This is a genomic window from Colwellia sp. MB02u-9, from assembly GCF_014077085.1.
Taxonomy (GTDB): domain Bacteria; phylum Pseudomonadota; class Gammaproteobacteria; order Enterobacterales; family Alteromonadaceae; genus Cognaticolwellia.
The window spans coordinates 115344-230686 of record NZ_JACGVF010000094.1 but is presented as its reverse complement, the minus strand read 5'-3'; the positions used below and the strand labels follow the sequence as shown (position 1 = coordinate 230686).

101 protein-coding genes, 1 tRNA gene and 1 riboswitch (2 of these 103 cut by a window edge) are annotated in these 115343 nt (G+C 38.2%); of the genes, 65 read left to right on the top strand and 37 right to left on the bottom strand.

Features of this window, described 5'->3' with window-relative positions:
* From H4J65_RS09705 to H4J65_RS09695, 3 genes are all read right to left on the bottom strand, one after another.
* A protein-coding gene (locus tag H4J65_RS09705) for a phosphoethanolamine transferase (protein WP_182197902.1) crosses the window boundary here: on the bottom strand, positions 1-1445 show its 5' portion. 244 nt of this gene lie to the left of the window's left edge; 1445 of the gene's 1689 nt are visible here — the first part of the coding sequence; it begins with the start codon at positions 1443-1445; its stop codon lies off the left edge, out of view.
* 216 nt (positions 1446-1661) lie between these two features.
* A complete protein-coding gene (locus H4J65_RS09700) occupies positions 1662-3104 on the bottom strand; it encodes a HAMP domain-containing sensor histidine kinase (RefSeq protein ID WP_182197899.1) in 1443 nt (480 codons plus the stop codon).
* 9 nt (positions 3105-3113) lie between these two features.
* Positions 3114-3779: a response regulator transcription factor gene (locus H4J65_RS09695; protein ID WP_182137861.1), complete on the bottom strand. Its 666-nt coding sequence runs from the start codon at positions 3777-3779 to the stop codon at positions 3114-3116.
* Positions 3780-4116: 337 nt separating this feature from the next.
* On the opposite strand from H4J65_RS09695, the gene H4J65_RS09690 reads away from it, so the two are divergent.
* The 12 genes from H4J65_RS09690 to H4J65_RS09635 all read left to right on the top strand — a co-directional run bounded on the left by H4J65_RS09690 (position 4117) and on the right by H4J65_RS09635 (position 17750).
* Positions 4117-4452 (top strand): hypothetical protein, encoded by a 336-nt coding sequence (locus H4J65_RS09690; RefSeq protein WP_259367574.1) that lies wholly within the window; start codon positions 4117-4119, stop codon positions 4450-4452.
* 149 nt (positions 4453-4601) lie between these two features.
* Complete coding sequence (locus H4J65_RS09685; RefSeq protein WP_182197897.1) at positions 4602-5144, top strand: DUF411 domain-containing protein; 543 nt, start codon at positions 4602-4604, stop codon at positions 5142-5144.
* Complete coding sequence (locus H4J65_RS09680) at positions 5144-6589, top strand: TolC family protein (protein ID WP_182197895.1); 1446 nt, start codon at positions 5144-5146, stop codon at positions 6587-6589. Before H4J65_RS09685 ends, H4J65_RS09680 begins: the two co-directional genes overlap by 1 nt.
* Entirely contained in the window at positions 6589-8205 is a 1617-nt protein-coding gene (locus H4J65_RS09675; RefSeq protein WP_182197892.1) for an efflux RND transporter periplasmic adaptor subunit, read from the top strand. The genes H4J65_RS09680 and H4J65_RS09675 overlap by 1 nt, the downstream gene beginning before the upstream one ends.
* A gap of 2 nt (positions 8206-8207) precedes the next feature.
* A complete protein-coding gene (locus H4J65_RS09670; RefSeq protein WP_182197890.1) occupies positions 8208-11345 on the top strand; it encodes an efflux RND transporter permease subunit in 3138 nt (1045 codons plus the stop codon).
* A gap of 104 nt (positions 11346-11449) precedes the next feature.
* Positions 11450-11782 carry a hypothetical protein gene (locus tag H4J65_RS09665; protein WP_182197887.1) on the top strand — a complete coding sequence of 111 codons (333 nt, stop codon included), beginning with the start codon at positions 11450-11452 and terminating at the stop codon, positions 11780-11782.
* Positions 11783-11849: 67 nt separating this feature from the next.
* Positions 11850-12383, top strand: a complete 534-nt coding sequence (locus H4J65_RS09660; RefSeq protein ID WP_182197885.1) for a cytochrome c — start codon at positions 11850-11852, stop codon at positions 12381-12383.
* Between the two features lie 32 nt (positions 12384-12415).
* On the top strand, positions 12416-12901 hold the full coding sequence (locus H4J65_RS09655) for a DUF4440 domain-containing protein (RefSeq protein WP_182197882.1): 486 nt from the start codon (positions 12416-12418) through the stop codon (positions 12899-12901).
* 278 nt (positions 12902-13179) lie between these two features.
* Positions 13180-13608, top strand: a complete 429-nt coding sequence (locus H4J65_RS09650; RefSeq protein ID WP_182197880.1) for a MerR family DNA-binding protein — start codon at positions 13180-13182, stop codon at positions 13606-13608.
* The gene (locus tag H4J65_RS09645; RefSeq protein ID WP_182197878.1) at positions 13601-15865 is read left to right on the top strand and encodes a heavy metal translocating P-type ATPase; all 2265 of its coding nucleotides are present in this window, start codon (positions 13601-13603) and stop codon (positions 15863-15865) included. Before H4J65_RS09650 ends, H4J65_RS09645 begins: the two co-directional genes overlap by 8 nt.
* A 15-nt stretch (positions 15866-15880) precedes the next feature.
* Entirely contained in the window at positions 15881-16246 is a 366-nt protein-coding gene (locus tag H4J65_RS09640) for a cupredoxin domain-containing protein (protein WP_182197876.1), read from the top strand.
* Between the two features lie 607 nt (positions 16247-16853).
* Positions 16854-17750: a hypothetical protein gene (locus H4J65_RS09635; protein ID WP_182197874.1), complete on the top strand. Its 897-nt coding sequence runs from the start codon at positions 16854-16856 to the stop codon at positions 17748-17750.
* 1200 nt (positions 17751-18950) lie between these two features.
* On the opposite strand, the gene yfaE is transcribed toward H4J65_RS09635, so the two are convergent.
* From yfaE to ubiG, 5 genes are all read right to left on the bottom strand, one after another.
* The gene (gene yfaE, locus H4J65_RS09630; RefSeq protein WP_182198211.1) at positions 18951-19208 is read right to left on the bottom strand and encodes a class I ribonucleotide reductase maintenance protein YfaE; all 258 of its coding nucleotides are present in this window, start codon (positions 19206-19208) and stop codon (positions 18951-18953) included.
* A gap of 12 nt (positions 19209-19220) precedes the next feature.
* Positions 19221-20351 carry a class Ia ribonucleoside-diphosphate reductase subunit beta gene (gene nrdB / locus H4J65_RS09625; protein ID WP_182137873.1) on the bottom strand — a complete coding sequence of 377 codons (1131 nt, stop codon included), beginning with the start codon at positions 20349-20351 and terminating at the stop codon, positions 19221-19223.
* Between the two features lie 141 nt (positions 20352-20492).
* The gene (nrdA, locus tag H4J65_RS09620) at positions 20493-22763 is read right to left on the bottom strand and encodes a class 1a ribonucleoside-diphosphate reductase subunit alpha (RefSeq protein ID WP_182137874.1); all 2271 of its coding nucleotides are present in this window, start codon (positions 22761-22763) and stop codon (positions 20493-20495) included.
* Between the two features lie 678 nt (positions 22764-23441).
* Positions 23442-24119, bottom strand: coding sequence for an HAD family hydrolase (locus H4J65_RS09615; RefSeq protein WP_182197872.1), 678 nt, complete (start codon positions 24117-24119; stop codon positions 23442-23444).
* Positions 24120-24244: 125 nt separating this feature from the next.
* Complete coding sequence (ubiG, locus tag H4J65_RS09610) at positions 24245-24952, bottom strand: bifunctional 2-polyprenyl-6-hydroxyphenol methylase/3-demethylubiquinol 3-O-methyltransferase UbiG (protein ID WP_182189282.1); 708 nt, start codon at positions 24950-24952, stop codon at positions 24245-24247.
* 479 nt (positions 24953-25431) lie between these two features.
* Here ubiG and gyrA point away from each other — a divergent pair, with 479 nt between their 5' ends.
* From gyrA to H4J65_RS09560, 10 genes are all read left to right on the top strand, one after another.
* Positions 25432-28176, top strand: a complete 2745-nt coding sequence (gene gyrA, locus H4J65_RS09605) for a DNA topoisomerase (ATP-hydrolyzing) subunit A (protein WP_182184861.1) — start codon at positions 25432-25434, stop codon at positions 28174-28176.
* A gap of 507 nt (positions 28177-28683) precedes the next feature.
* The gene (gene serC, locus H4J65_RS09600; protein ID WP_182197870.1) at positions 28684-29766 is read left to right on the top strand and encodes a 3-phosphoserine/phosphohydroxythreonine transaminase; all 1083 of its coding nucleotides are present in this window, start codon (positions 28684-28686) and stop codon (positions 29764-29766) included.
* A gap of 101 nt (positions 29767-29867) precedes the next feature.
* Positions 29868-31226, top strand: a complete 1359-nt coding sequence (aroA, locus tag H4J65_RS09595) for a 3-phosphoshikimate 1-carboxyvinyltransferase (protein WP_182184859.1) — start codon at positions 29868-29870, stop codon at positions 31224-31226.
* A gap of 41 nt (positions 31227-31267) precedes the next feature.
* The gene (gene cmk, locus H4J65_RS09590) at positions 31268-31960 is read left to right on the top strand and encodes a (d)CMP kinase (protein ID WP_182197868.1); all 693 of its coding nucleotides are present in this window, start codon (positions 31268-31270) and stop codon (positions 31958-31960) included.
* 96 nt (positions 31961-32056) lie between these two features.
* A complete protein-coding gene (gene rpsA / locus H4J65_RS09585; protein ID WP_146879902.1) occupies positions 32057-33724 on the top strand; it encodes a 30S ribosomal protein S1 in 1668 nt (555 codons plus the stop codon).
* Positions 33725-33822: 98 nt separating this feature from the next.
* Entirely contained in the window at positions 33823-34110 is a 288-nt protein-coding gene (gene ihfB, locus H4J65_RS09580; protein WP_077286743.1) for an integration host factor subunit beta, read from the top strand.
* 70 nt (positions 34111-34180) lie between these two features.
* Positions 34181-34432, top strand: coding sequence for a lipopolysaccharide assembly protein LapA domain-containing protein (locus H4J65_RS09575; RefSeq protein WP_182137881.1), 252 nt, complete (start codon positions 34181-34183; stop codon positions 34430-34432).
* A gap of 1 nt (position 34433) precedes the next feature.
* Complete coding sequence (lapB, locus tag H4J65_RS09570; RefSeq protein WP_182137882.1) at positions 34434-35603, top strand: lipopolysaccharide assembly protein LapB; 1170 nt, start codon at positions 34434-34436, stop codon at positions 35601-35603.
* A gap of 121 nt (positions 35604-35724) precedes the next feature.
* Positions 35725-36420: an orotidine-5'-phosphate decarboxylase gene (gene pyrF / locus H4J65_RS09565; protein ID WP_182197866.1), complete on the top strand. Its 696-nt coding sequence runs from the start codon at positions 35725-35727 to the stop codon at positions 36418-36420.
* A 134-nt stretch (positions 36421-36554) separates the two neighbouring features.
* Positions 36555-36857, top strand: coding sequence for a helix-hairpin-helix domain-containing protein (locus tag H4J65_RS09560; protein ID WP_182184856.1), 303 nt, complete (start codon positions 36555-36557; stop codon positions 36855-36857).
* 112 nt (positions 36858-36969) lie between these two features.
* On the opposite strand, the gene deoD is transcribed toward H4J65_RS09560, so the two are convergent.
* The 3 genes from deoD to add all read right to left on the bottom strand — a co-directional run bounded on the left by deoD (position 36970) and on the right by add (position 39043).
* Positions 36970-37674 carry a purine-nucleoside phosphorylase gene (deoD, locus tag H4J65_RS09555; RefSeq protein ID WP_182137885.1) on the bottom strand — a complete coding sequence of 235 codons (705 nt, stop codon included), beginning with the start codon at positions 37672-37674 and terminating at the stop codon, positions 36970-36972.
* 128 nt (positions 37675-37802) lie between these two features.
* Positions 37803-37973: a XapX domain-containing protein gene (locus H4J65_RS09550; protein WP_182137886.1), complete on the bottom strand. Its 171-nt coding sequence runs from the start codon at positions 37971-37973 to the stop codon at positions 37803-37805.
* A gap of 50 nt (positions 37974-38023) precedes the next feature.
* Positions 38024-39043: an adenosine deaminase gene (gene add, locus H4J65_RS09545; protein WP_182197864.1), complete on the bottom strand. Its 1020-nt coding sequence runs from the start codon at positions 39041-39043 to the stop codon at positions 38024-38026.
* Positions 39044-39272: 229 nt separating this feature from the next.
* Between add and aroG the strand changes: the two genes are divergently transcribed.
* From aroG to H4J65_RS09495, 10 genes are all read left to right on the top strand, one after another.
* Positions 39273-40328 (top strand): 3-deoxy-7-phosphoheptulonate synthase AroG, encoded by a 1056-nt coding sequence (aroG, locus tag H4J65_RS09540; RefSeq protein ID WP_182197862.1) that lies wholly within the window; start codon positions 39273-39275, stop codon positions 40326-40328.
* A 258-nt stretch (positions 40329-40586) separates the two neighbouring features.
* Positions 40587-40955 carry an HIT domain-containing protein gene (locus H4J65_RS09535; RefSeq protein WP_182137889.1) on the top strand — a complete coding sequence of 123 codons (369 nt, stop codon included), beginning with the start codon at positions 40587-40589 and terminating at the stop codon, positions 40953-40955.
* 136 nt (positions 40956-41091) lie between these two features.
* A riboswitch (TPP riboswitch) is annotated at positions 41092-41206 on the top strand.
* Positions 41207-41343: 137 nt separating this feature from the next.
* Positions 41344-43437, top strand: coding sequence for a TonB-dependent receptor (locus tag H4J65_RS09530; RefSeq protein ID WP_182197859.1), 2094 nt, complete (start codon positions 41344-41346; stop codon positions 43435-43437).
* 151 nt (positions 43438-43588) lie between these two features.
* Positions 43589-43855 carry a hypothetical protein gene (locus H4J65_RS09525; RefSeq protein ID WP_182137891.1) on the top strand — a complete coding sequence of 89 codons (267 nt, stop codon included), beginning with the start codon at positions 43589-43591 and terminating at the stop codon, positions 43853-43855.
* Positions 43855-44529 carry a nicotinamide riboside transporter PnuC gene (pnuC, locus tag H4J65_RS09520; protein WP_182197857.1) on the top strand — a complete coding sequence of 225 codons (675 nt, stop codon included), beginning with the start codon at positions 43855-43857 and terminating at the stop codon, positions 44527-44529. The genes H4J65_RS09525 and pnuC overlap by 1 nt, the downstream gene beginning before the upstream one ends.
* Positions 44530-44609: 80 nt before the next feature.
* A complete protein-coding gene (locus tag H4J65_RS09515; protein WP_182197855.1) occupies positions 44610-45689 on the top strand; it encodes a phosphotransferase in 1080 nt (359 codons plus the stop codon).
* A gap of 85 nt (positions 45690-45774) precedes the next feature.
* Entirely contained in the window at positions 45775-46848 is a 1074-nt protein-coding gene (locus tag H4J65_RS09510) for a sensor histidine kinase (RefSeq protein WP_182197852.1), read from the top strand.
* Positions 46845-47669, top strand: a complete 825-nt coding sequence (locus H4J65_RS09505; protein ID WP_182137895.1) for a LytTR family DNA-binding domain-containing protein — start codon at positions 46845-46847, stop codon at positions 47667-47669. Before H4J65_RS09510 ends, H4J65_RS09505 begins: the two co-directional genes overlap by 4 nt.
* Before the next feature lie 154 nt (positions 47670-47823).
* Positions 47824-48267, top strand: a complete 444-nt coding sequence (locus tag H4J65_RS09500; RefSeq protein ID WP_182197850.1) for a SirB2 family protein — start codon at positions 47824-47826, stop codon at positions 48265-48267.
* A gap of 157 nt (positions 48268-48424) precedes the next feature.
* Positions 48425-48874, top strand: coding sequence for an SMI1/KNR4 family protein (locus tag H4J65_RS09495; protein WP_182197848.1), 450 nt, complete (start codon positions 48425-48427; stop codon positions 48872-48874).
* A gap of 203 nt (positions 48875-49077) precedes the next feature.
* Here H4J65_RS09495 and H4J65_RS09490 read toward each other — a convergent pair whose 3' ends face one another.
* Positions 49078-49773 carry a type 1 glutamine amidotransferase domain-containing protein gene (locus tag H4J65_RS09490; RefSeq protein ID WP_182137898.1) on the bottom strand — a complete coding sequence of 232 codons (696 nt, stop codon included), beginning with the start codon at positions 49771-49773 and terminating at the stop codon, positions 49078-49080.
* 469 nt (positions 49774-50242) lie between these two features.
* On the opposite strand from H4J65_RS09490, the gene H4J65_RS09485 reads away from it, so the two are divergent.
* A complete protein-coding gene (locus H4J65_RS09485) occupies positions 50243-51163 on the top strand; it encodes a LysR family transcriptional regulator (RefSeq protein ID WP_182137899.1) in 921 nt (306 codons plus the stop codon).
* Between the two features lie 143 nt (positions 51164-51306).
* Here H4J65_RS09485 and H4J65_RS09480 read toward each other — a convergent pair whose 3' ends face one another.
* Positions 51307-52359 carry an ATP-dependent 6-phosphofructokinase gene (locus H4J65_RS09480; RefSeq protein WP_182197845.1) on the bottom strand — a complete coding sequence of 351 codons (1053 nt, stop codon included), beginning with the start codon at positions 52357-52359 and terminating at the stop codon, positions 51307-51309.
* A gap of 155 nt (positions 52360-52514) precedes the next feature.
* On the opposite strand from H4J65_RS09480, the gene H4J65_RS09475 reads away from it, so the two are divergent.
* The gene (locus tag H4J65_RS09475; RefSeq protein ID WP_182197843.1) at positions 52515-53363 is read left to right on the top strand and encodes a DUF6279 family lipoprotein; all 849 of its coding nucleotides are present in this window, start codon (positions 52515-52517) and stop codon (positions 53361-53363) included.
* A 145-nt stretch (positions 53364-53508) separates the two neighbouring features.
* On the opposite strand, the gene pyk is transcribed toward H4J65_RS09475, so the two are convergent.
* Together pyk and H4J65_RS09465 are read right to left on the bottom strand one after the other, a co-directional pair.
* Positions 53509-54963, bottom strand: a complete 1455-nt coding sequence (gene pyk / locus H4J65_RS09470) for a pyruvate kinase (RefSeq protein WP_182137902.1) — start codon at positions 54961-54963, stop codon at positions 53509-53511.
* A gap of 69 nt (positions 54964-55032) precedes the next feature.
* Positions 55033-55881, bottom strand: coding sequence for a MurR/RpiR family transcriptional regulator (locus tag H4J65_RS09465; RefSeq protein ID WP_182197841.1), 849 nt, complete (start codon positions 55879-55881; stop codon positions 55033-55035).
* Positions 55882-56200: 319 nt separating this feature from the next.
* On the opposite strand from H4J65_RS09465, the gene zwf reads away from it, so the two are divergent.
* From zwf to H4J65_RS09440, 5 genes are read left to right on the top strand one after another with little or no spacing between them, the layout of a single operon-like run.
* Positions 56201-57670: a glucose-6-phosphate dehydrogenase gene (zwf, locus tag H4J65_RS09460; RefSeq protein ID WP_182137903.1), complete on the top strand. Its 1470-nt coding sequence runs from the start codon at positions 56201-56203 to the stop codon at positions 57668-57670.
* On the top strand, positions 57670-58362 hold the full coding sequence (gene pgl, locus H4J65_RS09455) for a 6-phosphogluconolactonase (RefSeq protein WP_182197838.1): 693 nt from the start codon (positions 57670-57672) through the stop codon (positions 58360-58362). The genes zwf and pgl overlap by 1 nt, the downstream gene beginning before the upstream one ends.
* A gap of 17 nt (positions 58363-58379) precedes the next feature.
* Positions 58380-60212: a phosphogluconate dehydratase gene (gene edd, locus H4J65_RS09450; RefSeq protein ID WP_182138012.1), complete on the top strand. Its 1833-nt coding sequence runs from the start codon at positions 58380-58382 to the stop codon at positions 60210-60212.
* 2 nt (positions 60213-60214) lie between these two features.
* Positions 60215-61210 carry a glucokinase gene (locus H4J65_RS09445; RefSeq protein ID WP_182197836.1) on the top strand — a complete coding sequence of 332 codons (996 nt, stop codon included), beginning with the start codon at positions 60215-60217 and terminating at the stop codon, positions 61208-61210.
* A gap of 24 nt (positions 61211-61234) precedes the next feature.
* Positions 61235-61882, top strand: a complete 648-nt coding sequence (locus H4J65_RS09440) for a bifunctional 4-hydroxy-2-oxoglutarate aldolase/2-dehydro-3-deoxy-phosphogluconate aldolase (protein ID WP_182197834.1) — start codon at positions 61235-61237, stop codon at positions 61880-61882.
* Between the two features lie 397 nt (positions 61883-62279).
* Here H4J65_RS09440 and gap read toward each other — a convergent pair whose 3' ends face one another.
* Positions 62280-63278 (bottom strand): type I glyceraldehyde-3-phosphate dehydrogenase, encoded by a 999-nt coding sequence (gene gap / locus H4J65_RS09435; RefSeq protein ID WP_182137907.1) that lies wholly within the window; start codon positions 63276-63278, stop codon positions 62280-62282.
* 255 nt (positions 63279-63533) lie between these two features.
* Between gap and gndA the strand changes: the two genes are divergently transcribed.
* Positions 63534-65063 (top strand): NADP-dependent phosphogluconate dehydrogenase, encoded by a 1530-nt coding sequence (gene gndA / locus H4J65_RS09430; protein WP_182137908.1) that lies wholly within the window; start codon positions 63534-63536, stop codon positions 65061-65063.
* Between the two features lie 102 nt (positions 65064-65165).
* Here the strand turns inward: gndA and H4J65_RS09425 are convergent, their stop codons facing one another.
* A complete protein-coding gene (locus H4J65_RS09425) occupies positions 65166-65981 on the bottom strand; it encodes a DUF2989 domain-containing protein (RefSeq protein ID WP_182197833.1) in 816 nt (271 codons plus the stop codon).
* Positions 65982-66142: 161 nt separating this feature from the next.
* Between H4J65_RS09425 and H4J65_RS09420 the strand changes: the two genes are divergently transcribed.
* The gene (locus H4J65_RS09420; protein WP_182197832.1) at positions 66143-67591 is read left to right on the top strand and encodes a glyceraldehyde-3-phosphate dehydrogenase; all 1449 of its coding nucleotides are present in this window, start codon (positions 66143-66145) and stop codon (positions 67589-67591) included.
* Between the two features lie 317 nt (positions 67592-67908).
* Here the strand turns inward: H4J65_RS09420 and H4J65_RS09415 are convergent, their stop codons facing one another.
* From H4J65_RS09415 to H4J65_RS09390, 6 genes are all read right to left on the bottom strand, one after another.
* Positions 67909-68241 (bottom strand): TusE/DsrC/DsvC family sulfur relay protein, encoded by a 333-nt coding sequence (locus tag H4J65_RS09415; protein WP_182137911.1) that lies wholly within the window; start codon positions 68239-68241, stop codon positions 67909-67911.
* Positions 68238-68534 carry a sulfurtransferase complex subunit TusB gene (tusB, locus tag H4J65_RS09410; RefSeq protein WP_182197831.1) on the bottom strand — a complete coding sequence of 99 codons (297 nt, stop codon included), beginning with the start codon at positions 68532-68534 and terminating at the stop codon, positions 68238-68240. The genes H4J65_RS09415 and tusB overlap by 4 nt, the downstream gene beginning before the upstream one ends.
* A gap of 1 nt (position 68535) precedes the next feature.
* Positions 68536-68913, bottom strand: coding sequence for a sulfurtransferase complex subunit TusC (gene tusC / locus H4J65_RS09405; RefSeq protein ID WP_182197830.1), 378 nt, complete (start codon positions 68911-68913; stop codon positions 68536-68538).
* Positions 68913-69290, bottom strand: a complete 378-nt coding sequence (gene tusD, locus H4J65_RS09400) for a sulfurtransferase complex subunit TusD (RefSeq protein WP_182184838.1) — start codon at positions 69288-69290, stop codon at positions 68913-68915. The genes tusC and tusD overlap by 1 nt, the downstream gene beginning before the upstream one ends.
* 129 nt (positions 69291-69419) lie before the next feature.
* The gene (locus tag H4J65_RS09395; protein WP_182137915.1) at positions 69420-70085 is read right to left on the bottom strand and encodes a Bax inhibitor-1/YccA family protein; all 666 of its coding nucleotides are present in this window, start codon (positions 70083-70085) and stop codon (positions 69420-69422) included.
* Positions 70086-70247: 162 nt separating this feature from the next.
* Positions 70248-70844, bottom strand: a complete 597-nt coding sequence (locus H4J65_RS09390) for a DNA-3-methyladenine glycosylase I (protein WP_182137916.1) — start codon at positions 70842-70844, stop codon at positions 70248-70250.
* A 161-nt stretch (positions 70845-71005) separates the two neighbouring features.
* Between H4J65_RS09390 and H4J65_RS09385 the strand changes: the two genes are divergently transcribed.
* A tRNA-Ser gene (locus H4J65_RS09385) sits at positions 71006-71096 on the top strand.
* Between the two features lie 332 nt (positions 71097-71428).
* Here the strand turns inward: H4J65_RS09385 and H4J65_RS09380 are convergent.
* The gene (locus tag H4J65_RS09380; protein ID WP_182197829.1) at positions 71429-72106 is read right to left on the bottom strand and encodes a haloacid dehalogenase type II; all 678 of its coding nucleotides are present in this window, start codon (positions 72104-72106) and stop codon (positions 71429-71431) included.
* 3 nt (positions 72107-72109) lie between these two features.
* Positions 72110-72703 (bottom strand): TetR/AcrR family transcriptional regulator, encoded by a 594-nt coding sequence (locus H4J65_RS09375; RefSeq protein ID WP_182197828.1) that lies wholly within the window; start codon positions 72701-72703, stop codon positions 72110-72112.
* 242 nt (positions 72704-72945) lie between these two features.
* On the opposite strand from H4J65_RS09375, the gene yghU reads away from it, so the two are divergent.
* The 6 genes from yghU (at position 72946) to H4J65_RS09345 (ending at position 78256) form a co-directional block, all read left to right on the top strand.
* The gene (gene yghU / locus H4J65_RS09370) at positions 72946-73827 is read left to right on the top strand and encodes a glutathione-dependent disulfide-bond oxidoreductase (RefSeq protein ID WP_182197827.1); all 882 of its coding nucleotides are present in this window, start codon (positions 72946-72948) and stop codon (positions 73825-73827) included.
* Complete coding sequence (locus H4J65_RS09365) at positions 73827-74492, top strand: DsbA family oxidoreductase (RefSeq protein WP_182197826.1); 666 nt, start codon at positions 73827-73829, stop codon at positions 74490-74492. Before yghU ends, H4J65_RS09365 begins: the two co-directional genes overlap by 1 nt.
* Positions 74493-75349: 857 nt before the next feature.
* Entirely contained in the window at positions 75350-76138 is a 789-nt protein-coding gene (locus H4J65_RS09360; RefSeq protein WP_182197825.1) for a nuclease-related domain-containing protein, read from the top strand.
* A 439-nt stretch (positions 76139-76577) separates the two neighbouring features.
* A complete protein-coding gene (locus tag H4J65_RS09355) occupies positions 76578-76736 on the top strand; it encodes a hypothetical protein (RefSeq protein ID WP_182197823.1) in 159 nt (52 codons plus the stop codon).
* Positions 76737-77063: 327 nt separating this feature from the next.
* The gene (locus H4J65_RS09350; RefSeq protein ID WP_182197820.1) at positions 77064-77279 is read left to right on the top strand and encodes a DUF3892 domain-containing protein; all 216 of its coding nucleotides are present in this window, start codon (positions 77064-77066) and stop codon (positions 77277-77279) included.
* Positions 77280-77392: 113 nt separating this feature from the next.
* Complete coding sequence (locus H4J65_RS09345) at positions 77393-78256, top strand: hypothetical protein (protein WP_182197818.1); 864 nt, start codon at positions 77393-77395, stop codon at positions 78254-78256.
* A gap of 527 nt (positions 78257-78783) precedes the next feature.
* Here the strand turns inward: H4J65_RS09345 and H4J65_RS09340 are convergent.
* From H4J65_RS09340 to H4J65_RS09330, 3 genes are all read right to left on the bottom strand, one after another.
* Entirely contained in the window at positions 78784-80706 is a 1923-nt protein-coding gene (locus tag H4J65_RS09340; RefSeq protein WP_182197815.1) for a DEAD/DEAH box helicase, read from the bottom strand.
* 467 nt (positions 80707-81173) lie between these two features.
* Positions 81174-82292, bottom strand: coding sequence for a PQQ-dependent sugar dehydrogenase (locus tag H4J65_RS09335; protein ID WP_182197813.1), 1119 nt, complete (start codon positions 82290-82292; stop codon positions 81174-81176).
* Positions 82282-82749, bottom strand: coding sequence for a hypothetical protein (locus H4J65_RS09330; protein ID WP_182197810.1), 468 nt, complete (start codon positions 82747-82749; stop codon positions 82282-82284). Before H4J65_RS09330 ends, H4J65_RS09335 begins: the two co-directional genes overlap by 11 nt.
* A gap of 342 nt (positions 82750-83091) precedes the next feature.
* On the opposite strand from H4J65_RS09330, the gene H4J65_RS09325 reads away from it, so the two are divergent.
* The 9 genes from H4J65_RS09325 (at position 83092) to H4J65_RS09285 (ending at position 94498) form a co-directional block, all read left to right on the top strand.
* A complete protein-coding gene (locus H4J65_RS09325; RefSeq protein WP_182197808.1) occupies positions 83092-83757 on the top strand; it encodes a DUF3047 domain-containing protein in 666 nt (221 codons plus the stop codon).
* Positions 83758-84092: 335 nt separating this feature from the next.
* On the top strand, positions 84093-84674 hold the full coding sequence (locus H4J65_RS09320; protein WP_182197805.1) for a carbonic anhydrase: 582 nt from the start codon (positions 84093-84095) through the stop codon (positions 84672-84674).
* A gap of 307 nt (positions 84675-84981) precedes the next feature.
* Entirely contained in the window at positions 84982-85473 is a 492-nt protein-coding gene (locus H4J65_RS09315) for a gamma-glutamylcyclotransferase family protein (RefSeq protein ID WP_182197802.1), read from the top strand.
* Between the two features lie 389 nt (positions 85474-85862).
* A complete protein-coding gene (locus H4J65_RS09310; protein ID WP_182137930.1) occupies positions 85863-86228 on the top strand; it encodes an adenosine deaminase in 366 nt (121 codons plus the stop codon).
* Positions 86229-86233: 5 nt separating this feature from the next.
* Complete coding sequence (locus H4J65_RS09305; protein WP_182197800.1) at positions 86234-88057, top strand: DUF4105 domain-containing protein; 1824 nt, start codon at positions 86234-86236, stop codon at positions 88055-88057.
* Between the two features lie 587 nt (positions 88058-88644).
* On the top strand, positions 88645-89574 hold the full coding sequence (locus H4J65_RS09300; protein WP_182197797.1) for a VacJ family lipoprotein: 930 nt from the start codon (positions 88645-88647) through the stop codon (positions 89572-89574).
* Complete coding sequence (locus H4J65_RS09295; RefSeq protein ID WP_220465119.1) at positions 89571-91985, top strand: RND family transporter; 2415 nt, start codon at positions 89571-89573, stop codon at positions 91983-91985. The genes H4J65_RS09300 and H4J65_RS09295 overlap by 4 nt, the downstream gene beginning before the upstream one ends.
* Before the next feature lie 353 nt (positions 91986-92338).
* Complete coding sequence (locus H4J65_RS09290) at positions 92339-94186, top strand: nitrilase-related carbon-nitrogen hydrolase (protein ID WP_182197795.1); 1848 nt, start codon at positions 92339-92341, stop codon at positions 94184-94186.
* A gap of 114 nt (positions 94187-94300) precedes the next feature.
* Positions 94301-94498 (top strand): CPXCG motif-containing cysteine-rich protein, encoded by a 198-nt coding sequence (locus tag H4J65_RS09285; protein ID WP_182137935.1) that lies wholly within the window; start codon positions 94301-94303, stop codon positions 94496-94498.
* A gap of 318 nt (positions 94499-94816) precedes the next feature.
* On the opposite strand, the gene H4J65_RS09280 is transcribed toward H4J65_RS09285, so the two are convergent.
* Positions 94817-95704 (bottom strand): DMT family transporter, encoded by an 888-nt coding sequence (locus tag H4J65_RS09280; RefSeq protein WP_182183718.1) that lies wholly within the window; start codon positions 95702-95704, stop codon positions 94817-94819.
* Between the two features lie 313 nt (positions 95705-96017).
* On the opposite strand from H4J65_RS09280, the gene H4J65_RS09275 reads away from it, so the two are divergent.
* From H4J65_RS09275 to H4J65_RS09260, 4 genes are all read left to right on the top strand, one after another.
* Positions 96018-96887, top strand: a complete 870-nt coding sequence (locus H4J65_RS09275) for an MBL fold metallo-hydrolase (protein ID WP_182137936.1) — start codon at positions 96018-96020, stop codon at positions 96885-96887.
* A gap of 6 nt (positions 96888-96893) precedes the next feature.
* On the top strand, positions 96894-97667 hold the full coding sequence (locus tag H4J65_RS09270; RefSeq protein WP_220465118.1) for a sulfite exporter TauE/SafE family protein: 774 nt from the start codon (positions 96894-96896) through the stop codon (positions 97665-97667).
* 111 nt (positions 97668-97778) lie between these two features.
* Positions 97779-98360 carry a DUF3365 domain-containing protein gene (locus H4J65_RS09265; RefSeq protein ID WP_220465117.1) on the top strand — a complete coding sequence of 194 codons (582 nt, stop codon included), beginning with the start codon at positions 97779-97781 and terminating at the stop codon, positions 98358-98360.
* A gap of 219 nt (positions 98361-98579) precedes the next feature.
* Positions 98580-99614: an endonuclease/exonuclease/phosphatase family protein gene (locus tag H4J65_RS09260; protein ID WP_310649930.1), complete on the top strand. Its 1035-nt coding sequence runs from the start codon at positions 98580-98582 to the stop codon at positions 99612-99614.
* 257 nt (positions 99615-99871) lie between these two features.
* On the opposite strand, the gene H4J65_RS09255 is transcribed toward H4J65_RS09260, so the two are convergent.
* The 5 genes from H4J65_RS09255 to H4J65_RS09235 all read right to left on the bottom strand — a co-directional run bounded on the left by H4J65_RS09255 (position 99872) and on the right by H4J65_RS09235 (position 105085).
* Positions 99872-100783 carry a ribose-phosphate diphosphokinase gene (locus H4J65_RS09255; protein ID WP_182197792.1) on the bottom strand — a complete coding sequence of 304 codons (912 nt, stop codon included), beginning with the start codon at positions 100781-100783 and terminating at the stop codon, positions 99872-99874.
* A gap of 21 nt (positions 100784-100804) precedes the next feature.
* Entirely contained in the window at positions 100805-102334 is a 1530-nt protein-coding gene (locus H4J65_RS09250; RefSeq protein WP_182197790.1) for a thymidine phosphorylase family protein, read from the bottom strand.
* Between the two features lie 405 nt (positions 102335-102739).
* On the bottom strand, positions 102740-103192 hold the full coding sequence (locus H4J65_RS09245) for a universal stress protein (protein WP_182137940.1): 453 nt from the start codon (positions 103190-103192) through the stop codon (positions 102740-102742).
* Positions 103193-103207: 15 nt separating this feature from the next.
* Positions 103208-104596 (bottom strand): MBL fold metallo-hydrolase RNA specificity domain-containing protein, encoded by a 1389-nt coding sequence (locus tag H4J65_RS09240; protein ID WP_182197788.1) that lies wholly within the window; start codon positions 104594-104596, stop codon positions 103208-103210.
* Between the two features lie 18 nt (positions 104597-104614).
* Positions 104615-105085, bottom strand: coding sequence for a c-type cytochrome (locus H4J65_RS09235; protein ID WP_182197786.1), 471 nt, complete (start codon positions 105083-105085; stop codon positions 104615-104617).
* Positions 105086-106368: 1283 nt separating this feature from the next.
* Here H4J65_RS09235 and corA point away from each other — a divergent pair.
* Positions 106369-107589, top strand: coding sequence for a magnesium/cobalt transporter CorA (gene corA / locus H4J65_RS09230; RefSeq protein WP_182197784.1), 1221 nt, complete (start codon positions 106369-106371; stop codon positions 107587-107589).
* A 429-nt stretch (positions 107590-108018) separates the two neighbouring features.
* On the opposite strand, the gene acnA is transcribed toward corA, so the two are convergent.
* Positions 108019-110757 (bottom strand): aconitate hydratase AcnA, encoded by a 2739-nt coding sequence (gene acnA, locus H4J65_RS09225; protein WP_182197781.1) that lies wholly within the window; start codon positions 110755-110757, stop codon positions 108019-108021.
* Between the two features lie 189 nt (positions 110758-110946).
* On the opposite strand from acnA, the gene H4J65_RS18060 reads away from it, so the two are divergent.
* Positions 110947-111258 carry a hypothetical protein gene (locus tag H4J65_RS18060; protein ID WP_259367571.1) on the top strand — a complete coding sequence of 104 codons (312 nt, stop codon included), beginning with the start codon at positions 110947-110949 and terminating at the stop codon, positions 111256-111258.
* A 118-nt stretch (positions 111259-111376) separates the two neighbouring features.
* Here the strand turns inward: H4J65_RS18060 and H4J65_RS09215 are convergent, their stop codons facing one another.
* The gene (locus H4J65_RS09215) at positions 111377-112129 is read right to left on the bottom strand and encodes an endonuclease/exonuclease/phosphatase family protein (protein WP_182197774.1); all 753 of its coding nucleotides are present in this window, start codon (positions 112127-112129) and stop codon (positions 111377-111379) included.
* A gap of 49 nt (positions 112130-112178) precedes the next feature.
* A complete protein-coding gene (gene cls / locus H4J65_RS09210; protein ID WP_182197771.1) occupies positions 112179-113633 on the bottom strand; it encodes a cardiolipin synthase in 1455 nt (484 codons plus the stop codon).
* Between the two features lie 61 nt (positions 113634-113694).
* On the opposite strand from cls, the gene H4J65_RS09205 reads away from it, so the two are divergent.
* Positions 113695-114210, top strand: a complete 516-nt coding sequence (locus H4J65_RS09205; protein ID WP_182198229.1) for a hypothetical protein — start codon at positions 113695-113697, stop codon at positions 114208-114210.
* 550 nt (positions 114211-114760) lie between these two features.
* Positions 114761-115343 carry the 5' portion of a F0F1 ATP synthase subunit beta gene (atpD, locus tag H4J65_RS09200; RefSeq protein ID WP_182197769.1) on the top strand. It continues 1019 nt past the right edge of the window, so the window shows 583 of its 1602 coding nt (coding positions 1-583); it begins with the start codon at positions 114761-114763; the stop codon falls past the right edge of the window.

Genomic DNA, 115343 nt, shown 5'->3' with positions numbered 1-115343 from the left:
TGTTCTTCAGGTGCAAACGCATAAGGTAAACCATGTAAATATACCCCATTTTCACCCAGTGATTCACCATGATCTGAAATATAAAGTAAAGATGTTTCAATGTCATCTTTTTTATCTAAGCCACTTAATTCATTAATAATTTTTGAGAGTACTAGATCAGTATAAACAATGGTATTGTCATAAGTATTAATCAGTTGCTCTTGGCTACAGTTTTGAATGTCACTGCGTTGACAGTCTGGTGCAAAGACACCTTTTTCTTTTGGATACCTTTTGAAATAGGTTGGCCCATGAGAGCCGATCATATGTAATACAATGAGGGTGTTGTCATTGCTTAATGTCTTTAGTTTATTTTTTAATGGGGCTAATAGCGCCTCATCATAGCAATACTCACCATCACACAAGGGGTTAGATTTATCAGTATTAATTTGTTCAGTTTTTACTCGGGTACAAACACCTTTACAACTACCATTATTATTACTGATCCATAAAACGTCAGCACCGGCTAAATGTATCAGGTCTATGGCATTTTGTTGAGCAGTTGCGATACGCTTATCATAATTATTTTTGTTTAATCTTGAGAACATACAAGGGACCGAAACTGCGGTAGCTGTTCCACATGAACTCATTTGTGAGAAAGATATAACCCCTTGTTTTTCTGTATATTGATTGGTAGGTTTTGCATAACCGTTCAGTGAGAAGCTTTGTGCACGCGCGGTCTCTCCTAACACCATTACCGTGACATGCCGGCGAGTATTATCGCGAACGATTACAGGCGCTGTGTCTAAGATCTTAAATTGTAAAGGTGGATAAAAGTACTGATTTCTAACAAATTTGTATGACGCATCTAGCAGTTTATACGGTGTAACATAACCCAGCAGTTCTTTATTATTTCGCCCAACCGAAGCATAATTTGAGTAAAATACACTGGCAATTAAAAATGCTGCGCCAAAGCTAAGCGTGATCATTTTTACTCGGCTTAACAATTCTGTAAAGAAAGGCTTATAAGTTAATTTAATCGTATAGATGATCAGTGAGGGGATAACACCAAAAATCAAGAAAAATAAGGTGGCGTAAAGGTTAACGTAAGATAAGGCTTCGGCTGAATCAGTTTCAACAGTATTTTGCACCATACCGTAATCAAAGACGATACCGTAAGTAATGGTGCCATAAAATATCAAAGATGAAATCATCACTGTCGTAATAAGTAGCGGTTTGGTTAGCCATCGAAATGAAAAAAGCCCTTGAATCACAATACTTAAAGAGAGTAAAAATATGGGTAGTGACATTAAAAACAACAGGTTATAGTTATCTAACGCCGTAATTACGCCCGCTGTTTTTACTAAAAAAGGTAAGTTCAATATCAGTGCAATATAACAGCAAGTGAAGAATAACAACTGGTTGGTTGTTAGTGTTAAGTTTTTAAAGTACGCGATAAATTTATTCATGTGAGACACCTATTAACAAGTGTCGCTATATTATAAAAGTAAACTTAAGATAACCTTAGGCTAACCTGAACATTAGCTTAGATTAAACTGAATATTGTATAAAAAGTTAAGTGTAAATGGTGAAAGGTTACTGCTTGTTATTATGAAGAGTGTGGCCTATTACAATATCTGTGCTTTGTGCACTAAACATTATATTAAAGCTGATAAAAATAATAATTAAACCACGGCTGTTGTTGATAATATAATAGTAAAGGTAAGCTCTTTATCTGCGGACATAGCGACATTTAAATGGGCAGAGATACTCTCACAATAAGATTTAACAATCGCTAAACCCAAGCCATATCTTTCTGCTGATGTTCGTGATGAATCTTTCTGCCATAAAGGTTCAAAAAACAGCGCTAGGTCTTTTTCAGCGTAATCATGTTTACTGAGATTAGACACTTTTATCATGACCTGATTATTGTGTGAATAAGGTTCAACAGTAACGTTTACTGAGCTTGAGGCGGGGCTATAATACAAGGCATTGTTAATAAGGTTGCTCATAATAGTCGTTAAAGCGAACTCATTGGTATAAACATTTTCACATGACTGATCAAAGTTAACATTAACGACTCTATTGGCTTTTTTTTCTCTCATGATGACTGAATTTAGTAGTACTTCTAGATTAACCTGTTGCTTTTCTAAGGTCGCATTATTGGTACTTTTTTGTAGCAGAAGTATGCCATTTACAATGTTGCGCAAACGCTCTGTAATAGTAAGCACATCAGTCTTGAAACTTTCTGTTAATTGTTTTTCATGCGGAAACTTTATCGCGACTTCACTCAGGCTGAGTAATTCTGCGATTGGAGTTTTTAACTCATGGGCAATATCTGAGGTGACTCTTTTTTCTCTGGAGTAAAGCACTTTATTTTCACTTATAAAGTGGTTGATACCATGGGCAATAGCCATGAGTTCTTTTGGCAAATTAGTGGTGTCTATCGTGCTAACGGTAGAATTTAAATTGATTTGTTTTAGTTCAATATTCAATTGTTCAATTGGTCTTAAACCGCGTTCAACCACATTAAAAACAATAAACCTTACGGCGATAATAGCGCTAATTGAAGTGAAAATAAAAATTATATCTACAAACCAAAGAATTTGATTTACGCCTTCGTTGCTGATGGCATAAGCGAGCTCCATCGGCTTTTGTTGTTTTAAGAACTGCGCTTTTGTTAGTCCTTGACTTTCCCTGACATCACTATCAATTTGCGGTTTAAATTTTGCAAAATACATTCTTCCAGAGCGACCGTCGGGTAAAACAATGTCAGTTATTGATGAGCTATTACCGGCAAGGTCTACTCTAGGTAGCTGATTAATATCAAAGAGATCTAGGGTTTTAGAACGCTCAAAAACCTTATTATCTAGCCATAATTGGAAATATTCGGGGTCATTAATACCGGAAAATTCAGGCATGAATTCATCAGCAAAATCAAAGTCAATTTCGTGGGTGTCTTCACTGACTAATGTAGTGAGTAAGCCAGCTTTGTTGATCATAGCTAGATCAAACTCGCCACTGATCCAGGTATCAACAGCAAGGTCGGTAAGCATTAAAATAGAGACCAATAATATGGATATTGAAATGGATATATAACGGCTTAACTTTTTCTTAATCGAAATCATGCACGGGTCTCAACAAAAATAACCGAAGCCACGTTTAGTTTTAATAGGCAGGTCATGTCCGAGTAGTTTTACTTTTTTTCTGGCGCTTGATAGATGTGCTTCGATTGAGTTTTTAGCAACAGCATCATATTGACCGGCTAAATATTCACTTAATTTTTCAGGTGATATCACTTTACCTTGATTAGTGAATAAACATTCAACCAATTTATACTCATTAGGGGTTAAATTGGTATCTATTGAGTCACAAAATAATTGTTTTAAATGCAGGTCTAATGCAAATGAGCCGATAATAATTTTACTGTCATTGACCTTTAAAGCGCCTCTGCGCATGAGGCAAAGTAGACGAACATGCAGTTCATCGAATGAAAAGGGTTTAGTGAGATAATCGTCAGCACCATTAAGTAAGCCTTGAACTTTGTCTTCGGTGAGGTCTCGCGCAGATAATATTAACACTTTCAGTTCTTTATTGGCTTTGCGAATAGCCTTTAATATGGCGGTGCCATCAACAGTGGGCAGCATTAAATCAAGTATCAAAAGAGAATAGTCACCCGACAAAGCCATGCTTAAACCTTCTGAGCCGTCTCCGGTGTCATCAACGGTATAACCTAGGTTGGATAAGCCAATTTTTAAACTTCTTCTTAGAGACGTTGAATCTTCTATAATTAAAACTTTCAAGGGTAATCCGCAACACAGAAATATTATTAAATAAAAGATACCAGAAAAAACTTAAGATTGGCTGATTTTCACTTAATTTGTTGTGGTGTTTACAATAAATTTTTAATAACGGCCACTTGATAGCCGGAACTTGTTTATAGAGAGTATGATAAAAGGATAGGGGGCATAAGGAAAACATTCGATTTTCATCTAGGTAAAAACTATTTATTGCATTGAATATAAACAGAAGTTATGCCAACATTCATTTAGTATAATCTTTGGCTAGTTATTTGTGACTTTACACTGCTCTAAAACATTAATGGTATTGCTGGTATGTTTGACCTTTGTGGGTCAGGCAATGGCGTCTACTATTATGCCTTATCAAATGATGGCTATGGCAGGCATGAGTGAGCAAGTAAAAGTAGCAGCACAGTCACATAATATGCCGATGACAGCTCACAGCAACCATAATATGTCCGGTGATGCGGTTGATAATACAACAGAATCAACCGAAGATTGTTGTGCTCAAGTATGCAACTGCTATATGGGGGGCTGCTCAAGTGTTGCTGCTCTCATGAAGGGCGTATCGGGCAATACGCCGATCGCTGATGTACCAGCTAAAATACTTTCCTATTCTACTTTGGCGTTAAGCCAACCAGCTAGATCATTATATCGTCCGCCAATATTAAGCTAGATACAGCATAAATGTGCCCAAAATTTGGTGCATTTATAACGATGTCTGTATTAGGCTTTTTGATTTCGTGTTGGTATAAGTATTTCTAACCTCATCAAAAATAACCTAATTAATTAAAAATATTAATTAATATCCCAATTGGGGCGGTTATGTTTTCAACTAAATTTACGTTAAACCTTATCACTACCTTGGTTGTAGTCTGTACGCTGGCGAGCTGTTCAGATAAAACCGCTCTTGCGACTAAAACTGATACAAGTGCTGTGGCTAAATCTCAAAAGCTTAAGTCGCCATCTATTGCCTTAGATGTTTATAAAAGTCCAAACTGTGGTTGTTGTAAAAAATGGCTTAGTCACATCAATGATAATGGCTTTGAATCAACTGTTTACAGTAATGATGATTTTTCAGTTATTAAAAATGAAAAAGGCATAGCGCCCAGATATCGCTCTTGTCATACCGCTATTTCAAGCAATGGTTATGTTTTTGAAGGGCATGTTCCAGCAAAATTTATCCAACAATTTATGCAAGCGACACAGGCCGTTGATGTTATCGGCTTGTCGGTTCCTGCTATGCCTGTAGGTTCGCCAGGCATGGAAGTTGATGACAAGTTTCAGCCATATCAAATTTTACTTTTGAAGTCAGATGGTACGAGTGAAGTTTATGCTCATGTTCAATCGTATAAGGAACAATTCTAATGAATAAACTCAACCAGCGCAGTAAGTTTGGTCTCAAGTTTGGCGCAGCGATTTTAGCTTTTTCTGTTGTTACTGTCAGTGCTGCCCAGTTACCCGTGCTGGCTGATAGTAAGGCTTTGTCTTTTAAAAAAGCCATTACAATGGCTCAAGAAAGTGACCCTTGGTTAACGGGCAATAAGCACAAACAACAGGCCCTTGAATTAATGAGTACGGCGGCAAATACATTACCCGATCCCAAGGTGTCGATTGGTTTCGCTAACCTGCCGACCAATGGTTTCGATTTTACTCAAGAAGGCATGACACAGGCTAAGGTGGGTATTGCTCAAATGTTTCCTCGTGGAGATACGTTAGCGATTAAAAGCCAGCAACTAAAAACGCAAAGTGAAGCGTTTCCCTATCAAAGAAAAGACCGAGCATCAAAAGTAGCGGTTACGGTAGGAAGTTTATGGTTAGACGCCTATCGAGTTCAACAAACCATAGCGTTAATAGAAAAGAATAGGTCGTTGTTCGAACAGTTAGCTGATGTAGCAACAGCAAGCTATTCATCGGCGTTAGGTAAAACTCGTCAACAAGATATTGTGCGAGCACAATTAGAGCTAACACGTTTAGAAGATAGGTTAGCGCAGTTGGCACAACAGAAAAACGGCTTTGTCGGTATGCTGACTCAATGGTTGAGTCAATTTTCTAGCGAAGATAGTACCGGTGAACCGGTATTAGCCTCTGACTTTGCTTTATATCAGTTAGTGCTTAGTCAAGAACTGCCTGAAATAGAGTTAATTAATCGTGCGTTAATCGCCAAAGAAACCTGGCTTGAACCTAGCGCGTTAATTAGATATTTTTCAAATCATCCTGCGGTTATGGCGTTAGAAAAAAACATTCAGGCGACTAAAACAGGCATTAAGTTAGCGCAGCAAAAATACCAACCTGAATGGGGCGTAAACGCAAGCTATGGATATCGCGCAGACGATGCTATGGGCAGCAGCCGAGCTGATTTATTTTCTGTTGGTGTGACGTTCGATCTGCCAATTTTCACTCATAATCGACAAGATAAAGCAGTGCAATCAGCGGTCTCTGCAACAGAAGCGGTGAAAACTGACAAAATTTTATTACTCAGACAATTATTGGGCGCTTACTCAAGTGCCAAGGGCAGGTTATTACGTTTAAAAGAGCGACAAATGCTTTATAAATTTAAGTTACTACCTCAAATACATGATCAAGCCGCAGCCTCTTTATCTGCCTATACCAACGATGATGGTGACTTTTCTGAAGTTGTTCGCTCACGCATTGCTGTGCTAAATACTGAAATAGACCTGCTAACACTGAACGTAGAAGAACAGAAAATAGGCTTAGAGCTTAATTACCTTTTTATCGGCAGCCTTAATACAGCAAACACCCATAACAAAACCAATAACAAGCAAATTGTTGTTAATTCGGGACAAAAATAATGAGCAAAAATATCGTTAGCAATAATAGTAAAACCATCATTATTGGCATGGTTATCGGTTCAATACTCACGCTTAGTGTTTATAGTTTTATAACTCCTGCGAAAAATGAGCAAGCCATTAGCGCTAAAACGGTTGAGAAAAAACCGCTTTATTGGGTTGCTCCGATGGATGAAAATTATATGAAAGATAAGCCAGGTAAATCACCCATGGGCATGGATTTAGTGCCAGTTTATGACGATGATGGCAAAGGACCTGATGCCGGTGTTGGCACCATTCGTATTTCTGCTGATGTGGTGAATAACTTAGGCGTAAGAACCACTATAGCGAACTTTAGCTCATTGCACAGCGAAATAAACACCATGGGGTATATTACTTTTGATGAAAGCAAAATCGTTCATATTCATCCGCGTGTTCAAGGCTGGATAGAAAAGCTCTATGTTAAGGCGGTAGGTGATCCTGTTAAGAAGCATCAAGCCCTTTACGATATTTACTCCCCTGAGTTAGTTAATGCTCAAGAGGAGTTGTTATTGGCATTAGAGCGGAAAAACAGTCGCTTAATTACCGCGGCTGAAAATAGATTGATGGCATTGCAGTTACCTCAGTCAGCGATTATAAAATTGAAAAAAACCAAGCAAGTTCAGCAAAAAATAACTTTTTACGCGCCACAAAATGGGGTGGTTAAAACGCTAAATATACGTGAAGGTTTCTTTGTTAAGCCGGGTACTACTTTGTTGTCAATTGCTGATTTGTCACAAGTGTGGCTTGAAGCAGAAGTTTTTGAACGACAAGCAAACCAAGTTAAAACCGGTGCACCTGTCACTATGATATTAGATTATTTACCGGGTAGAACATGGCAAGGGCAAGTAGATTATATCTATCCAACACTCGATGCGAAAACACGCACAGTGAAAATACGCTCAAGTTTTAGTAATGAAGAAGCTGAGCTTAAGCCTAATATGTTTGCTCAGGTTGTTATCCATTCTACCAGTGATGAACAAGCCTTGTTAATTCCGCAAGAAGCTCTGATTAGAACGGGTATGCAAGACAGAGTGGTGCTAGCTTTGGGTGAAGGTAGCTTTAAATCGATTGCCGTCACTGTAGGTCGATATGACACCAACAATGTTGAAATACTTAGCGGACTGGATGCCGGTGAAAAAGTGGTGAGCTCAGCGCAATTTTTATTAGATTCAGAATCAAGTAAATCATCTGATTTTAAACGCATGCATCATGAATCTGACCAAGCAGGCTCTGACCAAGAAAGTTCTGGCCAAGAAGATTCTGCCCAAGACAAACCAAGCGAAATGGATATGAGTCATAACAATGACAGCGCTGCTGACACAGTTTCCTCAGCGACTGTTAACGGTACAGTGGTTAACCTAATGCTTGATCACAGAATGGTCACTATTGACCGTGAAGCCATTGTAGAATGGGGCCGTGCAGCAGACCGAGTTGATTTTATTGTGGATGATAATGTGGATATGGCCTTATTTTCAAATAATGCCTATGTCATGTTCACCTTTGAAATACGCGAGGGTAATTTTATTATTGTCAGTGCGATGAAAATGCCTAAACCTGATGCGGTAATGAAAAATGCTGCTAACGACAAAGGAGCATAATAATGATTACTGCTATTATTCGCTGGTCTATTGGTAATCGATTTTTAGTCTTGCTAGCAACATTATTACTGGTGGCCGTTGGATTATATTCTGTCAGTAAAACCCCGATTGATGCACTGCCTGATCTATCTGATGTGCAAGTCATCATAAAAACAAGCTACCCTGGCCAAGCACCACAAGTGGTTGAAGATCAGGTCACCTACCCCATGACTACCGCCATGTTGTCAGTGCCGGGTGCAGTTACCGTGCGAGGTTACTCATTTTTTGGTGATTCATATGTTTACGTTATTTTCGATGAAGATACCGACCTTTATTGGGCACGTTCACGGGTACTTGAGTATTTAAGTCAAGTTGCTCCCGATCTACCTAGCGATGCACGGCCTCAATTGGGTCCGGATGCAACAGGCGTTGGCTGGGTATACTTGTATGCACTTACCGATAAAACAGGACAACATGATTTAAGCCAACTACGCAGCATACAAGATTGGTTTTTAAAGTTTGAATTACAAACCGTGCCTGGGGTATCAGAAGTTTCTGCGCTTGGCGGTATGGTTAAGCAATATCAAGTCCAGGTGAGTCCTGATAAATTACGCGCCTTTGGTATACCGCTGTCACTTATTCAAACCGCGATTAAACAAGGTAATCAGGAGATAGGGGCTTCAGTGGTAGAAATGGCTGAAGCCGAGTATATGGTCAGAACCACAGGCTATATAAAAAGTGTTGAAGATCTTGAAAATATCCCGCTAGGGGTCAACCAAAATGGTACGCCGTTACTGTTAAAAGATGTTGCAGATATTGGCACTGGCCCACAAATGCGCCGAGGTGTTGCTGAACTTAATGGTGAAGGTGAAGTGGTTGGCGGTATTGTCGTGATGCGCTTTGGTGAAAATGCTCAGCAAGTGATTAACCGTGTAAAAGCAAAGCTTGAACAGCTTAAAAAAGGCTTACCTGATGGCGTAGAAATAGTACCGGTTTATGACCGGTCTGCATTGATAGAACGAGCAGTCGATAATTTAGCCTCTAAGTTATTGGAAGAGTTTGGCATAGTTGCTTTAGTTTGCGTTATTTTCTTATTCCATGTGCGCTCTTCTTTAGTGGCGATTATTAGTTTACCTGTGGGTATTTTAACCGCCTTTATCATCATGCATTTACAAGGACTTAACGCAAATATTATGTCATTAGGTGGTATTGCTATTGCCATTGGCGCCATGATTGATGGCGCTATCGTCATGATAGAAAACATGCATAAGCACATGGAAAAAACCCCACTAACGAAAGAAAACCGCTGGCAAATAGTGACTGAATCAGCTAGTGAAGTAGGGCCAGCATTATTCTTTAGTTTATTAATTATTACCGTGAGTTTTGTGCCAGTGTTTACCCTAGAAGCACAAGAAGGGCGTATGTTTGCCCCGCTAGCATTTACCAAAACCTATGCTATGGCGGCATCTGCGGCCTTGGCGATAACATTAGTACCGGTATTAATGGGCTATTTTATTCGAGGTAAAGTACTACCTGAGCATAAAAATCCAGTGAATAAATTTCTGACCTTTATCTATATGCCGGCCTTGAAAACTGTTTTACGTTTTCCAAAAATAACCCTAGTGGCTGCATTAGCTGTGCTTGCGGTTGGTATCTATCCACTGGATAAAATCGGTAGTGAGTTTATACCACCGCTTGATGAAGGTGATTTGATGTACATGCCCACCACTTATCCAGGTATTTCGATAGGTCAAGCTCGACAACTTTTGCAACAGACCGACAAGCTAATTAAAACGGTACCCGAAGTAAAAACCGTATTCGGTAAAGTAGGTCGTGCTGAAACCGCAACCGATCCCGCGCCATTAACCATGATAGAGAGCTTTATTCAGTTTAAGCCGCATGATCAATGGCGTGAAGGGGTAACAACTGAAAGTTTGAAAAAAGAACTTGATGCGCTAATTCAACTACCCGGAGTAACTAATGCTTGGGTTATGCCGATTAAAACCCGCATTGATATGCTAGCAACAGGCATTAAGACCCCGGTTGGGATAAAAATAGCGGGACCTGATTTATTGACGATTCAGGATATTGGCAAACAATTAGAACTGATATTAAAAGATGTACCTGGTACCACATCGGTTTATTCAGAACGTGTTGCGGGTGGTCGATATATAAAAGTTGATATTCAGCGCGCCAAAGCCGCACGATATGGTTTGAATATCGCTGAAATTCAACAAGTAGTAGCCACCGCTGTCGGTGGCATGAATGTGACTCACACCGTTGAGCGTTTAGAGCGTTATCCGGTCAATGTGCGTTACCCACAAGACTATCGTGACTCCCCTGAACAGTTATCATTGCTACCTATTGTGACGCCAAATGGTCAACATATAGCATTAGGTGATGTGGCCAATATTTATATCGAAGATGGCCCACCGGGCATTAAGTCTGAAAATGCTCGCTTAAACGGTTGGGCTTTTGTTGATATTGATGGTGTTGATGTTGGCACTTATGTTGAGGCGGCCAAGAAAGTCGTCACAGATAAGCTAGTACTGCCTGCTGGCTACTCAGTGACCTGGGCAGGGCAATACGAATATATGCAGCGAGCCAAGGCGAAATTGGCTTATGTGGTGCCATTAACCTTATTTATTATTGTTATTTTACTTTATCTTAACTTTCGTAACGTGATTGAGGTGGCGATGATTATGGGCACTTTACCCTTAGCTATGGTGGGCAGCATATGGTTGATGTATTTAGAAGGTTTTAATTTCTCAGTGGCGGTTGGCGTTGGTTTTATTGCGCTAGCAGGGGTAGCGGTAGAAATTGGCGTTATTATGCTGGTGTATTTAAATCAAGCGTACCAAACCATGCTTGATGAACACCATTCAAAAAACATGGTGACGACAAAAGAAGATGTATTACAAGCCGTGCTGCACGGAGCCGGTATGCGTGTTCGTCCTGTGATGATGACTGCAGCAGCGATTATTGTTGGCTTATTACCAATTTTATATGGCACAGGTACAGGGTCTGAAGTGATGAGCCGCATCGCAGCCCCAATGGTTGGCGGCATGATGAGTGCTGTGTTATTAACCCTGCTGGTATTGCCGGCATTGTTTTATTTATGGCGTTCATCATCAATAAAGCTTACTGGGTCAAAAGCCTAGAGATATACATTGATAAAAATGCAGAACCTGATGGCAATCATACGGCACTGAATGAATTTATCTAGAAAACGTTAAATATTAAATCACTAACCCAGGAGTAAAATATGAAAAAAAGCTTAATTAAAACAATCAGTAAAATCGCTTTGGTATTAATACCCAGCATTTCTTTATCAATGACAGCTACAGCACATGATCCCAGTTTGCATGCAAAAAAGGCTAAAAAAGCTGATTGTAGCAAAATGGATCATAGCAAGATGGATATGAAGGATCCTGTCGCTATCGCCATGATGAACAAGTGCATGAAACAAGCTGACAAATCAAATAACAAGATGGACCATAGTAAAATGGATATGAAAATGGATAGTAAAATGGACCACAGCAAAATGAAAACGATGGATGAAAAAAAGCAGAAAAAAGCTGACAACAATAATCACTAATTAACTTTTAAAAATCACTTAGTACAAAGACAGCTGCTAAGTGATTTTTATTGACGAAGGAAAGCTGATGAAAATGCTTAAATGGCTCTTGATTCTTATTGTTTTAGGCCTTGGAACGACTGCGACAATTATTTATTCAGGTTATGTCGATGTAGCTGCCGATGAACCTCACAGTGATTTAGTCCACTGGCTTTTGGAAACAACGAGAGAAAACGCTATATCAAAAGCGGCTGAAGATATTAAAGTGCCAGATTTAACCGACCCTGAACTATTGTTATCTGGTGGTGTTGATTATGGGTTCATGTGCGCTAGTTGTCATTTAAAGCCCGGACAAAGTGAAAGTGACATGAGCTTAGGCTTATATCCTGCACCCCCTAATTTAGCGGTGTCTGATTATAACGATGATAGTGATGAATATGGTGATGACACGCAAGCCGATCGTAATAATTTCTGGGTTATTAAGCACGGTATTAAAGCCTCAGGAATGCCAGCTTGGGGTAAAACGCATGATGATCAGCGCATCTGGGCAATGGTGGCTTTTATAAAACGGCTACCAAGCTTAACACCTGAACAATATCAAATACTTACAGCTATAGAATAAAAGATAGTCATAATAATTATAAAGAGAAAAATATGAAAGTAATTCACAGTATATTAATGGTCACTTTACTCTTGTTAGCAACAGTGAGTTTTAACTTACCTGCACATAGTAATGACAAAAATACAGCTAAAATTGTGGCCAAAAATTCAATAGTTGCCACTGAAGCGGGAAAAACGATTGCACAATTTCATCAAGCACTGAAATCAGGCGACAGAGTAACAGCTAGAGCCTTATTAGCGAATAAGGTGACAATTTTTGAAGGTGGCGGCGTAGAAAAATCCGCAGATGAATATGCGGAACATCATATGCTTGCGGATATGAAATATTTGGCAGAAATTAATACCGAAGTCTTAGATCATCAAATCAAAGTTATCGGTAATATTGCCTACTCTATGTCGAGAAGCAAATCGACTGGTCAGTTTCAAGGGAAAGATATTAATAATGAAGGTATGGAAACCATGGTGCTTTTAAAAGAAGCTGGAAAATGGAAAATCGTTCATATCCATTGGTCGCACTAAGTGAACTAATTAACAACAAGCAAGTAAATATATATTATTGGCACTGCTAGAATGGATGATTATTTTTCAATCTACTGACCAAGGTGATAAAAGCCATAGTAATCAATCTATTACCTTACGTTAAAAACGGCATAAAGGTTGCGCTTAATTAAGCACCATTGTGGTTATCTAACTGACAAAGATATATTTTATTTGACCTGTGTCTTAGACATAGGTGTAAAGTGAGTTTATGTTATTAAAAACATATTTTTTGCCTTATTTAAAAGAGGAGTCATGTCATGACAGTAACTGAATTAGCTAATGCGATAAACACAACACCTGATACGGTGCGTTATTACACCAAAATGGCGTTTATTACTGCCCGAAAAAATCCTAATAATGGCTATAAAATTTATGGTAAAAGTGCCCAGAATAGACTTAAATTTATTTTAAGTGCTAGGCAATTAAATTTTTCAGTGGCCGAGATCAAAAGTATTTTAACTGAAGCTGATAAGGGACATAGCGCCTGCCCATTAGTGAGAGAAATAATTGAACATCATCTTACTGAAACTGAAAAGCAGTTTCAGGCGGCGTTGCTGTTACGTGAAAAATTAAGCAAGGCCATTAACGATTGGCAAGACAAACCTGATAAAACACCCACTGGAGATATGATCTGTCACCTAATTGAAAGTGAAGATAACACAGACCAAGGAGGTAATAATGAGTAAATTAACCGGCAGTACGGGCAATCAAAATACCCAAGAGCTGATTATTGAAGGCGCAGGCTGTGCAAGCTGCGTGGGTAAAATTGAAACCGCGTTAAAAAATATTAATGGCGTAGACAGTGCAGAAATGAATTTTGCTTTGCGCACAGTCTCTGTCGTTGGGAAAGTTGCCCCTAACGTGCTGATAAAAGCGATTGAAACCATAGGTTATAACGCGAAAAGTGCCAGTGATCGTAGTGATAATGACTTATTAGATGAAAAAGAGCTTGCCGATCAAAAATACTACACCGGCTTAATAAGGCAGGTTTGGATTGCTCTGGGCCTAGGTGTACCGCTGATGATTTATAGTATTTTTGGTGGTCCTATGACCGTTGAAACATCACTAGAGCGCGGTATTTGGTTATTTATTGGTGTTTTATGCGCTGGCATTATGTACTTTGCAGGTAAACATTTCTATATAGGCGCGTGGAAATCATTGGTAAATCACAACGCTAATATGGATACCTTAATTGCGCTAGGAACAGGCACCGCCTGGATTTATTCCATGGTCGTTGTTTTCTTTCCTATGGCATTACCAGAGATGGCACGACATGTTTATTTTGAAGCGACAGCCATGATTATCGGCTTAATTAACCTAGGGTTAGCGCTTGAAGTCAAAGCAAGAGGCAGAACGAGTGAAGCGATCAAACGCTTAATTGGTTTACAAGCTAAAACCGCGCGTGTTGTGCGTGACGAGAAAGAAATAGATATAGCTATCGAGCTAGTTTTGCTCAATGACATTGTACGAGTAAGGCCAGGAGAAAAAATTCCAGTCGATGGTATTGTAACGCAAGGACACAGCTCAATCGACGAGTCGATGTTAACAGGTGAGCCCATGCCAGTTGAAAAAGTTGCAGGCGATGCCATCGTTGCCGGTACTTTAAATAAAACCGGTTCAATTTTATTTAAAGCAACGCGAGTGGGTAAAGACACGGCATTAGCACAAATTATTAATATGGTTAAAAGAGCACAAAACTCTAAACCGCCCATTGGCCGTTTAGCTGACGTTATTTCGGCTTACTTTGTACCTGTAGTGATGATTATTGCCATCGTCAGCGCGTTAGTCTGGCTTAACTTTGGTCCTGAGCCAACATTAGCTTTTGCCGTAGTTTCAGCAACAACGGTTTTGATCATTGCTTGCCCTTGTGCTCTTGGCTTAGCCACACCTATGTCGGTAATGGTTGGCGTAGGTAAAGCCGCTGAGGCAGGGGTGTTAATACGTAATGGTGAAGCCTTGCAAGCCGCTTCAAAAATTACCACCATGATTTTCGATAAGACCGGCACAATCACCGAGGGTGCGCCAAAAGTCACTGATATTATTGTTGCTGATGAAAGCTACACAGAAAAATATATTTTAACCGTAGCCGCGAGTATAGAGCGTGGCTCTGAACATCCCCTGGCACAAGCCATTGTTGACTCAGCCATTGAGCAAGAAATTGAACTTGAAAGTACTACTGATTTTCAAGCCATTGCAGGTCATGGCGTAACAGCAATATACCATGGTCAGCAATTACTTTTTGGCAATCAGAAGTTGATGTTGAAAAATAATGTCGTGTTAAATGAGGTTGTTACTAAAGCGCAAAAGCTTGCCGATGAAGCTAAAACACCTATGTATTTAGCGATTGATAACAAACTCGCCGCCATTATCGCGGTATCTGATCCCATCAAGCAAGACTCTGTTGAAGCGATAAAGAGGCTTCAGGCTAATGGTATCCGTGTCGTTATGCTAACGGGTGACAACAAAGCGACAGCTAATGCAGTGGCGAAAAAAGTGGGTATTACCGAAGTATTTGCTGAAGTATTACCAGAAGAAAAATCAGATAAAGTGGCAGAGCTTCAAGCTCAAGGTGAAATTGTTGGTATGACAGGTGACGGTATTAATGACGCCCCCGCATTGGCATTGGCCAATGTTGGATTTGCTATCGGTACCGGAACCGATGTTGCGATAGAAAGCGCAGATATCACCTTGATGAGAGGTTCATTACATGGCCTTGCGGATGCGATAGCCGTGAGTAAAGCCACACTGCGCAATATCAAACAAAATCTTTTAGGTGCCTTTATCTACAACGCGGCGGGTATACCTTTTGCCGCAGGCATTTTATACCCATTTTTTGGCTTGTTACTGAGTCCAGTTATTGCCGGCGCTGCCATGGCATTTTCATCATTAACTGTGGTCAGCAATGCCAACCGTTTACGCTTTTTTAAACCACAAGATCATTAAGTTAAGGAGAGCAATATGTTAATAATTAATTTAGTGGGCTTAGGGTTAATTGTGTTAATTATTTGGTGGTTTTGGTTATACAAAGCGCCATCAACTCAAGTCAGTGATGAACAATATAAAAGTGAAATAACGCTAGTGGTTGCAGACGGAATTTATCAACCGGCACATATTTCATTGCTTGAAGACAAACCACTGGTCATTACATTTATTCGCAAAGATGCGAGTCCTTGTGCGGCCACTGTGCTATTTCCTGATTTAGAAATTAGTGCAGATTTACCGTTAAATAAAGCGTTTTCAGTACAATTACCAGCGATGAAAAAAGGTGAATATGCCTTTCATTGTCAAATGAAAATGTATAACGGCACGATTGTTGTTAAGTAAATATAGCCCAATGGAGTCTGGGTATTATGACTGATTTAGATGAGAGTGTTGGTGTGAGAGAAAATAGCTGGGTAGTTAGGTATATTAGGCTTTTCAATTTTTGGCTTAGACAAGGCTTTGTTTAGCGAAAAGAAGCCAAATTTTTATTTAACTTCTGATTTGATCAATTTTAATTTTGATGACATTGAAGATATTATTTAACAATATGTTCAATGTCATGTTCAATAATATATTAAGGATATTCACCAATTATAGCGAATATCTACTCAATAAAACCATAAAAAATATTGTGCTCAAAAGGTTAACTATTTAGTTACTATACAAGCTATTTTTTTATTTTTATTGTCTTTTAAACAGCAAATGATGTCGTATCAATTCATTTTGATTACCATTATTCTTACCCAGAGCTTCTGAAGTATAGGTAAACTAAGACATGAAGATATTTATATCGAAATAATCGGTAGTAGCGAAATTATAAAAATAAAAACCAAATTAGGAAATAAATAACAAAGTTTTGACTATAATAGAAACAAATGTGGAGTTTTATTTCTCTTCTATCTAAGGAGAAATAAATTCAAATGGAAAATAAACATAAAAGGACTTAATTATGAAAAATAAATTCAAAGATACCTTCTTCGGTCTCTTTTTCTCACTTCTAGCAATACCAGTACTTGCAAACTCAAGTGAATATTCTTTGGAAAATAATGTCATTACTATTTCTTGCCCAGAGGTCTGTAACACCAAAAAGGAAATAATGAAATATTTGGGGTTCTACAATTCTCTACCATCCAAAAAACAACGATTTCGCATCACTTATAAAGGAGAAAATTTAGACTACATTACATTGAGAGGGTTCATACGTGAATACAAACCTACGTCTACGCCTTTTAGTAAAGATGGAGCATTCGAACCAAACAAGTTACCAACTGTTATTGCTGATATGTTGAATCCTGAAGGCAAAATAAAAAAAGTAAAAGACTCTTATTCTACATTTGATGCGCCACTTGAATGTGAATATGACCCCGATTACTCCTGTCAGCAGTGGGTGAACAGTGGAGATATTATTGATCATCTAAATAATATGAGTATTGAATTTACTGTAACCCAAGAGTATATTGATGCTCAAAATACGGCTCGTCGTTTAATTATTACAGCCGCTACAAGCCTCCATGTTGGAGCTATAGCTAGAAAAATTGCTGCAAAGTTAAGTGTCTATATTAGTGCAGGCCTAACAGAGTCAATAGCTGCAACTTTGTTAAACGAAATGCTAACCAATACAACGTGGTATCAAGTTGATCTTGAAGTGGGAGATACAATTGTTAGACGTGGAGGTTCAAGTAATACAACTGTAATACGTTCTAATTCTGGTAATACGGGTAGTAGTAGTGAAAATTATGGAGATCGAGATTATGGTCGATGGGAAACCGATAGCGGCTACCACATATGCGTAGTTGCATACACCAATTCAGGAGGTGGATGGGCTGCACAAACAGTATGTTACTAATAAATTTGAAATAGTTATATTCTGCGAGGTGTTCTTTCAATTATAATAACCACTCAGTTAACAACGAGTGGCTATTATATAAACAGGGGTAATTTTGAATATTTTTATTGTCACTATAATGGCATATTGTTGTCTTTTATTCTCAGCTTATATTTACAAAAGAAAAAATGAATTATTTGCTACTATTTATTTCATTCTTTGCTATTACATTTCTTCAGTGACCTCTACTGAGGAAAATCCTTTTATCAATTTTGAAGGTATATTTGCCGCAATTATATTCTGTATGTTAAGCCTGTTTCAAGAATTGTATGTAAGGCGTAAACAGAAAGCTAAAAAAAGTATTGTAGATATTGAAAAATATTTAAAAACTTTTTTGATTATTTCATCGGTAACCTTTTGCTTGGCATTTGTTTTGTTTGGAATTAATTCAGGAAGGATAACGGTATTACTGTTGTTTTTGTCAATTGCCTCATTTGGATCTTATGTTTTATCTATTGCGATAAATCGGATCTATAATTATTTTTGTCTAAATAATAAAAGTTAATCAGAATTAATGTATAGCTATTCTCCCTAAAGATGCAGAAACGAGTGCTTGAAAATTATCATTGATCCTACTTTAAAGAGAAGCTCCTATTTTGAGTGACAAACGCCGTTATTGAGCAAGTCGTTTAAGGGATTTTCGGCTGAAAATTTATCTACTTGACGATTAAATAAGCGTCGAAAAAATGGATAATGTCGATAATAAATTATAAACGACCTTGAATCGATTTATGATTGACTTCAAAGACTGTTTGAAAATGTGATTTAAACCTGACAGTTATACAAAATACGTTAGAAGGTCTGTTCTATGTTATCCATACAAATCTAGTTCAATATTCCTTAAAAGCTGAGAGCAGCATATTAAAATTTATCCATCACTTACAAGGGCAAGTGTTTCTAATGCATATTACATTTTACCCTTGAGAAGCTTGCATCGACAAGTTCCTCAGTAGCTATCTCTAAAGTGAAAATGGCTTTCAATATATTATCTTTCTAATATATTAAGGATATTCATCAATTATAGCGAATATCTCCTCAATAAAACCATAAAAAATATTGTACTCAAAAGGTTAACTATAATGTTCAACTTCAAGCTTGGTGTTGTTATACCACAACGCCAAGTTCGACTATCATAAAATCTTAATCTTACAGCGGCGAAACTTAGCCGTGTATATCTATCTCTATATCGCTGGTAGGTGTTGAACAGCAAGTGAGAATTTCATTGTCGCCGATAAAAGCCAAGGGGAATTGAGCGTACTTAACCGTGCCTTTTTTTAACAAACAACGACAAGTTCCACAAAAGCCATCTCGGCAATGAAACTGTGAGTCAATATTTTTTCTTTCTAACGCATTGAGAATATTTTTGTCTTCATCGAGGAACATTATCTTCCGTCCCTCGACGGTAATATTAAAAGCCATCAATACTATAAATTATAAATCGAAGTCGTCAAAATCATCACTTGATACTGATGAGTCAACTTGTCCAACTAAGTAGCTAGAAATTTCAGTTTCTTGTGGCGCTACTTGTACATTGTCACTCACTAAATAGGAATTCATCCAAGGTAATGGGTTACTTTTTATATCAAATGGTGCATCAAAGCCAATGGCAGTTAAACGTTGATTACTAATATATTCAATGTATTGCTTTAAGATAGCAGCGTTAAGACCAATCATTGAGCCGTCTTTAAATAGATAATCAGCCCATTCTTTTTCTTGCTCTACCACATCCATGAAAATTTCTTTACCTTCTTCACGCAAGGTTTTAGATATTTCTTGCATTTCAGGGTCGTCTCGACCTGACATCCAGTTATTAAGAATATGTTGTGTACCGGTTAAATGCAGTGCTTCGTCTCGGGCAATAAGTTTAATGATTTTTGCATTACCTTCAAGTAACTCACGTTCTGCAAAGGCGAAAGAACAAGCAAAACTAATATAAAAACGAATAGCTTCCAAGGCATTGACCGAACAAATGGCTAAATATAGTCGCTCTTTTAATTTACGTTCGCTAACCTCGATAGTTTTACCCTCAACCTGGTAGCTGCCTGGGCCTTGCGACTGTAATAATTGTGTGGTGATAATAACCGAGTCAAAATACTTTGCGATGCTGGTAGCACGCTTCAAAATTGACGGATTCACCATGATGTCGTCAAACACTTCACTAGGGTCAGTAAATAAATTACGTAAAATGTGAGTGTATGAGCGAGAATGAATAGTTTCACTAAAAGCCCAAGTTTCAATCCATGTTTCGACTTCAGGCAATGAAACTAGTGGCAATAATATCGTGTTAACTGAACGTGCCGTTATTGAATCGAGTAACGTTTGATATTTTAAATTAGATATAAAAATATGTTTTTCAGAGTCAGTTAGACTCTGCCAATCGGCACGGTCTTTTGATACGTCAATTTCTTCTGGACGCCAAAAAAATGATAATTGTTTTTCGATCAGTTTTTCAAACGCCATAAAACGTTGTTGATCGTATCGTGCAATATTAACACTGTTTCCCAAAAACATTGGCTCTAACAAGGCATTGTTAGCTGTTTGGTTAAACGTAGTGTACGACATTTATATCTCCTAGAAATAGCGCCGTTTGAGGCGCGATATTTCATCTTTTAATAGTAATTAAGCTGATTTTTATTAGTTTTTATGCCAGATATATAAATTGGCAAAAAAGAGGAAAACTAGGTGTTCTCCTCTGGTGGTGCTTTATATTTTACATGCGCCGCCGGCACAATCGTCTTCAGCTTCTATTAGGTTGTCGTCAGCACCATCACGTGTGTTGTGATAATACATCGTCTTAATACCAAGCTTGTAGGCGGTTAAAATATCTTTTAATACTTGTTTAATTGGCACTTTGCCACCTTCAAAACGAGAAGGGTCGTAGTTGGTATTGGCTGAAATAGTTTGATCGATAAACTTTTGCATAATGCCAACTAATTGTAGATACCCTTCATTACTTGGAATGTTCCAAAGAAGTTCATAATTATCTTTTAATTTTTCATATTCAGGTACAACTTGCTTTAAAACACCATCTTTACTGGCCTTAATACTGATTAAACCACGAGGCGGTTCAATGCCATTAGTTGCATTAGAGATTTGTGATGAGGTTTCTGACGGCATTAATGCTGATACGGTTGAGTTTCTAACGCCATGTTTTTTAATACTAGCGCGCAACGACTCCCAGTCTAAATGTAAGGGTTCAGCGGTAACATTATCGATTTCTTTTTTGTAAGTATCGATAGGTAATATACCTTGAGATAAACGCGTTTCATTAAATTTAGGGCAAGCACCTCGTTCAATAGCTAACTGATTTGACGCTTTGAGCAAGTAGTATTGAATCGCTTCAAAAGTACGATGAGTTAAGTTATTGGCACTACCGTTTGAGTAGTAAACCCCATTTTTTGCTAAGTAATAAGCGTAGTTAATCACACCTATACCTAATGTACGACGCCCCATAGTGGCGGTATGTGCTGCTGGAACTGGGTAATCTTGATAATCTAATAAGCTATCTAAAGCACGTACGGCTAAGTCAGCTAGACCATCAAATTCGTCAAGGCTTTTAATAGCACCTAAGTTAAACGCTGATAATGTACATAGGGCAATTTCACCATTGGGATCATTAACATCTTCCATTGGCTTGGTTGGTAAGGCAATCTCTAGACATAAATTACTTTGACGAATCGGTGCCACAGTGGGGTCAAATGGAGAATGTGTATTACAGTGATCAACGTTTTGTAAATAAATACGACCTGTACTGGCGCGTTCTTGAGCAAATAAAGTGAACAGTTCTATCGCTTTAATACATTTTTTACGAATTGAATCATCAGCTTCGTATTGAACATAAAGCGCTTCAAACTTTTCTTGATCCTCAAAGAATGCATCGTATAAACCCGGTACATCACTTGGGCTAAACAAAGTAATAGATTGACCTTTGATCAAACGTTGGTACATCAATTTATTAAATTGTACGCCGTAATCTAAATGACGAACGCGGTTTTCTTCAACACCACGGTTATTTTTAAGTACGAGTAAACTTTCAACTTCTAAATGCCAAAGTGGATAGAACAGGGTCGCTGCACCACCACGAACACCACCTTGTGAACAACTTTTCACAGCGGTTTGAAAGTGCTTATAAAATGGAATACAACCGGTATGAAATGCTTCGCCATTGCGAATCGTGCTGCCTAATGCGCGAATACGACCAGCATTGATACCAATACCAGCACGTTGAGAAACATACTTAACAATGGAGCTTGAGGTAGCATTGATTGAATCTAAACTATCGCCACACTCAATCAATACACATGATGAGAATTGACGAGTTGGTGTACGTACACCGGCCATAATAGGTGTTGGCAACGAAATTTTAAAGGTAGAGATAGCATCATAAAAACCTTTAACATAATCTAAGCGCGTTTCTTTCGGGTATTTAGCGAACAAACAAGCTGCGACTAAAATATAAAGAAATTGTGCACTTTCATAAATTTCACCGGTGACACGATTCTGTACTAGGTATTTACCTTCTAACTGCTTTACTGCTGCGTAACTGAAATTTAAATCACGGCCGTGGTCCATAAAGCTTTCTAACTGTTCAAATTCGTCAGCAGTGTAATCAATTAATAAATGCTGATCGTATTTACCTGCCTCTACTAGTTGTACGACATGTGGGTAAAGCTGAGGTGGCTCAAACTGACCGTATGCTTTTTTGCGCAAATGGAATATAGCTAAGCGCGCTGATAAATATTGATAATCAGGTGTTTCTTCTGAGATCAAATCAGCCGCTGCTTTAATAATAGTTTCATGAATGTCAGACGTTTTAATACCATCATAGAACTGAATATGAGACTTCAGTTCAACTTGAGAGACCGAGACATTGTCTAGGTCTTCAGCAGCCCAAGCAATTACTTTATGGATTTTTTCTAAGTCTATGAGTTCTTTTGAACCATTGCGTTTTGTGACAAAAAGTTTGTTAGTCATGCAGTACCTGTAAATCTGTTTGTTGTTATAAATACCCAAAATAGATGGATATAATGTTAATTGCCTCAAGATGATATTTACACAAGGTAAATTGTATTTCATTCAAAATACCTTTGAATGAAAAATGCACTATATCTTGGGGTTTTTAAGAAACTAATCACAAGATAGTGCGGTTTGTGTGATATTGCAAGAATAAAAGTTGTCGAATATTGGTTGCTTTTTTGACAGTGAAAGTTCTGTTAGTAACAACTAACTTAGTAGCTCTTTTCAATTTTGATTTTTCTAAAACGCAACGGTTATTTTAATTTTTTTTTAGCCCTAAATTATTTTAAGTTATTTTTTAGAGTTTATATGACTAAAGAGAATATTAAAAATATAAACTTTAATATTCAATGACTTATATTTTTGGTTGATTCTTGGGCGCATTAATTGACGAATGATTGTTTTATCAACGCTAATAGATGATATTTTGATGCTATTAATTAAAACGCTAGTGAATAAGGAGGAGGGATTAGCCACGAAAGCGTGCTGTTTTTAATATTTATACTTATTTGGTATTAGGCTAGATTTACTGTCAGTAAAACGAGTTAATCGCTTAATGTCATCAGCAAAGTAAAGCTGCTCTGAAACTAACAAAGTAGTGCAGCTTATCATTCAGTATCGGTTAATAACTCAGTATCAGTTAATAAAGCTGAGTAGGTCTAATGGTGTAGCGATGATATGATCTGCTTGCCAAGTTTGACAATTTTCGTTGCTAAGAATATATCCCCATTTAGCCACGAACGTAGTCATTTCAGCGCTATTACCGGCTTGGATATCACGTAGAGCATCGCCAACATAAAAACACTGCTTATTATCAACATTAATTTGCTGACAAGCGTGTAATATTGGCTCAGGATCAGGCTTTCGTTTAGTTAAGGTGTCACCCCCGACCATAACAGCACAGTTTGCCAACTCAGGGTAATAAGGTAAAAGCAGTTTTGTTAAGCCCTCAGGTTTATTGGTGATAATACCCCAAGGTATATTGTTGGTTTCTAAGTTTTTCAGTAATTGAGCAACGCCTGGATACAGGCAGGTATGCTCAGCAATATTTTCTTGATAGTAATGGAGAAATTGTTGACGTAAAACTTCATAGTCATATTGTTTAATGGCTGAGCCAAAACCTAGGTTTAGTAATCCTAAAGCCCCGTCTGAAGCAATAGGGCGATAATCTTTTGCGGCGACAGTGGGCTTATTGTAATGGCTTAAAACATGATTTAATGCCGCGCCTAAATCATCAGCAGTATCTAATAGTGTGCCGTCTAAATCAAAAAGTACACTGGCAAGTTGCACAGTGGAATGATGGGGAGTTGACATAATATCGCTCTATTTCGTTATAATTATTTTTATCGGCGGGGTAGCGGCGAGAATAAGATTTTATTAACGCGTTAATTTGCACCCATGCTATTTTAAACGGCAGTTTCAGCGTTAAGCTAGCACAGCTAAACGCGTTGACAGCAAAGAATATAGTTGACATCAAGTGATGAGTTTAACTTATGATTTTCAGTCAACGGATTATAGTGAATACCGGCGGCATCGATGCATTTCAGCTCATACGACTCAGCCCATGCTATTAATGTTGATGGGCGAATAAAACTCTTGTGGTCATGAGTGCCATTAGGCACAAGCTTCAAAATTTTCTCTGCTGCGACTATCGCCAATAAATAGGCTTTTAATGACTTATTCAGGGTAGAGAAAAAAACAAAGCCACCGGGTTTAACCATTTGAGCACAGGCCTTTATAATAGATTCGGGATCAGGCACATGTTCGAGCATCTCCATACAAGTAACGACATCGTAGTGTTGTGGCTGTTGTTGGGCTTTTTCTTCGGCGGTTATTTTTTGATAGTCGACACTAACACCGGCTTCTAAAGCATGCAGCTTGGCAACATTTAAGGGCGCTTGTCCCATATCAATGCCAGTAACATCTGCACCAAGTTGCGCAAGGCTTTCTGCTAAAATACCACCACCACAGCCGACATCAATTATTTTTTTTGCAGAAATATCGCCGACATGCTGGCAAATAAACTGTCGGCGCAAAGGATTAATTTGGTGTAGAGGCTTAAAATCACCATCAAGTTCCCACCATTGGCTAGCAACTTGTTCAAATTTAGCGATTTCGTCTGGATTAACGTTTAAAGGATTAGACATAACTACCATCGTTGTTGGTCTTTTAATATTATCGATTCTAAAGCAATAATTACTGCAAGCCTAGTGTGAAAGTTGATTGACCTTAAATCGACAGCAAAAAAGGTGATTTTTTTATTTGTAATCTAATTGCTAGTAGCACATTGCTTTGTTTTTTCTCAATCAGGTCGTAGGTATATCAATAACAATGATGGTAAAATAAGTGCTTGAATATGAGATATGTTTAACACCCTAATAAGCGCTAATATTTTTAGGTATAGGCGCTTGAATTTAGCTGATAAATACCTCTAAAATCAAATCCATATTATTGTTGTGGTTAATATCGAGCATTTACTTGAAACTTTACCTTTTTAACGGCAAGATTAAGCCATACAAAGCGGTAGGGCATGACAAATATTTATGCTAGTATGCTGTGTTAATTATAAATATAATAATTTCGAAATTTTCTGAATTAGATTTACGTTAAGGGATACCATCAATTTATGACCGATTTGGCGAATAATATTGCTCCTGTCAATATTGAGGACGAGCTAAAAAGCTCCTATTTAGATTACGCGATGAGTGTAATCGTAGGTCGTGCATTACCAGATGTACGTGATGGCTTAAAGCCAGTGCATCGTCGCGTACTTTTTGCGATGAACGTGTTGGGTAACGACTTTAACAAGCCGTATAAAAAATCAGCACGTGTTGTTGGTGATGTTATCGGTAAGTATCATCCACATGGTGATACTGCTGTTTATGACACTATTGTTCGAATGGCGCAGTCATTTTCATTACGCTACATGCTTGTTGATGGCCAAGGTAACTTTGGTTCTGTTGATGGTGATTCAGCAGCGGCTATGCGTTATACCGAAATTAGAATGTCGAAAATCGCTCATTCTATTTTGGCTGATTTAGACAAGGAAACTGTTGATTACGTTGCCAACTACGATGGCACAGAAATGATACCAGCGGTAATGCCAACGCGCATTCCTAACCTACTGGTCAATGGTACCTCAGGTATCGCAGTAGGTATGGCAACTAATATTCCTCCTCATAACTTAACTGAAGTTATTAATGGTTGTTTAGCTGTTATAGAAAATGACGATATTAGCTTTGAAGAATTATTAGAATATATTCCCGGTCCAGACTTTCCAACAGCGGGTATTATCAGTGGTCGAGCGGGCATTCAAGAAGCTTATCTTACCGGCCGTGGTAAAATTAAAATTCGTGCTCGAGCTAGAATCGAAGTTGATGAAAAGTCGGGTAAAGAAACCATTGTTGTCTACGAATTACCGTACCAAGTTAACAAGGCCCGTTTGATTGAAAAAATGGCCGACTTGGTGAAAGAAAAACGTTTAGAAGGTATTTCTGCTTTACGTGATGAGTCTGATAAAGACGGCATGCGTATGGTAATAGAAGTGAAACGTGGTGAAGTGGGCGAAGTTATCTTAAATAACCTATATAAGCTTACTCAAATGCAAGTTTCATTTGGTTTAAATATGGTGGCATTGACCAACGGTCAACCTAAACTATTTAACCTGCGTGAAATGATTGATGCCTTTGTTTTACACCGTCGTGAAGTGGTCACACGCCGAACTATCTTTGAATTGCGCAAAGCACGAGAACGCGCACATTTATTGGAAGGTTTGTCGATTGCACTTTCTAACATCGACCCCATTATCGCATTAATTAAAAAATCACCAACACCAGGCGAAGCAAAAGAGCAATTATTAGCTTGTGGCTGGGACTTAGGTCTTGTGGCTGACATGTTAGCTGCTGCCGGTGATGACGCTGCACGTCCTGAGTGGGTTGAAGAAGAGTTTGGTATTCGTGATGGACAATATTTTTTAACGCCACCACAAGCACAGGCGATTCTTGATTTACGTTTACATAAGTTAACGGGCTTAGAACACGAGAAAATTTTAAGTGAATATAAGGTATTATTAGATGTAATTGCTGAATTACTTTATATCTTGGCAACACCTGCTCGCTTAATGGAAGTTATTCGTGAAGAGCTTGAAGCGATTCGTGATGAATTTGGTGATGAACGTCGCACTGAAATTACGAATGCCTCACATGACTTATCTATGGAAGATTTGATCACCGAAGAAGATGTGGTGGTAACGCTTTCTCATGAAGGTTATGTTAAGTATCAAATATTAAGTGATTATCAAGCGCAACGTCGCGGCGGTAAAGGTAAAGCAGCGACGAAAATGAAAGAAGAAGACTTCATTGAACGCTTACTGATTGCCAACACACATGACACCATTTTATGTTTCTCTGACCGCGGTAAACTTTATTGGTTAAAAGTATACCAGTTGCCATTAGCAAGTCGTACCGCTCGTGGTCGTCCAATCGTTAATATTTTACCGCTTGATAAAGGTGAACGTATTACGGCTATTTTACCTGTACGCGAATACGAAGAAGATAAATACATCATTATGGCAACAGCGTCAGGTACGGTGAAGAAAACCGCTTTGACCGCTTATAAAAATCAACGTGCTAATGGTATTATTGCGCTGAATTTACGTGATGATGATACTCTCATTGGTGTTGCTATTACTGACGGAACTAACGACATTATGTTGTTCTCTGACGCTGGTAAAGTGGTTCGTTTTAATGAAAAAAGACGTGACAGTGAAACAGGCGAAATAAAAATTGATCCTGAAACAGGTCTAGAGCAATGGGCATTAAAACCTATTGGTCGTACAGGTACTGGTGTTCGTGGTATCAAGTTAGAGGGTGAACAAAAAGTCGTTTCTTTAATTGTACCTACCAATGATGGTCCAATCATGACCATTACTGAAAATGGCTACGGTAAGCGTACGGCATTAGATGAGTATCCTGCGAAGAGTCGTGCAACTAAAGGTGTTGTTTCAATTAAAGTCAGCGAACGCAACGGCCCTGTTGTTGGCGCGGTACAAGTTGAAGAACAAGACGAAATCATGCTGATCACAGATAATGGTACCCTAGTGCGTACTCGTGTTAGTGAAGTTAGTGTTATTGGTCGTAATACTCAAGGTGTTCGTATCATTCGTACCATGGAAGGTGAACATGTTGTTGCCTTACAACGTATTGATGAAATAGCAGAAGTTGAAGTATTTGAAGAAAACGAGGATGGCGAGCTAGTGCCAATTCAAGTCATAGAGGGTGAGCAAGTAAACGCGCCTGAAACTGATATTGATATAGAGAGCGAAAGTGAAGGCGATGAGCCAACACTCAATAATGACGATACGCCAGAGTAACTGTCGTTAATTTATAAAAAGGCGGTTATAACCGCCTTTTTTTATGCGTAAAATTTAGCCATTTAATTAGCTTGATAATGGTTATATCAAATTCTATTTTTGAATTGATGCTACGTACCAAACAGGTATGCTAGTAGCGGTTAAATTTCATGTGAATTTTTACAGTGGTTATCATACCAATTTGATTAATTAAGCCAGTTATCTATTCATTTTCATCATTAAAAATGAATAGATAACTAATTGGATAAAATACCCATGCCATTAAGTTATTGACCACTTGTGCTCGTTACAATAGCCCAAGGCTGTGTTGTTCATATAAAGGTGAGTACTTAGGTTTAGTTTGGAACAATAAACCTGTACCTTGATTTGTTTTCCTGCGCACAACAAGATCACAAATTTGATGGAACTGGTATAATATCGTGAGATAATAGAATAACTTGCTATTGATGACCCAATGTCAGGCCAATTATAATTTAATAAGTTTAATAAATAAGGGTGTAGTGTTAAATGTCTAGTGTTTACAATTTTTGCGCAGGTCCTGCGATGTTACCTGTCGATGTAATGAACAAAGCGCAGAGTGAATTTTTAAATTTTGCCGATACCGGTAGCTCTGTGATGGAACTGAGCCATAGAAGTAAAGAGTTTCTTGTTGTTGCAGGACAAGCTGAAGCAAATTTACGTAAGCTGATGGCTATTCCTGAAAATTATAAAGTGCTTTTTTGTCATGGTGGAGGTCGTGGTCAGTTTTCTGCTGTTGCCTTAAACTTGTTGGGTGAGAATAAAAAAGCAGATTATATCGTCAGTGGCTCTTGGTCTAAATTAGCGGCAGAAGAAGCCAGTCATTACGGTAATATTAATGTGTTCAATGCCATAGAACATATTGATGGCGTTCAACGTATTAAACCCAGTAGCGAATGGCCCATTAGCCCAGATGCGGCCTATGTGCATTATTGCCCCAATGAAACAGTAGACGGCATCGAGATTTTCGAGGTGCCAAATACCGGTAATATCCCCTTGGTTGCTGATATGTCGTCAACTATTTTGTCACGTGAATTTGACGTCAGCAAATTTGGCTTGATTTATGCCGGTGCGCAAAAAAATATTGGCCCGTCGGGTTTAACTATAGTTATCGTACGTGAAGATTTATTGGGTAAGGCGCATTTAGACACCCCATCAATTTTGAACTATGAAATACAGGCTAAAAATGGCTCAATGTATAACACACCACCCACTTATGCTTGGTATTTAGCGGGTCTTGTTTTTGACTGGTTATTAGCTAAAGGCGGCGTTAGTGCTATTGCTGAAATTAATCACCATAAAGCGCAGTTACTTTATCAATATATTGATCAAAGTACTTTTTACAAAAACTCAATAGTGCCAGAAAATAGAAGTTTGATGAATATACCTTTTTGGTTAACGGATGACAGCTTATCTGCTGAATTTGTAAAACAAGCTGAAGCTCAGGGTTTAACTGCCCTGAAAGGCCACCGCATGGTTGGTGGAATGCGAGCGAGTATATATAACGCTATGCCAATAGAAGGCGTGCAAGCATTGATTAATTTTATGGACAGCTTTGCTCAACAGCATTAAGTGTCAACATTCAATAATATAATGAATATAGCAGCCTAGTGAAGCAATGGCCTAGGTTAAGCGGGAAGTTTCCGTAAAGGAAAGATTTAACTGGAATCATAATGTCAAACCTAGAAATTAAAAAAAATAGTACCTTAACAATAACGGCTAAACCTGGCCATAAAGTCAGCGGAGATATTTTAGTACCGGGCGACAAGTCATGTTCTCATCGCTCTATAATGTTTGGCGCGCTTGCTGAAGGTACCACGCATATTAGTGGTTTTTTACCGGGTCAAGATTGCTTGGCAACGATGAATACATTTAAAGCTATGGGCATTGAAATTGAAGGCCCAGATAGCGAACACAATGTTACCGTTCAGGGTAAAGGTTTACATGGTTTAACCAAACCAGATGGACTATTAGATATTGGTAACTCAGGCACATCCATTAGACTACTTTCAGGTATTTTAGCAGGCCAACGGTTTGAAACTCGTATGGCTGGCGATAATTCTTTAAACAAACGTCCAATGGGGCGAGTGATCACACCCTTACAACTTATGGGGGCTAATATTACCGCCGCTAGTGACGGCACGCCGCCAGTTGTGTGTAGTGGTTTAGCCGCAGATGAAAAACTTAATGCGATTGACTATTTATTACCCATGGCCAGTGCACAAGTAAAATCTTGTGTGTTATTGGCTGGTATGTACGCAGATGGCACAACATCTGTGACTGAGCCTGGCATTACGCGCGATCATACAGAACGCATGCTAACGGCATTTGGTTATCCGGTTAAGTCGATAGAAACTGAACAAGGTAAGAAAATATCCATTGAAGGTGGTCACAAGTTAACCGCCTGTGATATTCAAGTGCCGGGCGACATATCTTCCGCTACTTTCTTTATGGTCGCGGGCTTAATTGCCAAAGAAGGACAAATAACTATTCGTAATGTTGGGATGAATCCCACACGCATAGGTGCCATTAATATTTTACAGCAAATGAATGGAGAAATACTTGTTACAAATGAACGGTTAGCGGGAGGTGAACCTGTTGCCGATCTTGTGGTATCATCTTCGCCGCTTAAAGGTATCGATATTGATGAACGTGATGTTCCACTTGCTATAGATGAATTTCCAGCAATATTTATTGCTGCGGCATGTGCAACGGGTATGACACGATTAAGAGGTGCTGAAGAATTACGTGTTAAAGAAAGTGATCGTATTCAAGCAATGGCAGATGGCTTAGTTGAGCTAGGTATTGATTGTACCGTTTACCCTGATGGTATCGATATTACTGGTGGTCAGCTAACTTCAGGTACGGTTGAAAGTCATGACGATCATCGTATCGCTATGTCATTTGCTATTAGCTCTCTAAGAGCTACAGGTGAAATAACAATTTTAGAGTGTGACAATGTGGCGACTTCGTTTCCAAATTTTGTTGCATTAGCAAACCAAGTAGGATTGACGTTAATCCCAAGTAACTAACACCTTATTGTGTTAGAAAAAAGTCAGCTAGGAAGAATTGAATGAACCAACAAATCCCTGTAATTACAATTGATGGACCAAGTGGTGCGGGTAAAGGTACCGTTGCGCGTATTCTCGCTGAGCAACTAGGTTGGCACTTATTAGATAGTGGCGCCATTTATCGTGTATTGGCCGTAGCAGCTCAGCACCATAATATTAGCGTAGAAGACGAGCAGTCCTTATTACCTGTAGCAGCGAATCTTGATGTACAGTTTCAAACCTGTAATGAAGGTGAAGGTAAAGTCATTTTGGAAGGCGAAGATGTATCTAACGCCATTCGTACCGAAGAAATAGGCGCTCTAGCATCGAAAGTTGCTGCGTTTCCTCGCGTACGTGAAGCTTTACTGCGACGCCAGCGTGCTTTTAAAGTTGGACCTGGTTTAGTTGCTGATGGTCGTGACATGGGCACTATAGTGTTTGTTGATGCGCCAGTTAAAGTTTTTTTGACTGCCAGCGCTGAAGAAAGGGCGCAAAGAAGATTTAATCAGTTGAAAGAAAAGGGCTTTGATGTTAAAATGACGCGCCTTTTGGATGACATACGTCTGAGAGACGAGCGAGATCAAAACCGCAAGGTGGCGCCGCTTGTTGCTGCAGAAGGTGCGTTAATTATTGATTCTACTGAACTTTCTATTGAAGAGGTGGTTAGTAAAATCCTCTCATTTAGCAATGAAAGATTAATGCAAACTGAACATTAACCTATCGCCTACTGTAAGGATGCACTGGGCAACTATTTAATTACCCCATGAAACAATGACGTTGACTGGATTAATAACTGAGTTTATATACAAGTTATGACTGAAAATTTTGCACAACTATTTGAAGAAAGCTTAAAAACGATCGAAACACGTCCTGGTTCTATTATCAAAGGGACTGTAGTCGCCATCACAAAAGACAACGTTTTAGTTGACGCTGGCTTAAAATCTGAATCTGTTATTTCAATCGACCAATTCAAAAGCCTTACAGGCGAAGTAGAAGTCTCTGTTGGTGATGAAGTTGATGTATCGCTTAAAGCTACAGATGATGGTTTCGGTGAGACTATTCTTTCTCGTGATGACGCTAAACGTCATGAAGCATGGCAAGTGCTTGAAAAAGCATATGAAGAAAAAGAAACTATTATCGGTGTTATCAACGGTAAAGTTAAAGGTGGTTTCACAGTTGAAGTTAGCAATATCCGTGCTTTCTTACCTGGTTCACTAGTAGACGTACGTCCTATTCGTGACACTACTCATCTTGAAGGTAAAGATTTAGAATTTAAAGTTATTAAGCTTGATCAAAAGCGTAATAACGTAGTTGTATCTCGTCGTGCTGTTATCGAATCAGAAAGCAGTGTTGAACGTGATGAACTATTAGCTTCTCTTGCTGAAGGCATTGAAGTTAAAGGTATTGTTAAGAATCTTACTGACTACGGTGCATTCGTAGACCTAGGCGGCATTGACGGCCTACTTCACATCACAGATATGGCTTGGAAACGTGTTAAGCACCCGAGTGAAATCGTAAATGTTGGTGATGAAATTCAAGTTAAAGTATTGAAATTCGATCGTGAGCGTACTCGTGTATCTCTAGGTATGAAGCAGTTAGGCGAAGATCCATGGGTTGCTATCGCTAAGCGTTACCCTGAAGGCGCTAAGCTTACAGGTCGCGTAACTAACTTAACTGACTACGGTTGTTTTGTTGAGATTCAAGAAGGCGTTGAAGGTCTAGTTCACGTTTCTGAAATGGATTGGACTAACAAAAACATCCACCCATCTAAAGTTGTTAACTTAGGTGATACAGTTGAAGTTATGGTGCTTGAAATTGACGAAGAACGTCGTCGTATTTCTCTTGGCCTTAAACAATGTATCCCGAACCCTTGGGAAGAGTTTGCTAAGAACTTCAACAAAGGCGACAAAGTATCAGGTAAGATCAAGTCAATTACTGACTTTGGTATCTTTATTGGTCTTGACGGCGGCATTGATGGTCTTGTTCACTTATCTGATATTTCATGGGCTGGCGGTGAAGAAGCTGTTCGTGAATACAAGAAAGGTGATGAGATTTCAGCGGTAGTATTACAGGTTGATCCAGAACGTGAACGCATCTCTTTAGGTGTTAAACAAACTGAAGATGACCCGTTTAATCAATATCTTGCAGATAACAAAAAAGGTGCTATTGTTACAGGTAAGGTTATTGAAGTAGACGCTAAAGGCGCTAAAATTGAATTAGCCGAAGGCGTTGAAGGTTACCTTCGTGTTGCTGATATTTCACGTGAACGTATCGAAGATGCGACTACTGAATTATCTGTAGATGACAGCGTTGAAACTAAGTTTGTTGGTGTTGATCGTAAGAACCGCACTATCAGCTTATCAATCAAAGCTAAAGATCAAGCAGACGAGCGTGAAGCTATGGATACATTGAACCAAGCACCAGAAGAAGAATCTGGTCTTAGTGCAATGGCTGAAGCGTTTAAAAACGCTAAGATATAATTCCTAGCTATACCAAGAGAAGAAGAACTACATTAAAGTAGTTCTTCTTTATTGTTTAAATCCGATGGCGCGAAGCTATAGTGAACACTGGAGGTCACATGACCAAGTCAGAACTCATTGAAAGATTAGCAGATAAATTAAATCATTTAGCTGCGAAAGATGTAGAACAAGCTATTAAAGAAATTCTTGAAATGATGGCGCACACTTTGTCAAAAGGTGAGCGTATTGAAATTAGAGGTTTTGGCAGCTTTTCGTTGCATTATCGCGCTCCTCGTGTGGGACGGAACCCAAAAACTGGCGAGTCTGTCGAGCTTGACGGAAAATATGTTCCACATTTTAAACCTGGTAAAGAATTACGTGAAAGAGTAAATCTTTCAATCGCGTAATTGCAGAATTTATGACTAAACGGCATGCTATCAGCATGCCTTTTTTTTGTGTTGTTTTGGACGAACTATTATGCGCCTTTATATTACTGTTATTCTTTTTCTTATCTTACTTGCCATTGCATTTGTTTTTGGTAGTCAAAATGATCAAGTACTGACCTTAAATTATTTGATTGCAAAAACTAATCTTTCAGTTGCTGCAGCGGTCAGTTTATTTACCTCAATAGGTTTTGTGTTAGGATTATTATTTGCTTTGTTTTGGAAGCTGCTTGGCATGATAAAGACCAGCAAAAATAATCAACTGAATACGGAGAAGAAGTCTTAGTATGCTAGGATTATTATTCTTATTGTTACCGGTTGCTATGGGCTATGGTTGGTTTATGGGACGCAATAGCGTTAAACAAAACGACCATTCAGCTACACAAGAACTTTCAATTAAATATTCTACTGGATTAAATTATTTATTTTCGAATCAACAAGATAAAGCGATTGATTATCTACTTGAAGCGTTAAAAGTTGAAGATGATACCGTAGAAGCTCACTTTGCCATGGCAAATTTATTTAGACGTCGCGGTGAGCTTGATAGAGCACTGAAAGTGCATGAGCATTTAGTGCGCCAAAAACACTTACCTAATAGTGCTAAACAGCAAGCGGTATTTGAATTAGCAAAAGACTTTCTTAGCGCCGGATTATATGATCGCGCTGAAGCGATGTTTCATAAGTTACTAAAATCAAAAATTTATGGTTTGAAATCGCTAAGCTCCTTAATGAAGATTTATCAATCAACAAAAGATTGGCAACAAGGTATTGCGCTTAAAAAAGCCATCGCAAAAACTCGTGACACAAAACTCTTACATACCTTAGCTAATTTCTATTGTGAACTTGCTACTTTGGCATTAGAAAAAGATGAATTTATTGAAGTCATTGAGCTATTAGATAATGCATTAAGTCATGATCCTAATTCATCTCGAGCAAATTGGTTGATGGCACAAATATATGAAAATCATCAGCAATATAATGAAGCCTGCCAATGTTATAAGGCTATTTATGAGCAAGATAAAGAATTTTTTCCCGATGTAATAGATAAAATGTTTATTTGTTATCAAGCACTTGATGCTGAAGAAGAGTTTTTCCAATTTATCAGAAAGGTTTATGAAGAAACGGGTGCCACATCAGCGCTTATCAAATATTTATCACATATAGAGCAAGTTAAGGGTGTTAATCAGGCGAAAAAATTTATCTTAACAGCATTAAATCGCCGACCTACTATCCGTGGTTTTAAGTATTTTGTGAAAATGCAAATGAATGACGGCGAGTCTGAAAATACCTCTGAAAATCTTGAAGTGATCCGTGAGCTTGTTTCAGCCTATCTGAATGTTAAGCACCGCTATAGTTGCAGAAGTTGTGGTTTTAATTCTAGCACCCATTATTGGTCATGTCCTTCATGCCATGATTGGGAGCAACTTAAACCTATACGGGGTTTAGATGGCGAGTAACGCCACACTCTAGTGCTCCAATTTTACAGTGTTAGCAGATCAAGCCTAAAATTTTTTGACTTGCTGATGCAAATGCCAAAACATAATTATATAACAATATTTACCTAGTAAGGAAAACAGCATGAGAGATGCAAAAGTCGTTGTGGCGTTAGATTTTGATAACAAAGATGAGGCATTATCTTTTGTAGATAAGATTCAGCCGAGTGATTGTCGATTAAAAGTAGGCAAAGAAATGTTTACTCATTTTGGCCCTGATTTTGTTAAAGAACTTGTTCAGCGTGATTTTGACGTGTTTCTTGATTTAAAATTTCATGATATCCCTAATACTGTTGCGAAAGCAGTTGTAGCCGCTGCTGATTTAGGGGTTTGGATGGTTAATGTACACGCTTCTGGTGGTCTTAAAATGATGGAAAAAGCCAAAGCGGCTTTATTGCCCTATGGAGATAAGGCACCTTTATTGATTGCGGTTACAGTTTTAACCAGTATGGGGCCAGAAGATCTTGCAGGAATAGGTATTACTAAGTCACCGGCTGAACATGTACTGGATCTAGCGTCGTTGACTAAAAAAGCCGGTTTAGACGGTGTTGTTTGTTCAGCAATGGAAGCCGAATCACTGAAGAAATTATTAGGTAAAGACTTTAAACTAGTCACACCAGGTATACGCCCAGCAGGGAGCAATGCCGATGATCAAAAACGTATTATGACACCTCAACAAGCAATAGATGTTGGCGTAGACTATTTAGTGATTGGTCGTCCGATCACTCAAGCTGAAAATCCACAGGCTGTATTACAAGAAATTAACCAATCAATTAGTTAGTTTTAACTATTAACTTGTATTTATCACCCTATCTATTTGACAAATAACGATAAGACTTCTAAACCTAATAAGGTGAATTATTATTTATGATAATTCATTTATATGGAAATTCATTTTATTAGAAGGAAGGTCTTATGAAAAAGCATATCTGTTATTCTCTTGTTATCTTATTTACGGTAATGTCATTGTCACTTCAAGCGGAAGGCTTCAACGAAACGCCAGCCGTTATTTCATCTCAAGAAATACAAGTTATTGATATTAATAAAGCGGATATTGAAACTTTAGCGTTATTAAAAGGTGTGGGAGAAAAACGAGCAAAAGCAATCATCGCTTATCGAGAGTTAAAGGGTGAATTTAAATCTCTTGGTGATTTAAGCCATGTTAAAGGTATAGGTCAGCACACATTAGAGCTTAATAAAGGCAGGATTAAGTTGTAATGATTGATAATTATGCACGAGCAGTGGAATAATTAAGATTAGATAATATAGTGCTAAAGGTGACAGTAAAAAGCCAGTCTATTGACTGGCTTTTTACTGTCTAGCTTAATCTTTACAACAAGCTATCTAGGGTCAATTCCATCATATCTTTGAACGTTGTTTCACGTTCATCAGCTGTGGTTTGCTCACCAGTTTTAATATGATCGCTCACGGTTAATACCGTCAGTGCTTTTTTACCATACTCAGCAGCAACACCGTATAAACCTGCAGCTTCCATCTCAACAGCTAAAATACCGTACTTTTCCATTAAGGCAAACATTTCTGGGTTCGGTGTGTAAAATAAATCAGAGGTAAAAATATTACCTACACGAATTTTTTTACCAGTTTTTTCCGCTGTTTTTACCACGTTATGTAATAACTCAAAGTCAGCGGTAACGGCGAAATCACAACCATTTAAACGTGAACGATTAACATTTGAGTCTGTGCTTGCGGCCATACCAACAATGATGTCGCGTAGTTTTATATCATCACGAACTGCACCACAAGAGCCAATGCGAATAATACTTTCAACGCCATAGTCTTTATACAATTCTGTCGCGTAGATTGAAATAGATGGTATACCCATTCCTGAGCCCATCACTGAAACGGGTTTGCCTTTATAAGTACCCGTGTAGCCAAACATGTTGCGTACACGGGTGACACATTTTGCATCATCAAGAAAATTTTCTGCTATATATTTTGCGCGTAGTGGGTCGCCCGGCATAAGTACCGTTTTAGCGAAATCACCTGCGTTTGCTTCTATATGTGCTGTTGCCATGAGAGTTAACCTTTGTTAGTGGTGTTTCAATCACAGTAAGTTTTTAGCCATTGCTGATATATGGTATCAATTCAGCCGCTATCAAGGATGTTTTACTGATATGTCTTTTAAATATTTAAAGTGGAATTCTAACTGAAAAAGCGCTCGATGATCCAGTGATAACCGATGCCGCCTAAATAAATGCCGAAAATTCCGGCAATACCCGATAAAACAGGGGGTGCAGGTATGGGTAATTTCAGTAATGAAAATATCAAGCCCACAACAATACCTGTTATTGTCGCGATAATAACTTCGTACACGTGTTCTCCTAGTTGATTGTTAATTAATTATTTTAACTTAAGAACAACAATTACAACAATGAATTTGAGTTATTATTCAACACTTTTTGCTTTAACGCTGATTTCTCACTATCTGATAAAAAGCTCGCTTTCAGCGAGTTTTCTTGCAGCTGCTTGATATCTTTATCATCAAAACCTAGGGTATTACGAGCAAGTTCATATTCATTTTTTAGCTCAATACCTTGTACCGCAGGGTCGTCAGTATTTAAACAAACCAATAATCCACGGGCTAGAAAGTCTTTAATGGGATGTTGACTTAAATCTTTAATGGTACCGGTTTGATAGTTTGACGTTAAACAAGACTCAATGGCAATATCATGTTTTACCATATAATCCATAAGCTTTTCGTCGCGATGACACGCAACACCATGACCAATGCGCTTAGCATGCAATTGGTTTATTGCTTGCCAAATACTCTCAGGCCCGGCTGCTTCACCCGCATGGATAGTGGCATTTAATTGTGCTTTTTGTACTTGATTAAAATGATCAACAAACATTTCACCTGGAAAGTTGTATTCATCTCCGGCTAAATCAACCGCAATTAAATGTTGCTTATGAGTAAGCAGGGCGTCTAACTCTGCTTGGCACTTTTCTACACCAAAGGTTCGACTTAAAATGCCAATAAGGTTAATTTTTACGTCGTATACCTTACATGCTGCGTTAACGCCATCAATAACCGCTGCAACAACATCAGCAACCACAAGATTATTATTCATGGCCATGTAATAGGGTGAAAAACGCAATTCTGCATAATGAATACCCGCGTTAAAGGCATCTTCAACGTTTTCAAACGCTATGCGCTTACAGTCATCTAAGGTTTTAAGGACAGCAACGCCCCAATCAAGTTTACTGAGAAAAGCTAATAAATCGTTTTCACTGCCTTGTACTTGCACATGTGGAATAAAGGCTTCAAAGTCAGTTTCAGGCAAAACGATGTGATGTTGTTGTGCTAATGCCCAAATAGTTTTAGGGCGAATATTACCGTCTAAATGTCGGTGTAAATCAATTAATGGTAGCTGAGAATGCGTCATAGTTATTGGCAACCTAGATGAATGTGTTTGATGAAAAATACGACCAGAGTTTTCTACAATAAGCGTATTTATCTTGCTCTGATGTAAGATGATTTTATTATACCGTCTTTTTCGTATTTTATGTTGCTATTAGCGTGATAACACTGATAAATTAGCCAAGAGACTAATCATCTAGGTGTCTAGACGTAAATATTGAGTAGCAATTATTCGCAGTATAAAGAGAAAAAATATGTTTGAGCAAACCGACGACGTTCGTATTAAAAATATCAAAGAACTTTTACCCCCTATCGCATTACTTGAGCGATTTCCTTCATCAGAACAAGCAACAAAGTCGGTTTTTGCTGGCAGAAAAGCCATAAGTGACATTTTTAATAACCAAGATGATCGTTTACTTGTGGTTATCGGACCATGTTCGATACATGATCCCAAAGCGGCCTTGGAATATGGTGAGCGCTTAGTTAAATTGCGTGAAAAATATCAAGACACGCTAGAAATTGTTATGCGCGTTTACTTTGAAAAACCAAGAACTACTGTTGGCTGGAAAGGACTTATTAACGACCCTTATATGGACAATAGCTTCCAACTTAACGATGGTTTACGTATTGGCCGTAAGTTACTGCTTGATTTAAATAACTTGGGCTTACCTACCGCCGGTGAGTTTTTAGATATGATCACCCCACAATATATGGCTGATTTTATGTGTTGGGGTGCCATTGGCGCACGCACGACAGAAAGCCAAGTGCATCGTGAATTAGCGTCAGGTTTATCATGTCCAGTTGGCTTTAAAAATGGTACCGATGGTACGATTAAAGTTGCTATAGATGCTATTGGCGCTGCTAGTGCTTCACATCATTTCCTTTCGGTAACAAAATATGGCCATTCTGCCATTGTTGAAACGGCAGGTAATGAAGATTGTCATATCATTTTACGCGGTGGTAGAAGCACAAACTTTGATGCCGATAGTGTTAAATCGGTTACTGAACAACTTGATAAGTCAGGTTTAAATACCAATATCATGATTGATTTTAGTCATGCTAACAGCAGTAAAAAGTTTGAAAATCAAATGTTAGTTTGTCGTGACGTTTGCCAACAAATGAGTGCGGGTAATAAACAAATTTTTGGTGTGATGGTAGAAAGTCACTTAGTTGAAGGTCGTCAAGACTTAGCGCTTGGTGAAACGGGCACGTATGGCCAAAGCATCACAGATGCATGTATCGGTTGGCAAGATACTGAAACTTTGCTTGCCGAACTTGATCAAGCCGTTATTCAGCGCCGCGCACTGTAGTCATGTTAATCAGCAATAGATAACAGAAAAATATAAACATAGGCTATTAATCACGCCAGTCAGTTAATTCCTGACTGGCGTTTTTCATTATAGCCAATTGATGACGTTGATTGCCCATCAGTGATAGTGAATTAACTGAGTTAATTAAAGCCAAAGAATTTAACATGCTGGTGACATATAGCCTTGTCATCAGCATGTTTATCGTTAAACTATAAATGTTCAAGATCTAAAAATTCATAAGTATAAAGAGGGTAAACCATGGCTGATAACAACACAGCAGAAGAAACTATATTTTCAAAAATTATTCGCCAAGAAATTCCAGCACCGTTACTTTTTCAAGATGATCTTGTTTCGGCGTTTCGTGATATTACTCCGCAAGCTAAAAGTCATATTTTAATTGTGCCTAATAAGCTCATTCCAACAGTTAATGATATTGAAGCGGAAGACGAGCTAACTATTGGTCGTATGTTTACTGTTGCGAAGAAACTGGCACAAGCAGAGGGCATAGCAGAAGACGGTTATCGTTTGATCATGAATTGTAATCAACACGCTGGCCAAGAGGTTTATCACATTCATCTACATTTAGTGGGCGGAGAACCGCTAGGTAGAATGCTAAACCCTAAGTAAACTAATTGCTTAAATAAGTATGTTATTAGATAAGGTTGATTACTTATTGCCCATAGCTCAAGTTAAGATAAGGCAATATAAAGTTTTTTTATTTAGGTTTTACGCTGTACTTTTAAACAAATATTGTTAGTATGCATATCGAACCAAGGGGTGCCTGAAGATTGTTTACAATTTTAATGGCTGAGATGCGAAGCGAACCCTTAGAACCTGAACCGGATAGTACCGGCGTAGGAATGGTTAAGCTAATCGCATTACCGTTATGTAACTTTATATTTTTTAGGCATTACTCGCTTGCTAACTATAATGCTACAGATTAATACCGAGTAGCTACCTCACTTCCCCATGCCGGATCCCATAACGTATTCCTAATCGAATTTATGAGATCATAATGACATTTATAAAATCACCCATTACTTTAGCTATTTTAACCAGCATTGTTGCTTCTACAACTTTTGCCGCTGACACTCCTATTAACACTGCAGAGCAAACAATAGAAGTGATTACCATAGACGGTGACTTCCGCTCTATGTCACTACAAAAAACCGCCAGTTCTTTATCTGTTATCGCTAGCGATGAAATTAGCGCGCGTAATGCACAGAACTTAGAAGAAATAATTGCTCGTACACCCAATGTTAATTTCTCTAGTGGCACACAACGCGCTAGGTATTATCAAATTCGTGGTATTGGTGAGCGTAGCCAATTCAAAGAACCGATTAACCCCTCTGTGGGTTTAGTGATCGACGGTATAGACTTTTCCAGTATTGGCAGCATAGCGTCAACTTTCGATGTTGAACAAGTTGAAGTTTATCGTGGTCCTCAAGGTACGCGCTTTGGTGCTAATGCTATGGCCGGCATGATCAATATCACTTCAAGTGCGCCTACCGATGTCTTTGAAGGTAAAGTAAGACTCTCTGCTGGAAATTATGACAGTTATAGCGCCGGTTTGGTTTTATCCGGTCCAGCCACTGAAAAGGTGAATTATCGTTTAGCGGTTGAACAGTACCGTAGTGATGGTTTTATCGATAATGACTTTTTAAATCGTGATGATACTAACAACCGTGATGAATTAACCATGCGTGGTAAGTTAGCTATTGCGATAAGCAAAGATTTAACTCTTGATATAACTACATTTATTGCTGATTTTGACAATGGCTATGATGCCTTTTCACTGGACAATACACGTCATACCTTATCAGACCAACCCGGTTTTGATCGCCAAGATACCAAAGCGTTAGCGACTAAATTTACCTATCAAGGCCTTAGCGATTTTACGCTCGAGACTATCATCAGCTATGCTGACTCAGCATTAGACTACGGCTATGATGAAGACTGGGCCTATGTGGGTATTCGTCCGGCTTGGGAATATAGCTCAGAAGATCATTATTTTCGTGATAAAACATCAGCAACATTTGAGCTCAGAGCGCTTTCAGAGCAAGGAAGTGAAATTTTTAATGGCAGTACCGCTTGGGTAACAGGCATATACTTCAAGCAAGAAAAAGAAGATTTATTACGTCAATATACCTATTTGTCTAGTGATTTTAGCTCGTCTTTTGATAGCGATAATATGGCGGCATTCATACAATTTGATAGCCAACTGACTCAACAGTTAAGTCTAACAACCGGTTTAAGGTTAGAGCGCAGAAACGCAGATTATACCGATTCAGAGCAACTTAGTTTTGATCCAAGCGATACCATGGTAGGTGGTAAAGTGGTGTTGTCGTATCAAGCGGATGAAAATAATTTATTCTATGGCTCAGTGAATCGTGGTTATAAGGCCGGAGGCGCCAACACTGAGGGCAGTTTACCCACTGAACTTCGTGAGTTCACGGCTGAGTATTTGTGGAATTACGAATTAGGCTATAAAGTCAATTTATTGAATAATCAAGCCTATGTTCGTAGCGCCGTATTTTACATGGACAGGGATGATATGCAGGTGCGCACGTCATTTTTACAAGAACGTGAAGATGGCAGTACCGACTTTGTTTCATATTTAGGTAATGCGGCAACCGGCACCAATTTAGGCCTTGAACTAGAGGCAGGGTGGCAGATCAGCCCTGAACTTGAAATTTATAGCGCTGTTGGATTGTTAGATACCCAATACAATGGATTCATTGATGCTGACGGCAATGATAAATCAGGTGACGAACAAGCACATGCCCCTAGCTACCAATTTAATCTTGGTTTGAATTATCAATTATCAGATCACTTACGGGTGAATATTTCTGTTGACGGTAAAGATGAGTTTTTATTCTCTGATAGTCATAACGAGAAATCTGCAGCCATTGAAGTGGTTAATATGTCAATGAGTTATGCAAAAGATGACTGGCAATTGAAGTTATGGGCGCGTAATTTGTTTGATGAAAGTTATGCTACGCGTGGTTTCTATTTTGGCAATGACCCAAGAGACGGATATAGCGCAAAAGCCTATTATCAATTAGCTGAGCCGGCGGTATTTGGTGCAACATTTGATTATAATTTCTAAGGAAATATAGGTCAATATTTGTGCTTAGCAACTTGCCTCTATCCGTTAGGTCTTGGCAAATAGTTTACATATCAATGAATGTTGTAGCATATTAGATAAAGTGTTTAATAGGCTACAACGTGGTACTGGTCAAATAAGAAGAAAGTTATTTATGAAAATATCAATTGAAATTAGTTTATACCCATTAGCGGAAGAAAAATTTAAAACAGAAATATGGGCGTTTATTAAACGTTTACGCTTAGTTCCAGGGCTCAAGGTAGTGACCAACGGTATGAGTACACAAGTATTTGGCGATTATGACTTAGCCACGGCGCATGTGATGGCAGAAATTAAACATGTACATCAAACGCTAAATGCTGCGGTATTTATTTGCAAGTTTATAGGTGGCGATCGCTCTGTTGTAGAAGCCGAAACATAATGGCGAATGCAATCAGTGCATCCAGTGAAATTGTTACTTACTTCACCACCTTGCCCTTATTAGAGTTGATCGCGGTTGTAGCATCATTACTGTATGTGGTGTTAGCGGCAAAAGGTAGTATTTGGTGCTGGCCTGCCGCCATATTAAGTACTGTGTTATATACGGTTATTTTTTATGATGTTTATCTTTGGATGGACAGTGCGCTACAGTTGTATTATTTATTGATGGCTGTGTATGGTTGGTTTTGCTGGCATAAAAATAAGCCCTCCAAGACCCATACTGATTCGAATAGGCTTTTGTACAGCCAATGGACCTTACAGCGCCATAGCCGTATTATTGTGCTTTTAACGCTTGTGTCGTTAGTTTTAGGTTGGATAATGGCGACTTATACCCCAGCACATTTTCCATATCTTGATAGTGCCACCACGGTTTTTGCGGTGTTTGCTACTTATTTAATTACCCAAAAGGTACTAGAGAATTGGTTATATTTTATTGTGATTGATCTAGTATCGATTTATCTCTATGTTGAAAAGGGCTTAATCCCAACAGCAGCACTATTTGGCAGCTTCGTGATCTTAGCGGCTTATGGTTACTGGCAATGGCGCAAACAATATAAACTGCAATTTACCCAAGAGCACAATAACCTGTGCACCAATAATTCTGTTGCAGGATAACTTGTTAGATAAAAAGTCGGACACAGGGCTAAAAGAGTGTCTGATAAAACCTAGAGTCGTGGTAACTTGTAGGAAGCATTTTGACATTTGATCAAGCAATAATAGACCCGCAGCAACAATCGCTAGCACTAAAATTAAGCCATCTACCTTGTTTTAATCTCAAGGTAGATAATATCAGTGTTATTAATACGGGATTAAGCCAGCCTTGTTTTCAAGTTAACTATGACAATAAAACCTATTTTGCCAAGTATTTAATCACGGATAGTATAGAGCCTTTAGCGAGCCAATTCGCGGCCAGAGCTGGCATTTCTCCTAAGCTAATATATGTTGGACAAAACTGGTTAATTACTGAGTTTATAGCAGGTCAGGGGCTAGATAATGGCAAGCAGAGTGAAGAAGAAAAGTTAGCCGTCACAATAGCGCTATTGGCGCGCTGTCATAACATTGCTCTGTCAGGTACTAGTAGTAAGAGCGAAAGTAGTCACAGCAATCCTCAAAACTTAACACAAAAAATATCACTAACCGATGATCAGCTATCAAAACAGTCTTACTTACCGAGTCTGGATATATCCGCCACTATTGAGCAATTATTACAAAATATAGTACTTAGCTCTACTCAACATCAGGCGCTAAAATCCTTAGTCAATGTCTTTCAACAAAACTTGGCCGAAACTCATAAAATAGTGCAGCACACTAGGCAAGTTTTTTGCCATGGTGACGCTAATTACAGCAATATTATAGCGCTGAAAAATGAGGCTAAAAACCCAGAAAATTTATATAAAATAATTGATTTTGAATGTGCATGTATCGCACCAATAGCGTATGACCTTGGCATGCTAATGGCCGTTAATAGCATTGATAGCAGCAAGGTTGAAATGATTACTTCGCGCTATCAGCAAGCATTAACGCGCTTAAATCAGCAACAAAAATTAACAAAAAATATCGACAATTTAACAGAGAGTACACAGAAAAACAGTAACATTTCGCCACTACTAGTTACGTGTTATTTTGATTTTTCAATTTTAATCAATAGTTTATGGTATTTATCTCAATATCAGGGCCGTCAGTTAATAAAGTACAAAATATTGTCAATAAAGCAATTAATCTTACTGGCAACTAGGCATCCACAGGTAAATAGGCTCTTAGATGAAATGAGATAAGACGTACAAATCTTAAGATTAGTGGTAGTGCTAGCGTCGTGTGCTTAGCGCATAATTGCACTAACCCCACTTATTGGTGTCTTGTGTGAATTGGAAAGAATTTGTAGAAAATAGAAATCGCTTATTTTGGTTGGTTCATACAGCTGGCTGGTGTGGTTTTGCCTTAGTACATTATTTAGGTTCATTACTGCACGATTTACGCGATATTTTTCTGATTATTATCTTATTGAATGCCTATGCCGGTTGGTTATTTACGGTGCCGTTAAGGTATATTTATCGTCGTGTTTGGAATTTCACACCGTTAAAAATCGCCATCGTGGTGATATTAACCTCTTATTGTACCGGCGTATTATGGCAAGTGGTAAAAAATATTAATTATTGGGAAATATACAAGCACGGCTATCGCCCTGATTTTTGGCTTTATTACACAAAAAACAGTCTATTATCCTTCTTCATTATTTTAAGTTGGAGTGCTTTATATTTTGGTACTAAATATTATCAAATGCTGCAAAAAGAAAAACAGAATGTATTACGTGCCAATGCCGTTGCCCATCAAGCACAGTTAAAAATGCTGCGTTATCAGCTTAACCCTCACTTTTTGTTTAATACCCTAAACGCGATATCAACGCTAATTTTGGTACAAGAAAACAAAACCGCCAATGGTATGGTCACTAAGTTAAGTGAGTTTTTACGTTACTCGCTGGACAAAGACCCGATGAAGCGAGTAACACTCGACAGTGAGTTGCAAGCCCTAAGACTTTATTTAGACATTGAAAAAGTACGTTTTGAAGAGCGCTTACAAGTCACATTTAATGTGGCTAGCGACTGTAACTTGGCCTTAGTACCAAGCATGATATTACAACCTTTAGCTGAAAACTCAATAAAACATGCGGTAGCAGTACAAGAGCAAGGCGGCGCAATTAATGTGTCTGTGCATCGTTTTGGTAACGATTTACTGATTGAGTTGGCTGATAATGGCCCAGGGGCAGAAATTCACAATGGTAACTTATTTCGTGAAAATGGTGTTGGTTTGGTCAATACCCGAGAACGATTGCAAGCTTTATATCAGAATGATTTTTCGTTAGTTGTTGCCAACAATATACCCACTGGTGTTAAAATCAGTATACGAATTCCTTATGAAGTTGGCGGTCGAATATGAGCAAACAGCTCAACACCATAATTGTTGATGATGAACCCCTCGCTAGAAAAGGCTTAGCGGTTCGTCTGCAAGAGCACAAAGACATCAACATTATTGCCCAATGTACTAACGGCAGAGAAGCATTAGAAGCCGTTAGAACCTATCAACCTGACTTAATATTTCTTGATATTCAAATGCCGGGCTTAAATGGTTTTGAAGTCGTTGAAGCTATTATTGCACAGGGTTTGCATTTACCTATGGTGGTATTTGTCACCGCTTTTGACCAATACGCTATGCAGGCTTTTGAAGTACATGCACAGGATTATCTACTTAAACCCGCTGACGAACAACGTCTTGCTCAAACCTTAGATAAAATACGCCAAAGTATCAGTAGTGAAGTTAATGCCCTTCATAAGTCAAAATTAGTACGTTTAGTGAGTGACGTTACCGGTAACGATTGTGAAACAATTTTACAAGAGCTAGAAAATAACGAACCGGTCAGTGTGTCGAGTTATTCTGATGTATTAGCGATAAAAGATGCCGGTGAAGTTAGCCGAGTGCCGGTAAAAGATATTTTATGGATTGACGCTGCCGGCGATTATATGTGTGTTCATACTGACGATAATACTCATATTCTTCGTAAAACCATGAAACAACTTGAAGCAGTGTTAGACCCTCGACGATTTCTACGCAGCCACCGCTCTACCATAGTGAACAAAAGTTATATTGATAAGTTTTGCAGCCAGCTCAATGGTGAATACTATTTAGTGATGACAAACGGCAAAGAGTTAAAAGTTAGCCGCAGTTATAAAGAAAAGGTTAAAAAAGCCGTGGTTGCCTAGTGAGCCTACGTTTATTAATAAGTCAAGGCTAACGCGTTTGAGCTAATTGAGAGAATTGAGAGAATTAATATAAGCGTTATGGTGTTGCCTGACTCAAACAAAAGATATACTGCAGGTCTTAGTAATAAATAAAAGCACTTTAGGGATCAACCATATGTACATGATAGTTAAGCACACCCATCTGACTATAATAATGCTTACTTTTATCTTTTTCATGATTAATTTTGTCTTAACAATGAAAGGCTCTGATAAGGTCAATAATAAGCTGCTGAAGATTGGGCCACATATTTTATATACGCTTTTTGTTTGCACCTTTATGTACCTCGTTGCCGTTAATCCACTTAATTTGTATCCCTTTGTTAATGGTTGGGCATCATCAAAATTAGCTGGTTTTGTCATTTATGTACTTTCTATCACTTTGGCGCTTAAATGGGCAAAGTCTACTTTATGGCGTGTTGTGGGTTTCATTAGTGCCGTATTTTGGTTGGCCATGACTGCCAGACTAGGTTTTGCTGATCATCTTAAATCGAAAGCTATTAGTGAAGATGCTAGTGCTTATATCGAGTTAGGACAATCTATGTTAACAGCGATTTGTTAAGCGCTTTAACGGGACAAGCACCAAGCTAAATAATATAAGCCGCTGTGAATGTTTTATTTAAGATATAACAAGTAACAGTTGGCTTTTTCAGCGGCGATGCTAATTATAAACCAAAATCTACAGCTGTATAATAGTCGTTACTTCTGGAATTTTTTAAATGCACAGTATTGATCTTTTTGTAAAAAATTGGGGCAGTAAACAATCGATGACCCCAATCGATAGCGCTGATATAGCAGAACTTGAACAACGATTAGCGGCTATTCTCCCTAACAGCTATAAATACTTACTATCGAATTATGGCTTGGTGCACACACCGAATGTGTTAAGCCGAATATGTGATTTAGGTGTCGATATATCTGAGGTACAAGATTTTTTAAGTCTTGAAGATGTCTATTCATTATCCAAATTATATGAAATGAGTGGCATGCCCAAAGGCCATATTTTGTTTGCCTCTGACTGTAAGGGCAACATGTTTTGTTTCAAACTAAGTGATTGTGAACGCCAGCAGATAGATATACCTGTTTGGTTTTTTGACCACCAATTTCATACCGTGACAAAAGTATCACCTAGCTTCAGTGAATGGGTAGGAGAATTCAATAAACTGTAAGGAAACTCATTTCTCCAATAATTTCATCAGCCTATTTGTCCCTATTTCCTAAGCATTATTGATGGAAATAAGGGTGATTTTTAAACTTTTACACAAGGGTAAGGACGACTTGCAAGCTAACCATCCTGAAACTAATAAAAAGACACGAGCTTTACACCCGTGTCTTTAAATTATGCTGCTTTACTTTCTGTAGCGTTAAGCTGTTAGCTTAATTGCTTGATTAAACGTGTGGCTACTTCGCTTGAACTTGCTGGGTTTTGACCACTGATAATACCGCTATCTTCAACAACGAATGATGCCCAGTCGTCGCCTTTTTGGTAGTTGGCGCCTTGCTTAACTAGCTCGTCTTCTAGTAAAAAAGGTACAATGTCGGTTAATTGTACTGCGTCTTCTTCACTATTAGTAAAACCTGTTATTTTTTTACCTTGTACGATTGCAGCGCCATTTTTATCTTTAACATTAAGCAATACTGACGTTGAATGGCAAACTACAGCTACTGGCTTATTTTGCTCGATAAATGCTGAGATCAAGGCAATTGATTTTTGGTTGGTGGTTAAATCCCACATTGGACCATGACCACCTGGATAAAAAACAGCGGCGTAATCGTTCGCATCAATCAGCTCTAACTTGGTTGTTGTTGCCAATACTGCTTGGTTTTCTTTGTCTTGCTCAAAACGACGAGTGGCATCAGTTTGAAAGTCAGCTTCGGCACTTTTTGGGTCTAACGGCGGCTGTCCACCTAAGGGTGAGGCTAATGTGACACTGAAGCCTGCGTCAATTAATTGATAATAAGGTGAAGCAAACTCTTCTAACCAGAAACCAGTTTTTTCACCTGTGTTACCTAGCTTGTCATGTGAAGTTATTACCATTAATACGTTAGTTGTATTTGTTACAGTCATTTAAATTTTCCTATGCTAGTTAATAAGGTGTTTATTGTTGAAAGTAGTTAATTTCAAAGTAAACTTTCTGTGAGTGCCTATTGATGCATCTCATTCATGCGTCAAGTATATGCTTTACTGCTTTTAATACAATGCAGATAAAGTTGACAACATTGTTTTAATTATTGATACAATGTATTAAGTGTAAGTTGTAGCAAGCCGATTAATTAAGTGATCAGCTTCAAATCTCAACTTCAAACCTCAACATAGTCAACTTTATGCTGGTGCGCAATGACATAGGTAAGTATTACTTGATAATATTATCCTGCATTGTGCTATTGGCTTATATCCATATAAGTATCAATAGGGTAGCTTGATTTGCCCCGTTATCTTTATTAACTATTGGTCAATTATTTTATCCATTGGCTACAGTAAAAATATTTGTTGAGTAAAATTTTTAAATAAGAGTGACTACTAATAAGGGGACTAAGTGGATATTTCTTTTGAGCAATTAAAAAGTATGGTGGTTTTTTCGCATGTGGTCGAGCAAGGCAGTTTTAGCGCGGCAGCAAAACATATTGGGCTTTCTAGGGCGGTAGTGAGCTACCATATTAAAAAACTTGAGACTCAGCTTGGTATTACGCTTTTGAATCGCTCAACGCGTTCTATTGCCTTAACACAAGCAGGTAACGATTATTATCAACGATGTCATATTATTGCTCAGCAGGCTAGCGCTGCTAATCAACAAATTGAAAATGTTAAAAATGAACCTGAGGGCCGACTTAAGATCACCTGCCCGGTCAGTGTTGGCCTGCATACTATTGTGCCGGCATTAGATAAATTTCGTCATATTTACCCGAAAATTGAACTCGACATCATGCTGACCGATGAAGTGGTTAATATTGTCAAAGAAGGGATTGATTTGGCTATTAGAGGAGCGCCTTTAGCCGATTCTGGCTTGCAAGCACGAAAGCTTGCTGTGTTAGCAACCTGCCTCTGTGGCTCACCAGACTACTTTGAGCAATATGGTCGCCCCGAAAAGCCAAGTGAATTAAGCCAACATAATTGGGTTGTTTATAAACTGGCCAGTAATAAGTTAACACTAGAAAAGTCAGGTCGGTCATATACCGTTGATATAAAAGGCACAATAACCACCAATAATGCTACGGCAAGAACGGCTTTTGTTGAGGGTGGCCATGGTTTAGGGCGGATCCCAACCTATGATGCTTGGCCAAAAATTAAAGCAGGGCGTTTGCAAACGGTATTAGACGATTACCAGCTTAAAGCCATTGACGTTTATGGCGTGTTTCCGCCTGGGGCTGCCACGTCAAAAAAATTGCGGCTTTTAATTGATTTTCTCGAACAGTTTTTTGATCAACAACAAGCAAGATTGCTCATCAAAAACCGTTAAGAAAAATCTGAAAGTTTACTCAAAAAACTTTTGTTCAGTAAATAGCTCCAGTAAATAGCTTCAGAAAATACGCTTAAATAATGCAAACTAAGCCAAATTTTAATGACTTAACAAGATCAGATAAATACAAACAAAACGATAGCTTAACAAAGACGTTGCGCGGTTAAAGCTAAAATATTTTCCTGTGCTTGTATTAAACTTTCACTCACCCCTTGTTGGTGCATAATGGCTGTTTGTAAGGCCACCGTAGCCACAGTGTTATTTTGCTCTGCAATCATGACATTTGATTTTCCAGCTATGATGGCTTGTACAGCACCCACGCCTAATTTGGTTGCTAAAATTCGATCTTTGGCAACCGGTGAGCCACCCCGTTGAATATGGCCAAGAATACAGGCAGTGCAATCGATATGTGCTATGGCTTGTAGCTGTTGAGCTAACACAGAGGCACCCCCTCGCCATACATTTTCAGCAATGACAATAATATAGCTGGCATGTCTATTGGCTTGAGCTAGTTTTATTTCTTGCGCTATTGTGAGTAGTTTTTCTTGCTCCCCCTTTGTTTGATTATTATTGGCAAAATTTTCAAATGAAATAACTTGTTCAGCGGCACAAGCAATACCAACATTAAAAGTAATATGACCACTATGACGGCCCATTAATTCAACAATAAAAATACGCTCAAATGCTTCTGCCGTATCGCGAATTTTATCTATTGCTTCTATAGCGGTATTGATAGCGGTTGAAAAACCTATAGTAAAATCGCTACCGTCAATATCGTTATCAATGGTGGCAGGAATACCAATAACTTGACCAGACCACTCTTGCTGCAAGGCGATTGAGCCAGCAAATGAGCCATCACCACCAATAACGATTAAGGCGTCAATTTTTTCTTTTAACAGAGTGCTTGCTGCTTGCGTTATACCTAAGGGGGTTTTCATCGCGGGGCAGCGCGCGCTTTTTAAAATAGTACCGCCTTTTTGAATAATATTTGCGACGTCTTTAACGCTAAGTGGCACTGACATATCGTCAATCAAGCCGTTAAAGCCGGCATAAAAACCCATCACTGCTATTTGGTAATGCTGTGCGGCAATCACAATAGCTCTAATAGCAGCATTCATACCTGGTGCGTCACCACCGCTGGTTAAAATAGCGATTCTCTTAACCGTTTTGATCTTATTTGTGTTACCAGTCGGCATAGCTTTCTTCTCGTTTTAAATGTCCGAGGAATGCATTTCAAATTAGCAGTGATTTACCTTAAGGTAAAATAGTTTTTCATTAAGGCGCGCATAGTTTACTGTAGGTCAATAACTGGGCTTAATTCAATTGCTATAAGTTGTACGAGAAATATTAAATGAAGAAAATAAAACTAATACTAATTTGGCTATCAATGGCTGTGTTTTTATCCGGCTGTAGTTTCCGTTTTGTCTATAACCATTTAGATTGGTGGACTCATTGGTATCTTGATGACTATGTCACGCTAACTGAGCAACAACAGCAACGCTTTGATGATGAGTTTGAACAACTGCATTTATGGCATCGCACCACACAATTACCCGCTTATGTGCAGCAGCTTAAAGCCCTTAAAATGGCGATTAACGATCAAATAAATGAGCAGGACATCGCGGCTAACTTTGTACAATTTACTGAGCATTGGCAAAACTTTTTAATTGCTACAGAGCCTAAGTTACAGCCTTTGGTTGTTAGTTTGTCAACCGAACAAACACAGCAATTGTTACAAGCACTACAAGAGGCTCATCAAGAGAGGCTTGATGATGATGAGGCTTTGTCTGAGCAGGACTGGCTAGAAGAACGCACGGACCAGCAAAAGGAGCAACTTAAAGACTGGTTTGGTAAGTTAAGCCCTGAGCAAAAATCGCAAGTAACATTGCTAGGCAAAGGCTATCAGCGCTCATTTGAACCGCGTATGCTTTACCGACAACGTTGGACCCAGCAGTTTGCTGACTTATTAAATGGCAACTTACCAGACCATGAATTTAAATTGGAGTTTTATCGTTTATTTGTTGACGGTCGTCGTTTACGAGATGAAAAATTTAATGCCATGACCAGCAATAACAATCAGGTGTTCACTAACATTTTTCTTTATATGGTGACAACGGCAACTAATAAGCAGCGTAAACGCATCAACAAAAAAATTGATAAAGTACTTGGCGATTTAGCGTATCTAATTAATGATGATTAATGTATTCGGTACTTAAACACTGAATACAAATAGCGCGACAAAAAAACAAAAAAATAGGTAGCTTTTAGCTACCTATTTTTAGTTAATTATTTTTGGTTAACTACCGTGCACCACGGTAAGTCAGGTTAACCGTTATAAAACAATATTAAGCAAAGTGACTTTTAGTTAAGGTTAGCACTTTTAAGGTGTTAGTTGCCCCAACAGTTTCCATCACATCGCCGTGCGTTAAGATCACTTTATCGCCAACAACCAGTTCAGAACCTTTAACCACAGTAGACAATACATCTTCTGCCATTTTTTCAGCATTGTCAGCATCTGTAGAGTCAAACGCAACTGGATAAACACCACGGTAAATCGCTGTTTTAGTTAAGGTTTTAGCATGACGAGATAACGAATAAATCGGTAAACCAGAAGAAATTCGTGACATGATTTTTGTGGTATGACCCGATTCAGTTAATGCGATGATGGCTTTAACACCGACTAAATGATTAGCCGCGTACATAGCTGACATAGCAATGGTTTCAGACACTTCAGTAAAGGCTGTTTCCACGCGATGCTTTGAGGTAGTTACCGATCTTTCTTTCTCTGCGCCGATACAAACACTCGCCATTGCTTTTACCGTTTCAATCGGGTATTTACCTGCAGCGGTTTCAGCAGAAAGCATCACTGCATCTGTGCCATCAAGCACGGCATTAGCAACATCCATCACTTCAGCACGTGTAGGCATAGGTTGCTCAATCATGGTTTCCATCATTTGCGTTGCCGTGATAACTACGCGGTTTAACTGGCGGCTACGGAGAATAATATGTTTTTGTTTACCCACTAAGGCCGCATCACCAATTTCAACACCTAAATCACCACGGGCAACCATAACAACATCAGACGCTAGAATGATTCCGTCTAACACTTTGTCATCATTTACCGCTTCAGCACGTTCAATTTTTGACACTAAACGAGCGTCACAACCGGCTTCTTGTGCCAATAAACGCGCTTCGCGCATATCAGCGGCGTCACGTGGAAAAGATACCGCAAGAAAATCAACGTTAATTTTAGCTGCTAGCTTAATATCTTCTTTGTCTTTATCAGTAAGAGCAGGAGCAGTAAGACCACCGCCTTGACGATTAATACCTTTGTTGTTTGATAATGGACCACCAACAGTAACTTCAGTGAAAACTGAATCTCCTTTGGTTTCAAGCACGCGTAATTGCACACGGCCATCGTCGAGTAACAAAATATCACCTGGCACTACATCTTGAGGAAGTTTTTTGTAATCAATACCCACTTTCTCTTGGCAACCTTCGCCTTTGGCTAATGAGGCGTCTAATTCGAATTTTTCACCAATAACTAATTGTATAGGGCCATTTTTAAATGTTGAAACTCGAATTTTAGGTCCCTGTAAGTCGCCTAATATACCGACATAAATGCCTAGCTCTTTCGATAATTCACGTACTGTATTTGCGCGGTCGATATGATCTTGTGCAACACCGTGAGAGAAATTCAATCTAACAACGTTTACACCTGCAGCAAGTACTTCTTTTAATACGGCTCTATCATCAGTTGCTGGACCTAAGGTCGCGACAATTTTGGTTCTTCTAGGCATGGTAATCCTTAAATTTATATAATATTTTGTGTATTTATCAAGGGTTGGCTATGCATCAATAGCCACTAATTAGTCTTTACGTTCAAAGCGTGAGCTACGTAAACTGTCTTTAACTTTCTTCAAGTTGTCTCTAAATTTTGTCCCGCGACGCAGGGTAAAACCGGTCGCCAAACAATCAATTAAGGTTAGCTGGGCAATACGTGATGCCATTGGCATATATAAGTCGGTATCTTCAGCAACCTCAACTGATAGTACAATATTACATTCTTTGGCTAATGGTGAGCCTGCTGTTGTTATTCCTATGACAGTGGCATCATTTTCACGTGCTAAACTTGCCACATCAACCAAAGACTTAGTTCTGCCGGTATGTGATATCACGACGACAACATCACCTTGGCAACTATTTATAGCACTCATACGTTGCATTAATATGTCATCAAAATAGACGACAGGCACATTAAAGCGAAAAAACTTATTTTGTGCGTCGTGTGCGACAACCGCAGAAGCACCTAAGCCAAAAAAAGAAATTTTATTGGCTTGAGTTAATAGGTCAACAGAGCGATTTATGGTGGAACTGTCTAAACTTTTACGCGCTAACTCTAGGTTCGCCATGGTTGATTCAAAAATTTTTGAAGTATATTCTTCAGCGGTATCATTTTCATCAACATGGCGATTGACGTAAGGTGTGCCATTAGCCAAACTTTGTGCTAAATGCAGTTTAAAGTCAGGATAGCCTTTAGTGTCGAGTCGTCGACAAAAGCGATTTACCGTGGGCTCACTTATATTAGCTTGTTTCGCCAAGGCAGCAATACTGGCATGTATAACCGTTTCAGGTGATGATAATATAACGTCTGCCACTTTACGTTCAGATTTACTGAAAGTCTCTAACTCGTTGGCGATTTTTTCTAATATATTCATTACGTTTAAGCCTTCGCGTGTTACTTAACTGGTTAATTACCGAGCAAATAAAGGGTAACTGTAATTTATTTTCTGCCTTAACAACAGAAAATATGAAAATTTATTTCATATTTTCGACTAATATAAAACAAAAGTACTGAATTTTGCAAACATTTAATCCATTTTCATACTAAAGTCGTCTTGAAGTGGTTATTTTTAAATGAAATGGAAAGAATGTAATAATATTACAAAAAAGAGCTTTACTGACGAGGCTATAGCAGATAAATTAGCCTCATATGTAGTTTAGTTACAGTAAAATAAATAATTGAGAATACACACTATGAAAAACATAGATTGCCCTTTAGCAAGCGAGATTGTTATTTTTGGTGCGTTGGGAGACTTATCTCGTCGCAAACTTTTACCTTCTTTATATCAGTTAGAACTTGCCGGCCTGTTGAGTGATAACACCCGCATTATTGCTGTTGCTCGAAATGAACTAACACTTGAGCAATTTACTAAACAAATAGATGAAAGCTTAAATGAGTTTATACCTGAAGCATTAGATGTTGCAGCCTTGACCAAGTTTTTAGCTAGGCTTGTTTATCAACAGCTTGATTTTAAAGACCTTAAATCATACAAGCAATTAGCCGAAAGCTTATCACCCGCATCGGGTGCGAGAGTTTATTATTATTCTACACCACCCGCTATTTATGGTGATATTAGTCAAGGTTTAAAAACGGCTAAGTTAATCAACGATGCAGACAGAGTCGTGATGGAAAAACCTATTGGTCATTGTTTAGAATCGTCTAAAGTGATTAATGATCAGGTTTCTCGTTACTTTAATGAAAATCAAATTTACCGTATTGACCACTATTTAGGTAAAGAAACGGTATTAAATTTATTAGTGCTGCGTTTTGCCAATAGCCTTTTTACCAATAATTGGGATAGAAACAGTATTGACCATGTGCAAATTACCGTTGCAGAGAGTGTTGGTATCGAAGGGCGTTGGGGTTTTTATGATGAAGCAGGGCAAATGCGAGATATGGTGCAAAACCATTTGTTGCAAGTACTGTCGTTAGTTGCCATGGAGCCACCCGCTGAATTAAGTGCTGACTGTGTCCGTGATGAAAAGCTAAAAGTGATCAAAGCGCTTAAACCTATTACTCGACAAAATGTTAAAGATAAAACCGTGCGTGGACAATATGCGGATGGTTATTTAAATGGTGTTGCTGTCCCTGGGTATTTGAACGAAGAGGGTGCAAAAGCCAATAGTAAAACAGAAACTTTTGTTGCCATTAAAGCAGAGATAGACAACTGGCGTTGGGCTGGCGTACCTTTTTACTTGCGAACAGGTAAACGTATGCCGCAAAAACACAGTGAAATTGTAGTCCATTTTAAACAACAAGCTCATAATATTTTCAGTGAGAGTTATGCCGATTTACCGTCAAATAAATTGACCATTCGTTTGCAACCGGACGAAGGTGTTGAACTTGAAATGATGAATAAAATTCCGGGTATCGCTTCGCAAATGCAAATTCACGAAAACAAACTTGATTTAAGTTTTTCTAAAGCTTACGACAACCAACGTGTTGTTGATGCTTATGAACGCTTATTGCTTGAAGTTATTAAAGGTGATCAATCTTTATTTGTTCGTCGTGATGAAGTTGAAGCAGCGTGGCAATGGGCTGATAGTATTATCGAAGCATGGCAAGCAACCAATGAAGCACCTAAACCTTATGCAGCTGGTTCATGGGGACCCGTTTCATCAATTTCTTTAATCGCACGCGATGATCGCCAGTGGGTGGAATAATGTATCAAATTAATGAATTCGAACAACGTGAATTATTAGACGAAGCACTAGCAGATAAAGTTGCCGCGTTATTAACGGCGGCGGTGGACAGTAAAGGCAAAGCGAGTATCGCGGTCTCGGGTGGCTCAACACCAAAAGGTTTTTTTCAAGCCTTATCAAAGAAAAAGCTAGCGTGGGAAGCTATAACTATTACCTTAGCGGATGAACGCTGGGTTGATATTGACTCAAGTGATAGTAATACTAAATTAGTGCATGAATACCTCATGCAAAATGAAGCGGTAAAAGCTAAGTTTTTCTATTTAAAACAAGGTGAAATCCTTAGCGATGAAACCTTAACTGATTTAAACCTAGCAGCAAACCAGCAGTTATTGCCATTAGATGTACTTATTTTAGGTATGGGTGAAGATGGTCATACTGCCTCGTTATTTCCTTGTAGTGATGAAATAACGCAATGCTTGGCCAAGGATAGCCAAGCATTATTGAAAGTAACACCAAAAACGGCGCCACATCAGCGAATTAGTTTTAGTTTTGCTGCCTTAGCACAAAGCAAAAATACTTTTTTACACATTAGCGGTATCAGTAAAAAACAAGTATTGGCTAAAGCTATTGCCGGACAAGTATGTAAAGAAATGCCGATCAGGGCTTTTTTACAAGCACCAAACATTAATACACAAGTTTATTGGGCCAAGTAATTATGAATAAAACAGTTATGAATAAAAATATTGTACAGATCACACAACGTATTATTGATCGAAGTAAAGCAAGCCGTGCGGCTTACCTTGAAAAGATAGCGGGTGAAAAATCAACTACTGTACATCGCGCTAGTTTATCTTGTGGTAACTTAGCTCATGGTTTTGCTGCTTGTGGTAGCGATGACAAAACGACATTACGTGGTGTTAATCATTCAGACGTTGCTATTATATCTGCTTACAACGATATGCTTTCAGCGCATCAACCGTACGAAAACTACCCAGCCATTATTAAAGCTGCTGTTAAAGAAACCGGTGGCGTAGCCCAATTTGCCGGTGGTGTACCTGCGATGTGTGACGGTGTTACACAAGGTCAGCCAGGTATGGATTTAAGCTTGATGAGCCGAGACGTTATTGCTATGTCGACTGCTGTTGCACTGTCGCATAATATGTTTGATGGCGCACTGATGATGGGTATTTGCGATAAAATAGTACCTGGATTAATGATTGCCAGTATGACTTTTGGTCATTTACCTACCGTTTTTGTACCCGCTGGCCCAATGCCTTCTGGTTTGCCTAATAAAGATAAAGCCCGTGTTCGTCAGCAATATGCTCAAGGTGAAGTGGGTAAAGAAGAGTTATTAGAGGCAGAATCTGCGTCTTATCACACCGCCGGTACTTGTACATTTTTTGGTACGGCAAACTCTAACCAATTAGTGGTTGAAGTGATGGGTTTACATCTACCAGGCGCTTCTTTTATTGCCCCCAATACACAATTACGTGAAGAATTGACCAAAGCTGCAGCACGCCAAGTTACGCGTTTAACTCAGCAATCTGGCAATTATATGCCGATAGGTAAAATGGTTGATGAGCGTTCAATTGTTAATGCTATTGTTGCCTTGTTAGCCACCGGTGGTTCAACGAACTTAACTATGCATATCATCGCCTTTGCCAAAGCGGCCGGTATTATTATTAATTTCCAAGACTTTAATGATTTATCTGACGCTGTACCACTATTAACGCGTATTTATCCCAATGGTCATGCTGACATTAATCAATTTCAAGAAGCGGGTGGCATGGCATTGTTATTCAAAGAGCTTATTGATGCTGGTTTGGTACATGAAGACGTTGAGACCATCTGCGGTCGCGGCTTGACTCGTTATACCCAAAGACCTGTATTGGAAGATGGCAAATTAGTTTGGATCGACGGCGCAACTAGCTCAGGCGATGACGAAATTATTGCTACCGCTGCAAAACCTTTTAGTAGCCATGGTGGCTTAAAGGTTATGAAAGGTAATTTAGGTATTTCAGTGTTGAAAACGTCATCACTGCGCGAAGGTAGCTTTGTGATTAAAGCACCTGCAGTTGTTTTTGAAGATCAACACGAACTTGATATTGCCTTTGATGCTGGCGAGTTAGAAAAAGACTTTATTGCTGTTGTTCGCTTTCAGGGGCCAAAAGCCCGTGGTATGCCTGAACTACATAAATTAACGCCACCATTAGGGGTTTTACAAGATAAAGGCTTTAAAGTTGCTTTAGTTACCGACGGTAGAATGTCTGGCGCTTCAGGTAAAGTGCCGGCCGCTATTCATTTATGTCCAGAGGCGTTAGATGGTGGCTTAATTTCAAAAATTAAAACCGGTGATATGATCTTACTCGATGGCGAAAGTGGCGAGTTAACTTTGTTAGTTGATGATGCTGAACTAGCAAAACGTAAAAATGCTATTTTTGAAGTTAATGGTCATCATCAAGGTATGGGGCGTGAATTATTTGGCTTTATGCGTCGTAACTTAAGCTCAGCTGAAACCGGTGCATGTTCACTGTTTGATGATGATTTTCAAGGCGAGCGATAACCATGTCCGATAGTGAGATAAATATTATTGCTGATATTGGTGGCACCAATATGCGCGTGGCGTTAGTCGACGCGCAAGGTAATATTGCTAACATCACCATTTATGCTTGTGCCGATTACACGAGTTTAGCCGAGGTATTAACCAACTATATTACACAGCAGCAATTAGTGGGTAAGAACGTTAATGCTTGTTTAGCTATCGCTTGCCCAGTAGATAAAGATCTTATTGTGATGACTAATCTACCTTGGCAGTTTTCACAAACACAACTCAAAGCAGAGTTACAGTTTAACGAATTGGTGCTAATTAACGACTTTACTGCGATAGCTCATGCTATTCCGCATTTAGGTGCTGCGCAAAAGGTGCAAATAGGTGCTGGTGATGTTGTAGCAAACAAGCCCATTTCTATTTGTGGTGCTGGTACGGGTTTAGGCGTAGCTAATTTAATCGCCATCGATTCTGGTTGGCATAGTTTAAGCGGTGAGGGTGGTCATGTAGACTTTGCCCCCGTGGATCAACAAGAAGTTGCCATTTTACAATTTCTTTCAAAAAAATATGCCCGTGTTTCCTACGAGCAAGTATTGTCAGGACTAGGTATTGAACAAATATACCAAGCTTTGAGTTTCGAAAAAAATGGCGAGATAACAAAATTATTAGCAAAAGAAATCACTGAAAAAGCGCTGGCAGGCAGTTGTTCATTGGCCGTGGAAACCTTAGCGCAATTTTGTCGAATTTTAGGAAGTTTCGCCGGTAACCTAGCGTTAACGCTTGGTAGTTATGGCGGTGTTTATATTGCAGGTGGTGTTGTTCCTCGCTTTATCGAATTTTTTGCTAGCAGTGAATTTAGGCAAAGATTTGAACAGAAAGGGCGTTTATCGAGTTTTAATCAACCTATTCCAACATTTGTTGTCACTGAAGAACAACCTGGTTTGCTTGGTGCATCAGCATATCTTAACCAATTTATGTCAGAAAAAGCTAATGACATCATCCAAAAAAAATAACACGAAAAGGCATTAAGAATAATTATGACATTATCAAATAATTGGCAAATACAGCCAAAAGATCTATTTGCTATGGGTCCGATAGTTCCGGTTTTAGTGATAAAAGATGTTAAAAATGCATTACCTATTGCAGAAGCATTGTTAGCAGCGGGCATAAAAGTGCTAGAAGTTACCTTGCGCACACCTGCGGCATTAGAAGTGATCAGCATCATAGCTAAAAATTTACCCGAGGCCATTGTTGGTGCGGGCACTGTAACTAATCGAGATTTATTACAAAAGTCTTACGAAGCTGGCGCAAAGTTTGCCATTAGCCCAGGACTAACAAAAGATTTATTAAAAGCAGGTAAAGAAGGTAATATCGCCTTAATTCCGGGTATTTCTTCTATTTCTGAATTAATGGATGGCATTGATTGTGGTTATGATCATCTTAAGTTCTTCCCTGCGGAAGCATCGGGTGGTGTCAAGGCGTTGCAGTCAATTGGCGGACCATTTCCTGATATTAAATTTTGTCCAACCGGTGGTATTAACTTAAATAATGTTCGAGACTACTTAGCCTTACCCAATGTTTCATGTTGTGGTGGTTCTTGGTTAGTGTCAGATGAAATTATTAAACAAGGTAATTGGCAAGAAATTACGCGTTTAGCAAAGCAAGCACTAGCGCATGTAAAATAATAGCCATTGGGCTAACTAAGAACGGATAAAAATTAATTTATCAGTAAAAACCAGGCATTGCCTGGTTTTTTTTGCTTAAAATATAAAACAAAAATAATAACAATATCAGGTTTCACTGCGGTAGTTTATTTGTAACTGATAAAACTACAGATCTTTTTTGTTGTTTTATTACATATTTAAAGACAATAATCGCACTACTTAACATTACACTCGCTAGTGCCCAGTGATGAATAGTGATGATTATTGCAAGTAAATGAGGTTAACCAAGAAGTATTGTCTTTGCAATGAAGTGAGTTTTTGTAACTTTTAAGTCAGGATCTTAGGAGGGGAGACAGCCAATAAAAAAGCCAGAATTCATCTGGCTTTTTTAGTCGTTTATTAGCGGACAAACAAAGGCTTATTGTGTTGAAACATAGGTCGCTAAATCTAAAATTTTGTTGGAATAACCAATTTCATTATCATACCAAGAAACTACTTTCACAAAAGTATCTGTTAACGCTATGCCGGCAGTAGCATCAAATACTGAGGTACATCTTTCGCCAATAAAGTCGTTAGATACTACCGCATCTTCGGTGTAGCCTAAAATGCCTTTTAGCTCACCTTGTGATGCTGCTTTCATTGCGCTACAAATTTCTTGATAACTGGCTGGCTTTTCTAAGTTGACAGTTAAATCAACCACAGAAACATTAGGCGTTGGTACGCGAAATGCCATACCCGTTAATTTACCATTTAATGCAGGGATAACCTTGCCAACGGCTTTAGCGGCACCTGTTGATGATGGAATAATGTTTTGTCCAGCACCACGACCACCGCGCCAGTCTTTAGCTGACGGGCTATCAACTGTTTTTTGTGTTGCTGTGGTGGCATGCACTGTGGTCATTAAACCATCTTTGATACCCCAGTTATCATTCAACACTTTTGCGATAGGCGCTAAACAGTTTGTGGTACAAGACGCATTAGAAACAATGTCTTGTCCGGCATATTCAAGATGGTTAACACCCATAACAAACATTGGTGTATCGTCTTTTGACGGTGCAGAAAGTACCACTTTTTTAGCGCCGGCTACAATGTGCTTACGCGCTGATTCATCCGTTAAAAACAAGCCAGTTGATTCAACAACAACGTCAACCTCAGCTTCATTCCATTTTAGGTTTAGTGGGTCGCGTTCTGCGGTAACACGAACATTTTTGCCATTAACGACTAAGTGGCCATCAACAACATCAACAGTGCCGTTAAACCGGCCATGAGTAGAGTCATACTTAAGCATATAAGCGATGTAATCAACGTCAATTAAATCATTAATAGCGACTACTTCAACATCTGCTCTGGCAAATGCTTCTCTAAACACGAATCGACCGATACGACCAAAGCCGTTGATCCCTACTCTAATTGTCATAATAAAACCCTAAAATCAAACTTTAAAAATTAATGTAGTAAAATTACACCATTTTATAAAAATTACAAGTTATAACTCGACATAAAGCAATAAATATTGATTTAAACCTTGTTTTATTGCGTATTGTTACTAAAATGTCGGCTATTAAACATAGCCTAGCTAAAAATATTTATTTATTGGCTTTTCCATAAGGTTATTATTTTTCTATGATGATGATGGCATAATGCCTCTATCTATAATTTTTTTGGACTTTTTATGATACAGAACAACAGTGCATGCGATATCGGCTTTATTGGTTTAGGTGTTATGGGCAAGAATTTAGTGCTTAATTTAGCTGATAACGGCTTTAGTATCGCCGCCTTCGATCTTGATATCAGTAAAGTTGAAGATGCCATTACTCAAGACAAGGCTGAAAGTGGTTTATCAACAGCACGTGTTATTGGTTGTTCGTCTTATACTGAATTACTTTCTCGCTTAAAACCACCACACCTTATCGTACTATCAGTGCCAGCAGGCGCACCGGTTGATCAAGTGTGTGAAAGCTTGATTGGTGCCGGTATTCAACCGGATGATATTGTTATTGATACAGGTAATAGCTTATGGGTTGATACCGTTGCACGCGAGAAAAAATATAAAAATAACTTTATTTTATTTTCTTCAGCTGTTTCAGGTGGTGAAGTGGGGGCGCGTTTTGGTCCGGCACTAATGCCTAGTGGTTCACCCTACGCATGGGCAAGAATAAAACCTATTTGGCAAGCTATTGCTGCAAAGGTTGATGCAAAAACGGGTAAACCCATTGAACGCACTAAACCAGGTGAAGTTGTTACTGAAGGTGAACCCTGTGCTGCCTACATTGGTCCAGCGGGTGCTGGGCATTATGTGAAAATGGTGCATAACGGCATTGAGTACGCTGATATGCAAATTATATGTGAAGCATATCAAATGCTGCGTGACGGTTTAGCATTAAGTAGTGATGAAATTGCTGATATTTTTGAAATGTGGAATGGCGGCCGATTAGAAAGTTATTTAATGGAAATATCGGTCGAGGTTTTACGTCATCGAGTGGGTGAAGAAAAAACACCGTTAGTTGACTTGATCTTAGACAAAGCGGGTCAAAAAGGTACCGGACTTTGGACTGCGGTAAGTAGTTTAGAATTAGGTACACCTGCGCCCACTATTGCTCAAGCGGTTTTTGCTCGCTCTATTTCATCTTTTAAAGATTTACGTGTGAAAGCTTCAGGCATATTATCAGGTCCAGAAGTCGTGATACTTGCAGGTGAAGAAAAACAGGCGTTTATTGAACAGTTACATGATGCTATATATAGCGCAAAAATATGTGCTTATGCACAAGGTTTTCAATTAATGAAACTCGCTGAGCAAGAGCATAATTGGCAGCTTAACTTTGCTAGTATTGCCAAGATTTGGCGTGCGGGCTGTATTATTCGTGCGGCATTTTTACAGTCAATCACGCAAGCATTTGAGCGAAATCCTGACCTAGATAATCTACTTTTAGATGATTTCTTTGCTGAGCAATTAAGTCTACATCAATTGAACTGGCGAAAGTCGGTGTCTAATTCTGCTTTGATGGGGATCCCAACCGGGGCAATTTCATCTGCATTGTCATATTATGACTCTATACGTTGTGCTGTGCTGCCGGCCAATTTATTACAAGCACAGCGTGACTTCTTTGGCGCTCATACTTTTGAGCGTATCGATAAAGCCACAGGTAAAAAGTATCACGTTAATTGGTCAAGTGAATCACGTAATATGCAGGAAATTAATTAAGTATAGCTGTATATCAACCCGAGTAGGCTCTGGCTCTACTTGGGTAATCGTTAATTTGGCTAGCGCTTTATTCAAAAAACGGGCTTGCCAGTAATCGCCAAATTAGGTACGTGGCGCCTTAAACTCACCTTCAATAATGTTGTTTAAGGTTTTTTTCGCTACTCGGTCTAAAAATTCAGTGTTTAAGTTATTGCCTTTAAAGTAACTGACGAAAGTTTCATGGCTGATATTGCTATCTTTTGGACTATATAAATATAATATTTTTGACCAGATATAAGCTTGCTTATGCTCTTTTTTATGGGCAAAAATACTGGCAAGAGACTGAAATATCTCGGTATCTATAGCTGCATCGCTTGGGTAAAGTTCTAGTGCATGATAGAGCAAGTTTAAGGTTTTGGTGATATCATGTTTCGCGTAATAGCTCGCTAAGTTGATTTGTCGGTTGGGCTTTTCTAATAATTCATTTCCTTCTAAGGCAATAAATTTATTTAGTGAGTGCTCATTTAAGTAGCGCGACCAATGAAAGAATAACAGGTCAGGGTGTTCAGAATTTTGCGTAGCAAGTGCTAGCGCTTTAATTTTAGCCCGCGCCTTAACCACATTATCAATGCGTATGGTTTTCTTAACTTTTAGCTTAATATGCTCAATTTTAGACGCATGCAGCATGCATTTTTCATAGCCTTCGTAGGCAATTAACTGCTGATATTTGTTGCTATCGTTAGCATCATTTTTGTCTGCCAAATTAGCAAAGCCCACCTCGACACGCTCTCGTTTACACCAAGTGTCTTCTTGAAATTCTTGACAAATTTTTGTATGTTCTTCACATAACTCAGCAAAATTAGGTCTGTTTTCACAGGCCATTAATGTGAAAAAAAATGTGCAAAAAAGCAAAATCAGCACTAATTTATTAAATTTCATCTTTTTCTCTATTTATCCCAGAAAAATATTTGTAACTGGTGGCGAAATAATTCATGTTGGATTACAATATGCGCCGCATTCAGTAATTAGTTATTGCTAATTACCTCTTTACATTAATAATAACCCATCACTCAATTGACTGACATAAAAAGGTTTACGCAATGACTTCTCTTCTTGAAGAACAATATCTAGCTAGTTGGCAGGAACGTCAAACATTCGCTGAAAACATGCAGCCGATTATCGGACAATTATTTAGAAATGACGGTATCGAAATTTCAATTTACGGTCGCACACTAGTCAATGCTTCTGCCATCGACATCATTAAAGCACATAAATCAGTGGCTTTACACGAAGAAAATAAATTGCGTTTACGTGAAAGCTCTCCCTTTATTCAAGTTTTAGCTAGTATGTCATTAGCACCTGCGCGTATCGACGTAGGTAAGTTAGCTTACCGTTATTTATTTAAAGGTGAAGCGAATGGTTTGTCAATTGAACAATTTTTAGAAAAAGAATTAGCCACCATCACTAAAGATACCGACGTACAAGAATCTAAAGACGTGGTACTTTACGGTTTTGGTCGTATTGGTCGTTTGTTAGCGCGTTTATTAATTGAACGTGCCGGACCCAACGCTAAGCTTAAGTTACGCGCCATTGTTATTCGCCCTGGTAAAGAAGATGATTTAGAAAAACGTGCGAGCTTACTGCGTCGTGATTCAGTGCACGGTGCCTTTAACGGTAGTATTACCATTGATAAAGAAAATAACGTTATTAAAGCGAACGGTGCTTTTATTCAAATTATTTATGCTAAATCACCCTCAGAAATTGATTACACCGCTTATGGTATCAACAACGCTTTAGTGGTTGATAATACCGGGATTTGGAGTGATGAAGAGGGCTTAGGACAGCATTTACAATCAAAAGGTGTTGCTAAAGTTTTACTCACCGCACCGGCTAAAGGCGATATTAAAAACATCGTATACGGCGTAAACGAAGATATGATTTTAGCAGAAGACACCATGATTTCTGCAGCAAGTTGTACTACCAACGCGATCACGCCGGTACTTAAAGCACTCAATGATGAGTTTGGTATTCGCAATGGCCACGTTGAGACGGTACATTCATATACTAATGATCAAAACTTAATTGATAATTACCATCCTGCGCCGCGTCGTGGCCGTAGTGCACCATTAAATATGGTGATCAGTACTACGGGTGCCGCTAAAGCGGTAGCAAAAGCATTACCTGAATTAAAAGGTTTGTTAACGGGTAATGCGATTCGCGTTCCTACGCCAAACGTTTCAATGGCTATTATGAACTTGAACTTGAAAAAAGAGACCAGTAAAGCAGAATTAAACGATTATTTACGTAAAATCTCTTTAAACTCTAAATTACAAAATCAAGTTGATTACACCGCTTCTACTGAAATTGTATCCACTGACTTAGTCGGTTCACGTTACGCTGGTGTTGTTGATTCACAAGCAACGATTGTTGATGGTGATCGCGCTGTACTCTACGTATGGTATGACAATGAGTTTGGTTATAGCTGTCAGGTAGTGCGTGTGATGTTAGCAATGTCAGGTATTGATGTACCCACATTACCCTTTACATAACTAGCGATAGTTAATAAAATCAATAGCGAATAAAATGTAAAATTAGCTTATTCGAATATGCGTTTACCTTGTAGGTAAGCGCTTTTTTTTGCCAATCAATATGAAAAATCTCTTCGGTTTAATACCGGTTTAATACCCGTTTAATTAAGTATTTTACTTTTTAATAAGGAAGAGTGACTAAATACAAGGCATAAAATTTGATAAAGAGTTACGCGGCTATAAATTTTATAACCTTGTAGTTTTTAATTTTAAACATTAAAACCAAGCAGATAATTAATTATCTCAGCGATTTAAGCTCATTGGCGAGATAAGACCAGTTAAATACACCTAGCCGGTTTGGGCAAACCTGCATACTTAGTGGCTTGTTTAGCAGGCCCTTCTTTAAACAAGCGATATAAATAACGACTGCTGGCCTTTTCTTCGCCAAACTCTGCTTTCATCGCTTTGGTTAGAGCTCGAATAGCAGGTGACGTATTGTAAGTTAGGTAAAACTGCCTAACAAAGCGAATAACTTCCCAATGGGCTTCTAGCAGCTCAATATCATCATTTTTTGCGAGTAACATGGCAACATCTTCGTTCCACTGCGTAAAATCGAGTAAATAGCCTTGTTTATCGGTGGCTAAGCTTTTGTTGTTATATATTATTGTCATGACCAGGTAATTGAATTGTCGTGTTTAAAAAGTAGCGCTACTACTTCGGCTAAGGTGATGGGTATAAATAATTTATTATTAGGGCATTGTGCGCGAGCGTTGGCGTGTTGGCTTATAAAATAAAGCGTTATGTCTTGCTGCTCGGTTAGCTTACTAAGCAATAGGGCATGACTGAAATTATAACAACCGTCATCGATTAATAATATACTGTCTTGTGGCAAAATCATGTCAAGGCATTGTGTTAATGCACTGCTATTAAAGCCTGAGTTTCTAATAAGGTGTAGCATCGCCATGTTAAAACCTGTAAATCACGTTGTGCTGGTGTAAGCGTTGACTAAACACTTCGTTTGATAATACTTGTATATTGTTAATATGAAAATGTGCGCTTAAGTTGCGCTCGGTTAATGACTGCTGGCAAACATAAATATTTTCAATATCGTAAAATTCAAGTGCTGAAAATGTTTTTAGGTAGTCTTTAATATCAATAGCTGAGGCATTTTGATCCCCGATCACCTGAAATACCCCATCACCTAAAAAGAACAGCGACGTGGCTTGCTCGTACGAGCCAAATATCAATGCGGCGTCTAGTGCTTCTTTACCGGCGGCATTCGAAAAAGGCGGCTGGGTATTTATAATGGCGATAGTTTTATCACGTGGTTGATTTTCTGACATTATAATTGCACCACACGTTCGGCTTTACTGGTTAACTCCACTAACTCACCTAAACCCGACACTGTAAATGCTGAGTCTATATTTGAGCTTTCGTGGTTATTTAGCTCGTCACTTAAACCACGTTTTTCTGCGGCAGTAATACATAAATATAACGGCACATTGTATTCGCTATTAAGTTGTTGCCATTGTGCTAGTGTTTGAAATTCATCACTGGGTATTGATAAATATTTAGCGGCATTTAATACGCCGTCTTGATAGAAAAATACCCCTATGATGCTTACACCACTATCAAGCGCTGCTCTGACAAGATTAATTGCCGTTGTTGTTAAATTACTGTTGGGCGGGGTAGTCACCACTAAAGCCAATCTATTTTGCATATTCTGCTTTTCGCCTTAATTAACGTTATTTAAACACAGCTAATAAAAAAGCCTCAATATAGAGGCTTTATAATTTATACATAGAGTATAAACAATTATTAATCATAGTTAATGATTTTTAACTGCTAATTAGTCATCGTTACCTAAAACCCCTAATAGGCTTAATAAGTGCACGAAGATATTATAAATATTCAAGTATAGCGAAACAGTTGCACGAATGTAGTTTGTTTCACCACCGTGAATAATGCGGCTTGTATCATATAAGATCAAACCAGACATGATCATAATAATTGCAGCACTAATAGCTAACGACAGCGCAGGAATTTGGAAAAATATATTTGCTACCATGGCAATAACCGCAACGATTAAACCAACCATTAAAAAGCCACCCATAAATGAGAAGTCTTTTTTGCTGGTTAACGCATAGCCAGAAAGTGCAAAGAAAATTAATGCTGTACCACCTAATGCTTGCATAATTAATGAAGCGCCGTTAGGCATTGCCGCATAATAGTTAAGCATTGGGCCTAATGAGGCACCCATTAAGCCGGTGAAAGCAAAAATCCAAAAAATACCACTCGCTTTATCAGCGTTTTTATTAACAACAAATAATAAACCAAACGAAACTAAGGTCATTATTAGGGCTGCCATATGAGACAAGCCCATTGCCATAGAAATAGCAGCAGTTACGGCACTAAACGCCAAAGTCATCGAAAGCAACATATAGGTGTTTCTTAATACCTTGTTAATTTCAACCGCTGAACTTCGACTAGCATTTACACTAGTATTTGATTGCATAATATTTCCTCTAAGTATGCCAATTCTATTTTTTAGATATGGGCTATTGTTAAATAGTTCAAGGGTAAATCAAATATTTAACCTTCACATCATCACTTGGGTGATAATCAATTATAAACCACATTGACATATTATGGCACGGTGTATTTTGAAATACTATCTTTAACCTTGTTGAAATTTTGCAATAATTTGTGAGCGTTTGTAACAGTCATCGCTATGATCGTTAACCATGCCACAAGCCTGCATATGCGCATAACAAATGGTTGAACCAACAAACTTAAAGCCCCGCTTTTTCAAATCTTTGCTCCAAGCATCAGACTCTTTAGAGGTAGCAGGGTAATCGTTTAATGCAGCCCAATGATTGACAATAGTTTTATGGCCAACAAAGCCCCACATATAGTGGCTAAAGCTGCCAAACTCTTTTTGAATATCGATAAATATTTTAGCATTATTAATCACCGCATTAATTTTACCTCTGTGGCGAATAATAGCGCGGTTAACTACTAGCTCTTCAACTTTAGCATCAGTAAATAGGGCAACAAGGTTAACGTCAAAGTTAGCGAAGGCGGCACGGTAACCATCGCGACGCTTTAAAATCGTATACCAACTTAAACCTGCCTGTGCTGATTCAAGCATTAAATATTCAAATAATTGTTGATCATCAAAAACAGGAACACCCCATTCATTATCATGATAAGCAACATAATCGGGTTTTGTTGTATCTAACCACGGACATCGACAAAGGTTTTCTTCACTCATAAGTTTTCCTTCAACATGAAAATTTACTGAATTTGCTTAAATAAATGACAAATCGTTGATTTTTTTAGCAAACAAACTGTTTTATAGAATAAATGCTTTACAAGACAATTTCGAGCCTTTACTATGCGTTTCGTTCTCAAGCAGTAATGCTTTTGAACACTGGAGAGATGGCTGAGTGGTCGAAAGCACTGGTCTTGAAAACCAGCAAGGGTTTATAGCCCTTCTAGGGTTCAAATCCCTATCTCTCCGCCACACTATAAAAAACCGCTAATCGAAAGATTGGCGGTTTTTTTTCGTCTAAAATTTAGTGAACTACGACAAGGTAAGGTTTATAGCCCTAATCTCGAGTAGTGTTCAACTCCCAATCTCCAGTTATAAAGTAGGTTAGTCCATGGCTAGTGCATTATATTTAATACTGACTGTCGTCAAAGCCTACAGCCAGTGTTTAATTGAGATGACTTAAAAGTGCGCAGAGCGAAGGTAACTAATTTTCAGATATAAAATTGGCCTTTCAGTTTAAAGTCGTCGTTCACTGTAAGTAAGTTAGTGAATTAGCCAAAGGAGTGTATTTTAGACCTTAGTTATTAAATATTGTGCATTGAAATAATCTGTTCGGCTATTTCATTCATCGTAGAGCCAATGACATCTGGTTTTAGAAATAAGGGATTATAAGGTGCCCCCGTCCTGTCTATATAAGCCGCTTTTAAACCTGCACTTAATGCTCCATGCGTATCCCAGTCATGAGCTGCCACTAAACGTAATTTATCAGCTGTTGTATCTAATTGTTTGCTTGCAAATGCATAAGCGTTTACTGAAGGTTTAAAGGTACCTGCCGCTCCTACGGAGATTAACTCGTCAAAATAGCTTGTTAAGCCAGCATTAAGTATTTGAGTGGTGAGTAGGGCTTGAGATGAATTAGATAAAGCAACAAGGCGAAATCCAGCTTTACGTAATTTAGTTAATGCAGCTTGTATATCTTCATGTGGTGCCAGGTTTGCGAAAGTAGCGAGTATGTCATTGCCTTCTTTTTCAGATAAAAGAATTTTTTGTTTTGCGGCTAAAGCATCGAGCGCTATCTTAGCCAGACTAGCAAAATCTGTTTTTACCCCAGTGACTAAACAAACGGTTGATGAGTGCAATAGCATCGAAAACCAGGTGGCGGTATAACTCTCATCGCCAAATACAGCGTTAAATTTAGGCTTTAAGCTAGCTAAATTTAGTACCGTTTCATTAATATCAAAAAGTATTGTTTGCTCATGCATGTGCTAGTCCTTTTTAAATGGATAATGGCTAAAAAAATCTTCAATCATAGCCTCAAGTTTATTTTTATCATCATCGATTTTAGCAAAGGTACGCAGGCCTGCTATTTGAATTTGTACACGGTTTGAGAGATCGCTTGAATTTTTGTCTTTATCTATTTCCCCCATTGCCTGAGACTCTTCAATGAGATTGACGAATTGATTCGCTATTTCGCCCAAATAGGCCTTGGTTGTATCAATAAGGTTTTGGTTATCTTCTGTCAGCTCGCCAATGGTTTTCGCTAACATACACATTGCATTTGGAGCATCATTTTTGGTGTCAATTACCTGAATTTTAACAAAGGCTTTTAACGCCTCAATAGGTGAGGAATGTTTACTACGGCATAGTGTTAGATGAGCAAGTGCCATATCGGTATAGTGTCTTAAGGCCTCTGTAAATAAACCATCTTTACTGCCAAAAGCGGCATAGATACTGCCCGGGCGCATATCTATTTCGTCTTGTAAACTACGCATGGAAGTTGCGTGAAAACCTTTTTTCCAATAAAGATTGGTTGCTTTATCAATCACCTTTTGGCGATCAAACTTAGCTGTTTTACTCATGCATAAGCCCATAAAAACATAACTGAACGATAGTTCAATTATGCGTGTAATCTCCCCTTGAGTAAAGCACGATATTTATTTACTGATTGTTTAATTAAAATTTAAAAATAATGATTTAAGTGCTAGATCACCCAATTTGAACGATTGTTCAATACAGCTTATTGAACAGTCGTTCAATAAGCTGTATAGTTATTTTATAAACAACCTAATGTCACCTAAGTTAAAAGTATTAAGGAAACAATATGAACAACCAATATCAACCACCTAAAGTATGGACCCATGACGCAGAAAGTGGTGGTAAATGGGCGAGTATCAACCGTCCTGTTTCTGGAGCAACACATAAAAAAGCACTACCCGTTGGCAATCATGCGCTACAACTATATTCAATGGGTACGCCTAATGGTCAAAAAATAACGATTATGTTAGAAGAGTTATTAATGCTAGGCAAAGATGCACAATATGATGCTCACATGATTCGAATTGGTGAGGGTGATCAATTTTCATCTGGCTTTGTCGATATAAACCCTAACTCTAAAATACCTGCACTCATTGATATGGCAAACGAAGATAACGCGCCTATTTTTGAGTCCGCATCTATATTATTTTATCTTGCTGAAAAATTTGGCGTATTACTCCCTAAAACTGGAACTAAGCGTACACAAGTCATGAATTGGCTATTTTGGTTACATGGTTCGGCGCCATATTTAGGGGGTGGTTTTGGTCATTTTTATAGTTATGCCCCAGAAAAATTTGAGTACCCCATTAATCGCTTTACCATGGAAACCAAGCGCCAATTGTCTGTATTAAACAACCAACTGGAAAATAATGAATTTATTGCGGGTGATGAGTTAAGTATTGCTGATATTGCGATTTGGCCTTGGTATGGCAACTTAGTTCTAGGCAACCTTTACGACGCAAAAGAGTTTCTTAACGTAGAAGAGTACCAACACCTCAACCGTTGGGCAAAATCTATGTTAGCTCGTCCATCATTTCAGCGTGGTCGTATCGTTAATAAGAATTGGGGTCATGAGTGGGAGCAGCTTGAAAATCGTCATAGTGCAGAAGATATTGATAAGGTATTGGCATTAAATCCTAACGAGAATGACAATTTAGAGGTTAAATAATGACTAAAAAAATTAAACTAGACATCATTTCTGACGTGGTTTGTCCGTGGTGTATTATTGGCTATAAGCATTTAGAAGCAGCAATCGTTGAATTAAACCTGCAAGAGCAAGTTGAAATTGAGTGGCAACCCTTTGAGCTTAACCCAGACATGCCTGCTGAAGGAGAAGAACTGCGAGCACATGTGGCAAGAAAATATGGTTCATCAAAAGCCGATAGTGATAAGGCAAGAGACAATATCGCACAAGCGGGCGCTGAATACGGCTTCAAGTTTAATTATTTTGATGACATGAAAATCGTCAACACATTAGATGCGCATGTGCTACTTGATTATGCACACCAAATCGGCGTGCAAACAGAGCTTAAAATGCGTCTGTTTTCTGCATTTTTTACTGAAAATAAAGATGTGTCGAAGCGAGATGTGCTAATTAAAGAAGCAGAAGCCGTGGGTATTACTGCCGAACAGTCGCAAATGGCACTCTCTAATGATGAACTTATAAGTCGAGTCAAGACACTTGAAGCGCAATGGAAAAAAATGGGCGTGAGCGGTGTGCCAACGGTTATTTTTAATCGTACAAGTGCTCTCACGGGTGCTCAACCTCAAGAAACATTTAAGCAAGTCTTACAAGAGCTATTAGATCAAGAAGAAAACAGCAACACTGCATAGTATGTTTATTACAGGTGGTGCGGTTCACTCTTTTTCAAGAGTAAAACTGCACCAAACGCCTAAAATGCCAATGCTTTTGGTTAAATATCTCATGAACTTAACATCTCTTCCCATAAGTTCTTAGTTCCTGCTGCCATTTTATAAAAATAACATCTCTGAATGCAACAGCGCGTAACGAGATCATTTTTCTATCAGTGAACGCCATATAGGCGTTACCACTGGGGGCATTGAATCTTGGGCAATACAGCAGTTAACTTTCCGGTTGGTATTAATGGAATTTATGCTGCTTTGGGCATTAAACGAATTCCTGCGCCACTAATTTCTTAGAGATTTGGATTGATACTTTATGTCAGCAAAAGCCGGTATTATTTTATTACTGTGGTAAGGCTTTAGCTGGATTACAAAGCACCCACCGATAAGATTTCACCTTACGACATGTGCCTTGACCTAGCTTTGCTAACGATTGTACAAGAGATATAATTGTATAATCGTTTGCTCTTGAACGAGTTAAGTCATTTTGTTGAAATGACATTTATCATTTGAATATTACTTGCCATTATCGTTGCTTCAGTTGGTTTTACCGCAATTCACCAGATTACTTGAACTTAAATATATTCAAGTGTTAGATATCCCTGATGAATATCAGTATATGGATGAAGCGTTAATCGATATTTTGGAGCAGTCTGTTAGTGCATATCTAGGAATAGCTAGATATTGATTTACTTTAAGTTAATGATATTAGTATGTATTTTATAACAAGTGTGTTTAGATAGTTACTGATAGCGTTTATTATAGAATTAACGGGCTATTAAAGGACAAAACTAGCTATTAGTTACCAATATGGAAGTAAGTATTAAATGGATTTATCAATTTACCTCAACATGATGATCAGTGCCGCTTGGTATTTAATCCCGATCTTCATATTTGCTATCCTCATAAAATCAGCATGGTTCAAAGGCGTTTTGGGTGAGTGGCAAGTTAACTTACTCATTAAGTTTTTCTTAGATAAAAATCAATATCACCTTATTAAAAACGTAACCCTGCCTACTTTTATGGATGGTAAAGAGCAGGGAACCACTCAAATCGATCACATCATCGTATCAAAATATGGCATCTTCGTCGTTGAATCCAAGAACATGAAGGGTTGGATCTTTGGTAGTGAAAACCAAAAGCAATGGACCCAACAAATCTTTAAGCACAAATCAAAATTTCAAAATCCACTTCACCAAAATTATAAGCATGTCAAAACGTTAGAATCTTGTTTGAGAATAAAGAGTGATACCCTATTTTCAGTCATTATCTTTATTGGTGACAGCACGTTTAAAACCAAAATGCCGGAGAATGTAAGATTTGCACGTGGTGGCATTAACTATATAAAAAGTAAAACTGATATCGTTTTTAATAATGAAGATGTGGCTAGCATTGTTGAAAAGATAGAAAGTGGCAGCTTAGAGCGAAGTTTTAAAACAAACCGTCAACACGTTAAACATGTCAAAGAAATAGTAAAAGAAAAATCAGATGTTAAATCTTGTTCGAAGTGTGGTGCTGAGATGGTATTACGTAAAGCTAATAAAGGTAAAGATGCAGGTAATGAGTTTTGGGGATGCAGTGCGTTTCCTAGGTGTAGAATTATTATCGCGAATTAGTGAATTTCTTCTAGGTAAGGAAATTTTCGTAAAAGGTTTATAGTGACTTGATTGTGCGCTTAGGAGACCTTAGCCTCAAAATTTTTGCCCTATATTTTCTAATGGTTTTATATGATGTTACTGAGGAGACTTAGTAACATACATCTGCCAGTCCATGTATCAAGTTAAATTGTTGAGAATAAGTCTGCTAATGCACGTTTAAGGCAGGGGGATTACCGAGAAGTTTTTTATAATATACTATTAGCTTTATTTAGCATCATTGACTGTTAGTGATTTTTAGGTAGAATCAAGGGGTTAGTGGATTTAGGCAGAAGTCTGGAGTTCGATTCTCCAGCTTAGCATTCTGGACATAATAACTGTACTCGCATTTGTAGTTATAACTTTAAATTACATAAGCAATTCGTTGGTTTCACGTACAACAATTAAAAGAGGAGGTTTTATGGAAAGATTAAAACAAAACGTAAAAAGTATCACAGCTTCGGTAGTAAATGGAGCGAGTGCGGTTTGTTCAAGTGTTGTAGCAACTGGGTTGACAACAGGGTTGAGTTCAGAGGGCTTACGTTCTTTGGACTTCTACCTAAATCCATTAACTTTGTAGAATTCCTCCCCTATTTTAGCCAATTATCACTTAGCCCTCATTGCTGTGTTGGTATGCAGTTTAATCATCAAAGTTCTTAGCTCTATCTCAAATATACACATAATTTTTATTAGGCTTTAGGCTCACAAGGGTAATGTTATTTGCTGAAGGGTAGCGACCAAATCCACAAACTTAAGCGCTGGGAATAAACACTGTATAAACACTTAGTGAGGTGTTCGTTATTTAACCCTTAGATGATATAATCGGTATTGTGATGGAGGTGTCATTGTAGGTTGCACTGCAATACTGTCATAGGTTACGACTATTAATAAAAAAAGGTGAAACAAAATGGCCACATCAAAAAGTATTACAGGTAATGAAGACGGAAAAAATGCTGAAAATCAAACTTATACTATCATTGGCAGAGGTGATGTATCTCGGGCTAAGTTAGCAAAAGAGGTTGATAAAGGTCAGCACCAAGGGGTTCATACTTATCAGCGTAATGGCGTTAAGTATGTAAGAGCAAATCCTAATAGTAACGCTACTGATAATATAGAAAAATAATAGACTTTAGCTACTAAGAGGGACTCTTGAAGGAGTTTCTTTTTATTACTTATTCTTAGGTGACCTTTCACCTTTCACCTTAAAACTTACAATAATAAAACTAAGGTTAATAAATGGCTACTGGTGATATCACTGCATCAATTCTGAAAATAGTTTCTGCTATAGCATCAACTAAGGCAGCTTTTAAGTTTATCTTTATAGCTTTACTCCTAGTGCTTCTCTATATTTTTGTATACGCTCCATTGATTTCACTAGGCATACCAAGTGAGGCTATCAACTCAGTAATACCCTTAGTAAGCGTTGGAGTTAGTGTTTTGTTTGTGGAACTAGGTAGTTATTATATTTCTAAATATGAAAAGTCAAATGAACTGACAGAGAAAAATAAACTAGCCGAAGAAGCTAAAGCATTAAATACTCAAAAAGAGCAAGACCTACAGCAGGTTAGAGTTGATGCCTTTAAACATGCTTTTCCATATTTATCATCCACCAGCAAATCCTTATTATGGAAAGGGTTTAATCAAGATTACCTATTACAGCCTTATGGTGATGACTTTAATAACTATAAGGAATTGCTTGACCATGATGCCATAGTATTAAAAGCTTTTGTTAATCAGCGCAAGAGCCTGTATATGCTTTCACCTGTACTGAAGGCATATATTGAAAAAGAGTATGAAAACAAGATTGTTAAAGATGTCTACGACTTTAAAAGCAATTTAAGTCCGAAGGCAGAGGAGCTTTTAAATATATTTGTTAACCCGAACAAGGAGTCAAAGTATAATTTTGATTCTTTTCATCTACTAAAAAACAGCCCTTTGTTCTATGGTAATTTTTCTAAAACCCCCCTTTCAGTTAAAATAGAGATTAAAGAAAGTTATCGAGAGCATGTACTAGGCTTCTTCGAAGATACCTTTGGAGATGTAGCTGAAGCTGTATATGAAGCTAATCTAACTGCATCTCAGCTGTACATAGAGGAATAGCAACTGATGGCTCCTAATATCAGTTACATAGTTGCTACAGTTATTCCCGAGTCTGGAAAACCAAGATATTGAGGTAGTCTAATTTATTAGGCTGTTACAATTCAGTTATAAGGAGTATTAACAATTTTAACACACACAAGTGATTGATATATAAAATTAAATTCCACCTAAATCACTAGCCAACAGTTAGTTTTGGTTCGTTCCTCGCACATATTAGCCGACTATTATTTAGCCCTTATTAAGGCGTTATCGATACAAAATCTAATATAACCAGTCCAATTAGCTGTAGTAGCTAATGTCCGCAAAGTGGCAACTACCGACCTTATCGATTGTACTATTATGTCAGGGCCTATTTTCTAAATTGTCAGATCAGATATAAGCTACTACATTTAAGTTGAGAACTTCATTTCCAGTAATAACTACTCAAGTGGCAATTTTACTGAATAAAACCAGTGCCCATATTCGTCCCGCCAAATTCTAAGAAACCGCTAATTGCAAGATAGCGGTTTTTTATTTAGTCATTGATTTTATTTGAGCTCATTGGCTTTTCGGTATTTACCTTGATAGTCAAAAAGTCTGTTTTTAATACGCCAGTAGAATTTTTGTTTTCTGGCAATGACAAAGTCAGGACACGGTAATATGTTAGCTAGCTTTAAGGCTTGTTCAAGAGTAGTCACTTCAAAGGACTCAGTTGAACCCAGTTGAACACTGATTTTAGCGCTAAGGCGTTTAGAAAAGATATCATTGAACGCTTTAACTTGATGCGGCTTAGCGAAGTCAAAAGATTCATTGAGTTCTGTGCCTTCCTCATCATGGTAAGTGATTTTTAACTTATCAGCGCCCGCATCACCGAGCTTATCAGTTCTCTTATCACTGAGCTTGCCACTAACTCTGGTTAAATTAAGACCTGCGCAGCGAATAATTTTTGAATCTTTAAGTTGCAGTGCCTTTTTTAACATATCATCGGGGTCGACTAAGACCTCAAGGCACTGTAAACAGTTACGAGCAGCTATGTCATTTTCACCACCGCAGTGAGGGCATTCTTTAAATACAAAGCGATAGTTACATTGGCTCTGGCTTTCTACTAGGTATGCTTGTTCTTCATTGGGAGCATCGACGAGACCTTTGCATCGTCGGCCGTAGTGTTCCACTAAATAACCGTCATCATCACAAATGCCCCAAAATATATTGGGAAATTCACAACTTGGGCAAACAACTTGAACCGGCTGACTTTTACTATTCGGCTTTTTCTCACCGACTTCGGGATGATAGAGGTCAAAATCATTGCCCGTATAGTCAATCACCAAGCAATCTTTTTTGTTATCACTCAAACGCAGACCACGACCGATGATTTGCTGATAGAGACTAACCGATTGTGTTGGACGTAATATTGCAATCATATCGACATGGGGCGCATCAAAGCCAGTGGTTAATACTGAAACATTAACCAAGTATTTAATTTCTTTACGTTTGAATGCCTTAATTAACTTATCGCGCTCAGTGTTGTCGGTAGCCCCGGTAATTAACGCACTCAATTTGGCGGGTAAATAACTAAAGACTTCCTTTGCATGTTCAACGGTAGCGGCAAATATCATAATACCTTGACGTTTATGGCCTAACTCGATGACCTGTTCAATAATGCCTTGAGTCACCCGGGGATTTTTGTTTAGTAGATGATTAATATCTGTAGGACTATATTCACCAGAGGCGTTTGCTCGCAGGCTACTAAAATCATAGTGTTCTATGGTGGCATCGACTAAATTGGGTTCGGTTAAATACTGGCGTTTAATTAAGTAACTAAGTGGTAGTTCATAAATACAGTGCTCAAAAGGTCGCTTTTCTTCACTTCGCATAAAACCACGATAATGCTTTTTATAAATCCAGCCCATGCCTAAACGATAAGGGGTTGCGGTTAAGCCCAATAATTTTACCTCGGGATTAACTTGCATCAATTTTTCAATGATTTGTTGATACTGATTACTATTGGATAGCTTGCTTGCTGTTTCTTGTGATTGCTCTTTTACTTCGTTTTTGGATTCGCTTTTAGCTTCGTCTTTAGCCAGCTCAGCGCTGGCCAAATTAACTCTATGACATTCGTCAATAATAATTAAGGAGTAGGGCTCACTAAAGTCATCTAGATTGCGGGCTGCCGATTGTATGCTGGCGAACGTGACTTGGTGCTGAGTTTCTTTTAGTTTTAATCCCGCAGAATATATACCAGCAGTAACACCATAGCTTTCATATTTTTGATGATTTTGCTCGACCAACTCTTTAACGTGAGTTAGCACCAGTATTTTTCGCTTTGCCAAGCGAGCAAGCTCGGCAATGACCAGACTTTTACCTGAGCCTGTAGGTAAAACAATCACCGCAGATTCGTTGGTTTTTCGAAAGTGTTTGAGCACCGCAGAAACGGCTTCTTGTTGATAATCTCTAAGTTGAAAAACTGCCACGCAGTGCTACTGCCTTATAGGGAACGGATAGCCGCTATAATAGCAAAAGAGTAGATAATTCTAAAATTTAAAGCCAACTTTAAGCCTTTATTATTTTGCGCAGGCTAATCTAGAGAGTAGGGTTTAAAAATAGAATAATATGCTGCGCATAACTGGGCATATCACTGAAGTAATTGAGCCTTAATAAGATTTATCTACAAAAAAGTCATACAAAAAAATAATACAAAGTAGTAGTGATAGGCAGTTACACAATATTTTTTACAGTTTACTCTCAATAATTAGGAAGTTTTTCATAAAAATCAAACAGGCTATTTATCTGTTTGATTTGTTATCTATAGTGACCATGATTTTACGCTAGTGGTAATTTTATTGAATAAAACCAGTGCGCATACTCGCCCCATTCTGCCCGCCAAATTATAAAAAATCGTTTCTTTGTTAATCAAAGTGGGGTGATATTTTCATTATGTTTATAAATTGGGGGATAACTTTAATAACTCTCCTTGAGGGCTATCAGTTAGAATATAAATATAGCCGTCAGGGCCGGTCCTAATATCGCGGATCCTTTGTTTTCGCTCAGCTAACATGGTTTCTTGCTCTACCACTTTATTGTCTTCTAACTTTAAGCGTCTGACACTTTTTCCCGCTAGAGCAGCAACAAATAAATCACCTTGCCATTGGGGGAAAATATTACCTTGATATTCTGTCATGCCAGCCGGTGCTATAGAAGGCACCCAATAGGTAATGGGTTGCTCCATTCCTTTTGCTTCAGTAAAAGGAGATATTATGGCACCTGAATAATCTACGCCATAAGTAATGGCTGGCCAGCCATAATTAAGACCTGATTTAATTAAATTTAATTCATCACCCCCTTTAGGCCCATGTTCATGCAGCCAAACTTTTTTAGTTTTGCTGACTAATATTGCTTGCGGGTTACGATGGCCATAGCTGTATATTTCAGGTCTTGCATTTTTTTGACCGACAAATGGATTGTCTTTAGGAATAGTTCCATCGGTGTTAATTCTTAGCACTTTTCCTAACATGCTATTAAGGGATTGTGCTTCTTCACGAAAATTAAAACCATCACCCGCGGTTATCAGTAGTGTGCCATCAGGAAGAAAGGCCATTCTAGCGCCATGATGATGGGGAGTATTTCTACTAGAGCCGGTAAATATCACTTTAGATTGTTGCAGTGACATGTTTTGTAATGTGGCGCTGATCACTTGAACAAAGTTGTTGCTTGCTGTGCCACCACTGTAAGATATATAAAGTTTTTTGTTTGTTGCAAAGTTAGGGTCTAAAACAATATCGAATAGTCCCGCTGGGCCCTCGACATAAATATCAGGCAAGCCAGAGATTTTTTGCTCAAGTAATTTACCATCTCTGATAACTCTTAGGCTTCCTCCGCGCTCTGTCACTAACATATCATTGTTAGGTAAGAAGGCAATTGACCAAGGAAACTTCAAGTTTTCAACGACAGTTGATACTTTATATGCTTGAGCTTGGGTTTCTGCATAAATAATAGTGCTAGCAAGAAGTAAACATAAACTGATGCTAAGTTTTTTAAAGATATGATGATTATTTATCATTTTGATTACCTTGAGTTATTAGCTTAATTTTAGTGCGTGATGTTAGGAAGGCGAAAAGCCATGCAGAAAATATACAACAGCAAGTGGTTAAAAATAGCCCTAATGGAGTGCGTGTAGAAGCAATTATTGTTAAGCCCATAATATATTGAATAAGATACATCGTCAGAGGAAAGGTAGTACATCCAGAGGCAATATACCAAGCCATTCTATTACCACCGATAAATTGGTGGGCATATTTAGCCAAAATAAAACCAATCAAAAAGCCAATTGAAATCAATAAATACAGCACTGGAGCTAGTCCGAGTATGTCTTTAATCGTGGCATCTAAACGAACCGCCCAAGCTATGCTAAGCCCAAAGGATTGCACGTCGGCTAATACTATTTGTGTCGACACAATACAAACAAGTAGAGTGGCCGTTAAGCTAGTACAAATAAAGAGTATGATGGTTTTTAACATAAATTGACCTTTGTTGAGTTCAGTAAAGGGGTACACAATATTAAGCAACCTGTTAAATATACATTTTTTATCAGCTTATTATCATATTCTTATAAGAAATTTTAGAATGATGACGTTAAGTTACCTAGATATTATTTTAAGGGCACTTTTGTTGTATAAAATAAGTAAAGCAGCCAGCTATGATTGAACCCCAATGATAGAACAATTAAAATGGTCAAAACGTAAATAGTATTGATTGTTAAAAATTCAATGCCGCTAAAGTCTTACTCTGAATAAATAAAAATACCAAGGGGTTGTTCTACACGCTAGTTATACAACTCAGTGGTGTTATAGGAAAATTATATGCTTGGATGGATTATTTTACTGTTTAGCCTAATCACTTGTTTTAATGCTAAATCTTCTACCAATTTAACCTCATTAAATAATAACGGTATTGCACTGTGGGAAGCTAAAGTATTCTCTGGCAAATCTATTTACACTATCAACCAGCATCAAGGACGCTTGGCACTGCAAGCACTCAGTCAGAGTTCTGCGTCTGGATTGGTGTTGGAAAATAAAATTGATCTTACTATAACGCCTTACATAAACTGGAGTTGGTTAGTAGAAAAAACCTTACATGGGTTAAACGAACGTAGTAAAAGTGGGGATGACTTCGTCGCTAGAATTTACGTGGTAATCGATGGTGGCTTTATGGTTTGGAAGACCAAATCCTTAAACTATGTGTGGTCGAGTAATCAAGATAAAGGCTTGGTTTGGGATAATCCCTTTGCGGGTTCAAGTGTCAAAATGATGTCTGTCCAAGGGAAGCAATCTCAAACAGGTAAATGGTACGAAGAAAAGCGTAATGTATACCAAGATTTAATTGATACATTTGGTGATCAAGGTAGTGAAGAAGCAAACCTAAAAGCTTATAACTACATAGACATTATAGCTATTATGACAGACACCGATAATAGTGGCAAAAAAGCAGAGTCTTATTATGGTGATATTGTCTTTAGCACAAAGTAATTATGGGCTAATAATTACTTTAAAAATAATTAGTTAACCCTCACTTTACTATGCAGTTTTAGGCAATGTTTTCTATCCACTTAAGTTAACCTAATGTTTTTTATAGATATAAGTAAATACGAACAGAGCTATACGCACTTAGCTGCAGTAAAGCACCTTTAAACGTCATTGCTGGTGTAAACCTTTTAACCGCACTAAGAGTATATTAGGTGGAGGTTATCAGAAATATAGCTACGTAGATTTCAAGCGATGAAATTTTTGTGACCAACAATTGTTTCCCTTATTGCCGAAGTGGAAACAAGCTTAGTATAAACGGCCTACCAAAGGAGAATAAGATGAGTAAAATTGTAGATGAAGTAAAATCCGCCAATGCTGATTATGTCGCTGCATTTGGAGGTAAAGGTGATTTGGCAATGCCTCCTGGTAGGCAATTTGCCATTTTGACCTGTATGGATGCACGCTTGGATCCAGCTAAATATGCAGGTCTTGCTGAAGGTGATGCACATGTCATTCGTAACGCAGGCGGCAGAGCAAGCGATGATGCTATTCGTTCATTAGTGATTTCTTATAAATTACTAGGCACAAAAGAATGGTTTGTTATCCATCATACTGATTGTGGCATGGAAACATTTTCAACTGAAATAATGGCAGATTTACTCTCGAGTAGCCTTAAAACCTCAAGTGTTGATGCTTCTGGTTGGCATGACAGTAAAGCCGGTGGCGGTACAACTGATGGCAAGTACATTAATTGGCTCACCATTAGTGATCAAGACAAAAGTGTTTTGGAAGACGTTCAAAGGATCAGAAGTAATTCAATGGTGCCCAGCGACATTCCAATTTATGGTTATATTTATGACTGTAAAACGGGCAATCTTAATGAGGTTGTTGAAGCCACAGAAGCTGGAAAGGCAAGTTAAAACAATTAACATCAACCTTATTGATTTTATTGCTATTTTACCAGATTAAAACAAACAACTATGGCGTTATTTATTTAATAAGTAACGCTGCATTGATGCAATTTATTAGACAATTCAAGAGCCTATTGTCCTGAGCAACGCGTTATTAAAATAAATGCCTTACATTTATTTGGATGTTTTTCTGTGTATAAAGTAGGCCAGATAATTAATGAAACGGGTATAACAAAACGCTGTACTTTAACAGCACAGAAAATTTATCCCCACATGCACAACAACTAAATGTGTTATTAACTGCACAGGAGAATTGATGAAGTATTTTGCATACGGTTCAAACATGTCGATTTTAAGACTTCAAGAGCGGGTACCAAGTGCCAAAAGACTTGAAACAGTAACGCTTAAAAACCACCAATTACGCTTTAACATGAGTGGCACTGATGGCTCTGGAAAGTGTGATTCTTTTCAAACAAATAATACCGAAGACACAGTCATTGGCGCTCTGTTTGAGATAAACAGAGCTGAAAAAACAATTTTAGATCGCGCTGAAAGCTTAGGGTATGGATACGATGAAAAAATAGTTTTTGTACAAAATGACTTAGGTGAAGTCTTTGATGCCTTAATATACTGTGCAATTAATATAGACGACGCATTAAAACCTTATTCTTGGTACCTCAATCACGTCATTATCGGAGCAAAGGAAACTAAACTGCCGGCTGACTACCTTGCTGCAATTGAGTCTATTGTCTGTTTAGAAGACCCGGATAAAACTCGAGACGCAGAGCAACGTGCAATGTACAGTTAACAAAAAGTTAAACAAGGGCCTTTACTATTTAGATCGTTTTAAGATAGCTCTAAAATTAATTGTATTTGAATATCATAGCGAGAATAAGGCAACTTGTTGCCTTATTCTTTTTAACACCTAGTTTATGGTATAAATTCAACCCTAAAATTTAAAGTGTTAGCTGATATATTTTGCAACAAGTTAGCTAATTTGAGCATAATTAATATAAGACCAGACCCCACCACTCTTTGGTAAAATCAAACCTGCCTACTGTTATAAAACCACAAGTGATTGTTTTATAGTCTAATAATATTAGATTAAATAAACTATTTTTCTTTCAAAAAATAGTTTTAGTCTGTATCATCTCGTTGCTTTTTTTGTAAGCCCTAATGAATAACAAGGAAGAAAAAATGAAGAATAAAGCTTTAGCCGTATTAACCGCGTCAATTTTTTTAGTGACTGGTTGTGCAAGCATCACTAGTTCTGAAGAACAATCCATCAATGTTACAACAAGCAATAATAAACCTGCTGAAGTAACTGTTGATGACAAAACTATTACCGCTCCAGGTATGGTTGTAGTCTTGCGTGACGGTAAAGATAAAGCTGTTAAAACTACAGCAGAAGGTTGTGACAATACAACGCTTGTAAAGAAAAGTATTACACCTATGTTTTGGGGTAACATTGTAATTGGTGGTTTGCTTGGTTCAACCACTGACGGTGCAACCGGTAAAATGTGGGACTATGAAGAATCAGTAGAAATAAGCTGTGCTGAATAGTTAAATTGATCTTAAAAAGAATAAGCTGGCTATTGCCAGCTTTATATATTTTCCTTAGCGCTAGTGCTAATGGAATGAACTTTCAAGCTGCAGTAAGTAAAGCAGCAGAACTTAGACTTTATGAAAATCCAAAGTGGTTATCCCTTCTTCACATAAAAAACGATTCCCCTCAAATTAAAGACTCTGATTTTATTTTGAGTGCTGGGAGGTTTTCACCAAAAAATGAACTTGATGAAACATTATCGCTTTTTTTTGATGATTATTCTGACGCAAAATGTAGATTTCCAGCTCGATATTTTTTTTTAAATTATTATATTAAATTCGATACTGTCGGACATAAAAACCAAGCAGAATGCGAGGAATTACAGAAATATAAAAACTATGTTCCTTTTGATGACATTAATTTAATTTATGCTTCGGAAGTGGTTTCTTCCGCTTCAAGTATGATGGGGCACTCATTTTTGAATGCCAAGGGAAAGAACCTAAACCAAACGTCTGTTTCCCATTCCATATCGTTTTTTACCGAACTAGACAGTTTTAATCCAGCTGCTTTGATTTATGACGGCCTCGTATCAGGTATGGATGGATTTTTCATCGTCAGACCTTTTGAAAAAGACTTGAATCATTACTCAAAAGTTGAAGGTCGAAACGTTTGGTCTTATACACTTGATATTAACGACTTCGATCGAACATTAATTAAATTACACATATGGGAGCTTAAGAATATTGAAATTGAATATTTATTTCAGTCCTATAATTGTGCAACGTTAACGCTTTATATTTTGTCACTGGCCAATCCAAATCTGATAAACGAAGATATTCTTTTTGTCAGCCCATTAGATGTAGTTAAAGCAGCAGAAAAATATGGCATGATAAAAAACATCGGCGTTGAATTGTCTGATGACTGGGCGTTAAAAATGTTAGAGCAAGAGATTCAACCTGAATTAGGTGGTAAAATTGAGTCTCTCGTATTTGAAGACCAAGAATTTTCATTTGAAAAACTTGAACCAAAATCAAAGCGTATTGCAGTAGAATATCTATCTTACCTGATAAAAAATAAAGTGATAAAATCAAATCTAACCGCTAAGCGACTTTCAAAGCTATCAGACATTGTTGATTTTAATATAGATAAATCGCTTGATTTTGACTTGTCACAATTCAAAAATCCAATTAATACAAAGCAAGACTCTATATTAACATCCTCTCTTGTCTTCGACTCTGAAAATACAGCGATAGACTTGTCATTCCTGCCAGCGTCACATTATTTGTATGGTGACAATAGGCAATATTTCTCCGAATCAGAGCTGGTCATTGGTGAGTTTACAGTCCGCTTAACAGAAAAAAGTAACCATCTAAAGGTACAATCTCTCACGTTTTACTCTTTTAGAACTTTGACTCCTAGCTCTAAAATTGTGCCTAAATATTCAGGCAGTTTTTATATGGGATATCGACAAATACTCGATCGAAAGCTTAATGAAAATGGCTTTTTTGATCTATCGGGTGGCATGGGGAAAAGTACCAAAGTTCACAAAGATATATTGCTTTTTAGTAACCTAGAAGTTGGATTAGCAGTGAACACTTCTGATGGTTTTTTTTATGCCAAGCCATCAGTGGGTGCAATAATCAATGTTATTGCCGATGGAAAAATTGTAGTGGAATACCAGTTAAGTGCCGGTCAATATGACACAAAACACATTACCCAAGCGTTATCGACAAAATATGCCTGGTTTGGCATAAAAAATTGGACATTCCACTTAGCCCATAAAATATATAAATCTTCTTTAGCAAAAAAGAATGAATTTCAATTGGCTGTGAGTATGCATTTTTAAGTATGCACTTTTAAGTAATCATCCCAATTAACTTTCTCATCTAGCCAGTCTACATATCTACACAGATAAGTTATAGAAACAAAGACCTGACAGCGTTATTACTTCTCGTCACCTTCTCATCGCTATAGGCGAATAAACCGCTACTTTAACGAGTCGCGGTTTTTTTGCCTATGATTTGTAAAATACAGCCTTAAGGTGGGTCGAGCTATAGTGTCTAGTAGCGTTTAACCTGCTTAATAGCTGAAATGTTTTAAGTTAGGTAGCGGTTATCGATAATAAAATGATTATTTAATAATAACTAAATAACTAAATAACTAAATAACTAAGTAACTCGCCAAGTTTAGCGATATTTAGCCTAGCAGTTGTTGTTGCTGTTCCTATCTCTTTTCTAAACTATTTAAGTCATGTTAACGCTGTCATGGTTAACATAATTAATCAAAGCGATTTTATGCAAGGGCTGGCAAAAATTTTAGTTATGGTTAGATCGCAATTTTTAATTAAAGCAATTGTGCAAAAATAAGAGTAAATTTGTTGGGTGCCATTTCTGTTTAATGAGCAATGCATTAAAACGTTGAAGAGAATTAATAATGATAATAATAAAAAAAAGCGTAAGTCCTACTTTAGCCCAGAGCAACAAAATTCATAAAAGCATACGGCACTATCTATTAATAATATTAACGTTATCAATAGCAGTAGGGTGTTCGTCTTCAAGCGATAACTTAGCTGAAAAAGCAGTTATTAGTAAAAAATTAGTCAATAGTGAACAACCGATCAAAGGTCCTTATGAAATAGCCGCTGAGCAAAATTTACCCAGTGTAGTCAGCTATCAGGCACCTGAAGACTCATTGCGTTTTATCAACGAGCCTATTTTTAAATTTAACGATACGATTTATCGTCACGTATTAAGTCCATTAGCGAAGGGCTATGAAAACCTTGTGCCTAAGCCTGTTGACACCAGTATACAGAACTTTTTTTATAATTTACGTGAGCCACTTTATGCAGTTAATCACTTATTACAAGGTGAATTTTCAACGTCGGGGAAAAGTATTACTCGCGTGCTGATAAATACCACCTTAGGCTTGCTTGGCTTATTTGATCCCGCTAATAGTTTGATGGAATTTGAGCGCAATAAAACCACTTTTGGTGATACCCTTGCCACTTATGGCGTTGGGCATGGCGCTTATCTTGTTTTACCTTTGCTCGGTCCGTCTGATTTTCGTGACACAGCGTCATTAACTTTTAACTACTTTGCACATCCTCTTAATTATATTAATGACGACACACTGGCCCAGCAGTTATTGTTTGTTGATGGCATACAAGCGCAAACCGCTATTTTAGCTAAATATCCTGATGTTTTGGCCAAGGTTGAAAATCCTTATGAGTTTGTGCGTAATTTATATATGCAAAACTTACAACGTGACGGTCAAGAACGTCGAAACGAAATTTTTAAAACTGAACAGCAAAAACAGTCAACAACCATGCCGGTGAATACTATTAACCCAGTGGTAGAAGAATGATGTTTAAACTAAATTCGACTATGTGGGCTTATGTTGTTTGTCTTGCTTTTACGTTATTGACCGCCGCATTAGCTTGGGAGGCAAAGCATTTTGAAATAGATGCATCGGCTGATACTCTGTTGGTTGACAATAATAAGCATTACATTCTAACCCAGCTTTCTGAACAACGTTATGGCTCTGAAGAGTTTATATTAATTGCCTTTAAACCACGTAAGGAACCGTTATTTTCAGCAGCTATTCTTAATTCCATTGCTACTATTGGTAATGAAATAGAAGCAATTCCTCGCGTTAAACAAGTAAAAAGTATTGTTAATGTGCCTATTTTTTCTTCGGCGAAAACATTTTCTGCTGAAGTTGAGAATTTAACGTGGGAAAATCAAAAGTTTGATGAAAACACCTTATCGCTAAGTCTAAAAAAACACCCATTATATGAAGGCTTACTGGTTAACGAAGACCAAACCGCGCTGTCGTTACAGGTGGTTTTTAAGTCAGAGCAAAAAATAGCGCAAGTTAATCATGATATTATTGCTATAAAACGTCATTTATTAACCAGAGACCTAACAAAACAAGAGCTTAATACTCTTGAAACATTAAAACAGCAACAACAAGCCTTCAATAAAAAATTTGAACAAACCCGTAGTGATGAAATTGAAAAAATTCGTGCTATTTTATTACCTTACAAAAAAGATGGCGACTTTTACCTCGGTGGTAATAACTTACTGTCTTATGAGCTAATTCAAATTATTGAGAATGACTTAGTACTTTTCGGTTCATTGATCATCTTGGTGGTTATTGTGCTGTTGTGGTTTTTGTTTAGACAATTAAGTTGGGTAATATTACCCATTGTTTGTTGTACAGCCAGTGTGGTGATGACTATAGGTTTATTAGCCGCACTTGATTTTAAAGTCACGGTTATTTCCGCTAACGTCTTTGCTCTGCAAATAATTTTGTCATTAGCCATGATCATTCATCTGATTGTTCATTATCAAGAACTCGTGACTGAAAATAGTGACTGGTCACATAAAAAACTAGTATTTTCAACTATTAAACAAAAAATTAAACCTTGTTTCTATGCCGGATTAACCACAGCTATTGGTTTTGGCTCGTTGATATTTAGTGGTGTTCAGCCGGTGATTAGTTTCGGTTGGATGATGGTTGTTGCTATGTTAGTCAGCTTTATTGTGAGTTTAGTTTTTTTCCCCGCATTATTATTGGCACTATTTAATAAACAAGACTTTGTAAAACAGCACCACCAAATTGAGCGTGGCATGACAGCAAGTGCCAATTTTGTTAACAACCAACCTAAAAAAATTGTTTTTATCTCGCTGCTAGTCACTGCTATTGGGCTTTGGGGTTGCTTAAAATTAACTGCTGAAAATAGTTTTTTAAATTACTTTAGTGAATCAACCGACGTTCGAAAAGAGTTAACGTTTATCGATCAACAATTTGGCGGTTCAACACCGTTTGACGTGTTATTTGATATTCCTGATGATCAAATTAAATCAGGTTTAGTTATTTCAGCCAGTACGGTGCAAACGGTCACTGCTATTCAAAATATGCTAGCAAAACAGCAAGCCATTGGTGCAATAACCTCGATTGCAGATTTTACTAAAATCGCCCAAGTGGTAAACGGTAAGCCGCTAACAGAATATGAACTTACCGCGCTTTATAAAAGTTTAGACCCTAAGTTACAACAAGCGTTATTTGGTGCTTATTTTTCAGAAAAAGACAATCAAATACGTATTTCAATGCGAGTGCAAGACAGCACTGCAGGCTTAAATAGAGCTGACTTATTGGCAGATATTCATCAGGAATTATTAGCCTTGGGCATCGACAAACAGCAGTATACGCTGACGGGTTTGTTTATTCTTTATCAAGATATATTGTCGCGTTTACTTGATTCGCAAATACTGACCATACTGATTGTTTACGGGGCTATGGCAATAACACTGATGATTATTTTTTCATCGTTTAAAGTGGCGGTGATTGCGATTATACCTAATTTAATTACCACCTCAGTGATTATGGGCATATTAGGCATTTTTTCGATTCCATTAGATTTAATGACTATTACCATTGCTGCCGTTGCTATGGGTATTTCAATGGACGATACCATTCATTATATCCATCGATATTTAGCCGAAATAAAACTCGGACAAGCCAGTAGTGAAGCTTGGGTTAAGCGTACTAATTTATCAGTGGGTTATGCCTTAATATATACCACAACAGTGATTGTTCTTGGTTTTGGTACCTTGGTGTTTTCTGATTTTGTACCCAGTATGTTGTTCGGTTTATTAACCAGTATTGCGATGGTTATTGCCTTGGTGACTGACATAACAATACTACCGGTATTATTGAAAAAATATCTAGCTAAAAGCAAAGTTAAGCAAGCTGAACTAGCCCTAACATAGAGCACTATACTTTTAGCGCCGTGTTTTATTACTTTGAGCGGGTAATAAAAGCTCATTGATATCAATGAGCTTTTTTTTGCCTATTCATAACCCTGTTAAAGGGTACTAAGGGTAGTTGTTAGCTTTAGTCTCTCTTTTACCCCAATAGGTTATTGGTGGCTAAATGACTATAAATTTGAGTGTATTGCTTATATTTAGTCCACTTTTATAAAGTTATTACTCACTTGAGCTGTTTTTCCTGCGAACAACAAGGTCACAAACTTAATGTAAATGATATAATCTCGCGGATAAAGTGTCATGTTATGACATTACTCAATTAAAAAATCCCCCTAGTTATCTGGAAAATATAAATCATGCGCGTCACCGTATCTCAGTTTGCCACCGCTTTAAATGTTCAAGAAAACCTAGCAAGCTGTGTTCGTATGATAAATCAGGCGGCGGTTTGTGAGCCATCGATAATTGTTTTGCCTGAATTTTGTAATACTCAGCCTTCATACGTCGACCATAACCAAGCTTGGCATCAAGCGTTAGCACTTAATGGTAATTTTTTACAACAGATAGCACAGCAAGCGAAAAAGCATCATTGTTATATTATGCTCAACGTAACACTTCGCCAAGACCTAACACGCGATCACCAAAATCCGGCGATTAAATCAAATATTAGTGTTACCTCCTGTTTGTTTTCACCGCTTGGAGAGCTTATTCATCAAGCCGATAAACAGGTACTGACAGGCCAAGAAAGTGATTTTTTTATTAGCACCAATAAAGTTTCTGGCGTTGTAACAAGCCCTTTTGGACAGCTTGGGCTGTTAGCCGGTAGCGATGGTATTAGCTTTGAACCATCGCGCGCGCTTGCCTTAGGCGGCGGGCAATTATTATGTAATTCGCAGAGTTCATTTGCATTAGATCAAAGCCAGTTACATGACTTTGCTCGAGCAGTTGAAAATAATCTCTTTGTCGCCACAGCAAATAAAATTGGTTCGCTGTGGCAGCCAGAGCCATCACAACAATGTTTACAAGAACACTTACATGGGCACTTACAAGGGCAAGAACAAGCATATGCTGCAGCAGAAAGTGACGATTTTTCAAGTCAAAGTTCAAGGGCTGAAAAGCACCTGATGGGCGTTGGCCATAGCCAAATAGTCTCTCCTAATGGCAAGGTGTTAGCAAAGCTAGATCACAATGAAGAAGGGTTTGTTTTTGCTGATATCGACTTAGCTGGGGTAGGGTTGAGCAACAAATTGCGTCCTGATGGTACCAAGGTTATAAAACAACGACGTCCTGAGCTTTATCAACAGCAAAAAATAGCCCTGCAACAAGCAACTGCAACTGAAGCCACACTCAATGATACTGTGCCAGAAACGGCTAATGTCGCGATATTTGCCACCTATAAGTCTGACGAGCAAGCTATTGAAGATGTTTGTCATTACATTGAAAACAACCTTAGTGACATTATTCAACTACCCGAATTATTTTTTATCGCAGATAAAGCAATCACTCATAACACTGAGCAACTCGATCAGGTGGCCTGTTTGTGTACTGCGCTCATTAAACAAATCAGTGCGGTGTTAAGACCTTTTCAATATGTGTGCACGAGTTTGGTTATTGATGGAGCGCATCATGCTGTGCTAATAAGCGAACGGGGGGTATTTGCAACACAACAACAGCTACATTTTTGTCAAAGATATCAATGGACTGCATTAGGGAGTGAGTTGGAAATTATAGAGCTACCGTTAGAGCAAGGCGTGATCAAGCTTGCTATGCTAACCGGAGACGACGCGAATATACCTGAAATGATTAAGCTGGCGGCTTTAAACAATATTCAGGTATTACTTGTCCCGTTCGATATTCAAGAAGCAAGTGAGGTTGAATTTAGCTTGTTATCTTACGCCGCTGAACATAAAATTTGCATCGTTGCGGCCAGTCGTGAGAAAAGCTTTGCCGAAGCTGCTCCTGTCGATTCTTCTGCTGATGCTTCTGGTAAGAACCTTGATACAGCTAAGGGTAGCAGTTCAAACAAAAAAAAAGTAAAACAGAAAAAATCCACAGGATTAATTGCTAATGTCCCGGCAGAGTCAGCCTTATTAAATCCCTGGCAGTCAGATAAATTTAATGGCTATGTCAACCAACCCTTGGTTAAGTATCAGCATGGTAAAATCACCAAAGCTGTTATTTATCCATTGCTAAGATTAAAAAAATAAAATAATCAGTTTAGTTAGCGTATTATGAAATCATTAATATGAGTAAAAACGAGTAATTATGCTTGCTCGTTATATCTTTAGAATGTCGTTAGAAAAATATTGGAGAACGTAAAATTGAATGAATTAACTAAGCAGTCAATAGGGTGTCCTTATTGTGGTGAAACAATTAAAGTGCTGATTGACTCATCCGACATGGAACAGCAATACATTGAAGATTGCCAAGTATGTTGTAAGCCAATAAACTTTTTGGTGACTAGCAGTATGGACGGTGATCTTAGCGTTCGTGTTTATAGTGAAGATGAAGCGTTTTAATTAAGACAGAAAAACCTAGATAGGTGTCACTAATCTAGGTTTTTAGCTATTGATAAATTTTTATATTAATAGCTTATTAAATTTACACTATATATGTCAGTGCTTGTTTGGTTTAAGTTCAGGTATAAATTTGGCTTTAGGTTATGGTCTAATTTTTTGCTTTATTTACGCTATTATCCTCAATAAAAAATCATTTTTACATATTCCTCGCGTTGACAATGCTTGTTAGCTAACACCTCGGTATTGCATATTGACTTCTAACTTTACCAAAATATTAATGATTTGCTCGGAAATAGGGTAAAACCCTTCACGTTTATATTATAGTTTTGCTGCTTTTTTTGCAGGCAACTGCACAAAATAGTACCTACCAAGTATTACCGTTAAAATACCACCAAGTACCAATATTGATGACTCAATTAAGCGCAGGGAGATCAACTCACTGGTAAATATAACACCACCCATAGCTGCAATTATTGGCACCAACAACTGAACAACCGCGGCTTGAGTGACTGACAGTGTTGTCAGTGCGATATACCAGACAAAATATCCGATGCCAGAGGCAATAGCGCCAGACAATACCGCGAGCAAAAATCCTGTCGAGGTGATGTATGCGTTATTAAAGCCAAAAATTATCAAGGCCAACACAAAAGGTAAAGTTCTAAGGAAGTTATGAGCGGTATCGCTAAGCGCATTTTTAGATTTTCGTCCTATCAAGGTATAGAAGGCCCAAGCGATACCTGACATGCTCATCAGCATGAAGCCCATCAATGACGGCGTGGTCAAACTAGGAATAACTAAATAGGCAAAGCCGCCAAAGGCAATACTTAAGCCTAACCATTCTGATATATGCAACTTATTACCTGAAATTACGCTGGTAATAATCATGGTTATTTGTACCGCACCAAATAAAATAAGTGCTCCGGTGCCGGTATCTAATGAAATATAACCATAGGAAAAACTTACCGCGTAAATAAATAACATACTAGCGGCTAGCCAACTTCCCTTCGACTTACTCTCTATTTTTGCTGGCTTTTCTGGTTTAGTTTTACTGGTTACCTTGATTAACGCTAACAATATAATAATACCTGACACCAGTCTTACAACAGTAAAGCTTGCGGCATCAATGGTGTTATCGCCCAAGGCTAACCGACATAGCACTGAGTTAGCAGCAAAGGCTAAAAGCGCGAAAACGGTACTAACAATCATTTTTACAGGGTTTGTATTCAAGAAAATACCTTTTCAGAAAGTAATGCCATATTACTGGTAGATAAAATATGGTTAGTTCCACCAATGCAGATAAGTACTTTATCACTAATGTAGTGTGATTAACCATTGCTACAATTAACTACTTTATATTAGTGATATCTAATGTAGTATATGCTAATGTAGTGGTTAGGTAACTGATATCACCGCTAACAAAATTGACAGTATTAAATCTAGATAGTAGCTGTCTTGTTGATTTCGTTCTAACCTTTATTTGAACGTCTAAAACCTAAATACCCATTCAATAGAGATTAAAATGACTGATTTAGCCATAAAGTGTTTTTTTGATGAAATAACCAATACCGCAACTTACTTAGTAGCAGACAGTGTCGCAAAGCAATGTGTCATTATTGATTCGGTATTAGGTTTTGATATGTCATCAGGCGCGACATCAACGGCGTTAGCGGATGAAATTATTGATTTTGTCACAGCAAAAAAATGGCAGTGCTTATGGATTTTAGAAACACACGCCCATGCAGACCACTTAACAGCGGCGCCATACCTGCAAAAAAAATTAGCCGGTAAAATCGCCATTGGTAAACATATTGTTGATGTGCAAAAAATATTCAAGCCTATTTTTAATTTTGAAGCTGAATTTTGCACTGACGGACAACAGTTTGATCAACTTCTTCATGAAGGTGATGTACTTGAATTAGGCCGTTTCACCATTAAGGTATTACATACCCCTGGACACACACCAGCTTGTGTAAGTTACCTTATTGATAACAACGTTTTTGTTGGCGATACTTTATTTATGCCTGACTATGGTACCGCTCGGTGTGATTTCCCCGGTGGTGATGCTGAAACCTTATATCACTCCATTCAAAAAATATTTTCGCTGCCTGACAATACCTGTATTTTCATCGGACATGATTATAAAGCTGAGGGCAGAGAACAATATGTTTGGCAAAGCAGTGTCGCCGAGCAAAAATTGAAAAATATTCATATTAATAGCCATGTTTCAGCGCAAGAATATGTCGCTTTTAGAAATAAAAGAGATATGACCTTGGCTATGCCAAAACTGATTTTACCCTCGGTGCAAATCAATATTCGAGCAGGGCACTTTCCAAAAGCCGCAGATAATGGTTTGCAGTATTTAACGCTACCTATAAATGCTTTTAAGTAATTAATCATGATCGAATTTATGCTTATTATTTTTGTTGCGATACTTATTGGCCTGAGCTTGGGCTTGCTAGGCTCAGGTGGCTCGATATTAACTGTGCCTGCGTTGACTTATATTGTTGGCCAAGATGAAAAAACCGCTATTGCAAGCTCACTCGCCATTGTGGGGCTCATTGCGTTTTCGGGGGCATTAAAGTACCAACAAAATAAAATGATCCATTGGCCGGTTGTGTTGCAGTTTGGTTTGCCAAGTATGTTATTTAGCTATCTTGCAGCCGGGCTTTCTATTTACTTTTCAGGTAGTGAACAGCTAAGTCTGTTCGCGGTGATTATGCTGCTAGCAGCATTTTCAATGCTAAAAGGTAAGGTTAACGCTCCTGACAAAACGCTTAGCGATAATGTTGTGCTTAAATTGGTTTTTATTGGCGCTATTGTTGGCAGTATTACCGGATTGGTTGGCGTAGGGGGCGGCTTTCTTATTGTTCCAGCATTACTTGCATTTACTCGAATGAATATGGTCTATGCCGTGGCAACGAGTCTAGCCATAATAACGCTGCAGTCTTTAACAGGTTTTATTAAATACTTTTCTATGTCAACACAGATCGATTTAAACTTAAACTGGCAAGTTATTGTTATTTTGGCTCTTATTGGTTCAGTTAGTAGTTTATTAGGTCAAAAACTAGCAACCAATGCACCTCAAGAAAAACTAAAGAAATTTTTTGCTATATTTTTATTAATCATGAGTGTGTCGATATTAATTCACTCAATCAGTGACTTTTTTTAATACTTGCTTTAATTCCAGGTGCAGAAAATAAGATGATTTATGAAAAAAGTACAGGAAATTAATCTACATTTTCTTTATAAACAGTAACACACCATAACAATGGAGAAGTATATGAAATTAATCAGTATTAATCTGTTATTAACCAGTGTTTTAGTCATGTCACCATTACTTGTTAATGCCGATGAAACCCTTCCTATGCAAGATATTCAGCAAGCGCGCTCTTTAGTAAAGGCTTTTGGCAGCGATTTAAAATCTGTCTTAATCACGACGATGAAAACAGCCGGCCCTATCAAAGCACTAGAGGTGTGTAATACACAAGCCGGAGCTATTGCTGAAAAAAATTCTGCCTTGTCAGCATGGAATATCGCTCGAACTTCACTGAAAGTGCGTAATACCAGCAATGCACCTGATGTTTGGGAAGCAACTATTTTACGCCAGTTTGAAATACGCAAAGCGGCAGGAGAAGATATAAATACCATGGAACATTCTGAAGTAGTGCAAGTGGGTGAGAAAACTGTTTTGCGTTATATGAAGGCAATACCTACGGGTGGCTTATGCCTAGCATGCCATGGCAGCAAGTTAGCTGATGACGTAAGTAATAAAGTGAACGCGTTATATCCAAACGATCAAGCCACAGGTTTCAAGTTGGGTGATATTCGCGGCGCATTCACCTTACAGAAAATAAAGCTCTAGGGATTTTTACCCTAGTAGTTTGATAAACCAGTAGGATAAAAGTTGGGATAATTTTATTTTGCTGGTTTTTAAGTTAATAATTTTAAGAAACGATAGGGTATAATTATTTATCATCTTTCTCTTAGAGTTAATATTATCCACCAAGCAGATAAAAAAGTAATAAATCAGCAATTCTCCTCTGAAGCTGTATCTATATCAGAAACAAATACCGAACTTAAAGTGGCTACTTTTAATTTGTTCAATTACCTTGAACCCCCTAATGCTTTTTATGATTTTGAGCGAATTTATAGCGCAGAGCAATGGCAAAAAAAGCAAAAATGGGTGGCTGATTATTTGGCTGAACATCAGCCAGATATTATTGGTTTTCAGGAGGTTTTTAGTACAGAGTCGCTAAAAGCATTAGTCACTGGGCAGGGCTATACTTATTTCGCCGTGGTTGATGAACCCCTGGTCATTGATGATTTTATTTACCAACGTCCTGTTGTCGCCATAGCTTCACGTTATCCTATTGTTGAAGTCAATGCGGTAAAACCAAACACTGAACTTGCCGAAGGTTTAGGTTTAGCTAATGATTTTTCTTTTAGTCGTAAAGTTATCAGAGCAACGATTGAAGTACCTCATATGGGTCATTGTGACTGTTATGTGGTGCACTTTAAATCTAAACGTTCAATGCTTGAAGTTGATGAGCAAGATAAAAAACGCTCAGCAGAAAAAACCATTATTGAGAGCTTAAAAGCACAAGTAGCGGGCGGTTGGGGTTCCACTATACAACGTGGTAGTGAAGCAACCTTATTAATGATTGATATGATTGAACGACGAGAGGCCACTGCTCATCCTATGATATTAATGGGCGACTTTAATAATAGCTTAGCTGATGGCGTGTTAAGTCATTTACTCACGAACACCTTACGCTTTGTTTCTGCGATTGATCGTGATGCTTATCTGGCCAAATATTGTTTAAACGACGCTTGGGATTTATTCCAAGTAGCACAAACTAATGACAGCCATGAAACTAAGCCCGCTAGTCAAGCAGAAAAGGTAACGCGTACCCCGACTCATTACTTTGGTGCTGGTAGCTCGGTACTCGATTACCTTTTATTTTCCTGTGAATTTGATGCCGGTTATCACGACAGTCTTTATCAAGTCAGTGACTATCACACATATGACCGACATTTAATTAATCCGATTTTTGAACGCGATGGCGAAAGTACCGATCATGGTATTGTGTTAGTGACATTAACGTTAAGATCATAAGGTTTGATAGGGCTCGCTTGTCAGTCTTTTCTAGGTTGGACTTGAGTGCCTTAGGTTTTAATCGATAGCTGTCAGTAAAATAGCTTTCAGCTTTCAGCTATCAGCTATCAGTTAACAGAAAACAATAGCTGACAGTTTTGTTTTCTGGTCTGTTTGGCTTTTGCTTAACAGTTGTCGGAATAAATTCCGACCTACAAGGTATTGCCCAACGTGATGTTATTCTCGTATGTACTATGTAGGTTTAATGTCGGTTGGTTTTAGTCTGTTATATTTATCTTTTTTAACTGCCTTGCTAGGGTATCGATAATACTAAAGGCATTAGTGCTATGTAATACGCTGTCTGAACTCCAAATATTTGTCACACCCATATCCTTAAGCCTTGTTAAGGCGTTATCAACAAAAAAGGCATGAGTGACTATGATTGAAATACTCATAGGGGATTGTTGTTGTATTTGTTTAACGGCTTGTTCTAGGGTTTTTCCTGTGCTGGCAATGTCATCGACAATGATCACGTCTCGGTTGCTTAAGCTTACGGCTTTAATGTTATTTTTATCCTGTGTGTTCAAGCTGACCGCAACGTTTTTATCACCAAAACGCGCTTTTTTCGCAATCACATAAGGCCATTGGTGCGGTTGAGCGATAGCTTTTACCCACTGCTCAGACTCTTCATCAGGGCCAATAAGGACAGGTTGACTAAAATGTTGTTGTAAAAACTGTGACATAGCACCCGTAGCATGCAAAGCGCAGGCTTGAGTAATGGGAATCGCTTCACTTAGGTTATTGATACGGTGTAAGTGTGGGTCGATAGTGATTATGCTATCAAAATAAGCGGCAAGCAAGTTACCCATAATTTTTTGACTAACAGCTTCTCCGGGATTAAAAGCAATATCTTGCCGCATATAGCATAAGTAGGGTGCTACTAAGGTGATGTGCTTAACGCCTTGGTTTCTGGCGGCTGCTGCCGTGATGATCAGTTCAGTAATCTTTGCATTGGGGTTATTTAATGTTCGGCAAATAATAATATGCTTTGGCAGGGTTGTTGGCAAAGTTACCTTGGTTTCACCATCAGGAAATTGGTGTAACTCTACCTGCTTAAACGCCGCCGATAAACTTTTAGCTAGCTGCTGAGCAGGTAACAAATAATCATCAAAGCCTAGTATTAAGGTCATTGTTGCTCCTAAGGACTGATATTAAATAAAATAGTTGTCGTCTGTTGAGGGGGGATTTTTCGCTATCACATAAGCATTGTTCTCATGGGCAAATTGTGTCGAAAATTCAAAATCACTTTTAAAACTGGCATAGATAATAAAAAGTGTGTCACCTTTTTTAACTTTATCGGCTACTTTTTTAATCAGGTCAACACCGGCATTTTTCTCTATAGGGGCACCCGCCAAACTCGCAATATGGGCAATATTTAAGTTATTTATAGCGCTAACATAGCCACTTTTACTTGCGAGCATGGCATACTCTAATGGGGCTTTACTTTGTTTTTTGGGTTGTGCTCCTTGTGCAAGGATAATGGCTTGCATTTTTTCAAAGGCTCGGCCCGATTCCAAAATGTCTCGGGCAATATTGTAACCTTGTCCACCTCTTACATCGGGGTCAAACTCTAAAATCCTACCGGCTAAACGTAGCGATTTTTCACGTAAATCACTGGGTGCATTTTTATGATTACTTAACACTTGTTGGACATCTCTTGCCTCTAATGCAGGGCCTACACCATTGCCGATCGGTTGAGAGCCATCACTGATCACCACATCGATATGTAAACCAAAGAGATCGCCAATATATTCAAATAATTTCCTTAAGGCTAACGCCGCTTGGTTATTGTGAATTTTAGCGGATGGGCCTACCGGTATATCAATGAGTAGATGTGTTGAACCCGCGGCTATTTTTTTAGATAAAATAGAGGCAACCAGTTGTCCGGTTGAGTCCATTGATAAAGGGCGTTCAACCGAAATTAAAATATCATCAACAGGTGCTAGCCTTGCTGTGCCACCCCAGGTCAACATGGCACGATGTTGGTGTACTACCTTTTTCATTTCTTCAATAGAAAGCTCTACGTTAGCTAACACTTCCATGGTGTCGGCGGTACCCGCAGGTGAGGTAATGGCTCGGCTAGACGTTTTAGGCATTAACATACCGTGTGCCGCTACAATTGGCATCACTATCATAGTTGTACGATTACCAGGAATACCGCCTATACAATGTTTATCAACAACTATATTTTCACCCCAGTTTAAAACTTCGCCGGTATCAACCATGGCTTTTGTTAAAAACAAGACTTCTTGTCGTTCTAAGCCGTTATGGCTACAGGCGACTAAAAATGCGGCAATTTCCATTTTGGAGTAACGGTTTTCTAAAATATCTTGGCAAATAAGGTGAAACTCATCTTTTTTTAACGATTCACCGGCAATTTTACGATGTACGGCTTTAAGTGATATTGGGGGTTTAGCTGGCGCGATTCTTACGTCAACTCCCTGTTCTTTGCCTAATTGTTTAAAAGCTTGGATACTTAAACCCAGCTCATTAATATCAACAATAGTGCAGTCATCAACAATGTTTAATACCGCAAGCACCGGACCACCATTGCCCGTTATGTAAATTTCTATCTTCATTAACGCCTGAAAACCCTCGGTGCGATAGAGCGGGCAATCGCGATGCAAGTAGGCAACATTTTCTTTAAAGGTGTCAATGGCAACAGCTTTTAGTTTTAACATAAGGTGAAAAATCCTTCTCACTAAGATAATGGTTAGGGCCGAGCTTTACTGCGCACGTAACCTTCTTCATACTTTATTTATTATTGTTTTTAACAGCTTTTTGTGGGTTGGGTCTTACCTCATCATTTTGATTAAATATTTAATTTGGGCTGTCAAAACTTAACCTGAAGGCATAAACTCCGACTTATAAAAACCTTGGTTATCAGCTGTTTGGCTCAGGTTAAAATATAGTGAATTAAAAATTGTTTGGCTGTTTATATTTTTTGGCAACTGGGCAGTGAAATAAGCCAGTGATAAAGCTGCAAATATTATTTTGCAGCTTTATAAACCCAGTATTTAATTAATGTTTAGAATAAGTAAAAGCTATACTCATTTTAGGGCCCCGAACGCACTGTTTTGAAAAAGTTATTCATCAAAACGTACGGCGAGTACATCACATTTTGCGCCGTGTAAAAGGGCATTTGCGGTGGAGCCTAATAATAATCGTAAACCATGCACGCCATGGCTGCCGGTTATAATTAAATCAACTTTATGCTGCTCAGCAAAGGCTAATATTTCCTCACTCGTTTGTCCTACGGGTATATGCAAATTTTTCTCAGAAATATTAAGCCTTTTAACCAAAGGCTGTAGGGCCTCTTTGGCGCGGTCTTGAAATATTTTTGTTGTGCTAACACTGTCTGAAGCGTCAAGGTTAGGCACAACGCCATACACACCACCATAATAAATGTTAGCTATTGGCTCTACCACGTGAACAATACTCAGTTTAGCTTGAGTCAGCTGCTGCCATTTTTCGACCTTATCTTCAATATAACTTTTAGTTTCATTTAGCTCTGTCGCAAATAAAATGTGCTTATACATAAATGTCTCCCTTGTTTAGATAATAATATTTTGCTTATAGCTGGCTTGCACGACATTAGCTTGGTATTGATGTTTTAATTTTTGTGCTAATACGCTCATGGCTTCTTCCTCGCCATGCACAAGTACTACTGGCGGTGTATTTTCAAATCCTTGATACCAGTCTAATAATCCTTGTTGGTCGGCATGAGCTGAAAAACCTCCAATAGTGTGAATTTGGGCATTAACTTGTACCTTTTCACCCCATAAATTAATATTTTCAGTACCATCAACAAGTGACCGGCCTAAGGTGCCTCTGGCTTGAAAGCCAACAATAATCACGTGGGCATTTTTCCGCCAAATGTTATGTTTAAAATGGTGTTTAATTCGGCCTCCTGTGCACATACCACTACCGGCAATAATAATTGCTCCTGATTTTATTTGATTGATCATCATTGAGTATTCAGTTGTTTCTGACATGTGCAGGTTAGGTAAATCAAATATACCCTGATGATTTTCTTCAACATCTGTCGCTTTTTTATCATAAACTTCCCTGTGTTTGGCATAGACCTTGGTCGCTTTTATTCCCATAGGGCTATCGAGAAAAATTTGCCAGTCATCCAGTTGCCACGCGTCAAAGTGTTGTTTAAATTCATAGAGTAACTCTTGCGTTCTACCCACAGTAAAAGCTGGAATTAATATATTGCCTTTGCTGCTTTTAGCATGGGCAATAATATCGCCCATTTCTTGCCAAGTATCCGCCCAACTGCGATGGAGTCGGTCTCCATAAGTGCTTTCCATTATCACGAGATCAGCATATTTAACTTGAAAAGGATCGCGCAAAATAGGGGCGTTTTTATGGCCTAAATCACCACTAAAAACAACTTTTTTACTTTCGCCATTTTCAGTAAGGGTTAATTCAACAATAGCTGAACCAATAATGTGGCCTGCATCTCTGAGGGTGAGTTTAACGCCAGAACAAATTTCTAATTCTTTGTCATAACTAAGGCCTTGAAAATATTGTAGTGTTCTGGTCGCTTCTTCAGTGGTGTAAAGTGGCTCTATTAATGCTAAGCCTTTACGTTCACGTTTTTTGTTTTCCCAGCGTGCTTCTTTTTCATGGATATAACCAGAATCAACCAGCATAATTTCAGCTAGATCTGCGGTCGCACTATGGGTGTATATATTGCCATGATAACCTTCTTTTATTAGCATGGGTAAACGCCCTGTGTGATCAAGATGAGCGTGGCTAACAATCACGGCATCAAGTTGGGCAACATCAAACGGGAAGGGGTCATGGTTGTGTCGTTCATGACTTTTAGAGCCTTGCAACATGCCACATTCGAGTAATATGTTTTTATGATTAACTTGTATCAAATAGCACGAACCAGTAACTTCTCTGGTAGCACCAAAAAATTTAATATTCATTGAAAACTCCCGTAATAATTAATGTGGATAGTATTGATACTTGGTGTGTTTATAAGGCACTAGTTGATAATTGGGCTGTAAAAAAGATACTAAATCAATAAGTTCAGTGACGGTCATCACATCATTAAAGATCTTCATATTTGATTGACCATCTGCAGCTTTAGCTGCTGGTAAATATGGGCTAGAAAATTTATGCGAAGGGTTGATAACCGAAGTTACTAACTCTGCGTAAGTGACGATTTGGGTTTTATTACCACCAATAGTAATAGCAATTGTTGGATTTTTTTCAACATTTTCCTCTGCAATTTCAATATCATTAACATTGTTAAGTGTGTGGCAAGCTGAACAGTTAAACTTTAAAAATACTTTTTTTCCTGAGTCAATATTGCCTTTAGGCAGACTAAAGCCTCGTGGTGAATCAACGCCTTCACTACAACTCAGTAGTGTTAATGACATAATGACAAGTAAAGTAAGCAGGGTATATTTCATTATTATTCCTTAATTTTTTGGCCGATTTAACTAAACCACTCATTAATACCATCCCTTATTTAATCCCTTATTTAATAAGTAATGGGAAAATAAGGGATACACTTTTGAACTGACTTTTTCTATTGCAAAGTATTAAGCCTAATTTCTTAGGGAGGCTGCTCAAGCAGTAAATATATGCTGCGATTACCGCACAATGTAAACTAGCGTATTGTGAAAGTTTTACTCACAGTTTTTCCGATTAATATTGTCTGCAGAAACATAGGCTACAGAACACTTAATAATCTAATTGTATTTAGCTTGGCAGTTAGTTCCTCAGGTAGCACTAGTTTATAAGGCCCAATATTGATTAAGATCAATATTGGCTTAATTGGTAGGTAGTTAACCCTAATGTTCAGGAGGTACTGGCAAGAGCGAGTGCAAATAATGTAGATAAATAGATGAAAAATAAGAGTGTTAATTTTGGTGTTCACCCATGCCTTATTTGGTTTTTTTCGATAGATTTTGTTAGCTTATAACACTAATTTTAGTGATAGTATTTCCATGTGCTATGACAGAGATGCTCGATGTCGAGTCAAGTTTCAGGGTTAATTTAATTTGATGATTAAAGATAATCAAAGACAGTAAAACAAAAAAATCAGTCATATTTCAGCAAAAAACAAGTCAGAGTTATCGCCATAATATAGCTACTGTCGTGAGACTAAACATTAAATGTACTAGGTGTTTATTTTTACCTCAGAATAACAGTAATGAATGTCTTCTTTTAATATTACATAAAAACAAAGGCTTATTGCTTTATTTTGGTAACGCGTAACACTAAATATATTAATCTATGCTTTACAGTGAACAGAAGTAATGCCACAGGCAATATTTTTGCACTAATAAACAACAGCAATGAGTAAATACTGTTGTTTAGCAGAATAACCGAATGAGTCAAAGCTCTGGCCAGTTTTTTAGTGGCTAAATTAGCATCAGCGTAGATGTTGGCTAATATTACTAAACCTGTTAGTACTTAGCGGTTTGTAAACATTTATACAGAATATTTTTTCAGTGCAGAAAGTTTGTATCAACTATTGAATGAGGCATAAAATATTGCCGAAAATACCTCAGACAGATAAGGAAATTAAATTGGCTTTATAGTTATTTATCGCTGCAAGTCTATTCGTATAAATTATAGTTATAGGTTGGTGCGTGTAAAGTCTGTAGGCCTTGAATGCATTTGGCAAAGTCCGTGCTAGCGCTTTTTTGGTCCGGATTGATTATTTCAATAGATATAAGGGATGAATATGGCTAAAAAAGCACGTAATAGTAAAAGTAGCACGGCTAAGGTTGTTATCGGTAAGCCCAATAAAGGCATTAATTTACTTGCTTCTTCCTTGGGTCTGTCTGGTGTCAGGACGAAAAATCGCCAGCACCGAGTTAAACCAGGAGCCTTACCTGGTATTGAACATATTGCCGATGCTTCTACTGCCCCTGCACCTGACAGCATTTGTATTAGTTATATCGATTATTGTGCTAATCAACTAGAAACTGGAAGTGTTACTGATCTTGACGAATTTCTTGCTAAGCCAATGCCCGACTGGGTAACTGTCAGATGGATTAACATCAGTCCACCGCACCCTTATGTTATTAATCAATTTCGGCAACATTTTGAGTTTCACACACTAGCGGCAGAAGACGTTATGCATATTCCTCAACGTCCTAGAGTAGAGCTCTTCGACGATCATCTATTTGTGGTATTGCGTATAATGCAACTGATTCAAGCCGCACCTAGCCACATCAATAACATTGCAACGAGTAATGAACTAGATTCTGAGCAAGTCAGTCTTTTTCTTTATGATAATGTCTTGATCACCTTTCAGGAAAAAAAGGGTGATGTCTGGCAACCTATACGTGACCGACTGCAAAAAGATAACGTGCGCATTCGTAAAAATGGCACAGATTATCTGCTCTATGCACTACTTGATGCCATTGTTGATCATTGCTTTCCGGTGCTCGAACAATATGGTGATGTGCTTGAAGCGCTTGAACAGGTCACGCTGAATAACCCCTCAGTGGAAGTCTTGCACAGCATCCATAGTGTTAAACAGCAACTTGCCCTTTTACGACGTATTGTTTGGCCGATGCGAGAAGTTGTTGATCAACTCTATCGTGAGGAGGATGGACGCATCACTGATGCCACCAAACCTTATTTGCGTGATGTCTATGAGCACACAATTCAAATTGTCGAGGTTATAGAGTCCTATCGTGAGATGGCGAGTGGCCTGACCGATTTATACATGTCTGCCGTGTCAAATCGTATGAATGAAATCATGAAGGTGTTAACTATTATGGCCTCAGTGTTTATTCCATTAACCTTTATCGTGGGTGTTTACGGGATGAATTTTGAGTATATGCCGGAATTAACTTGGCGCTGGGCTTATCCAGCAATATGGTGTGTTTTTATCTTGCTTACCATCGCGATGCTATTTTATTTTTGGCACAAAGGCTGGATTGGCAAAAATTAGCTTATACCAATTTCATTAATTAGGTGGTCTACTTTATACGCAGGAAAAATGGCCAAATATAAGGCATTTATTTTAATAACTAGTCGTTCTAATTATTAAATAAATAACGCAGTAGTGGGTTATTTTAACCAGTAAAAATGATCAGATAATTAGTGAGGTTGGTATTAGGTTAACGTCAATACCATTTATTAATAAAGCTTAAGCTATATAAAAAATTAAAATCTCGTTTCTTGCATAAAAATATCAGATGTAAGTAGATTCACCAGAAAAAGCGAGCAGATAAATTTAGTAGTGGTTAATCCGTAACATTATTTGGGCTTAAATAGCTAAAAATCATCACAGAGGGTTAAACAACGACACCTGCGCCAATCATAAGACAGGCCAATAAAATATGGCCTGTCTTTTATCTATCGCGAAATAGTCATAAGGCTAGTCAGAGGCGGCTAAATTACGTAGCACATAATGTAATATGCCCCCATGTTGGTAATAACTAAATTCGTTTGGTGTATCAATGCGAATATTCGCATCAAAAGAGTGTTTACTGCCATCTTGAGCTGTGAGCGACACTTTCACTGTTTTTTGTCCTGCACTCACGGCTGGAATATTGAATTGCTCTTCCCCCGTGAGCTTTAATGACTCGGAACTATCACCAGGCATAAACTGCAATGGTAAAATGCCCATGCCGACTAAGTTAGAGCGATGAATACGTTCATAACTTTGTGCGATAACCGCTTTAACACCCAATAAAGCTGGCCCTTTAGCGGCCCAATCACGAGAACTGCCCGTACCATATTCTTTGCCGGCGATTACAATCGAAGCAACTTTTTGTTGCTGGTATTGCATGGCAGCATCAAAAACACTCATTTTTTCACCCGATGGCATGAGTCGAGTCCAACAGCCTTCGGTGCCTGGCGCTAATAAATTACGTAAACGCACATTGGCAAAAGTACCGCGCATCATCACTTCATGATTGCCACGTCTAGAACCATAAGAATTAAAATCTTTAGGCGCTACTCCAGCACTTTGTAAATATGCGGCCGCTGGACTATCTAACGCAATTGAACCGGCAGGTGATATATGATCTGTGGTGACACTATCGCCCAACTTTAACAAGCATCGGGCATTTTCAATCGGGTTAATATCCGGTATTTTAGCGGTAATATTGTCAAAAAATGGGGGTAGTTTGACGTAAGTAGAATCTGGCCAATCATACTTTTGGCTTTCTACTATATCTAGTGCTTGCCAGTCTTTATTACCGCTATAAACATCCGCATAACGTGAGATAAACATTGAACTGTCAATCACTTTTTCTATCACTTGTTTAATTTCCTGACTATCTGGCCAGATGTCATGCAAATAAACCGGCTTACCTGAAGTATCATTACCCAAAGATTCAGTCGTAATGTCTATCTTCATATTACCGGCCAATGCATAAGCAACCACAAGCGGCGGCGAGGCTAAATAATTGGCCTGTACTTCGGGGTGAATGCGTCCTTCAAAGTTGCGATTGCCTGATAAAACAGAGGTAACAGACAAGTCACCTTGATGAATGGCTTCGCTAATTTCTCTGGGTAGGGGACCTGAATTACCAATACACGTAGTACAGCCATATCCCACTAGCTGAAAACCAAGGGCATCTAAGTCTTCATTTAAGCCTGATTTTAACAAATAGTCGGTGACCACTTGTGAACCGGGTGCAAAACTGGTTTTCACCCAAGGTTTAACATCTAATCCCTTTTGTCTGGCATTTCTAGCTAACAAACCTGCGGCAATTAATACCGATGGATTCGAGGTGTTAGTACAGCTGGTAATTGCCGCAATTACCACTGATCCATGTTTTAATGAAAAATTTTCATCACCATACTGACAAGGCACGCCTGAATCTTCATCACTGGCAGGTAGCATTACTGACGGTTGTCCGCCTTCGCTTTCAAAACCACTTTCACTTTGGTTGGAATCAACTTGTTTGATGCCATTTTGTAAAGCCAACCAGTCACGATAAGCAAGGCCGGCTTGGTCTAATGAAATTCTGTCCTGTGGGCGTTTGGGACCCGCAATAGAAGGCACCACTTCATCTAGTTTTAACGATAATTTGCTGTGATAAACCGCATGCTGTTGCGATTCAGTACCCCACATATCCATCACTTTTAAATAAGTTTTAATGCGGTCAATATGCTCGCTGTCACGCCCGGTTAATTGCAAATAGTCTGTTGTTTGATGATCAATAGGAAAAATACCACAAGTCGCGCCATACTCGGGCGCCATATTGGCAATAGTGGCTCTGTCGGCCAAGGTCAGTTCGTTCACGCCAGCACCAAAAAATTCGACAAACTTACCTACCACACCGGCAGCACGTAACTGTTCGGTCACAGTTAACACTAAATCAGTGGCTGTAGTACCTGCAGGTAACTTGCCCGTTAATTCAAAACCGACTATTTTTGGCAATAACATGGTGACGGGTTGTCCTAACATAGCCGCTTCAGCTTCTATGCCGCCAACTCCCCAACCCAATACACCTAAACCATTAATCATGGTGGTATGTGAATCGGTACCAACTAAGGTATCTGGATAAAGTAAATTATCTTCATCTGGTTTTTTGAATACCACTCTGGCTAAATATTCCAGATTAACCTGATGGACAATACCGCGCCCTGGGGGGACGACTTTAAAGTTATCAAAACTTTGCTGGCCCCAGCGTAAAAACTGATAACGTTCACGATTACGTTGAAATTCAATGGCGGTATTTTGTTGCATCGCATCGGCTTGGCCGAATACGTCTACCATCACCGAATGGTCAATCACCAGTTCTACCGGATTTAACGGATTAATTCTTTCTGCTTTGCCACCCATTTTTACGATAGCATCACGCATAGCCGCCAAATCAACCACAGCTGGTACGCCAGTAAAGTCTTGCAAAATAACACGGGAAGGTACAAAGGCAATTTCGGTATCCTGCCAGTTGTCTACATCCCATTTGGCTAAGGTTTCAATATCCGCTTGTTGGACAAAGTCACTATCGGCATGACGCAATAAATTTTCCAAGAGAATTTTAGCGGCAAAAGGTAAACGTGAAAGATCATACTTATCTGCCAAACCATCAAAACTGTGGTAGTTGCAAACTTCACCGTTAATTTCAAGTTGCTTTAAACATTGTATCGACTTGGTCATTAGTAGTTATCTCCATTTAAAAGCATTAGTTCGATTGGTATAACGCATCACATTAGATTAGTAAATCTACAGTAACAATACTAGACTAAAAATATAGTGGATAAGTCATAAAACAGGTTTGAATTTAACATATCAGCATGAGTAAAGGCAAAGGTAGGGGGAGGAGTTAGACTCTCAAGGTTAACATTAATGGGTGATACCGCAGCCGCTTTTGTTGCTTTGCCACAAATTCCGCCAAGAAACAGAACTTGGTATTCAAAAGGCAAGTGGGTGCATTTTGCTAAAATTGCCTTTGAGAAGTACTTTCTTTATAAAATACGTCACGGCTCTACATCGCCTGTTGACGAAAAATACCTATTAAAAGCTTTGGGTATTGTGCATTTGGTTGAACCGAAAGCAAAGAATACGATGAACAGTAATACTTACTTACGGTTATTTTTGTGCTGTGATTTATCATCATTGATTATCTTGGATGGTGACTATTGTGACTACTTTGAGTAAGGTAATTGAGTAAGGTAATAAATAGGAGAAGTACCATGCTAAGTCGTGATATTTGAGCAGCCAAACATGGTTTATAATATAACCTCTACAAGAGAGGTTATATTATTGTTGTTGGATTTTAGCTCAGTAACGACAAGCTAATAGGGTAGTGATCAGAAGAGTGAATATGTGTATGTACGTGCGCATCGACAACCGTTAATCCGCGACAGTAGATATGGTCAAGGTGCTGAAATAAATGCTTTAGTCTTGGCTGACGCTTCATTTTTACTTCATTTAACGAAAATAACCTGGTGAGCTGATTAAAATATTTCAATCTTTTACTATTCCAGGTATTAAAATCTCCGGCCATTAATATCGGCCCGTCATGATGTTCAAGCGTGCTAAACACTTGATCTAAATGTGATTTGAATTTTTCTAAAGAAACAAAATTGATAATATGGGCATTGACCACCAATAACGACTGCCCAAGGGTATGTAATGGATATACGCTTGCCAATAACATTTTTTTTGTTTTAGAAATAGGTTCACTGTGCTCAGACACTGAATAATAATGTCTTTTTGCCGCAACTGTCGATCCGGTTTTAACACCCGTTTCTATGTTGGTTTTTATGTTTTTAAAACTACGGGCCATAATCCACTGATGTTGCAACGAGGCTTTAAAATGGCTGTCGAAGGGCGAGTTGATAATAGCCTCCTGCAAGAGAATTAAATCTTTTTCGCGCATTAGTGTTATAAAATCGTCTTGCCAGCCTTTTTTTTGGCATTTAAAAACATTCCACATCAATATCTCTATGTTTGGTCCCAATACCTGCTTAGAGGCGCGGCCCATAATTTTCAGCGATTCCACTTTGCTATATCGACCTTTAATCATGAAAAAACCCTCTTTAATAAAATTTATGACCGTGAGGTTTTGGTTCTAGTTACAAATAAGGTGAAAACAAACGAAATAAGTTGTTGCGAATTTTTTTGTAGATTGGCAAGTTATTAAATTCGCTTGCAATAACGGGTGTAGTATTTTGCTTTTTTAAGGCAAAAAAGGCGGTCAGTTTTGCATTGAGATTCACATCATAGCATTCTAGGTTGATTTCAAAGTTGAGCTCGAGACTTCTGGCGTCCCAGTTGCTGGATCCTATAAACGACCAAATGTCATCAATGATCACAATTTTACTGTGGTCAAAAGGCCTTTGGTTTTGGTATATCTTTATACCGTGTTTTATTATTCTTGAGAAATTTGCTGCCATTACCCAGTCTACAAAAGTAATGTCGCTGTGCTCAGGCACAATAATTTCGATTGACACGCCACGCAATGCGGCGGCGTGAAGAGAAGTCATTAATGTTTGGTCAGGGATAAAATAAGGTGTCATTATTTTTACACTCTTATTTGCGCAAACTAAGGCATTAATTAATGTCCACCTGACTCTGTTATGGTGTTCATCGGGCCCATCTTGTATGACTCGAGCAATAACAGAATGACTATTTTTTTGCTCAGCAGTGTTTGGCTGCCAGTAGGGAAAATTAATGTGCTCGCCGGTGGCAAAAAACCAATCTTCGATGAATACTTGACTAATTTGGTCAATCACTGGACCGGTAACTTTAAAGTGAATATCATCAATGGGGTGTATTGCCGCTTTAATGATATTATTTTTACTGATGTTTATGCCCCCCATGTAGGCTACTTCACCATCTATACACAGTGTTTTTCGGTGATTTCTTAAGTTAATAAAGCGAAAGCTGGTAAGGGAAATAGCGGGTAAGAAACGAGCCGTTTTTACCCCCATTTTTTTTAAGGCACGGTCGACTTTCTGCCAACTATAGCCAATACCAATTCCGTCCAGTAAAACATTTACCGTTACACCTCTTTGGTGCGCTTGAGCTAAAGCGTTAACAAATTGGCGACCCAGTGAATCGTAAGCAAATATATAACTCGATAAAACAATATAATTCTTAGCGTCATCAATAGACTGGATCATGGTTGGGTAAGCTGTATCGCCATTAATCAGTGGCTCAACGCTGTTATTAGCCAGGTAATTAACGGGGTGAATAGTATGAGCCGCGATAATGGCTGAATGCCAATTTTTAGGTAACTGGTGAAATTTAATGGTTTTTTCTGTTGAGCAGAAGTCTTGCTTAAGTGTTGGAGGGTGTTTTTTTTGTGCTAAACGCTGGATACGATTTATGCCAAACAACCAATAAAATAGGCTGCCAATAACCGGCGAAAGTATGACAAGACCAATCCAAGCCAGTGATGTGCGTTCGTTTTCTTTGAACAGAAGTACATGTATCGATGTTATAAAAGATAAGCTAATATGAAAAATAACTATGATGGTTACCCAGTGGGTGCTGAGCCATTGAACCAATTCTTCAAATATTTGCATAAAGACCAACCCAAATAATACGCTGCTAAATCAGCTGTTTAATTAATCGTGGAAAACCAAAGTGCTTAAAGACTATTATAACCAAGTGGCAAGCTATTTAATGGCAAATTTTGATGCTAATTTTATGCTCTTAACCATGTTTTTAACGACAGCCGCTGCCATTGTTTATTTCATCATAATAAGTTATGTCATTACACAAATGGATTCACGATACTTTGTCCGAAACAACTTAAGCCATGAAAACCTAGCTGATAAAAATATAGCTCATAAAAATAAACTTGGAAAAAATAGCTCTGCTGTTGATACGAATGAAACTTCGCGCTTAACACCCATAAATCGCAGCGTAAGCTTGATGATCAACATAGTGAAGATTATGGTTGGGCTATTCTTGTTAATCTGTGGGCTGGTGATGTTAGTTTTACCGGGTCAAGGTCTACTCACCATGTTGATGGGTCTGAGCTTGATGCCGTTTCCAGGTAAAAACAAGCTTGAACAAACCATTATTGCACGTAAGTCGGTGAGGTATTCCTTAAATTGGATTCGAATGAAAGCCAATAAAAAGCCTTTTATTTTTTAGTAAACGCCAATAAATTCATTAAAGGTTCAACTGTATTTCAACATAAGCCATCAGGATAAATGTTTAACAACGGCGAACTTGCTTGCGCGGTAGTGGCCTATCGGCAATTTTAATGATGTTGTTATTACTAAGGTATTACTAAGGCATTGCCAAGGTTATTAGCCATTTTATGACGTATGCAAAACATTTCAACAGCTTACTTAGTTTGATGAGTATAAAACAATAAACTTGTAAAACAGTGAGCTAACCTTCCCAATTAACTTAGTGCAGCTTTTATTGAGCTAACGCAAAGAACTATCGCAAATACTACCCTATAATTATTTTACTAAGTACTTAGTATTAACAGACAGCTGTCAGTAAGCCGTTGTCTGTATGGAAATTTGTTATCAGGAGATCAATATGATTCAACTATATTACAAGCGCGGGTATTTTGGTTTGCCTTATCAGCGGCTCTATGGTTGTTTTAATCACAAGTTTAACTCACCTGAGCATAGCGATAACATACCCCCTTTGGATGTTAACCAGCCTAATAAAAATGCTGCAGCGTTTTATGAACAGTAAAAATAAAACCTCACAAAGTACTGATATAACCTTGTCTGAGCAAAGGTCTGAGCAAAAGTCAGAGAAAAAAAATGACCAAAACACTGACCAGAGCTATGATCAAAAATGCGAGCCCAAAAAGCCAGCCACAGCAATTAAAAATACGGGCCGTGTGATAGCTGTGCGAGGCAGTGTAGTAGATATAGCATTTTCGGATCAGCTTCCCCCCATACGTTCCTTATTGCATGCGGGCGAGAATAATCAAATTTCAATCGAAGTTTTTTCACAACTTGATACCCGTCGTGTGCGGGGGATTGCCCTAACACCTACCCAAGGTTTAGCTCGTGGCATGTTAGTACAAGACACGGGAGCGCCGTTACAGGCCTTAGTAGGTAAAGGTATTTTGTCTCGTATGTTTGATGTTTTTGGTAACGTGATTGATCGCGAAGCACCACCGAACGACGTGCAGTGGCGTTCAGTTCACAATGTGCCACCAAGCCTAGACAAACGCGCGACTAAAAGCGAAGTGTTTGAGACCGGTATCAAGGTAATCGATGTTTTAATGCCCCTTGAGCGCGGTGGTAAAGCTGGCT

Bases quoted from the DNA above. Each gene is read 5' to 3' on its own strand.
- H4J65_RS09700 (WP_182197899.1), bottom strand. From the start codon at position 3,104: ATGATTTCGATTAAGAAAAAGTTAAGCCGTTATATATCCATTTCAATA.
- H4J65_RS09690 (WP_259367574.1), top strand. From the start codon at position 4,117: ATGGCGTCTACTATTATGCCTTATCAAATGATGGCTATGGCAGGCATG.
- H4J65_RS09685 (WP_182197897.1), top strand. From the start codon at position 4,602: ATGTTTTCAACTAAATTTACGTTAAACCTTATCACTACCTTGGTTGTA.
- H4J65_RS09680 (WP_182197895.1), top strand. From the start codon at position 5,144: ATGAATAAACTCAACCAGCGCAGTAAGTTTGGTCTCAAGTTTGGCGCA.
- H4J65_RS09675 (WP_182197892.1), top strand. From the start codon at position 6,589: ATGAGCAAAAATATCGTTAGCAATAATAGTAAAACCATCATTATTGGC.
- H4J65_RS09670 (WP_182197890.1), top strand. From the start codon at position 8,208: ATGATTACTGCTATTATTCGCTGGTCTATTGGTAATCGATTTTTAGTC.
- H4J65_RS09665 (WP_182197887.1), top strand. From the start codon at position 11,450: ATGAAAAAAAGCTTAATTAAAACAATCAGTAAAATCGCTTTGGTATTA.
- H4J65_RS09660 (WP_182197885.1), top strand. From the start codon at position 11,850: ATGAAAATGCTTAAATGGCTCTTGATTCTTATTGTTTTAGGCCTTGGA.
- H4J65_RS09655 (WP_182197882.1), top strand. From the start codon at position 12,416: ATGAAAGTAATTCACAGTATATTAATGGTCACTTTACTCTTGTTAGCA.
- H4J65_RS09650 (WP_182197880.1), top strand. From the start codon at position 13,180: ATGACAGTAACTGAATTAGCTAATGCGATAAACACAACACCTGATACG.
- H4J65_RS09645 (WP_182197878.1), top strand. From the start codon at position 13,601: ATGAGTAAATTAACCGGCAGTACGGGCAATCAAAATACCCAAGAGCTG.
- H4J65_RS09640 (WP_182197876.1), top strand. From the start codon at position 15,881: ATGTTAATAATTAATTTAGTGGGCTTAGGGTTAATTGTGTTAATTATT.
- H4J65_RS09635 (WP_182197874.1), top strand. From the start codon at position 16,854: ATGAAAAATAAATTCAAAGATACCTTCTTCGGTCTCTTTTTCTCACTT.
- yfaE (WP_182198211.1), bottom strand. From the start codon at position 19,208: ATGGCTTTTAATATTACCGTCGAGGGACGGAAGATAATGTTCCTCGAT.
- nrdB (WP_182137873.1), bottom strand. From the start codon at position 20,351: ATGTCGTACACTACGTTTAACCAAACAGCTAACAATGCCTTGTTAGAG.
- nrdA (WP_182137874.1), bottom strand. From the start codon at position 22,763: ATGACTAACAAACTTTTTGTCACAAAACGCAATGGTTCAAAAGAACTC.
- H4J65_RS09615 (WP_182197872.1), bottom strand. From the start codon at position 24,119: ATGTCAACTCCCCATCATTCCACTGTGCAACTTGCCAGTGTACTTTTT.
- ubiG (WP_182189282.1), bottom strand. From the start codon at position 24,952: ATGTCTAATCCTTTAAACGTTAATCCAGACGAAATCGCTAAATTTGAA.
- gyrA (WP_182184861.1), top strand. From the start codon at position 25,432: ATGACCGATTTGGCGAATAATATTGCTCCTGTCAATATTGAGGACGAG.
- serC (WP_182197870.1), top strand. From the start codon at position 28,684: ATGTCTAGTGTTTACAATTTTTGCGCAGGTCCTGCGATGTTACCTGTC.
- aroA (WP_182184859.1), top strand. From the start codon at position 29,868: ATGTCAAACCTAGAAATTAAAAAAAATAGTACCTTAACAATAACGGCT.
- cmk (WP_182197868.1), top strand. From the start codon at position 31,268: ATGAACCAACAAATCCCTGTAATTACAATTGATGGACCAAGTGGTGCG.
- rpsA (WP_146879902.1), top strand. From the start codon at position 32,057: ATGACTGAAAATTTTGCACAACTATTTGAAGAAAGCTTAAAAACGATC.
- ihfB (WP_077286743.1), top strand. From the start codon at position 33,823: ATGACCAAGTCAGAACTCATTGAAAGATTAGCAGATAAATTAAATCAT.
- H4J65_RS09575 (WP_182137881.1), top strand. From the start codon at position 34,181: ATGCGCCTTTATATTACTGTTATTCTTTTTCTTATCTTACTTGCCATT.
- lapB (WP_182137882.1), top strand. From the start codon at position 34,434: ATGCTAGGATTATTATTCTTATTGTTACCGGTTGCTATGGGCTATGGT.
- pyrF (WP_182197866.1), top strand. From the start codon at position 35,725: ATGAGAGATGCAAAAGTCGTTGTGGCGTTAGATTTTGATAACAAAGAT.
- H4J65_RS09560 (WP_182184856.1), top strand. From the start codon at position 36,555: ATGAAAAAGCATATCTGTTATTCTCTTGTTATCTTATTTACGGTAATG.
- deoD (WP_182137885.1), bottom strand. From the start codon at position 37,674: ATGGCAACAGCACATATAGAAGCAAACGCAGGTGATTTCGCTAAAACG.
- add (WP_182197864.1), bottom strand. From the start codon at position 39,043: ATGACGCATTCTCAGCTACCATTAATTGATTTACACCGACATTTAGAC.
- aroG (WP_182197862.1), top strand. From the start codon at position 39,273: ATGTTTGAGCAAACCGACGACGTTCGTATTAAAAATATCAAAGAACTT.
- H4J65_RS09535 (WP_182137889.1), top strand. From the start codon at position 40,587: ATGGCTGATAACAACACAGCAGAAGAAACTATATTTTCAAAAATTATT.
- H4J65_RS09530 (WP_182197859.1), top strand. From the start codon at position 41,344: ATGACATTTATAAAATCACCCATTACTTTAGCTATTTTAACCAGCATT.
- H4J65_RS09525 (WP_182137891.1), top strand. From the start codon at position 43,589: ATGAAAATATCAATTGAAATTAGTTTATACCCATTAGCGGAAGAAAAA.
- pnuC (WP_182197857.1), top strand. From the start codon at position 43,855: ATGGCGAATGCAATCAGTGCATCCAGTGAAATTGTTACTTACTTCACC.
- H4J65_RS09505 (WP_182137895.1), top strand. From the start codon at position 46,845: ATGAGCAAACAGCTCAACACCATAATTGTTGATGATGAACCCCTCGCT.
- H4J65_RS09500 (WP_182197850.1), top strand. From the start codon at position 47,824: ATGTACATGATAGTTAAGCACACCCATCTGACTATAATAATGCTTACT.
- H4J65_RS09495 (WP_182197848.1), top strand. From the start codon at position 48,425: ATGCACAGTATTGATCTTTTTGTAAAAAATTGGGGCAGTAAACAATCG.
- H4J65_RS09490 (WP_182137898.1), bottom strand. From the start codon at position 49,773: ATGACTGTAACAAATACAACTAACGTATTAATGGTAATAACTTCACAT.
- H4J65_RS09480 (WP_182197845.1), bottom strand. From the start codon at position 52,359: ATGCCGACTGGTAACACAAATAAGATCAAAACGGTTAAGAGAATCGCT.
- H4J65_RS09475 (WP_182197843.1), top strand. From the start codon at position 52,515: ATGAAGAAAATAAAACTAATACTAATTTGGCTATCAATGGCTGTGTTT.
- pyk (WP_182137902.1), bottom strand. From the start codon at position 54,963: ATGCCTAGAAGAACCAAAATTGTCGCGACCTTAGGTCCAGCAACTGAT.
- H4J65_RS09465 (WP_182197841.1), bottom strand. From the start codon at position 55,881: ATGAATATATTAGAAAAAATCGCCAACGAGTTAGAGACTTTCAGTAAA.
- zwf (WP_182137903.1), top strand. From the start codon at position 56,201: ATGAAAAACATAGATTGCCCTTTAGCAAGCGAGATTGTTATTTTTGGT.
- pgl (WP_182197838.1), top strand. From the start codon at position 57,670: ATGTATCAAATTAATGAATTCGAACAACGTGAATTATTAGACGAAGCA.
- edd (WP_182138012.1), top strand. From the start codon at position 58,380: ATGAATAAAAATATTGTACAGATCACACAACGTATTATTGATCGAAGT.
- H4J65_RS09445 (WP_182197836.1), top strand. From the start codon at position 60,215: ATGTCCGATAGTGAGATAAATATTATTGCTGATATTGGTGGCACCAAT.
- H4J65_RS09440 (WP_182197834.1), top strand. From the start codon at position 61,235: ATGACATTATCAAATAATTGGCAAATACAGCCAAAAGATCTATTTGCT.
- gap (WP_182137907.1), bottom strand. From the start codon at position 63,278: ATGACAATTAGAGTAGGGATCAACGGCTTTGGTCGTATCGGTCGATTC.
- gndA (WP_182137908.1), top strand. From the start codon at position 63,534: ATGATACAGAACAACAGTGCATGCGATATCGGCTTTATTGGTTTAGGT.
- H4J65_RS09425 (WP_182197833.1), bottom strand. From the start codon at position 65,981: ATGAAATTTAATAAATTAGTGCTGATTTTGCTTTTTTGCACATTTTTT.
- H4J65_RS09420 (WP_182197832.1), top strand. From the start codon at position 66,143: ATGACTTCTCTTCTTGAAGAACAATATCTAGCTAGTTGGCAGGAACGT.
- H4J65_RS09415 (WP_182137911.1), bottom strand. From the start codon at position 68,241: ATGACAATAATATATAACAACAAAAGCTTAGCCACCGATAAACAAGGC.
- tusB (WP_182197831.1), bottom strand. From the start codon at position 68,534: ATGGCGATGCTACACCTTATTAGAAACTCAGGCTTTAATAGCAGTGCA.
- tusC (WP_182197830.1), bottom strand. From the start codon at position 68,913: ATGTCAGAAAATCAACCACGTGATAAAACTATCGCCATTATAAATACC.
- tusD (WP_182184838.1), bottom strand. From the start codon at position 69,290: ATGCAAAATAGATTGGCTTTAGTGGTGACTACCCCGCCCAACAGTAAT.
- H4J65_RS09395 (WP_182137915.1), bottom strand. From the start codon at position 70,085: ATGCAATCAAATACTAGTGTAAATGCTAGTCGAAGTTCAGCGGTTGAA.
- H4J65_RS09390 (WP_182137916.1), bottom strand. From the start codon at position 70,844: ATGAGTGAAGAAAACCTTTGTCGATGTCCGTGGTTAGATACAACAAAA.
- H4J65_RS09380 (WP_182197829.1), bottom strand. From the start codon at position 72,106: ATGCATGAGCAAACAATACTTTTTGATATTAATGAAACGGTACTAAAT.
- H4J65_RS09375 (WP_182197828.1), bottom strand. From the start codon at position 72,703: ATGAGTAAAACAGCTAAGTTTGATCGCCAAAAGGTGATTGATAAAGCA.
- yghU (WP_182197827.1), top strand. From the start codon at position 72,946: ATGAACAACCAATATCAACCACCTAAAGTATGGACCCATGACGCAGAA.
- H4J65_RS09365 (WP_182197826.1), top strand. From the start codon at position 73,827: ATGACTAAAAAAATTAAACTAGACATCATTTCTGACGTGGTTTGTCCG.
- H4J65_RS09360 (WP_182197825.1), top strand. From the start codon at position 75,350: ATGGATTTATCAATTTACCTCAACATGATGATCAGTGCCGCTTGGTAT.
- H4J65_RS09355 (WP_182197823.1), top strand. From the start codon at position 76,578: ATGGAAAGATTAAAACAAAACGTAAAAAGTATCACAGCTTCGGTAGTA.
- H4J65_RS09350 (WP_182197820.1), top strand. From the start codon at position 77,064: ATGGCCACATCAAAAAGTATTACAGGTAATGAAGACGGAAAAAATGCT.
- H4J65_RS09345 (WP_182197818.1), top strand. From the start codon at position 77,393: ATGGCTACTGGTGATATCACTGCATCAATTCTGAAAATAGTTTCTGCT.
- H4J65_RS09335 (WP_182197813.1), bottom strand. From the start codon at position 82,292: ATGATAAATAATCATCATATCTTTAAAAAACTTAGCATCAGTTTATGT.
- H4J65_RS09330 (WP_182197810.1), bottom strand. From the start codon at position 82,749: ATGTTAAAAACCATCATACTCTTTATTTGTACTAGCTTAACGGCCACT.
- H4J65_RS09325 (WP_182197808.1), top strand. From the start codon at position 83,092: ATGCTTGGATGGATTATTTTACTGTTTAGCCTAATCACTTGTTTTAAT.
- H4J65_RS09320 (WP_182197805.1), top strand. From the start codon at position 84,093: ATGAGTAAAATTGTAGATGAAGTAAAATCCGCCAATGCTGATTATGTC.
- H4J65_RS09315 (WP_182197802.1), top strand. From the start codon at position 84,982: ATGAAGTATTTTGCATACGGTTCAAACATGTCGATTTTAAGACTTCAA.
- H4J65_RS09310 (WP_182137930.1), top strand. From the start codon at position 85,863: ATGAAGAATAAAGCTTTAGCCGTATTAACCGCGTCAATTTTTTTAGTG.
- H4J65_RS09300 (WP_182197797.1), top strand. From the start codon at position 88,645: ATGATAATAATAAAAAAAAGCGTAAGTCCTACTTTAGCCCAGAGCAAC.
- H4J65_RS09295 (WP_220465119.1), top strand. From the start codon at position 89,571: ATGATGTTTAAACTAAATTCGACTATGTGGGCTTATGTTGTTTGTCTT.
- H4J65_RS09290 (WP_182197795.1), top strand. From the start codon at position 92,339: ATGCGCGTCACCGTATCTCAGTTTGCCACCGCTTTAAATGTTCAAGAA.
- H4J65_RS09280 (WP_182183718.1), bottom strand. From the start codon at position 95,704: ATGATTGTTAGTACCGTTTTCGCGCTTTTAGCCTTTGCTGCTAACTCA.
- H4J65_RS09275 (WP_182137936.1), top strand. From the start codon at position 96,018: ATGACTGATTTAGCCATAAAGTGTTTTTTTGATGAAATAACCAATACC.
- H4J65_RS09270 (WP_220465118.1), top strand. From the start codon at position 96,894: ATGATCGAATTTATGCTTATTATTTTTGTTGCGATACTTATTGGCCTG.
- H4J65_RS09265 (WP_220465117.1), top strand. From the start codon at position 97,779: ATGAAATTAATCAGTATTAATCTGTTATTAACCAGTGTTTTAGTCATG.
- H4J65_RS09255 (WP_182197792.1), bottom strand. From the start codon at position 100,783: ATGACCTTAATACTAGGCTTTGATGATTATTTGTTACCTGCTCAGCAG.
- H4J65_RS09250 (WP_182197790.1), bottom strand. From the start codon at position 102,334: ATGTTAAAACTAAAAGCTGTTGCCATTGACACCTTTAAAGAAAATGTT.
- H4J65_RS09245 (WP_182137940.1), bottom strand. From the start codon at position 103,192: ATGTATAAGCACATTTTATTTGCGACAGAGCTAAATGAAACTAAAAGT.
- H4J65_RS09240 (WP_182197788.1), bottom strand. From the start codon at position 104,596: ATGAATATTAAATTTTTTGGTGCTACCAGAGAAGTTACTGGTTCGTGC.
- H4J65_RS09235 (WP_182197786.1), bottom strand. From the start codon at position 105,085: ATGAAATATACCCTGCTTACTTTACTTGTCATTATGTCATTAACACTA.
- corA (WP_182197784.1), top strand. From the start codon at position 106,369: ATGGCTAAAAAAGCACGTAATAGTAAAAGTAGCACGGCTAAGGTTGTT.
- acnA (WP_182197781.1), bottom strand. From the start codon at position 110,757: ATGACCAAGTCGATACAATGTTTAAAGCAACTTGAAATTAACGGTGAA.
- H4J65_RS18060 (WP_259367571.1), top strand. From the start codon at position 110,947: ATGGGTGATACCGCAGCCGCTTTTGTTGCTTTGCCACAAATTCCGCCA.
- H4J65_RS09215 (WP_182197774.1), bottom strand. From the start codon at position 112,129: ATGATTAAAGGTCGATATAGCAAAGTGGAATCGCTGAAAATTATGGGC.
- cls (WP_182197771.1), bottom strand. From the start codon at position 113,633: ATGCAAATATTTGAAGAATTGGTTCAATGGCTCAGCACCCACTGGGTA.